Origin of the sequence: Ohtaekwangia koreensis, assembly GCF_900167975.1 — a bacterium.
Lineage (GTDB): Bacteria > Bacteroidota > Bacteroidia > Cytophagales > Cyclobacteriaceae > Ohtaekwangia > Ohtaekwangia koreensis.
Map to the genome: position 1 here is coordinate 584,215 of NZ_FUZU01000002.1, position 115,343 is coordinate 699,557.

83 protein-coding genes and 3 tRNA genes (2 of these 86 only partly in view) are annotated in these 115,343 nt (G+C 40.9%); 46 read left to right on the forward strand and 40 right to left on the reverse strand.

All coding sequences use genetic code 11. The features are described 5' to 3' along the window. The 7 genes from B5Y40_RS15510 to B5Y40_RS15540 form a co-directional block, all read left to right on the forward strand. Nucleotides 1–1,280, forward strand: the 3' end of a protein-coding gene (locus B5Y40_RS15510; protein WP_245840569.1) for a DUF4175 family protein. Its footprint begins 2,122 nt before the window's first position; only the last 1,280 of its 3,402 coding nucleotides appear in the window; the start codon falls outside the window, past its left edge; its stop codon occupies nucleotides 1,278–1,280. Between the two features lie 15 nt (nucleotides 1,281–1,295). Continuing rightward, a complete protein-coding gene (locus tag B5Y40_RS15515; RefSeq protein ID WP_079687706.1) occupies nucleotides 1,296–1,700 on the forward strand; it encodes an ATP-binding protein in 405 nt (134 codons plus the stop codon). Further along, complete coding sequence (gene ybeY, locus B5Y40_RS15520; protein WP_079687707.1) at nucleotides 1,700–2,119, forward strand: rRNA maturation RNase YbeY; 420 nt, start codon at nucleotides 1,700–1,702, stop codon at nucleotides 2,117–2,119. Before B5Y40_RS15515 ends, ybeY begins: the two co-directional genes overlap by 1 nt. Before the next feature lie 138 nt (nucleotides 2,120–2,257). Beyond that, a complete protein-coding gene (gene mnmG, locus B5Y40_RS15525; protein ID WP_079687708.1) occupies nucleotides 2,258–4,120 on the forward strand; it encodes a tRNA uridine-5-carboxymethylaminomethyl(34) synthesis enzyme MnmG in 1,863 nt (620 codons plus the stop codon). Then, nucleotides 4,117–5,004 (forward strand): class I SAM-dependent methyltransferase, encoded by an 888-nt coding sequence (locus B5Y40_RS15530; protein WP_079687709.1) that lies wholly within the window; start codon nucleotides 4,117–4,119, stop codon nucleotides 5,002–5,004. The genes mnmG and B5Y40_RS15530 overlap by 4 nt, the downstream gene beginning before the upstream one ends. Further along, on the forward strand, nucleotides 5,001–6,704 hold the full coding sequence (locus tag B5Y40_RS15535) for an Ig-like domain-containing protein (RefSeq protein ID WP_079687710.1): 1,704 nt from the start codon (nucleotides 5,001–5,003) through the stop codon (nucleotides 6,702–6,704). The genes B5Y40_RS15530 and B5Y40_RS15535 overlap by 4 nt, the downstream gene beginning before the upstream one ends. 254 nt (nucleotides 6,705–6,958) lie before the next feature. Further along, nucleotides 6,959–8,854 carry a tetratricopeptide repeat protein gene (locus B5Y40_RS15540; RefSeq protein ID WP_079687711.1) on the forward strand — a complete coding sequence of 632 codons (1,896 nt, stop codon included), beginning with the start codon at nucleotides 6,959–6,961 and terminating at the stop codon, nucleotides 8,852–8,854. 155 nt (nucleotides 8,855–9,009) lie between these two features. Here B5Y40_RS15540 and B5Y40_RS15545 read toward each other — a convergent pair whose 3' ends face one another. Next, entirely contained in the window at nucleotides 9,010–12,936 is a 3,927-nt protein-coding gene (locus tag B5Y40_RS15545) for a T9SS type A sorting domain-containing protein (RefSeq protein WP_079687712.1), read from the reverse strand. Nucleotides 12,937–13,247: 311 nt separating this feature from the next. Continuing rightward, nucleotides 13,248–13,727, reverse strand: coding sequence for an MOSC domain-containing protein (locus B5Y40_RS15550; protein WP_079687713.1), 480 nt, complete (start codon nucleotides 13,725–13,727; stop codon nucleotides 13,248–13,250). Between the two features lie 214 nt (nucleotides 13,728–13,941). Here B5Y40_RS15550 and B5Y40_RS15555 point away from each other — a divergent pair, with 214 nt between their 5' ends. From B5Y40_RS15555 to B5Y40_RS15575, 5 genes are all read left to right on the forward strand, one after another. Next, nucleotides 13,942–14,391 (forward strand): MarR family winged helix-turn-helix transcriptional regulator, encoded by a 450-nt coding sequence (locus B5Y40_RS15555; RefSeq protein ID WP_079687714.1) that lies wholly within the window; start codon nucleotides 13,942–13,944, stop codon nucleotides 14,389–14,391. 51 nt (nucleotides 14,392–14,442) lie between these two features. Then, the gene (locus B5Y40_RS15560; RefSeq protein WP_079687715.1) at nucleotides 14,443–16,842 is read left to right on the forward strand and encodes a 3-hydroxyacyl-CoA dehydrogenase/enoyl-CoA hydratase family protein; all 2,400 of its coding nucleotides are present in this window, start codon (nucleotides 14,443–14,445) and stop codon (nucleotides 16,840–16,842) included. Between the two features lie 12 nt (nucleotides 16,843–16,854). Then, complete coding sequence (locus tag B5Y40_RS15565; RefSeq protein ID WP_079687716.1) at nucleotides 16,855–18,030, forward strand: thiolase family protein; 1,176 nt, start codon at nucleotides 16,855–16,857, stop codon at nucleotides 18,028–18,030. Nucleotides 18,031–18,057: 27 nt separating this feature from the next. Beyond that, a complete protein-coding gene (locus tag B5Y40_RS15570) occupies nucleotides 18,058–19,860 on the forward strand; it encodes an acyl-CoA dehydrogenase family protein (RefSeq protein ID WP_079687717.1) in 1,803 nt (600 codons plus the stop codon). A gap of 220 nt (nucleotides 19,861–20,080) precedes the next feature. Beyond that, a complete protein-coding gene (locus B5Y40_RS15575) occupies nucleotides 20,081–20,383 on the forward strand; it encodes a hypothetical protein (RefSeq protein ID WP_143785786.1) in 303 nt (100 codons plus the stop codon). Here B5Y40_RS15575 and B5Y40_RS15580 read toward each other — a convergent pair whose 3' ends face one another. The 5 genes from B5Y40_RS15580 to B5Y40_RS15600 form a co-directional block, all read right to left on the reverse strand. After that, the gene (locus B5Y40_RS15580; protein ID WP_143785787.1) at nucleotides 20,384–20,773 is read right to left on the reverse strand and encodes a hypothetical protein; all 390 of its coding nucleotides are present in this window, start codon (nucleotides 20,771–20,773) and stop codon (nucleotides 20,384–20,386) included. It abuts the gene before it with no gap. Nucleotides 20,774–20,990: 217 nt separating this feature from the next. Further along, on the reverse strand, nucleotides 20,991–23,009 hold the full coding sequence (locus B5Y40_RS15585; RefSeq protein WP_079687720.1) for a CHU_0125 family OmpA-like outer membrane integrity protein: 2,019 nt from the start codon (nucleotides 23,007–23,009) through the stop codon (nucleotides 20,991–20,993). Nucleotides 23,010–23,048: 39 nt separating this feature from the next. Beyond that, nucleotides 23,049–23,543 carry a hypothetical protein gene (locus B5Y40_RS15590; RefSeq protein ID WP_079687721.1) on the reverse strand — a complete coding sequence of 165 codons (495 nt, stop codon included), beginning with the start codon at nucleotides 23,541–23,543 and terminating at the stop codon, nucleotides 23,049–23,051. A 48-nt stretch (nucleotides 23,544–23,591) separates the two neighbouring features. After that, a complete protein-coding gene (locus tag B5Y40_RS15595; protein WP_079687722.1) occupies nucleotides 23,592–24,359 on the reverse strand; it encodes a (Fe-S)-binding protein in 768 nt (255 codons plus the stop codon). Nucleotides 24,360–24,414: 55 nt separating this feature from the next. After that, complete coding sequence (locus B5Y40_RS15600; protein WP_079687723.1) at nucleotides 24,415–25,725, reverse strand: 4Fe-4S dicluster domain-containing protein; 1,311 nt, start codon at nucleotides 25,723–25,725, stop codon at nucleotides 24,415–24,417. 115 nt (nucleotides 25,726–25,840) lie between these two features. On the opposite strand from B5Y40_RS15600, the gene B5Y40_RS15605 reads away from it, so the two are divergent. After that, nucleotides 25,841–25,913, forward strand: a tRNA-Phe gene (locus B5Y40_RS15605). Between the two features lie 206 nt (nucleotides 25,914–26,119). Here the strand turns inward: B5Y40_RS15605 and B5Y40_RS15610 are convergent. Both B5Y40_RS15610 and B5Y40_RS15615 read right to left on the reverse strand, forming a co-directional pair. Beyond that, a complete protein-coding gene (locus B5Y40_RS15610; RefSeq protein ID WP_079687724.1) occupies nucleotides 26,120–26,896 on the reverse strand; it encodes an acyl-CoA desaturase in 777 nt (258 codons plus the stop codon). Between the two features lie 106 nt (nucleotides 26,897–27,002). Further along, complete coding sequence (locus B5Y40_RS15615; RefSeq protein ID WP_079687725.1) at nucleotides 27,003–27,599, reverse strand: sigma-70 family RNA polymerase sigma factor; 597 nt, start codon at nucleotides 27,597–27,599, stop codon at nucleotides 27,003–27,005. 223 nt (nucleotides 27,600–27,822) lie between these two features. On the opposite strand from B5Y40_RS15615, the gene B5Y40_RS15620 reads away from it, so the two are divergent. The 4 genes from B5Y40_RS15620 (at nucleotide 27,823) to B5Y40_RS15635 (ending at nucleotide 32,483) form a co-directional block, all read left to right on the forward strand. Beyond that, on the forward strand, nucleotides 27,823–28,758 hold the full coding sequence (locus B5Y40_RS15620) for an acyl-CoA desaturase (RefSeq protein ID WP_079687726.1): 936 nt from the start codon (nucleotides 27,823–27,825) through the stop codon (nucleotides 28,756–28,758). Nucleotides 28,759–28,833: 75 nt separating this feature from the next. Next, a tRNA-Gly gene (locus B5Y40_RS15625) sits at nucleotides 28,834–28,906 on the forward strand. Between the two features lie 117 nt (nucleotides 28,907–29,023). Further along, nucleotides 29,024–29,109 (forward strand) — tRNA-Leu (locus B5Y40_RS15630). Between the two features lie 881 nt (nucleotides 29,110–29,990). Further along, nucleotides 29,991–32,483 carry a PKD domain-containing protein gene (locus B5Y40_RS15635; protein WP_079687727.1) on the forward strand — a complete coding sequence of 831 codons (2,493 nt, stop codon included), beginning with the start codon at nucleotides 29,991–29,993 and terminating at the stop codon, nucleotides 32,481–32,483. Nucleotides 32,484–32,536: 53 nt separating this feature from the next. Here the strand turns inward: B5Y40_RS15635 and B5Y40_RS15640 are convergent, their stop codons facing one another. Next, on the reverse strand, nucleotides 32,537–33,823 hold the full coding sequence (locus tag B5Y40_RS15640; RefSeq protein ID WP_079687728.1) for a flavin monoamine oxidase family protein: 1,287 nt from the start codon (nucleotides 33,821–33,823) through the stop codon (nucleotides 32,537–32,539). A 71-nt stretch (nucleotides 33,824–33,894) separates the two neighbouring features. On the opposite strand from B5Y40_RS15640, the gene B5Y40_RS15645 reads away from it, so the two are divergent. Next, entirely contained in the window at nucleotides 33,895–34,686 is a 792-nt protein-coding gene (locus B5Y40_RS15645) for an Fpg/Nei family DNA glycosylase (RefSeq protein ID WP_079687729.1), read from the forward strand. Nucleotides 34,687–34,690: 4 nt separating this feature from the next. Here B5Y40_RS15645 and B5Y40_RS15650 read toward each other — a convergent pair whose 3' ends face one another. Then, on the reverse strand, nucleotides 34,691–36,091 hold the full coding sequence (locus B5Y40_RS15650) for a DUF6427 family protein (RefSeq protein WP_143785788.1): 1,401 nt from the start codon (nucleotides 36,089–36,091) through the stop codon (nucleotides 34,691–34,693). Between the two features lie 129 nt (nucleotides 36,092–36,220). Between B5Y40_RS15650 and rbfA the strand changes: the two genes are divergently transcribed. The 3 genes from rbfA (at nucleotide 36,221) to B5Y40_RS15665 (ending at nucleotide 40,966) form a co-directional block, all read left to right on the forward strand. Further along, nucleotides 36,221–36,598: a 30S ribosome-binding factor RbfA gene (gene rbfA, locus B5Y40_RS15655; RefSeq protein WP_079687731.1), complete on the forward strand. Its 378-nt coding sequence runs from the start codon at nucleotides 36,221–36,223 to the stop codon at nucleotides 36,596–36,598. 33 nt (nucleotides 36,599–36,631) lie between these two features. Next, complete coding sequence (locus B5Y40_RS15660) at nucleotides 36,632–37,858, forward strand: ABC transporter permease (protein WP_245840572.1); 1,227 nt, start codon at nucleotides 36,632–36,634, stop codon at nucleotides 37,856–37,858. A gap of 162 nt (nucleotides 37,859–38,020) precedes the next feature. Next, nucleotides 38,021–40,966 carry a DEAD/DEAH box helicase gene (locus B5Y40_RS15665; protein WP_079687733.1) on the forward strand — a complete coding sequence of 982 codons (2,946 nt, stop codon included), beginning with the start codon at nucleotides 38,021–38,023 and terminating at the stop codon, nucleotides 40,964–40,966. 42 nt (nucleotides 40,967–41,008) lie between these two features. Here the strand turns inward: B5Y40_RS15665 and B5Y40_RS15670 are convergent, their stop codons facing one another. Beyond that, nucleotides 41,009–41,542 carry an RNA methyltransferase gene (locus B5Y40_RS15670; RefSeq protein ID WP_079687734.1) on the reverse strand — a complete coding sequence of 178 codons (534 nt, stop codon included), beginning with the start codon at nucleotides 41,540–41,542 and terminating at the stop codon, nucleotides 41,009–41,011. Nucleotides 41,543–41,660: 118 nt separating this feature from the next. On the opposite strand from B5Y40_RS15670, the gene B5Y40_RS15675 reads away from it, so the two are divergent. Further along, on the forward strand, nucleotides 41,661–43,070 hold the full coding sequence (locus B5Y40_RS15675) for a GAF domain-containing protein (RefSeq protein WP_079687735.1): 1,410 nt from the start codon (nucleotides 41,661–41,663) through the stop codon (nucleotides 43,068–43,070). Nucleotides 43,071–43,130: 60 nt separating this feature from the next. Further along, nucleotides 43,131–45,740, forward strand: a complete 2,610-nt coding sequence (gene mutS, locus B5Y40_RS15680) for a DNA mismatch repair protein MutS (protein WP_079687736.1) — start codon at nucleotides 43,131–43,133, stop codon at nucleotides 45,738–45,740. Nucleotides 45,741–45,782: 42 nt separating this feature from the next. Here mutS and B5Y40_RS15685 read toward each other — a convergent pair whose 3' ends face one another. After that, nucleotides 45,783–47,000: a DEAD/DEAH box helicase gene (locus tag B5Y40_RS15685; protein ID WP_079687737.1), complete on the reverse strand. Its 1,218-nt coding sequence runs from the start codon at nucleotides 46,998–47,000 to the stop codon at nucleotides 45,783–45,785. Nucleotides 47,001–47,248: 248 nt separating this feature from the next. Between B5Y40_RS15685 and B5Y40_RS15690 the strand changes: the two genes are divergently transcribed. The 4 genes from B5Y40_RS15690 to B5Y40_RS15705 all read left to right on the forward strand — a co-directional run bounded on the left by B5Y40_RS15690 (nucleotide 47,249) and on the right by B5Y40_RS15705 (nucleotide 50,677). Beyond that, nucleotides 47,249–47,818, forward strand: a complete 570-nt coding sequence (locus B5Y40_RS15690; protein ID WP_079687738.1) for a hypothetical protein — start codon at nucleotides 47,249–47,251, stop codon at nucleotides 47,816–47,818. 362 nt (nucleotides 47,819–48,180) lie between these two features. Continuing rightward, complete coding sequence (gene corA, locus B5Y40_RS15695; RefSeq protein WP_079687739.1) at nucleotides 48,181–49,134, forward strand: magnesium/cobalt transporter CorA; 954 nt, start codon at nucleotides 48,181–48,183, stop codon at nucleotides 49,132–49,134. Nucleotides 49,135–49,230: 96 nt separating this feature from the next. Continuing rightward, nucleotides 49,231–49,860 carry a deoxynucleoside kinase gene (locus B5Y40_RS15700; RefSeq protein ID WP_079687740.1) on the forward strand — a complete coding sequence of 210 codons (630 nt, stop codon included), beginning with the start codon at nucleotides 49,231–49,233 and terminating at the stop codon, nucleotides 49,858–49,860. A 64-nt stretch (nucleotides 49,861–49,924) separates the two neighbouring features. After that, nucleotides 49,925–50,677, forward strand: coding sequence for a sulfite exporter TauE/SafE family protein (locus tag B5Y40_RS15705; protein WP_079687741.1), 753 nt, complete (start codon nucleotides 49,925–49,927; stop codon nucleotides 50,675–50,677). A 1-nt stretch (nucleotide 50,678) separates the two neighbouring features. On the opposite strand, the gene B5Y40_RS15710 is transcribed toward B5Y40_RS15705, so the two are convergent. Continuing rightward, nucleotides 50,679–56,486 (reverse strand): carboxypeptidase-like regulatory domain-containing protein, encoded by a 5,808-nt coding sequence (locus B5Y40_RS15710; protein WP_079687742.1) that lies wholly within the window; start codon nucleotides 56,484–56,486, stop codon nucleotides 50,679–50,681. Beyond that, the gene (locus B5Y40_RS15715; protein WP_079687743.1) at nucleotides 56,467–57,399 is read right to left on the reverse strand and encodes a 1-aminocyclopropane-1-carboxylate deaminase/D-cysteine desulfhydrase; all 933 of its coding nucleotides are present in this window, start codon (nucleotides 57,397–57,399) and stop codon (nucleotides 56,467–56,469) included. Before B5Y40_RS15715 ends, B5Y40_RS15710 begins: the two co-directional genes overlap by 20 nt. Before the next feature lie 100 nt (nucleotides 57,400–57,499). Here B5Y40_RS15715 and B5Y40_RS15720 point away from each other — a divergent pair, with 100 nt between their 5' ends. Continuing rightward, a complete protein-coding gene (locus B5Y40_RS15720) occupies nucleotides 57,500–58,576 on the forward strand; it encodes a PA0069 family radical SAM protein (RefSeq protein WP_245840575.1) in 1,077 nt (358 codons plus the stop codon). 147 nt (nucleotides 58,577–58,723) lie between these two features. Here B5Y40_RS15720 and B5Y40_RS15725 read toward each other — a convergent pair whose 3' ends face one another. The 3 genes from B5Y40_RS15725 to B5Y40_RS15735 are packed head-to-tail and all read right to left on the reverse strand — an operon-like array spanning nucleotide 58,724 to nucleotide 62,516. After that, the gene (locus B5Y40_RS15725) at nucleotides 58,724–60,082 is read right to left on the reverse strand and encodes a dipeptidase (protein WP_079687744.1); all 1,359 of its coding nucleotides are present in this window, start codon (nucleotides 60,080–60,082) and stop codon (nucleotides 58,724–58,726) included. Nucleotides 60,083–60,141: 59 nt separating this feature from the next. Continuing rightward, entirely contained in the window at nucleotides 60,142–61,089 is a 948-nt protein-coding gene (locus B5Y40_RS15730) for an SMP-30/gluconolactonase/LRE family protein (protein WP_079687745.1), read from the reverse strand. A gap of 56 nt (nucleotides 61,090–61,145) precedes the next feature. After that, the gene (locus tag B5Y40_RS15735) at nucleotides 61,146–62,516 is read right to left on the reverse strand and encodes an exonuclease domain-containing protein (RefSeq protein ID WP_079687746.1); all 1,371 of its coding nucleotides are present in this window, start codon (nucleotides 62,514–62,516) and stop codon (nucleotides 61,146–61,148) included. Between the two features lie 68 nt (nucleotides 62,517–62,584). Here B5Y40_RS15735 and B5Y40_RS15740 point away from each other — a divergent pair, with 68 nt between their 5' ends. The 3 genes from B5Y40_RS15740 (at nucleotide 62,585) to B5Y40_RS15750 (ending at nucleotide 66,663) form a co-directional block, all read left to right on the forward strand. Then, a complete protein-coding gene (locus B5Y40_RS15740; RefSeq protein WP_079687747.1) occupies nucleotides 62,585–62,932 on the forward strand; it encodes a phage holin family protein in 348 nt (115 codons plus the stop codon). 76 nt (nucleotides 62,933–63,008) lie between these two features. Continuing rightward, complete coding sequence (locus B5Y40_RS15745) at nucleotides 63,009–66,035, forward strand: PVC-type heme-binding CxxCH protein (protein ID WP_079687748.1); 3,027 nt, start codon at nucleotides 63,009–63,011, stop codon at nucleotides 66,033–66,035. An 85-nt stretch (nucleotides 66,036–66,120) separates the two neighbouring features. Further along, the gene (locus tag B5Y40_RS15750; RefSeq protein ID WP_079687749.1) at nucleotides 66,121–66,663 is read left to right on the forward strand and encodes a hypothetical protein; all 543 of its coding nucleotides are present in this window, start codon (nucleotides 66,121–66,123) and stop codon (nucleotides 66,661–66,663) included. A gap of 54 nt (nucleotides 66,664–66,717) precedes the next feature. Here B5Y40_RS15750 and B5Y40_RS15755 read toward each other — a convergent pair whose 3' ends face one another. After that, nucleotides 66,718–67,743: an isoaspartyl peptidase/L-asparaginase family protein gene (locus B5Y40_RS15755; protein WP_079687750.1), complete on the reverse strand. Its 1,026-nt coding sequence runs from the start codon at nucleotides 67,741–67,743 to the stop codon at nucleotides 66,718–66,720. A 509-nt stretch (nucleotides 67,744–68,252) separates the two neighbouring features. On the opposite strand from B5Y40_RS15755, the gene B5Y40_RS15760 reads away from it, so the two are divergent. The 3 genes from B5Y40_RS15760 (at nucleotide 68,253) to B5Y40_RS15770 (ending at nucleotide 71,052) form a co-directional block, all read left to right on the forward strand. Next, nucleotides 68,253–68,669, forward strand: coding sequence for a TraR/DksA family transcriptional regulator (locus B5Y40_RS15760; protein ID WP_079688455.1), 417 nt, complete (start codon nucleotides 68,253–68,255; stop codon nucleotides 68,667–68,669). An 81-nt stretch (nucleotides 68,670–68,750) separates the two neighbouring features. Beyond that, nucleotides 68,751–69,347: an SMC-Scp complex subunit ScpB gene (scpB, locus tag B5Y40_RS15765; protein ID WP_079687751.1), complete on the forward strand. Its 597-nt coding sequence runs from the start codon at nucleotides 68,751–68,753 to the stop codon at nucleotides 69,345–69,347. Next, nucleotides 69,328–71,052, forward strand: coding sequence for a pseudouridine synthase (locus tag B5Y40_RS15770; protein ID WP_079687752.1), 1,725 nt, complete (start codon nucleotides 69,328–69,330; stop codon nucleotides 71,050–71,052). Before scpB ends, B5Y40_RS15770 begins: the two co-directional genes overlap by 20 nt. Nucleotides 71,053–71,092: 40 nt before the next feature. On the opposite strand, the gene B5Y40_RS15775 is transcribed toward B5Y40_RS15770, so the two are convergent. The 6 genes from B5Y40_RS15775 to B5Y40_RS15800 form a co-directional block, all read right to left on the reverse strand. Next, nucleotides 71,093–72,478 (reverse strand): sensor histidine kinase, encoded by a 1,386-nt coding sequence (locus tag B5Y40_RS15775; protein ID WP_079687753.1) that lies wholly within the window; start codon nucleotides 72,476–72,478, stop codon nucleotides 71,093–71,095. Nucleotides 72,479–72,535: 57 nt separating this feature from the next. Continuing rightward, entirely contained in the window at nucleotides 72,536–73,246 is a 711-nt protein-coding gene (locus tag B5Y40_RS15780; RefSeq protein WP_079687754.1) for a methyltransferase domain-containing protein, read from the reverse strand. Then, nucleotides 73,239–74,351, reverse strand: a complete 1,113-nt coding sequence (locus B5Y40_RS15785; protein ID WP_079687755.1) for a type III polyketide synthase — start codon at nucleotides 74,349–74,351, stop codon at nucleotides 73,239–73,241. The genes B5Y40_RS15780 and B5Y40_RS15785 overlap by 8 nt, the downstream gene beginning before the upstream one ends. Nucleotides 74,352–74,484: 133 nt before the next feature. Beyond that, a complete protein-coding gene (locus tag B5Y40_RS15790; RefSeq protein WP_079687756.1) occupies nucleotides 74,485–75,045 on the reverse strand; it encodes a DinB family protein in 561 nt (186 codons plus the stop codon). Nucleotides 75,046–75,478: 433 nt separating this feature from the next. Then, nucleotides 75,479–78,343, reverse strand: a complete 2,865-nt coding sequence (gene uvrA, locus B5Y40_RS15795; RefSeq protein ID WP_079687757.1) for an excinuclease ABC subunit UvrA — start codon at nucleotides 78,341–78,343, stop codon at nucleotides 75,479–75,481. A 134-nt stretch (nucleotides 78,344–78,477) separates the two neighbouring features. Then, nucleotides 78,478–78,876 (reverse strand): hypothetical protein, encoded by a 399-nt coding sequence (locus tag B5Y40_RS15800; RefSeq protein ID WP_079687758.1) that lies wholly within the window; start codon nucleotides 78,874–78,876, stop codon nucleotides 78,478–78,480. Nucleotides 78,877–79,053: 177 nt separating this feature from the next. Between B5Y40_RS15800 and B5Y40_RS15805 the strand changes: the two genes are divergently transcribed. Further along, nucleotides 79,054–79,704: an RNA polymerase sigma factor gene (locus B5Y40_RS15805; protein ID WP_079687759.1), complete on the forward strand. Its 651-nt coding sequence runs from the start codon at nucleotides 79,054–79,056 to the stop codon at nucleotides 79,702–79,704. A 158-nt stretch (nucleotides 79,705–79,862) separates the two neighbouring features. Here the strand turns inward: B5Y40_RS15805 and B5Y40_RS15810 are convergent, their stop codons facing one another. From B5Y40_RS15810 to mutY, 4 genes are all read right to left on the reverse strand, one after another. Continuing rightward, a complete protein-coding gene (locus tag B5Y40_RS15810; protein ID WP_079687760.1) occupies nucleotides 79,863–80,456 on the reverse strand; it encodes a 3-keto-disaccharide hydrolase in 594 nt (197 codons plus the stop codon). 17 nt (nucleotides 80,457–80,473) lie between these two features. Then, nucleotides 80,474–81,022, reverse strand: a complete 549-nt coding sequence (gldD, locus tag B5Y40_RS15815) for a gliding motility lipoprotein GldD (RefSeq protein ID WP_079688456.1) — start codon at nucleotides 81,020–81,022, stop codon at nucleotides 80,474–80,476. 169 nt (nucleotides 81,023–81,191) lie between these two features. Beyond that, a complete protein-coding gene (ssb, locus tag B5Y40_RS15820) occupies nucleotides 81,192–81,635 on the reverse strand; it encodes a single-stranded DNA-binding protein (protein WP_079687761.1) in 444 nt (147 codons plus the stop codon). 199 nt (nucleotides 81,636–81,834) lie between these two features. Further along, nucleotides 81,835–82,887, reverse strand: coding sequence for an A/G-specific adenine glycosylase (mutY, locus tag B5Y40_RS15825; RefSeq protein WP_079687762.1), 1,053 nt, complete (start codon nucleotides 82,885–82,887; stop codon nucleotides 81,835–81,837). A gap of 98 nt (nucleotides 82,888–82,985) precedes the next feature. Here mutY and B5Y40_RS15830 point away from each other — a divergent pair, with 98 nt between their 5' ends. The 4 genes from B5Y40_RS15830 to B5Y40_RS15845 all read left to right on the forward strand — a co-directional run bounded on the left by B5Y40_RS15830 (nucleotide 82,986) and on the right by B5Y40_RS15845 (nucleotide 88,133). Continuing rightward, entirely contained in the window at nucleotides 82,986–83,327 is a 342-nt protein-coding gene (locus B5Y40_RS15830; protein WP_079687763.1) for an HU family DNA-binding protein, read from the forward strand. A gap of 42 nt (nucleotides 83,328–83,369) precedes the next feature. Beyond that, a complete protein-coding gene (locus B5Y40_RS15835; RefSeq protein WP_079687764.1) occupies nucleotides 83,370–84,191 on the forward strand; it encodes a tetratricopeptide repeat protein in 822 nt (273 codons plus the stop codon). 229 nt (nucleotides 84,192–84,420) lie between these two features. Beyond that, the gene (locus B5Y40_RS15840) at nucleotides 84,421–85,974 is read left to right on the forward strand and encodes an Rne/Rng family ribonuclease (protein ID WP_079687765.1); all 1,554 of its coding nucleotides are present in this window, start codon (nucleotides 84,421–84,423) and stop codon (nucleotides 85,972–85,974) included. Nucleotides 85,975–86,006: 32 nt separating this feature from the next. Further along, nucleotides 86,007–88,133 carry a HEAT repeat domain-containing protein gene (locus tag B5Y40_RS15845; protein WP_079687766.1) on the forward strand — a complete coding sequence of 709 codons (2,127 nt, stop codon included), beginning with the start codon at nucleotides 86,007–86,009 and terminating at the stop codon, nucleotides 88,131–88,133. Nucleotides 88,134–88,206: 73 nt separating this feature from the next. On the opposite strand, the gene B5Y40_RS15850 is transcribed toward B5Y40_RS15845, so the two are convergent. Beyond that, nucleotides 88,207–91,170 carry an AsmA family protein gene (locus tag B5Y40_RS15850; RefSeq protein WP_079687767.1) on the reverse strand — a complete coding sequence of 988 codons (2,964 nt, stop codon included), beginning with the start codon at nucleotides 91,168–91,170 and terminating at the stop codon, nucleotides 88,207–88,209. 227 nt (nucleotides 91,171–91,397) lie between these two features. Then, nucleotides 91,398–92,819: an aldehyde dehydrogenase family protein gene (locus B5Y40_RS15855; protein WP_221408954.1), complete on the reverse strand. Its 1,422-nt coding sequence runs from the start codon at nucleotides 92,817–92,819 to the stop codon at nucleotides 91,398–91,400. A 148-nt stretch (nucleotides 92,820–92,967) separates the two neighbouring features. On the opposite strand from B5Y40_RS15855, the gene B5Y40_RS15860 reads away from it, so the two are divergent. Continuing rightward, the gene (locus B5Y40_RS15860; RefSeq protein ID WP_079687769.1) at nucleotides 92,968–93,804 is read left to right on the forward strand and encodes a hypothetical protein; all 837 of its coding nucleotides are present in this window, start codon (nucleotides 92,968–92,970) and stop codon (nucleotides 93,802–93,804) included. Between the two features lie 3 nt (nucleotides 93,805–93,807). Here the strand turns inward: B5Y40_RS15860 and B5Y40_RS15865 are convergent, their stop codons facing one another. The 9 genes from B5Y40_RS15865 to B5Y40_RS15905 form a co-directional block, all read right to left on the reverse strand. Beyond that, nucleotides 93,808–94,518, reverse strand: a complete 711-nt coding sequence (locus B5Y40_RS15865) for an OmpA family protein (protein ID WP_079687770.1) — start codon at nucleotides 94,516–94,518, stop codon at nucleotides 93,808–93,810. 9 nt (nucleotides 94,519–94,527) lie between these two features. Beyond that, a complete protein-coding gene (locus B5Y40_RS15870; protein ID WP_079687771.1) occupies nucleotides 94,528–96,561 on the reverse strand; it encodes an OmpA family protein in 2,034 nt (677 codons plus the stop codon). Between the two features lie 119 nt (nucleotides 96,562–96,680). Beyond that, the gene (locus B5Y40_RS15875) at nucleotides 96,681–98,978 is read right to left on the reverse strand and encodes a patatin-like phospholipase family protein (RefSeq protein ID WP_079687772.1); all 2,298 of its coding nucleotides are present in this window, start codon (nucleotides 98,976–98,978) and stop codon (nucleotides 96,681–96,683) included. Between the two features lie 83 nt (nucleotides 98,979–99,061). After that, nucleotides 99,062–100,345 carry a peptidoglycan DD-metalloendopeptidase family protein gene (locus tag B5Y40_RS15880; protein ID WP_079687773.1) on the reverse strand — a complete coding sequence of 428 codons (1,284 nt, stop codon included), beginning with the start codon at nucleotides 100,343–100,345 and terminating at the stop codon, nucleotides 99,062–99,064. A gap of 292 nt (nucleotides 100,346–100,637) precedes the next feature. Further along, on the reverse strand, nucleotides 100,638–102,578 hold the full coding sequence (locus B5Y40_RS15885; RefSeq protein WP_221408955.1) for a S9 family peptidase: 1,941 nt from the start codon (nucleotides 102,576–102,578) through the stop codon (nucleotides 100,638–100,640). 109 nt (nucleotides 102,579–102,687) lie between these two features. Next, a complete protein-coding gene (locus tag B5Y40_RS15890; protein WP_079687774.1) occupies nucleotides 102,688–104,913 on the reverse strand; it encodes a M1 family metallopeptidase in 2,226 nt (741 codons plus the stop codon). Between the two features lie 140 nt (nucleotides 104,914–105,053). Then, nucleotides 105,054–107,297: a M1 family metallopeptidase gene (locus tag B5Y40_RS15895; protein WP_079687775.1), complete on the reverse strand. Its 2,244-nt coding sequence runs from the start codon at nucleotides 107,295–107,297 to the stop codon at nucleotides 105,054–105,056. An 89-nt stretch (nucleotides 107,298–107,386) separates the two neighbouring features. Beyond that, nucleotides 107,387–109,612 (reverse strand): M1 family metallopeptidase, encoded by a 2,226-nt coding sequence (locus B5Y40_RS15900; protein ID WP_079688458.1) that lies wholly within the window; start codon nucleotides 109,610–109,612, stop codon nucleotides 107,387–107,389. Between the two features lie 16 nt (nucleotides 109,613–109,628). After that, nucleotides 109,629–110,222 carry a HupE/UreJ family protein gene (locus tag B5Y40_RS15905; protein ID WP_079687776.1) on the reverse strand — a complete coding sequence of 198 codons (594 nt, stop codon included), beginning with the start codon at nucleotides 110,220–110,222 and terminating at the stop codon, nucleotides 109,629–109,631. A 183-nt stretch (nucleotides 110,223–110,405) separates the two neighbouring features. Here B5Y40_RS15905 and B5Y40_RS15910 point away from each other — a divergent pair, with 183 nt between their 5' ends. From B5Y40_RS15910 to B5Y40_RS15935, 6 genes are all read left to right on the forward strand, one after another. Then, a complete protein-coding gene (locus tag B5Y40_RS15910) occupies nucleotides 110,406–110,912 on the forward strand; it encodes a DUF6702 family protein (protein ID WP_079687777.1) in 507 nt (168 codons plus the stop codon). Between the two features lie 68 nt (nucleotides 110,913–110,980). Next, on the forward strand, nucleotides 110,981–111,991 hold the full coding sequence (gldB, locus tag B5Y40_RS15915) for a gliding motility lipoprotein GldB (RefSeq protein WP_079687778.1): 1,011 nt from the start codon (nucleotides 110,981–110,983) through the stop codon (nucleotides 111,989–111,991). 143 nt (nucleotides 111,992–112,134) lie between these two features. After that, nucleotides 112,135–112,896 carry a triose-phosphate isomerase gene (gene tpiA / locus B5Y40_RS15920; protein ID WP_079687779.1) on the forward strand — a complete coding sequence of 254 codons (762 nt, stop codon included), beginning with the start codon at nucleotides 112,135–112,137 and terminating at the stop codon, nucleotides 112,894–112,896. A gap of 15 nt (nucleotides 112,897–112,911) precedes the next feature. Further along, nucleotides 112,912–113,745: a 50S ribosomal protein L11 methyltransferase gene (gene prmA / locus B5Y40_RS15925; protein ID WP_079687780.1), complete on the forward strand. Its 834-nt coding sequence runs from the start codon at nucleotides 112,912–112,914 to the stop codon at nucleotides 113,743–113,745. Nucleotides 113,746–113,869: 124 nt separating this feature from the next. After that, nucleotides 113,870–114,745, forward strand: a complete 876-nt coding sequence (locus B5Y40_RS15930; protein WP_079687781.1) for an NAD kinase — start codon at nucleotides 113,870–113,872, stop codon at nucleotides 114,743–114,745. Nucleotides 114,746–114,783: 38 nt separating this feature from the next. Beyond that, on the forward strand, nucleotides 114,784–115,343 hold the 5' portion of the coding sequence (locus B5Y40_RS15935; RefSeq protein WP_079687782.1) for a DUF6089 family protein. Its footprint extends 511 nt past the window's final position; 560 of the gene's 1,071 nt are visible here — the first part of the coding sequence; it begins with the start codon at nucleotides 114,784–114,786; its stop codon lies beyond the right edge, outside the window.

The following is a 115,343-nucleotide window of genomic DNA, read 5'->3' on the forward strand; positions in this document are numbered from 1 at the left end:
AAGACCAGCCTAATAACGAGAATAGCAAAGACCAACAGAAAGGTGAGAATCAAAAATCAGAAAGTCAGAAGTTAGCCCAGGAACAAGAAAAGCAAAACGAGGAGTTTAAAAAGACTTCTGAAAAGATAGAGGATCTTAAAAAGCTAGGCGAAGAATTAGACAAGAACGAAGAGTTACCCTCACAGGAGGATACCGAGGAAACCCAGCAGGAACAAGAGGAAAGCAAGGAGATGTTAGAGCAAAATCAACCTTCAAAATCTAAGACTCCTCAACAGAAATCCATTCAAAAGATGGAAAAAATGCAACAGCAGATGGAAGGTGCTCAAAGTGCCATGGAAATGGAAATGGATATGGAGAACATGGAATCTCTGCGTCAGGTTATTCATGGTCTCGTAAAGCTTTCTTTTGATCAAGAGAATCTCATGAAAAATCTTGCTGAATTAAACCAGAGTGATCCTCGCTTTAACACCCTTGCTCAACAACAACTCAAATTGAAGGATGATGCAAGAGTTTTGGAAGACAGTCTACTTGCACTTGGTAAGCGTGATCCTTTTATGGGCTCCGTTGTTACAAAGGAAGTTGGTGAACTGAACGATCACCTTGACAAAGTAATTGAAGCGAACCGCGAACGGAAAAGACCTCAAGCATCTACGGAAATGCAGGCAAGTATGACTTCAATCAATAATCTTGCTTTGCTTCTAGATGATCACTTTGATATGATGATGCAAATGATGGCAAACGCAAAGCCATCGATGGGTAAGTCAAAGAAGAAAGGACAAAAGCCTAGCCTCAGTCAAATGCAGCAACAACTCAATCAAAAGATCCAAGAATTAAAAGGAAGTGGTAAATCAGGACGGCAGTTATCTGAAGAGTTAGCAGAAATGGCTGCAGAACAAGAACGAATTAGGAAAGCACTTCAGGAAATGCAGGAAAAGATGAAAGAAGGAGGTAAAGCTCCCGGAGGAGACTTACCTGCAAAAATGGAACAGACAGAGATGGATCTTGTTAATAAACAATTGACAGACCAGCTTATCAGACGTCAACAAGATATCTTGACTCGTATGCTTGAAACTGAAAAGTCACAGCGTGAACAAGACATGGATGAAGAGCGTAAAGGAGAGACGGCCAAGGACTATGACAAAGAAATGCCTAAGGCTTTTGAAGAATATTTGCGACTCAAGGAAAAAGAAGTAGAATTGCTAAAAACAGTTCCACCCAAGTTATACCCGTACTATAAGAAAGAAGTAGGGGAGTATTTTAAACGAATGAGCAACCAATAACAGGATTTACGGCACATGAACACGATCAGCATCCAGGTTCCATCCTTAATGGAGAACATTAGAATGATTGAAAGCTTTATTGACAATGCAAAGGAACGTTTTCATCTAGATGATGACATATACGGCAACATTATGATTGCCGTAACCGAAGCCGTCAACAATGCTATTAAACATGGTAATGCCAGTGACAAATCTAAGAACGTCCATTTAAGCTTATCCTTGGACGACAGCATGATTAAATTTGTTATTAAAGACGAAGGCCAGGGCTTTAATTATCAAAACCTGCCGGATCCTACGGCACCAGAAAATATTGAGAAGCCAGGAGGGCGTGGAATCTTTTTAATGAAACATCTTTCTGATGAAGTCGACTTCAAAGATGCTGGCCGTGTAGTAGAACTCAGTTTTTATGTAAACTCCTAATGGCTTCAATTCGATTCTTTACAGAAGACGTCAAATTCAAACTCCCTCACCCAAGAAAGACTTCCCGTTGGATTAAAGAGGCAATCGTAAAAGAGCGTAAGACTCTTGGCAACTTAAACTTCATCTTCTGCTCCGACAATTACCTCCGGGAGATCAACATCCAATATCTCAATCACACAACCTTTACCGACATCGTAACCTTTGACACAAGCGAAGTGAAAGGATCAATTGACGGGGATATCTTTATTAGTATAGACAGAGTAGAGGAAAACGCGCTTAATTTTCAAGCAGAGCCAGATCACGAGCTTCATCGCGTTATCATTCACGGAGTTCTTCACTTAGTAGGTTATTCTGACAAGTCTCCAGGCAAGAAGCTTGTGATGAGAAAAAAGGAAGACACTTATCTATCTTTGCGCTAAGTTCCACGTGAAACCTAATGAGATTATGAAGAATACCGTTCCACGTGGAACAAAATGTGGAAATGTGGATGAATTTTGTGGGCAACTTTTCGTTCCACGTGGAACTTTATCAATAGACACTTTCTTAAAGTAAACATGATGTTTTCAGAGTACGATGTAATAGTTGTTGGGGCAGGGCATGCTGGTTGTGAAGCAGCGCATGCTGCCTCAACTATGGGGTCAAAGGTTCTTCTTATTACTATGAATATGAACACCATTGCGCAGATGTCCTGTAACCCAGCAATGGGGGGTGTAGCCAAAGGTCAAATAGTAAGAGAAATAGACGCCCTAGGTGGTTTGTCGGGAATCATATCTGACAAATCCATGATCCAATTCAGGATGTTAAATCGATCAAAGGGCCCTGCGATGTGGAGTCCCCGTACCCAAAATGACAGAATGCGATTCTCAGAAGAATGGCGTTTGGCCCTTGAAAGAACACCAAATCTGGATTTCTGGCAAGAAATGGTAAAAGAGATTCTTGTAGAGGATGGAAGGACTGTAGGCGTGCGCACTAACCTGGGGATAGAAATCAGATCTAAATCTGTAGTACTTACCAATGGAACATTCTTAAACGGCAAGATTCATATTGGTGAGAAAAGCTTTGGTGGAGGTCGCGCAGCTGAGAATGCAGCTACAGGAATAACAGAACAGCTCATATCCTTGGGACTTGAAGCTGGAAGAATGAAGACAGGAACGCCGCCGCGCATCGATGGTAGAAGCCTCGACTATTCTAAAATGGAAGAACAGCCAGGAGATGAAAACCCAGGCAAATTCTCATACAGTGATACCCAACCGTTGCAAAAACAAGCCAGCTGCTGGATTACATATACAAATGATACCGTCCATGATGAATTGAAAAAGGGATTTGAAAAGTCACCTATGTTTCAAGGTAGGATAAAAGGATTGGGTCCGAGGTACTGTCCTTCCATTGAAGACAAGATAAATCGGTTTGCTGAACGTGAACGCCATCAGATATTCGTAGAGCCGGAAGGATGGAACACTGTAGAGATATATGTAAACGGATTCTCTACTTCACTTCCAGAAGACGTACAGTACCGTGCCTTAACCAAGATACCCGGATTTGAAAAAGCCAAAATGTTCCGCCCAGGCTATGCAATAGAATATGACTTCTTTCCGCCAACACAGTTAAACCTAAGTCTTGAAACACAACTCATTCAAAACTTATACTTCGCAGGACAGATCAATGGTACCACCGGCTATGAAGAGGCGGCCTGTCAAGGCCTCATGGCAGGAATAAATGCGCACAACAAAGCGCATGGAAAAGAGCCCTTTGTGTTAAAGAGATCTGAAGCATACATTGGGGTTCTGATAGACGACCTTGTGAATAAAGGCACTCAAGAACCATATCGCATGTTTACCTCCCGTGCCGAGTATAGAATCCTGCTCAGGCAGGATAACGCAGATATAAGGCTAACCGAGTTAGGCCACCAATTGGGCTTAGCATCAGATGACAGATTAAAGTCAGTATTGGACAAAAAGCAGGACGTTCAAACACTTCTTCAACAGTTAAAAAAATACAAAGTTGATCCCGCAGATGTCAACGAAAGCCTAACTGGTTTCAATACCTCTGGTATATCAGAGAAAGTGAATATTGCACATCTCCTAAAAAGGCCTCAACTCACAATGAAAGAAGTAAAAACATTTGGTCAAGATGTAAGCGATTTACTGGATCAATACACCATTGAAGTACAAGAGCAGGCAGAGATCATCATCAAGTATGAAAATTACATAGAGCGAGAACAACAACTAGCTGAAAAGATTGGAAGCCTCGAGGATTATAAAATTAAAAATGATTTTGACTACGATCGAGTAAAAGCACTATCTCTAGAGGCTCGAGAAAAACTAAAAAAGATAAAACCGGAAACACTCGGCCAGGCAACCAGGATCAGTGGAGTATCACCATCCGATATTTCTGTATTAACTATTTACCTAGGAAAATGATAAGCATTAAACTCTGCCCAGTTTGCAACGCTTCAAACTTCACAAATCAAATTAACTGCACAGACAACACCGTATCCCATGAGAAATTTGCAGTTATCAAATGCAATACATGCGCACTTCTAATTACAAGCCCAAGACCAGACGATAGCAGTATAGGAGAATACTATCTATCGGAAGACTATATCTCGCACTCCGCCAAAGCAAAAAGTGCTATTGATAAGATATACTTGATCGCCCGAAACTATACACTTGAATGGAAACAGAAGTTATTAAAACAGCACTCACAAAAAGGAGCCGGTAAAATACTCGACTACGGATGTGGTACTGGAACATTCCTCCAATCGTGCAGAAACTATGGGTGGAATGTTTTCGGTGTTGAACCATCTGATTTAGCGAGGAAAGAAGCAGAAAACTCAGTCCAACAAACTGTATATCAGTCACTTAATTCTTTACAGGAAGATTCATTTGATATTATAACCCTGTGGCATGTCCTGGAACACGTTCCAGACCTCGATAACACAATTCAACAATTAAGATCCAAGCTGGCAAACACTGGCACAATGTTTATTGCTGTACCAAATCATTCGAGCTGGGATGGAAGCAATTACAAAGAAGATTGGGCTGGATATGACGTCCCAAGACATCTGTGGCATTTTTCACGTGAAAACATGAGCATGCTCATGAAGAAAAACGGTCTGAGAGTCGAGCGTACAATACCAATGAAACTCGATTCATTTTATATTTCTCTTCTCAGCGAAAAATACAGACGAGGCACGAACACAATAGGAGGTATGCTCTCTGCAGTTATTAATGGAATGAAATCTAATATGCTTGCCAGAAAGACTGGCGAATATTCTAGCCTGATTTATATAATTAAGAAATGAGTTTCCGAAGAAATCTACACTGGTTAATCTATCCTCTTTTCATACTTTCTTGCGCAAGACAGACATCACCAACCGGTGGTCCAAAAGATACAATACCACCAATACTTGTCAGATCATTCCCTGCTAAGCAACAAATCAACTTTAAAGGAGACAAAATAGAATTACTCTTTAATGAGATGGTAGCTGTCAGTAATCCGAAAGAGCAAGTTATAATCACGCCAGATGTAGGTAAAGATTACGAGATAACCGCCAACAAAAATAAAGTTAGCCTTACGCTTAAAAACAAATTAAAAGACAGCACAACATACTCTTTCAACTTTAGAGACGCAGTGCAAGATATCACCGAAAAAAATCCAGCTGTAAATCTAAAGTTGGCACTGAGTACGGGATCATATATCGATTCATTATATGTGCAAGGAAAGGTTTTTGATCCAATAAAAAACAAAGATCTAAAAGACATCACTGTAGCACTTTATCAAAGTGACACTTTCAATATATTAAAACACAAAGCTGTATATATAACAAAGAGCAATGAAAAGGGAGACTATATAATAGAGAACCTAAAACCCGGAACCTATTATATATATGCCATCGATGACAAGAACAGAAATTTGCTGATAGACAGCAAAACGGAAATCTACGGATACTTGACCGACAGCATCAACTTAAAAGCCAACGCAAAAGCCGTAACCATACCGTTGGTGAAACTTGACGCCAGAACGTTAAAATTTACTAACTCAAGACCGTACAATACTTACTTCAATATCAAGACTTCCAAGAATCTCAAGTCTTACAAACTCTCATCTCCAGCTGAAGTGATTCTCTCTTCATTCGGAGACGATCAGGCAAACATAAAAGTATACAACACCTTTGACGCAAAGGATAGCGTTGCTGTAAGGTTCCAAGCATTAGACAGTATCAACAATACATTAGACACAACTCTTTACGCAAAATTTAATCAGCGTGAAGTAAAGCCCGAAGCGTTCACGATTAAATCCGAAGGCTTTAAAGTAATTGCCCACAAAGGAATCATCAAAGGAAAAATACAATTTAATAAACCACTGCTCGACATCAGATTCGACAGTATTATTTATAAAATAGACTCTATGAAGACTGTAACATTTTCACGTGAAAACATTTCGTGGGACAGCCTTCACAATAAACTCACATTAGAAAAAACATTTGACAAGATCCTGCTCGAAAAACCTAAAGAATCACAAATATCAGTTAATCAAAAACAACCACCTTCCAAACCTTCAAAAGATTCCAATCCAGCGCCTAAGAAAATAATAAACAATCAACTCTATATAGGTGACGCATCATTTATAAGTATTGAACTTGACAGCTCAAAAAGATTTGAAGAACAACTACGTCCACAAACTCTCGAAGAAAGCGGCATCTTATTTATTGAGATCGAAACCACACAACCTCATTATATAATAGAGTTGTTGGATAAAAATTTCAATATAGTTTCATCACAACGCGACATCAGAAAAACGAGCTTCGAAGACTTAACTCCAGGTGAATATCAAATCCGTCTGATAATAGATAAAAATAACGATGGCAAATGGTCACCAGGCAACTACTTAACCAAAGAGGAACCAGAACCAATCCGCTTTTATACCAACGAAAAGAGGTCCTCCGTTATAAATCTAAAGGCCAATTGGGAGGTAGGACCTTTGTTGATAAAGTATCCATAACTTGTTAATAAGTATTCATAACGTGGATGAAATCACTAAAAAATACGTTTCTAATAATTCTATCAACATCAATGTTTATACAAGTGATGTTACCAACATGCATTAACAATGCATATTGTCCACACGTTAAATACCCACACTAATTAACTATGTTAACAACTTCTCAATCATTTGATAAAGAGAACTTTAAAATGTAAATTAATTCTACATTCACTCAACACACCAAAAGGAGTTAAGTTTATCCACAATTCAACATGACTAATTATAAATACTATATATATAATATAATAAATACTATTAGTACCGGTAGATTCTTATTAACATTTCTCGTGCTCCTTTCAAGTTCATCTTTCGCACAGAATCAATCGGAAATACAACTCGCCAATGAATACCTTCTAAAAGGCGACAAAAAAAAAGCGGCCGAGCTTTATCGCGAGCTTTCAAAGCAGGATGTTAACAATTCTTTTATCTACAATAATTACATCAACACCATGCTTGACCTCGGTATCTACGATGAGGCCCAGGCGTACTTAAAAAAATTATTGAAGCGGGATCCTGACAATTTGCAATACAGGCTGGACGTAGGATTGATCTACGTGCGTTCAGGAGACCTCACACGAGCCGATCGTTACTTTCGCGACCTGATTGCCGAGAATAAGATGAACGTGCAGCGTATAAAGATAATGGCGGAATTCTTTTCATCGCGCTCGCTACTCGATTACGGGATAACAGCGCTCACCGAATGCCGAAATTTTTTAAACAATCCAAACCTGTTCAGTTTAGACCTTGCGATGCTTTACCGCCTGAAGGGAAACCAGGACAAAATGGTGCAGGAGTATCTGAATTATGTAACTCAAACTTCTGCGAACATTCAATATGTTAAAAATGTAATGCAAGCGTTGTTAACGGAACCAGAGGAGTTGACAAGTCTTGAAAAACTTTTGTACGACCGCGTTCAGGAATTTCCGGATGTTGAAGTTTACTCAGATCTTCTGATTTGGGTGACCATGCAGCAAAAAAATTTTTACGCATCGTTCATCCAGGCGCGTGCTTACGATAAACGATATAAACATGATGGCGAGAAAAGTATGGAGGTTGCTCGCGTAGCGCTTGACAATGAAGACTACGACAACGCAGCAAAAATTTATCGCTATATCATCCGTGAATATGCACGAACTCCAAATTACCTGATGGCGACTTTAGGACTCATCAGAACGCGAGAAGCCAGATTGAAAAAAGTATATCCTGTAAATGCCGACTCTGTTAAAACACTGGTGAGCGACTACCAAAAATTTATAAAGCAGTATCCGGAAAATACAAATGCGCTTGAAGCATCAAGGAGTGAAGCCTTGTTGTTCGCAAACTATCTTGATCAAAAAGATTCTGCCGTAAAAATTTTAAATAAACTCATCGCCAATCCCAGAACATCATTATACCTGAAGTCCAAAGCGAAATTAGATTTGGGAGATATATATCTTTTGAAAGGCGAACCCTGGGAGTCTTCACTTCTTTATTCACAAGTTGAAAAAACTCAAAAAGAAAATCCCGTTGGCTATGAGGCTAAACTTAGGAATGCAAAGCTTTCATATTACAAGGGAGATTTTCGACTGGCACAAGAACACCTCGATATTTTAAAAGAAGCAACGACACGCGAAATTGCAAATGACGCGCTCGACCTGAGTATGCGTATAAAAGAAAATATAGCGTTCGATTCTGTGGGTGAAGCTTTAAAGGAATATGCTTCTGTAGAATTAATGCTTTATCAAAACAAAACGGACGAAGCACTTCAACGCCTTGAAAAATTGAAGCAAGGTATTTCTGTTTCGGGAAAACCAATTTCGAATCAAACTATATTGGACGATGTATATTGGCTGGAGGCAAACATCCGAATGAAGCGCGGTCAATTTGAAAATGCGTTGACGCTTCTTCAAAAAATCAGAGACGAATTTCCGGATGACATTTTAACGGATGACGCTTATTTTTTACAAGGAGAAATTTATGAGCGTCAGCTAAAAGACAAAGAGAAGGCTATGGAAATTTATCGCGAATTCCTGAATAAATATCCGGGAAGCGTTTACGCAGCCGAGGCAAGAAAAAGATATCGTATTATGCGAGGCGATTTTTCTGATCAAACTCAGCCTCAATTTTAAAAAAAATTTAACGGCATGTACGCCACAATCATTAAAGGAATTTTCAAAACGAAACATTGAATAGCAGGGGTGGTAATTAGCCTTAACGCTAAGTCAATAGCTAAAAATTAAAAAGAGTAAGGCTTTCGTCTTACTCTTTTAATTCTGAAAAAAATTTATCGTGCTATTACGACTTTTTGTGTAACTGAGTGAAATCCACTTTTTGCCTTAACGATATATACACCATTTGGATATTCATTTGTGAAAAGCACTTCAGCATAACCGTCTTCATCTGTTGATGTTAACTTTCTCGTCAACTCATAACCTGACATATCTGTTAAACTGATTTCCACATGTGAATCTTCGTTGAAAGATCGGATGAGCACAGAGAATTCATTCTCCTGAACCGGATTTGGAGAAAGAACAAGCTGACCTTTCGGTGAATTCTCATCGATCTCAACAGAAACGGGTTTGAATGTTTTTGACAGACCGTTCCAATCTGTTTGACGTAATCTATAGTATGAAAGTCCGGTATAAGGAGTGTTGTCCCAGGCAGTATAGGTATGTTCATCATTGCTCGTGCCGTTGCCCGGAACTTTTAGTATACCCTGAAAAAATTCTCCGGTCCTTGAATTTTCAATCGTGAAGTAATCATTATTCAATTCGCTTGTAGTTGTCCACACGAGTTTAACTTTTCCATTCACTGCATACGCTTTGAAATTTTTTAGATTTATAGGCAAAGGATTGATTGGATCTTCCGATCCTAAAGTGAACGGGCTGAACGCTGTAATCAAATCACTTGTAAGTGTACCCGCACTTTGTGTTCCGGAAATAGAATTTCCGCCATGGTTAACCCAACGAGAACCGTCCCATCTTATAACACGAAGGTCCGCCCGTCCCGGACTACCAGCATTCGCGGACACACCACTTATTTCATCCCATGATAAAGTAACGGATGCATCGGTTATTCCTGAACGATTCAAAATCCAGTATTCAACATCACTGATAGTTTGTAGAGAACCGTCCTGACTGGAGCCATATGTATCGAGGGCACTCACGGGAAAATATTCTGCAGTAAATGTTGTTAATGGCGTATTCGTGGAAGTTATAGACAACGGACGAAGTGAAGCATTTTTTCCGATCGGAAAACTAAACGTACCCAATCCGTTTGTTCGCTTGCCAGCAGGGCCATCAATGTAAGTCGTATTAGTAACACCTGTGTAACTTCCACTCGTGCCAAAAATTATATACCCGGTACTTGATGTGTTAACAACACCGGCTATAAATGTCATTACATTTTCAACGACTACATTTTGTAATACGTTTTTGGATGAACCTCCATCAACAATTAGATTATATACCGAGTATTCATCATCGCCCATCAACTGCTGCGCAGTTGTACCATCCAGCGTTACTGTTCCTGAGCCGGCATTAAATATATTATTCTGCGTAAAATTTCCGATCAAACTTATTTGTTGACTTCCGGAAACAGATAGTGCACCGTTAACTACTATACCATAAGGAGCAATACCATCAGAACATTGATCAATACTTCCAGCACCCGATAACGTAACGGTAGCATCCTCAATAATTACAAGTTCCTTGACAACTACGGCGGCAGAGATGTTTGGCTGAAATGTAGTGCTTCGAATTTTTATCCGGTCTCGTGCTCCGCATGAAGGAACAACACTACCAGACCAGTTTGCCGCAGTAAACCAGTCTGTCTCATTTCCTGCAGAACCACCAAGCCAGGTAATCAAAACTTCGCTTGCACCAATATCGGGTACAGCGAGGCGCTGCGCGCCATCAATATCTTCTGTTACAACCGATGCACCCTGATCAACAATATTGTCATCAACAACGCTCGAGCCATCTTCCGGAATCCGCAGATCTCCATTTGCAAGAGAAATAAATTTTCCATTTGGTGATGATGCTATTGTACCAAGATCCGAGAATTTGGAATTCGCATCCGAGAACCCTTGCCAGCCTGAAAAATCATAGCTTGTTGAATTAATTAAACCTGTAGTAGCGGAGTTGCCCGAATAAAGCAAATTGTAATCCGATGATGATGTATTGAAATTGGCGAGACTACTAGTCCCGATTGCAAAGTGACTACCACCACCCGTGCGATTATTGAAAAGTATATTGCTGCGAATATCAGCTGGAGAACTTGATGCTCGAAAAAAACTAAAAGTGTTGTCTAGATTACCTCCGGCACCAGTTCCTGTAACAACCACCGAATTTGCAAAAATGGAAATCGGAGATGTGTTGTCCACAGAATTATATATACCGAAGATACCCGCATCTGTTGTAATGGCATCGCCAAGTGCGATCATGTTGTTTACAACACTAAGGCTAACATCAGAACTTCCAATTAATATACCGGCTATCGTTGTGAAATCCGATGTCGTATTAATGTTACTGATCGTGTTCCTTTGAACAGTTACAACATTTCCGCCAACACTTATACCAGCTGCAGTATGCTCAACACTCGATACACCCGAAACAGATAGATACCCGATTTTATTTTTATCGACATAACTCGCATTATCGCTTGTGTTTACATTAATGCCATTGATTTCATAAGAAGCAGGGCACGTAGTACAACCTCCTAAAGAAATTGTATTCGCCAAAGTGTTATCCGTTGGAGACCCTATTTCATTCTTAATAATATTGGCACGAACACCGGATGTACCGCTGTGAATTCCCGAGAATATATTTTGAACGGATGCCGGATTACTCGTAATGGAATTTTTTACAATTGTATTTTTTAAAATCGTGGAGTATGTAGTGCTCGACACATTTATATCAATTCCTCGGAATAATGCAGACGTGGTCGGGATCGCTGCTGTTCCGGAAACGGAAAAATTTTGAATTGTATTTCTCCGAATGATAACGGGTAGCGTACCCGCTGTTGAAATTCCTATCACCGAACCACCGGCATTGTCATCAACAACGGAAATATTTCCCGTGCCATTAGCTTGAGAACCTATATAATTATCTTCAATCGTACAGTTGCAATTATTTGCATATATACCGGTCAACAAAACGTCAGACGAAGAAGAAGTAGTGGTGGAAGAAATATTTGTAAGAACATTATCAGATATTTCAACCGTAACCGTTCCGGAACTCGGCTCAATCCAAATGAGGCGTGATCTGAAATAGGCAGAACTGTTTGAAGAAGTCCAAGGTATGCTGCTAATTTCTGCCAAAGGACTATCACCACCTATATAATTATTTCTAACATAAAATGTACCCGTACTGGTAATGTTAATGCCGTATATATCCTTGTTGGCTGTATTGCTTATCGCTGATGTCTGATAAATGGAATTATTTTCGATTGTCCAATTATCATTGTTTGTACTTAAAAAAATTCCTTTGCCGGAATTAACAGTCCCGTTTCCAAAAAAGAAATCATAGATTCTGTTGTTACGTGCTATATTATTTTGATTCGGATTGCCGAACGATCCTGAAGAATATAATCCATTTGAAGGTCGCAGGTTAGAATTTTTGATGTCACAATACTCAACTACGTTATTATTGTTTCCGCTACCTCCGAAAAAAACAACACCGCGGTTTACGGTTGCGTCATTGCCTTCGATAATTAGCGACCGTAAAGAATTATCCACTGCGCCACCTGTAAAACTGAACACTATACCTTCGCCTGCAGGGGTCGCATTTGTAAATGTATTTCGGAATGTTAGATATCGGTTTGAGTAATCAAAGCTTGCATCAGCAGGATTTCTTCCATCAAAAATTACCCGATCAGCTCCTGTGAATCGTATCAGCGCTAAGCCACCACCTGTATCGCCTGAAATTGTACGCATAACATTTGTATTCGGGCGGATGGTTAAAATAAATGGACCGCCGAATTCAGTGCGCTGATTTAAACTAACTGTGCCGGGCTCTACAATATCAGAGACGATGTTAACTGTTACGTTTCCATTCATCCCGCTTCCATTAATAGCATTGAATAATCCACTGGTACCAGTCAAATCAGGATACATTCCGCTAGTTCCGACAGTGATAGTCCCTGACAATTGAGCAAAAAGATGCGTCGAACTTGCCAGAAGCAAGCAGACGAAGAAATAAAGCCTTTTCATGTAAACAGTTTAAGATAACCCAACTCAAAGATAGATTTTTTTCCAACGCAATTCGAATGTTAGAGAAATCTGTCAAGGGTATCGAAACGTGGTATACAATACACTTTTAGCATTTGAAAATGATGACTTAAAGTATTTCCCTTCCTATTGAAAAATTAAGCAGATTTTGAAAAAAAGAGTAACCGGACTTATCAGACTCGGAATACTATTTTATGCCGTATTGGCCCTAATATTATTGAAATTCTTGCAAGAGCAGTTAAAACATACCTCTTATTCAGGTAATAGCAAGCAATGGGTATAAAATACAGTTATCAGGTTGAAATTGGAGTAATGTCGTCTCCTTCGCGGATGGTTCCGCCTTCAATTACTTTGGCCGTTATTCCACCATGACCACGCATTGCGTTATATCCGCCAGGTCCGAGATTTTCTTCCATTCTTGAACAAGGATGGCATTCGCCTGAATATTCAAGAACAGCATCACCTACTCGGAATTGCTTTTCCTTCAACGAGAGCAAATTGATGCCTTTCACGACAATATTTCTTCTCGTTAGGGATGGATCAATCATCTTCTTTCCAAGAAAAGACGCAATTGAATCGAGATGCTCTGCTTGAATTAACGTAACCTGTCGTGGACCACCAAGATTTTTATAGCGATCGCCTTCAAGGCCTATATCTTTCAAAGCCATGACCTGAGGAATAAATATCAAAGGTTCTAATCGTTTCGGACGAATACCGATGACGACAACTTTTCCTTTTTGACTATAGTTTCCGAAAAGTTCTTTAAAATTCATGAACTAAAGTTATAACTCGATGTTCTAATTTGTTGGATGTAAAACGAATTATCTGCTTTATGTATTTGCTTTGGAACCTGTTTCATGAGCGTTTCTCTATAAATTACAGTCCGCGACCCTGATTAAAAATTTTTCTGACAGAGTCAAAAAAACTTTACAATACTCTGCATGCATAACAAAATTTTTCTACCTTCGCTATCCCTGATTCAAACGTATGCGGAGGGAAGAAACAGTAGATCATCATATTAAAACAGCATGGCATGCTATTGCTCGAATGTATAATCAACAGGCGGGCAAGTATGATATCACTACGTCTATCGGATTTGTTTTGCTGAACATTCATTCTGACGAAGGAACTCCAGCAACGAAGATCGCTCCACTCATGGGTCTTGAAGCAAGAAGCTTAACGCGTATGCTCAAAACCATGGAAGAAAAAAAACTTATATACCGCAAGCCTGATCCTACAGACAAACGCTCCATCAGAATTTTTTTGACAGCGCTTGGCAAGAAGAAAAAAGAAATTTCGCGACAAACAGTTTTAGTTTTTAATAATGCAGTGCGCCAGGAAATTGACCACGATAAACTTGCCGTGTTCTTTGATGTACTGCAAAACATAAATCAGATTGTAGAAAGAAATAACATTTACGAAAAAGTAGAGAATTAACTTAGTGCAGCGTGACATTCATGTACGAACACATCAAATCATAAAGTAAGTATGAAACGTTCTATTCGCAAGGTTGCTGTTTTAGGTTCCGGAGTAATGGGTTCAGCCATTGCCTGTCATTTTGCAAACATTGGTTGCCAGGTAATGTTATTGGACATCGCACCAAAGGAACTTACCGATGAAGAAAAAGCAAAAGGTCTTACACCAGAAAGTAAGGTTGTAAAAAATCGTATAGTGCAAGGCTCGTTTGATCGTTCGATCAAATCGAATCCTGGTCCTATATATAGTAAGAAATTTATTTCACGCATTACGCTTGGCAACTTCGAGGATGATATGCCGAAGATCAAGGATTATGATTGGATCCTCGAAGTAGTAGTGGAGAATCTTGACATCAAGAAGAAAGTATATGAGCAGGTGGAAAAATTCCGTAAGCCGGGAACACTCGTTACTTCCAACACATCCGGTATACCGATTCACTTAATGGCGGAAGGAAGAAGTGAAGATTTTAAAAAGAACTTTGCCGGAACGCACTTTTTTAATCCACCACGCTATCTCAAATTATTTGAAATTATACCAACACCGCATACAGATCCTGAAGTTGTAAAATTTCTGATGCACTATGGCGATCTATACCTTGGAAAAACTACGGTGCTTTGTAAAGATACACCTGCGTTTATAGGCAATCGCGTTGGCGTTTGGGGCTTATTGAAAGTGATTGATGCTATGCGCAAGTTCGATCTCAATGTAGACGAGATCGATAAGTTGACTGGACCCGTAATCGGAAGACCGAAGTCAGCAACGTTTAGAACTTCCGACCTTGTTGGATTGGACACGCTTGTAAAAGTTGCCAACAATCTACGTGCAGCGCTTCCGAATGATGAAGGCCGCAAAATGTTTAAACTTCCTGAGATTGTTAATCAGCTCGAAAAAAATAAATGGCTTGGAGATAAAACAGGACAAGGCTTTTATAAAAAATCAAAAAATGCGAAAGGCGAAACGGAGATCCTGACACTGGACCTTAAATCGCTGGAGTATAAACCAAAGGCGAAAGCAAAATTTGCTACACTGGAAACAACCAAAACAATTGATAATCTTAAAGATCGCTTTAAAGTTTTGCTTGCCGGTAAAGATAAAGCTGGAGATTTTTATCGTGACGCTTTTTATGGACTGTTTCAGTATGCGAGCAATCGCATTCCGGAAATTGCAGATGAGCTATATAAAATAGACGATGCTATATGTGCAGGTTTTGGGTGGGAACTTGGTCCTTTTGAAACGTGGGATGCCGTAGGCGTTGAAAAGGCAATTCAGGGAATGGAAGCTTCCGGGTATAAACCTGCGCAATGGGTTTATGATATGATTACCTCCGGAAGTAAATCCTTCTATAAAGTAGAAGGAGGCAAGCGTCAATATTATGATATCCTGTCGAAGGCCTATAAGAACATTCCTGGTAAAGAAGAATTTATCATTCTTGAAAATCTAAGTAATAATATAGTCTGGAAAAATGCCGAATCGAAAGTTACTGATCTTGGTGATGGAGTAATCGATTTCTCATGGCATAGCAAAAGCTATACTTTGGGAAGCTCTGTAATTGAAGGACTAAACAAAGCTATAGATCTGGCGGAAAAAGATTTCAAAGGATTGGTAGTAGGACATCAGGGTGCTGATTTTTCGTTAGGCGCTAATCTTGGGCTTGTCTTCATGTTTGCGATCGAACAAGAATACGATGAGATTGATTTCATGGTGCGTCAATTCCAGAATTCAGTTATGCGTATCCGTTATTCATCCGTGCCGGTAGTAGTGGCGCCTCATGGAAGAACGCTTGGAGGCGGTTGTGAAATGACTTTGCATTCTGATCTCGCACAAGCTGCCGCGGAAACATATATAGGTCTTGTTGAAGTAGGAGTGGGATTGATTCCTGGTGGCGGTGGTACAAAAGAATTAACCAAGCGCGTAAGCGATGCTTTGGAAGAAGGAGATGTCGAACTGAATGCATTGCAAAATGCGTTTATGAATATAGCCACCGCGAAGGTTGCGCTATCTGCGGAAGAAGCACGTGAGATGGGAATCCTCCGTACGAAAGACAGAATTTCTGTTAACAAAGATCGCCAGATTCTGGATGCAAAAGCTGCAGTTATAGAACTGGCAGATGCAGGATATACAATGCCGGTACAAGCCAGAAATATTAAAGTTCAAGGACGAACCGGTATGGCACTTTTCATGGCAGGTGTACAAGGAATGCGCATGGGTAATTATATAAGTGATCATGATATGAAGATCGCGCGTTGGATTGCCAACGTTATGTGTGGTGGTGATTTATCTTATCCGCAGGAAGTGAGCGAGCAATACTTACTTGATCTGGAGCGCGAAGCATTTGTTTCCCTCACAGGAGAGAAGAAGACGTTGGAGAGAATTCAATCTATACTTACAGGTGGTAAACCGCTTAGAAACTAAAATATTAAAACTATGGATGCATATATAGTTGCTGGTTTTAGAACTGGCGTTGGGAAAGCAAAGAAGGGTGGATTTCGTTTTACAAGACCGGATGATTTGGCTGCAGATGTAATCAAGCATCTTGTGAAATCTGTTCCCGGACTTGAAAACAAAATGGTTGACGATCTTATCGTGGGGAATGCAGTTCCTGAAGCAGAACAAGGTATGCAGATGGGCAGAATGATTTCGCTGCTCGCGCTTGGCCAGGATGCTCCGGGTATGGTGGTGAATCGTTACTGTGGATCCGGTATTGAAACTATAGCGATAGCTAGTGCACGCATTCATGCCGGTCAAGCCGATATAATTATAGCAGGTGGAACAGAGTCAATGTCACTGGTTCCGGTAATGGGTTTCAAAACCGCGCTGAATTATACTATAGCAAAGGATCATCCTACATACTATACCAGCATGGGTTTAACCGCGGAAGAAGTTTCGAAGCAATTCAAAATTTCGCGCGAAGAACAAGATCAGTTTTCATATGAATCTCACATGAAAGCCGCTGCCGCCTGGAAGGAAGGGAAATTTAAAGATGAAGTTGTTCCTATCACTGTAAAGGAAGTATATGTGGATGAGAACATGAAAAAGAAAACAAGGGAGTTCATTGTAGATAAGGATGAAGGTATACGTGCCGATACAACGGTAGAAGGTTTATCAAAACTAAAACCTGTTTTTGCTGCCGGAGGAACTGTCACAGCTGGTAATTCTTCTCAAACATCAGACGGTGCTGCCTTTGTTGTAGTAATGTCTGAAAGAATGGTGAAGCAGCTGAATCTTAAACCGATTGCCAGATTGGTAAGCTATGCAGTAGCAGGTGTTGATCCGCGCATTATGGGTATTGGTCCTGTAGCGGCAATTCCCAAAGCTCTAAAAATTGCTGACCTTAAATTAGATGATATTGATTTGTTTGAGCTCAATGAAGCTTTTGCAGCACAATCATTAGCAGTGGTGAAAGAGCTTGGCATCGACAGAAAAAAATTGAATGTAAACGGAGGAGCCATTGCAGTAGGCCATCCGTTGGGTTCGTCAGGTGCAAGATTATCAGTGCAGCTTTTCGGAGAAATGCGCAGACAGAAAAAGAAATACGGAATGGTTACAGCCTGTGTCGGAGGTGGACAAGGTGTTGCGGGCATCTATGAATTTTTAAGCTAAAATTTATCCTACAAAATATTAACGGTTATGAGTACTACCACAACTGAAAAGCAAGCTATCAAGGGCGGAGAATTTTTGATTCGCGAAACAACGGCTAACGAAATTTTCATTCCGGAAGAATTCAATGAAGAGCAACGCATGATCCAGCAGCAGTGCAAGGATTTTCTTGCTAAAGAAGTTTGGCCGCGCCTGGACGAGATCGACTCAATGAAAGATCCGAAGTTGATGCCTTCAATTTTAGATAAAGCCGGAGAACTCGGTTTGTTGGGAACATCCGTACCTGCAGAACTTGGTGGTTTTGGAATGGACTTCAATACAACGATGCTCGTAGCTGAAGTTATTGGCGCCGGTCATTCAGTAGCGGTAGCACTTTCTGCGCATACAGGTATCGGTACACTTCCAATTTTGTACTATGGAAACGAAGAACAAAAACAGAAATATATACCCAAACTCGCAACCGGTGAATGGAAAGCTGCTTATTGTTTGACAGAGCCAGATTCCGGATCGGATGCTAACAGTGGTAAAACGAAAGCCACATTAACACCGGACGGAAAGCACTATGTGATCAACGGCCAGAAAATGTGGATCACCAACGGTGGCTTTGCAGATATATATGTAGTCTTTGCAAAAATTGATAACGATAAAAACCTGAGTGCTTTCATTGTTGAAAAAACTTTTGGAGGTGTCACCATGAACGAAGAAGAAAAAAAGATGGGAATCAAAGGTTCATCTACCCGTCAGATTTTCTTCAACGATTGTAAAGTTCCGGTTGAAAACCTGTTGAGCGAAAGAGAGAATGGTTTCAAGATTGCCGTTAATATCCTGAACATTGGGCGTATTAAACTTGGTATAGCAGCGTTGGGTGGAAGTAAGCATACTGTAACTCTCGCTACAAAATATGCAAATGAACGCAAGCAGTTCGGTGTACCATTGGCTTCATTTGGTGCGATCAAATACAAGCTTGCAGAAATGGTCACCAAAATTTTTGCATCAGAGTCTGCTCATTACCGTGCAAGTCAAAATATAGATGACGCTTACAATGCATTTATAGCGGCCGGGCTGGATTCTTCTAAAGCACGCTTGAAATCACTAGAAGATTTTGCAATTGAATGTGCGATCTTGAAAGTACATGGATCTGAAGTGTTGGATTATGTGACAGATGAAGGTGTTCAGATTTATGGAGGTATGGGCTTCTCGGCTGAAGGTCCTATGGACCGCGCTTATCGAGATGCGCGTATCAACCGGATCTTCGAAGGAACAAATGAGATCAATAGGCTTCTCACAATTGATATGCTGTTGAAGCGCGCTATGAAAGGATCAATCGACTTGATGAATCCTGCGATGGCTGTGCAAAAAGATTTACTTTCAATTCCGGATTTTGGCGCCAGCGAAGAGGAAGGAATTTTTGTGAAGGAGAAAAAAGCTTTGGCAAATCTTAAGAAGGCAGGCTTGATGATAGCAGGAGCCGCTGTTCAGAAGTTTATGATGAAGCTCTCCGATGAACAAGAGATCATTATGAATCTGGCCGATATACTCATCGAAGCATATATAGCAGAATCTGTTTTACTTCGTGTAGAGAAATTGATTTCATTAAAAGGTGAAGCCGCTGTTGAAATACAAAAAGAAATGGCAATCATCTATTTACATTATGCCGTAAGCAAAGCTGCTTCTGCCGGAAGAGAAGCAATTTCATCTTTCGCTGAAGGCGATGAGCAACGACTCATGCTAATGGGATTGAAACGTTTCACGAAGATTGATGCGTACAACTTGAAAGAAGCCAGAAGAAAAGTGGCAAAACATGTAATTGAAAAAGGAGAGTATCCTTTTTAGACATAAAGAATTTTACCTTAACCTAAACTGTAAAGGGCCAGAGAAATCTGGTCCTTTTCTTTTTTCCTTAGTGTACGAATTTGTAAAAAACCCTGTTCATAACCTGACATTTTTTGGTGGATTAAAAACAAAAAAGCTTATCAGGAGGCAGGAAACGATCTTTTCAACAACGGGTAAGACTTTTGCATTCTGGATTTGGCAACACCATAACATTATTTTTATGCAAACGAAGAGCTCCAATACATCAACCAACACAATCTTAGTTATCATATTATTGATTGTTACATTTCCGATTTGGATTGGAATAGCCGGAGGAATTATAGGAGCAGTTATTGGAATCTTTGGTGCGGTTATAGGGGCGGTCTTTGGAATTTTCGGTGCTATGATTGGTGCTATAGGTGGATTTATAGGCTGGATTTTTCATTGGAATTTCCACACGCCATTTGTTTTCTGGAACACGGGGCTCTTAACAATTTTTGCAATTGCCTTGTTGTTCATTATGCTCGCTAAGTCACGAAGATAATTACGAAACAGGGTGACGATTATAAAGCATCGGATTAAGGAAGTACTTCGAGTAAATCGGATACTTCTTTACCTCTACAATCTCAGGACTAAGCTTGTTTGCAAAAATCACTTTATACTGAAACTCAAATCCCTTTTCAATACGAACATTTTTGCGGACGATATACCATTGTTTATTCCATGGATTTAAAACTTTTACTTCCAGGTGAAACAAACCCGAAGTGCTTCGCACACGAACAATTTTTCCCGGATGTTTATTATATAATTTTCCATTCACAGAAACCTGGATGCTGGTTCCTTCTTCAGTTTGAATCGCAATACCAGAATCATACCCAAGCACACATGTAGTAGTGGCCAGCATTAGCAACAGCACAGGTAGCAGCGTTTTCATATGATGTTTGTTTCTTATGATAACGCAAGCTCCGTGCCATCGTTTAAAATCCGTAGTAAATAAAAATATTGCTAAAGATGAAACCTTTGGAAACCGCAACGCAGCGATTCATTAATAGCTCTGTTGGAAATAAAAGAGTCAACACAAAACTTGTGTTGACTCTATATGTAAACCTATACTTTGTTGAGGAAACTATAGGTATATATCTATCGATCGATCAGTTATCCCTGAAATACTTATCTTCTTCATCCACCTCTTCATCCTGTATTGGCTTGGTGCGTGAACTTACTTCCAAGATCTTGAATTCAGTTCTTCTGTTTTTCTGGCGACCAACAGGATTGTCTGTGCCATCAGGATTAGTATTTCTGGCAATAGGCTTTGATTCGCCATATCCTTTTGCAACCAAACGATCAGGAGCAATGCCATGTTGTACTATATATGCAACCGCAGACTCAGCACGTCTTTGTGAAAGTCTCTGGTTATAGTCATCCGTATCGACACTATCAGTATGAGAACCCAACTCGATTTTTATTTCAGGATTATCTACCAGCAACTGAACAAGTTTATCAAGTTCTTTGGCAGCATCCGGGCGAATGTCTGATTTGTTATAGTTGTAATAGATATTGTCGAGAACGAAGATTTTGTTCAGCTCAATTCTATCCAGCACAATAAGAGTGTCAAGCGTAATGGTCGTGATCAGTTCCTTTAATGAATTTGGATCAACCGACTTACCCTTCATAGTATAATTCTGACGCTTTATGAGATAACCATCCGTTTCACCAACGAGATTGTAATCCTCATTTTCATATACTCTGAATAGGAACTTGCCATCATTTCCAGTTGTATAGTCTTGCATCAAATCACCTTTAGCATCCAAAAGACTAACTTTTGCATTGGGAAGGATCTGACGATTCTGATCTTTGTCTTCTGTGTAAGCAACACCTTGTAAATAATAATTTACAACCTTCAGGTTAGGATCTTCATTCACAAAGGTATAGATGTCATCATCGCCCTTACCACCAGATCTATTAGACGCGAAGAAACCGCGATCGGGTTTAAAGAGAAAAATTCCAAAGTCATCATCTGATGAATTCATAGGCTGACCTAAATTCTCAATTTGTGTTTTACCGTTTGCACGCTTCACAACAAACAAGTCAAGTCCACCATATCCCGGGTGAGCATCCGAAGCAAAGTATAATTTAGCATCTTCGGCTATATAGGGGAACAACTCGTCACCAGGGGTGTTGATTTCCGGACCAAGGTTTCTCACCCGTGTAAATCTTCCGCGCGAATCCATTTGCGCAGAGTATAGATCTGTGCCTCCATAGCCGCCTTTACGATTCGAAGCAAAATATAGTGTGCGTCCATCCTGGCTAAATGCTGGCGTTGAATCCCAGCTATAATTTTTTGCGTCCGGATCAGACTCGTTTTTGAATTGCGTGTTGATATTTATAGGGATCGGCTCCGACCAAACATTATTTCTGAAACGTGAAATATATAGATCGACATCTGCGCCACCACCTTTTTTCTTTTCGGAATTGCCTTTGGCAAATACCATCGTCTTTCCGTCTGGAGAAAATGTAACACATCCTTCGTTCCGGATATTATCATTTATTCCCTCAGGTAATTTTGCAATTGTATTCAGGTCAACATTGGCACCTTTTGTTGCTACCTTATATAGATCTGTGAACGGCTTGCCTTCTGCTTCATAAATTTTTCCATCGCCTCGTGATGATGTAAAGTAAAGTTCATTGCTTAAATATACCGGAGAATATTCGCTGGCGGGAGTATTGATATCTTCCAGATTTTTTACTTTATAATAACTCGTTGTCTCGTTGAGTTTAGCGAGGTACGCAAGGCCATTCATCTCTGTCTTGGCGCGGTCTTTCAAAGCTTCGTTTGATGACGATGCAATTAACTCTTCATACTGTTTCTTGGCATCTTCATACTTTGTATTCGCCTTCAGCGATTGTGCATAATAAAACTTGATAGTGTCCTTATCAATGCCACGGCCACCGGCTCTGCTATAATATTGCTCAGCTTCTTTTAATCTATTGGACAACCGATAGGACTCGGCAATGAAAAAATTAGCCTTGGGGCTATTTCCTGTTTTTTTATAAAGCTCAATGGCATTCTGATATTTACCCAATAAAAAAGCCTTGGTGGCTTTCTTTTCTGTGCTGCAGGCACTCACGACCAGCAGAAGAATCAGAAGCGAAAAAAATGTGGACTTCATAACTGCTTAATAATATTGTTAAAGCTACAAATTATTGACTTAACCCTTTACCGTTTCGTGAGGAAGGTAACGCTTTAACCATGTAGAGCCAGCAGGTACTAACCAAAAATCTGCTAACGATGATTTTGTGTCTACAAGATTGTTAAAGGTTAATGACTGATGATCCCAGACTCCTTCGTTTATTTTTTTGGTCAGCTCTGAAAGTTTCAACAACACAATTTCATTCTCCAATTTGAAAGCGACTTGTGATCTGTCAAAAAAATCGACACCAATTGCGTTTCCAATTTCTTTCATTGTATTAACCGACTTGTCAATTGAACATCCGCTTGCCTGGTCATTCGCGGCGATGATAACAAATTGATCATACCGAATGTCGAACGAAGCTTCCATCGGTTGTCCGTGTACCATCCATCCTTGTGTAAACGCTACAAGTGTTTCTGAGATTGTATCAATATCGCTCTGAGAAATTTTTTTGTTGGATTGATAAACCCAGATTCTTGAATGCGCAGGAAGTGATTCAAATGGTATATACATAGTATGGAAATTTTTGAATGGAATTACGGGCAGACAGATTCCGTCTGACTAATTTAAACCATTCGCTTCAGCGATAAGTTCTGCAAGATCTTTGACTTTCACGTCTGCTTCGCGCTCTTTACTCTTTACACCATCACTCATCATCGTCATGCAAAAAGGACATGCCACAGCAATGGTGGTGGCACCTGTTGCCAAAGCTTCTTCAGTTCGCTCTTCGTTAATATCTTTCTTTCCCTTCTCAGGTTCTTTAAACATTTGTGCTCCTCCGGCACCACAACACAATCCTGTGGTTCGACATCTTTTCATTTCAACAAGATCTGCATCGAGTGCTTCCAAAACAGAACGAGGCGCTTCATAAATTTCGTTGGCTCGCCCCAGATAACACGAGTCGTGGTAAGTAATTTTCTTTCCTTTGAAAGCACCACCTTCTACTTTAATCTTTCCTTCATTGATTAACTGCTGAAGGAAAGTTGAGTGGTGAATTACTTCATAATTGCCGCCAAGTTCAGGATACTCATTCTTTATAGTATTGAAACAATGAGGGCATGCCGTAACGATCCTCTTAACTCCATATCCATTCAACACCTGGATGTTGCTCATCGCCTGCATCTGAAAAAGAAATTCATTGCCAGCTCTACGCGCGGGATCGCCCGTGCATGTTTCTTCGGTGCCCAGCACAGCAAACTTTACATTTACAGCATTCAAAATTTTCACAAAGGCTTTTGTAACGCGTTTATAACGATCGTCAAAAGATCCTGCACAACCTACCCAAAAAAGAACTTCAGGAGCTTCACCTTTGGCGGCCATATCGGCCATTGTCTGTATTGTCATGGTTATAGTTAATCGTTCTTTGCTACACTATATATGTAAATCACTTCTCATCTTTTGCCCAGTTGAAACGATCGCTCGGTGAGAATTTCCAGGGCGCAAAATTTGTCTCGATGTTTTGGAAAACAGAATTCCAGGAAGCTGGTGATCCTGATTCTTCCATAGCAACATAGCGTCTCAATTCTAAAATTATTTCGAGTGGATTGATCATCACCGGACAAGCTTCTACGCAGGCGTTGCAACTGGTGCAAGCGTTTATTTCTTCCTTTGTTATATAGTCCCCTAAAAGAAATTTTCCATCTTCTAATCCAGGACCACCCTTCTCAATACTTTTCCCAACGTCTTCCATCCGGTCACGGGTGTCCATCATGATCTTTCGTGGAGAAAGTTTTTTTCCGGTGATGTTAGCCGGGCATTCAGATGTACACCGTCCACACTCTGTGCACGCGTAAGCAGCCAGCAAATTATTCCAGTCGAGATCGTTGACATCTTTTGCACCAAATCTGCCTGGCTCTGCCGGTGGAGTTGCTGCACTTGCATCGGCTAAGCCCAACATCATTTTTACTTCGTTTGTAACTACCGGCATATTTTTCATATGGCCCTTAGGCTCTACGTTGGCGAAATATGTATTTGGGAAAGCTAGGAAGATATGCAGGTGCTTCGAGTAAGTAACATAGATGGCAAACCCAAGGATACCTATAATATGGAACCACCAGGCAAAGCGCTCAATAAAAATTAAGGTGCTTGTAGGAAGAGAATCAAACACAGGAATTAAAAATGAGCTGAAGAATAAATGTCCGGTAGCCGTATAGTGGTCTTGTGTTCTTTGAAGAATCTGATCAGATGCGTTCATTGTTAAGATGGCCAGCATCAAAATAATTTCAGTGCAAAGAATAATGTTAGCATCGAGTCTTGGCCAGCCCGCTAATTCGGTAGACCAAAAACGTTTCAGCTTTAAAACATTTCGTCTGATCAGAAAGAACACGCAGGAAAGAAGAACTCCTACAGCAAGGAATTCAAAAATATTCATCAACACAGTATAGAGACTGCCCAGGTATGGAGAAAAAATCCTATGTGTTCCTGCGAGTCCATCGATGATAAACTCCAGCACTTCGAGATTAATAACAAGAAAGCCAACATAAATTAACATGTGGAGGAAAGCTGGTACCGGTCTTTTGAACATTTTCTTTTGTCCGAGGGCAACCAGTATCATGTTAGACAACCGCTGATTCGGATTATCTTTAATTTCTTTGTCTTTCCCAAGATTTATATTTGCCCGGATACGCGAGGCTCTTTTCCAGATAAACCAGCTGGCAGCGCCCAGAGTAATGATAAAAGCGATCTGTTGAATCATACGCGATAATAACGTTATTCTATTAATTCCAATAAATTCAAATATGGTTTTGCACCGAATATAAATTTATATACTTTTGTGCCCCTGTCGAACAAAGACAGGTGGTAGTTTTCCCGGTGATGTAGCTCAGTTGGTAGAGCAAAGGACTGAAAATCCTTGTGTCGGGGGTTCAATTCCCTCCATCACCACTCTTTTTAAAGTTAGCCGAAATTTCAGCTTTGTCCAGTATATGTAGCTAAAGTTCTTTTAGCATATAAATTAACTTTACCGGTTTCAAATTAAAATCAAATACAGATTCCTGACTAAGAATTGAGTTTAGGATATGTATAAAAAAATAATCCCCTCCAGATTTACTGAAGGGGATTACTTCTAAAACTTAATCCTGGTCAGAATTCTATGCAGCCTTCTGAATATTTTCAATGCTGATTTCTTTGCGTTTCGCCAATTGAATGATATTCAACTTGTCCAACACTCTAATAACAATATAGGTTGGGTCGATTTCATGCCAGCGAATGCCACCGAAGTTTGCACGTCCACCATTTTTATGGTGATTGTTGTGATAACTTTCTCCCATCATCAGAAAATCAACTGGCAAGAAATTTTTAGAAGTATCACCTACTTCAAAATTTCTATATCCGTATTTGTGGGCAAACCAATTGATGATTGCTCCATGAATAGGAGTCATTAAAAAATGAATCGGCAATAAAAGCCATAGCCACCAGGTTGCAGCGGTAGTGAATTGTATGTAGATGGCAGTATAGATCGATGCCCAGAAAATACGTGACGGCCACGAACGAGCAAATTTGTCAAACGCTTCCCACTCAGGTACACCTTCAGTGAAACGTTTTTCAATAACAATTTTTCGATTTGCTATATCAGAATAGATAGTTTTAGTCTTCCACATCATATTCCAGATAGTCTCATCATACTTGGGAGAGTGTGGATCATCCTCAGTATCTGCAAATGCATGATGCATGCGATGCATAACTCCATAGCCATAAGGACTTAAGTAATTGGCACCTTGGAAAATCCACGTCAGGATAAAAAATATCTTTTCTGTGAATTTGTTCATTGTAAACGCTTTATGCGAAGCGTAACGGTGGAGAAAAAACGTCTGGAAAAAAAGGGATAAGTACCAGTGCGCAATAAAAAATGCAAAAATGACAATCATGTGCAAATTGGTTGTAGTAAAAACTATTTAATGTTAAGGCTCTTTTCAGCCCATGATCTGTAAGACAAGTTCGAAGAAGTTTTGTGACAGGATTTAAAAATAAAAATCAGAATTTTTTGCTGATGGCTGTATTGATGTCTTTTTTCAACTCTTGAATAAGGTCTGATGCGTTACCAAAATGGCAGGCGTTACGAAAACTTTCGAGGAATTTTGATGTGTCAGGAAGATCTATCTTTGAGGTCTCTTCATTTAATTTCTTTTTTGCGCGAAAAAATAATTGCCGGCAATGGTCCTTTTTCTTATCGAATGTTTGCTGGAGTTCCTCGTAATCAAAATCAAAAACTTCTTTTAATAAATAAACAGCGCGTTCAAGCGGCTCGAGTTTAGCATGAAGAACTTTAATGGCCGTATCCATATCCAGATGAGCCAGATTAGTTTCCTTGAAATGTTTAATCATCACGGAAACATTATCTATATACTCTTCCTTTTTCTTACGAAGAGAATTAAGATGATTTAAGCAATTATTCGTGACAGCACGAATTAGATATGCTTTCGTATTTTCAATTTTTTGCTGATCAATACTTAGCCACTTTACAAAAGTTTCCTGAACAATATCTTCTGCATCTTCTTTGCAACGCACCAGGTTATAGGCGATGGTATGAAGAAGTGGTTGATATTGCGATATGATCTGTGCTTTGTTCATTTACTAATGTGCGTCACAAAGATAAGCACCAAAATCGCGCCATCATATCCACTTGAGTAAACTATGTGGAAATAATTGACTACCACACACTTGTTTGTATAACAAGAATTTATTACATACCTCTAAACCATAATTACAGATGGCTTATTTTTGTAATGATTTTGGATGCTGACGGTGTCCCGTGGGGTTGAATTTATTTCACGAATCTTTGTTTATAATAGTAATGACGAATACAACAATTACACCTGAAGTACGCAGAAAGCCAATCCTTAGTCAGGAGGTGGCATTTTTTGGAATGCACATTCTTCCTCTCGCAGCAATTTGGACAGGCGCTACATTATTTGACTGGATAGTATGCATCGTGCTATATATAGCGCGCATGTTTTGGGTAACGGGTGGATATCACCGTTACTTTGCACATAAATCCTATAAAACTTCACGTTGGTTTCAATTTGTAATTGCCTTTATGGCGCAAACATCAGCTCAAAAAGGAGCACTTTGGTGGGCTGCGCATCATCGCCATCATCATCGTCACAGTGATACACCGGCAGATCCTCATTCAATGAAGATTTATGGCTTCTGGTATTCGCATATCGGGTGGATTGTTGGTCCTGATTTTAAAGAGACCGATTATAAAACCATTGGTGATTATGCAAAATATCCAGAGTTAGTTTGGCTGAACAAGCATTATCTGGTACCTCCAACAATTCTCGCCCTCACGGTGATGGCACTTGGTGGTATCGTGAACGGAGGAAGTATTTTGGCCATGTTTACAACGGCTGGATTCTCTACATTGTTTATTGGTTTCTTTTTGAGTACGATTCTCCTCTACCATGGAACGTTCTCTATCAATTCAATCATGCACAAGTTTGGTACACAACGTTATGAATCAAATGATGAGTCGCGTAATAGTATCTGGTTAGCATTATTGACATTAGGAGAAGGCTGGCATAACAATCACCATTACTATGAAGTGTCAGCACGCCAGGGTTTTTTCTGGTGGGAAGTAGACATCACGTACTATATACTTAGGAGCTTTCAGGCGGTAGGTCTCATTTCAGAATTAAGAGAGGTGCCCAAGCATATTAAGCATTCAAAAAACAAACAGCATGCACTCGAACTTCGAAAGGAGTTCGAATCTTTGAAAAAATCTGCATGATCATCTAAGAAGATTTGGAAATTTAGGATTCCGCTTTAAATTTGCACTCCCTTAGCGAATCAAGGGGCCAAATAAGCGGGAGTAGCTCAGTTGGTAGAGCACGACCTTGCCAAGGTCGGGGTCGCGAGTTCGAGTCTCGTTTCCCGCTCTTCTAATCTTCCAGGTCTACTTGGAGTGATTAAAAGAAACAAAAAAGTGTGAGATCCCTCACACTTTTTTATTTAACACCAAAGTCCCGATTAGCAATACCTTGTTAATAGGAACTGCCCTGGTGGTGGAATTGGTAGACACGCAGGACTTAAAATCCTGTGGCTAGTAATAGCTGTGCGGGTTCAAGTCCCGCCCGGGGTACAAAGGACAGGTGAATCACCTGTCCTTTGTTATTTTCTATAATCTCCTTCGACCTCACTAACATCCTATTCACTACGCAGAAGCTGTCCCTATTGGCATTTTACATCTTGCGTGACGATAATCATAAGCCAACTCTGCATTTTGCACAGCACCAGAATTAACGTGATGGTATGTTTAAGTATATATCGAGCATTATGTGCATTATTATGAATCACATTCAGCTATAATTTCCTCTGAAAACAAAAGACCACACTATAAATCCAAAGCAAAATTCTTTTCATGCTCGTCAAAAGGGTTGTACTTTTTTGCGGAGATATGAATTTTTTTGGAAAGCCTGACCACAAACTATATTCTACACTTCTAAAGTAGAAATATGAAATGGACAATAGCATCAGGAGTATAAATCCTAGAAGTAAATAAATTATTCTTTTAAAATTATCCTGGGTGATAGCCCGACTGCTTCATGCGGCTCACACACTATATCGTAATCTTCATCGATAGTATTTTCAACTCATCTTCGATGTGTAAAAAAATGTATACAACATTTTGCGATTAATAAGAATTGGACAATGCCGTTGTCTCATTTCAACAGAGTAATTTTTTCAACACACTGATCGTTGATACCCTGTTGATTTATAGAAAGTTTTCTTTAAATGATTTACCAAGGTATATAATAAGATGCATGGGATTGTGCATTGAGCTACTCATTTAATTATACTCTCTACATGTCTGTGGAGTAAGCTTAGTATTTAAAATAGTTATGCCCATGTAAGTCATAGGGTATATCGACTGAAAAAAAGTGTTCTGACAAGAATACTTTTGTGCAATCAAAATCAGCAAGGTGCTGATAGATACTTAAATACAAAACCTATGTCTTGATAATGAAAGTAAAATCGATGTTGAAATTTGTCTTAGTGGTGGTTGCTTCTTTTTTGGTACATTTTTCATGGGCTCAGAACTGTAACTGTAAGTATACAATTAAGTTGAGCGAGACGAATGTGGATGGTAAAAGCTTATCGATTAAACCTGGCGATGTGGTGTGTATTCAAGCCGGTACCAGAGGTGTATTAAGACTCGCAAATTTTCAAGGAACAGCATCAAACCCCATCATCATTCAAAATTGTGGAGGTTTGGTTAACATCGAGAATACTGATAAAAACTATGCCGTGTGGGTATCGACTAGCCGGTATTTTAAAATAACGGGTACGGGTGGCGGAAGCAGCGCATATGGCATCCGTTGTAAAACGACAAAAGACGGTTCGAATGCTCTTGTTGTAAGTGATCTAAGTTCTGACGTAGAGATAGATCACGTTGAGGTTGCCGGCTCTGGTTTCTCAGGGATAATGGCAAAGACCGATCCGCGGTGTGACCTTACTGCAAATCGTGGACGCTTCACAATGTATAATGTTTCTGTTCATGATAACTACGTTCACGATGTAAAAGGAGAGGGACTTTATATAGGAAATTCATTCTATGATGGCTGGACCGGTAACAGCTCCTGCAACGGAACTACACTTTATCCGCATGACATTATAGGATGTAAAATATATAAGAACGTAATTAAGCGAACTGGTGCTGAAGGTATCCAGGTTGGCGCAGCGTCATCGGGGTGTGCTATTTATAATAACAGTGTTGAATTTTTCGGGCAGGATCCCTTTGCGAACTATCAGAATAACGGTATTCAGATTGGTCTCGGAACAGGAGGTTTGCTATATAACAATATAGTTAAAACAGGTCCCGGTAATGGTATACTTATACAAGGTAAAGGCGACAATAAAATATTCAACAATATTGTTGTGGGCGCTGGCAGTAACGGTATATACTGTGATGATGCAACGATGACTGGCACACTCGGTCCTGGATTTTCATTCCTTAATAATACCATAATCACTCCGGGAGGAGACGGTTTAAAGATCGCCGCAGAACGTGTCAACATGAATCACTTTATCAACAACATAGTGATAAAGCCGGGCTCAGGTAAATATGTGAACAAGGTACACCCAACAGTAAAGTTGACAGAGGCGAATAATTACTATAGTTCAAACATTGCTGATGCTAAATTTGTCAATGCAGCAGTTTTCGATTATCACCTTTTAAGTACATCTCCGGCCCTTAATAAAGGTGCAGTGGTTTCCGGTGTAACTGCCGATTATGATGGCAAAGCAAGACCAGCCGGTGGAGTATATGATATAGGTGCATTTGAATTGCAGACTACATCGGGTAACGTTGCTCCCAAGGCAAATGCGGGTGCAGATAAAACAATAACGCTTCCCACAGTAAGCGTTTCTATTGCCGGTACAGCAAGTGATTCGGACGGATCGATTACGTCATATGCCTGGACTAAAGTAAGCGGTCCGGCTGCTACTTTATCGGGAATAACAACGGCAACGCTTTCAGCCTCAGCTTTAGTAGTAGGCTCTTATACTTTCCGTTTAACGGTAAAGGACAACGCGGGGGCTACTGCTTCCGATGATGTGGTGGTTACGGTATCAAGCTCAACAACAAAACCTCCCGCCTCTACAACACCTGTCGTTATATATAGGGTCAATACGGGCGGTAGTACTATAGGCGCAAGTCCTATGAACTGGTCATCTGATAAGCAAGCCGCCAAATCTAAATACCTGGCAAGCGGATGTGCAAACTATACGTCAGGTGGTTCATCATGGACCGGAGCAAACAATACAGGAGCACCAAACAATCTCTTTGGTCCGAATCGTTACTCTCCTGATTATGGGGGAACTACTATGCAATGGAATTTTCCGGTTCAAAGTGGTACCTACCAGGTAAATCTTTACTTCGCCGAAAGTCCCTATACGGGCGGTGTAAGAAAATCAGGAGGCCGTGTGTTTCACATCAATGCCGAGAACACCCGCAGATTGAGCAATATAGATATATATGCTGAAGCAGGGATGAAGGCGCTAAAAAGACAATTCGAAGTAACCGTAACAGATGGGACACTTGATCTTGATTTCATACGGTCGGTTGGTAACCCTCAGGTAAACGGCATTGAAATTATAGCGCTGACAGCTCAAAGCTCAACAACAACTGCGCGTATAGCATCTGAAGAATCTGAGGAGGGGGAAGTTCAATCCGAAGAAGCATCACAGGACTCAACAGAAATTTCTACCATAGCGAATGTACAGGTTAGTCCAAATCCGTTTACAGATAGATTGAGCCTGACACTGGATTCGGAAAGTAGAAATGTATCTGTCCAATTGCAGGATATGAGTGGAGCGACCGTTCTACAAGAAGTAAAGGAGAATGTTTCGGGCGTAACGATTGACTTTACAACTACACAAATTCCGAATGGAATATATATCATTACGGTGAATGTAGATGGTAAAATTTCCAAACAACGTCTTATAAAAAAATAGGTTATAGGTATAGTGAAAATTGAGAGAGGTTGTCGCGAGACAACCTTTTTTCTTTATACCGGATTTTCGAGCAGCATCTTTTTAGCAACTGTTGTTCCACTGGCCAAGGCTGCTTCTACAGTGCCCATCTCTGCTCCACTATAAAAAGCTTCACCTGCAAAATATAGTGTATGGCTTATGGGTTGCGATAATACTTCCAACGCTGAGGATGTATTTACTGTTTTATAGGCGTATGCTCCTCTGGAAAATGGATCGGCTACCCAGTTGAGGACACGCATAGCTTTGACCTGGTATTTAAGCTGGTGAATAGTGCAGCCAAATATATAGCTCAGCGATTCAACGGCTTCCTGTAATAGGGCTTCATCATCTTTTTGATCATCCAGTGCCTTAGGCCCTGCGAGCCACCCGGTTAATAAAGGTATAGGAACAGGATGCTGTGTCCACCATGTAGGAATGGATGCATCTGAAAAGATAAAATTTAAATTCGGCATCGACCGATACGGTTGAGAATTTTTCTGTTCCCAGAATGCTTCTTTAAATTCAACCAGGAATTTTATAACGCCACCGGTCTGTATAGCATGAATCGATTTCATATGCTTTTCGATGGAGGGAGTAATTTTGATACTTCCGCACTTTAAGACAGCGGGCGGTATAGTGATCAATATCTTTTTGGAGATATAGCGTTCGCCTTGTCGCGTGGTTACTTCAACAGATCCTGCTTTCCATTGGATATACTGCACTTCATTTTCAAAATGAAATGCGACACCTTGCTTGCGGCACTCTTGTAATAGAAAGTCTATCAATAAAAAATATCCACCTCTAGGACGGTAGCCTGTCAGGTTTTCTTCACTACTCCATTCTTCGCGCAAGGCAAGAGCGCTTGCCTGATTCGCATCGGCTGCATCATATCCCTGTACAAAACGAATTATAGCATTACGAAGCGACTCGTATTTTTGTTCTTGAAAGTGTTGATCCAGAAATTCAGCGATACTCATGTCGTGTTTAAGCTGCTTCAGTTTTTCTAAAAACTCTTCCCATTCCTCAGGGAACATATCACCTTCTTCCAGCTTTCCTTTAATTACATTCCAGGTTGCTCCATCACTTTCGTAAAATGAGATGTTTGCTTCTTTCAGTAACGAAGTTGTATACGGGAGACTGCCATGTATAAATTCTGCACCGGCTTCTACGGGTATTGAAAATTCTTGCTCATGCAGCGTGTTGATTCTTCCTCCGGCACGCGGCCGGGCTTCCAATACAGTTACAGATTTACCCTCCTTGCTTGCCACTCGCGCTGCGGTGAGGCCGGCAGCACCAGCCCCTATAATAATGATATCAGTCATAAAGAGTATCTTTTAAAAACCACGCCAATGAAAGCAATAAAATAAGGCATAAGTTTTTAATAATTTTTTATATGCCTGAATTGCCAGAAGTAGAAAACTTCAAGAACTATATCGATGAGACATCACTTCATCAGAAAATAGCTGCGATACAAATTGCAGCGCCTGAGCTATTGATAAACACTACTATAGATATACTTCGTGATACACTAACCGGAAATGCGTTTGAAGATACATTTCGGCATGGAAAGTTTTTGTTTATAAGACTTCAGAAAAATGGATTTCTGATGTTACACTTCGGAATGACAGGTGATTTGCTCTATTATACTCCTGATAAAAAATATCCGAAAGTATATGTGCTTCTGATACAGTTTGAAAATGGAAGGAACTTGGCATTTTCAGATCAACGCAGGTTGGGAAAAATAGGACTTGTAAAAAATGTTGAGTCCTTTATTGAAGACCGTGGTTATGGTAAAGATGCTTTGAAGATTTCTCTGGAGGAATTTATAGTGCTTTTTCAAAAGAGAAGAGTGGCAATTAAAACGGCACTTATGAATCAAAAAATTGTAGCGGGAGTGGGTAATGAATTCTCAGACGAAATTCTTTTTCAATCGAAAGTACACCCCGAAAGTAAATCCAATGTTTTGCCGCTCGAAAAGCTAAAAGAAATTTATCAGCACATGCTTGCTATACTTCAGGAAGCTATAGAACAAAATGCAGATCGAAATAAATTGGAACATTATTTTTTTCTCGATCACCGAAAGGAAGGATTGAAGTGCCCCGAATGCAAAGGTGAAACAAAGCTCAGAACTATAGGAGGGCGATCATCCTACTTTTGCCCTTCCTGTCAGAAATTATATACGTGATCCGTTACTTCTTCAAAACGTAAAGTCCATCGCCTGATGCACTATACTTAGTTTTTAGTATTGGTGACCGATCGAAAACATAGGGCATCAGATTCGAAGGATCGATGATCACTTCAGGGAAGTCATTAAGGAACGAATTATTGATCAATACTATATTTTCGTAATAATCGGGCTGCTCTATTATCTCCCGCGATAGTCGCCAGTTTAGAAAACCTGAGCCGAGGGTATTATTCTTATAGATAGAGAAGTCATCACCGAGCATCAAAACTTTTTTATCCGATATAGTTTTACTCCACGCACTTTCAGCTACAAATAAATCATTGTAATGTACGGATGGAATTTTGTTATAGCGCGCCAGGTATCCGACACTTACAATGCTGATTAGCAAAACCCAAAGACTGATCTCTGCAAATTTCTTTCTGCGGATTAAAAGCAGGAAGTGAGCGATATAAAAACTAAAAGATGGTATAAGCGTAATGAAGCTTTGTGGGCGAAGATCTTTCGAATATAAAATTTGCAGGAAGGAAAAGATCATCCAGAAGAACATAGTTTGAACAAGCTGCGATTGATACTTTGTGAAACGTGCATCACGATTCAGCATCACCAGCGACACGACAAGAAACAGAATTGGTATAGCCCCCAACGTCCACAAACTTGTAGCATTGATGAATTTGTCAGATCCAAATCCCAGGTTTGGTAAGTAATAATATTCCCATAGATCAGGCAGTCCGTCTCTCAGATAAAATATACTCATCATAAAAAAATGAGTCAGTAGAAACCCAAAGATCATCAGGAAGTAGCTCCTCACGGCACTGCGCGTAAAGATCATCAGGATAACAACGGAGCCGACTAAGTATATAATGAACGAGAAACTGAACAAGGAAGCAAGACCGATATAAAACCCAAGATTGAATATAGACGGATCACCCTGTTCGCGGAATTCTATTTGTCTGAATAGATTATGCAGCGCTAAAAGCAAAAACCCCGATCCCAGTAATTCTGCATTCAATGAAAGTGTATCGAACGAAAAGAAAAAAAGGAATGCAAAGATTACGGAAGGAATAAATGTACTTTCTGAAAAAGCTTTCTTATTAATAAAGATAATGCCCAGATAAGCTGCTTGTGAGAAGACAATAAAAAATGCAAGAATGTGTCTGCCGAGCACAGATCGGCCGAAGATCATTTCAAAAAGCGTGTCGAACCATCCCGCCAGCGGAGCGGTAGAATCTACAACCTCTGTATACAGCGAACTTCCGCTATGAACTTTTTCTCCAAGCAAAATGCTTTTCAGTTCAGGCAGCGTCATTTCAGGAGCATCAATAAAGAGCGGAAGACTGATGGCAATCATAATAGCCAGCAATCCCAGCAAACGGTACGGATCATTTATTCGAAAGTATCGGAGCAATGCGTGTTTTGTTTAAAGTAATTGGAAAAATAGAGCAGTAGTTTTAAAGATTGAAATGATTCGCTTGTTTTTTCATCTTTGTCAAAGAATTAGTGAAGAAAGATTTCCGTAATTTAAGTACCTGCAATTATGAGTTCAACGAGACAACTAAAATATTCCAAGCTTATCCAGAAAGAGTTAAGTGAAATCTTTCAACGCGATAAGCGCGGCATTCTTGAAAATGCCTTTGTTACACTGGCTGATGTTAAAATGAGCCCCGACCTGAGTGTAGCGAAAGTTTACATCAGCATGATGCTGGCGAAAGACAAGCAAAAGACATTGGAGAACATTAACCTTCGTAAGAAAGAAATCAGACATGCGTTGGGCGAAAAGATCGGAAAACAAGTGCGCATTATTCCGGAGCTCATTTTTTATATTGATGAGGTGGAGGAGAATGCACAGCGTATGGATGACCTGCTTAAGAATCTGCATATTCCACCAACCGATAAAACCAAGCCAGGAGTTTAAACAACGAGTAATCCTATAAATCACACAAACTCTTTGAATCTTCCTTTTTTCATTGCCAGGCGATATCTTTTCTCCAAACGGAAGAAGAACTTCATTAACATTATTTCCATCCTGTCGATGGTTGGTGTTGCTTTTAGTACGGCAGCATTGATTATTGTTCTTTCTGTATTCAATGGACTCGAAGATCTTTTGCGATCACTGAATGATTCGTTTGATCCTGAAATAAAAATTGAAGCGACAACAGGCAAGTCGTTCGTTTCCTCAAAAGAGCTGATCAAGAAGATAAAAAAAATAGAAGGTGTTAAACTCGTAACAGAAGTTATCGAAGACTATGCTTATGTACATTATCGTGATGCAAACCAGATCGTAACGTTAAAAGGTGTAAGCGATAATTTTATTGAGCAGAACAGAATCCCACAGGAAAACATCACGCAGGGAAAACTTCGGTTGAAGCAAGGGAAAATTAATTATGCGGTTGTGGGCCAAGGTATCAGCAACACACTTACGCTGGCTGTGGAAGATCCCATGTTTGCATTGCAGATATACTATATTAAAGATGTAAAGGCAGGAGTGACCGATCCTTCCCGAATGTATTCCAAAATGAATATTGTTCCCGGGGGTGTATTTTCGATCATTCAATATATAGATGAGAATTACGTTCTGGTGCCGCTTGATTTTGCCAGAGAGCTTTTCAACTATGGAAATAAAAGAACGTCACTTGAAATAAAAACAGAAGACGGAGTCAGCATTGATGCTGTGCAAAGCAGACTTCAGGATTCGTTGGGAAAAACCTTTCAGGTATTAACGCAAGAACAGCAGCACAAAGATTTATACCGGTTACTGAAAATTGAAAAGTTGTTCACGTTTCTTTCATTAACCTTGCTGCTTTGCATTGGCTCGATTAATATATTCTTTAGCTTAATGATGCTCGCAATTGACAAGAAAAAAGATATTTCAATTCTTGCTGCTATAGGCGCCAGTCCACGGTTGATCCGAAATATATTTTTAGCAGAAGGCGCGTTGATTGCTTCTTCGGGTGCAGTAATAGGACTTGTGCTGGGAGGAATTTTTTGTTGGTTACAACTAAATTTTGGTATCATTTCCATGGGAATGGAATCATCCATAACACAAGGTTATCCGATTAAGATTTCCTGGGTTGATTTCGCTGCAACATTAGGTATAGTTTCAGTTATTACGTTTCTGATTTCTTCTCGTCCTGCTGTGCTCGCATCACGATTTGCGTCTCCACAACAGCTATAACAAACTCTTTTCAGCGTTACGAAACTACAAAGCTTGCATGGATGTTTTAACACTGATACATTTTGTAAGATTGATGTACCATATTGCATAAAAATGCTTCTTTTCTTATAGCGTTTATGCGTAATATTCGAATTCTTTTTTCATCAAAAAATCGTTTTTTGCATGAAAGTGTCATCTTCGCAGCCGTTCCAGATAATTTATTCGTTGTATCAGCACGAATATCTGGGCTTTATTTTTGAATCCTATATCGTGCATCTTGACGATAAAGGGAAGCTCACGTATCAACATCAAAACATTTCATCAAAAAATGCCAGGGAGTTTTCCAAAGGACTTGACTCCCGGGATTTTGAATTGATTGAAATAATGGATTCGATGCAACAGGAAACTATTGTGAAAAAGTTTTCTGCTAAGTTCATGAAGCCTGAAGAGTTCTTTGCTAAGATCTACGATAAGAACAAAGGCAATGAAATGATCCAGGAGCAAATCGAAGATTACCTGGAGAAACGAAGAGCCAAAATTTTAGAGAAAGTAAAAGGCAAACAGCTCTTCGAGATGGGCAATGATGGTGAGCCGACCTGGAAAAAAATTGAAGTGCTTGAAAAGCGTGCTTCGATTCAATTCCATTTCATGCGCACAGACGATCACACCAACTATTACCCTACTCTTTATTTCCAGGATAAAAAACTGGAGCTGCCAAATACATCCGCGTATCTCATTTGCAAGAATCCGGCATGGATGGTATTGAATGGTGATCTATATGGATTTGAAAAGTATGTAGATGGAAAAAAGTTAATACCATTCTTTACAAAGAAATTCGTTGTCATACCGCGCAACGTTGAAGAGACATACTATAATCGTTTTGTCGCGCCACTCATTGCATCCTTTGATGATGTAGAAGCAAATGGTTTTGAAATAAATAAAACTGCGTACGATCCGCATCCGGTGCTTACGCTTTCTGAACTACATACAACACAACCCTCAACAGCACCATCACTCTTCGACTCGGGTCCTCCTCCTGAAGACACAAGTGATGAAGCCGGAAAGATTGTTTTCGATCTTTCATTCAAATATGGTAAGCATCGCTTTCGCGGAGATAATATAGGACCGGTGAGTGTTACCATGGAGAAGCAAGGTGATGACGGCTATGTATTTCATCGCGTTACTCGCCTTACAGATGAAGAACGTAACTTCCTTCATACACTTCAAAAACTCGGATTGCCCATGAAAGGCTTTCGGGTTGCTATACCTAAATCAGAAGCATTCTCATGGTTGAATGAAAACCGTGTGAACTTGCTTAACCTTGGCTTTGAAGTCAGCCAGCCGGAGAGCCGCGACAAAAAATATTTCGTTGGCAAAGCGGTTATCGAAGTTGAGGTAAAAGAAAATATAGACTGGTTTGATATTCACGCGAAGATCAAATTCGGTGAGTATGAAATTCCATTCAAAGAACTTCGTAAGCTCATCATGCGCAGAAAGGTGGAGTTTAAACTTCCCAACGGAGAGATCGCGATCATCCCTGAAGCATGGCTTACAAAATATGCCGATCTGTTTTCATTGAGTGAAACAGATGGCGACAATGAGAAACCTGTACTACGCAAGCATCATCTTAACCTGGTGAAAGAACTGGAAGAAGGAAATCTTGCTAAAGTACATTTGAGTGAAAAGTTGCGTTCGCTTAATTCCTTTAGTGGCATTAAGGATTATCCTTTACCTACCGGATTCAAAGGCGAGTTACGTCCCTATCAAAAAGCGGGCTTCAACTGGTTGCGCTTCTTGAATGAGTATAAACTTGGCGGATGCCTTGCCGATGACATGGGTCTTGGTAAAACCGTACAGACTCTTACGATGTTGCTGGCCGAAAAAGAAGCTGGCTCCGGAACATCGCTACTGGTTATGCCAACATCACTTATTTATAACTGGGAGATGGAGGCAAGTAAATTTACTCCAGGTCTTCGAATATTGAATTATACAGGTACACTTCGAAATAAAGATATCAGTCGTTTTGAAAAGTACGATTTGATCCTTACGTCTTATGGCATTACGCGCCTAGACGTAGAGTTGCTTCAGCAATTCTATTTCAACTATGTAATACTGGATGAATCGCAGGTTATAAAAAATCCGACATCCAATATTTCCAAAGCAGTACGCGAATTAAAATCGCGACACAAACTGGTGCTAACCGGTACACCGATAGAAAACACAACACTCGATCTCTGGTCGCAGATGTCGTTTATCAATCCCGGTATACTTGGACCTCAAACGTATTTTAGAAACGAGTATCAAAATCCGATTGAGAAGAAGAATGATGAATCTCGTTCGCGCAAGCTCCACGCAGTTATCAAGCCTTTCATTTTACGCAGACATAAATCGCAGGTAGCAACTGAACTCCCGGAGAAAGTAGAGAACATACAATACTCTACCATGACGGCCGAGCAAGAGAAGCGTTACGAGGAAATAAAATCATTTTACCGCGAAAAGATATTCAACCTCATTGAAACGGAAGGCCTGGGCAACAGCCGCTTTATGATCCTGGAAGGCTTAACAAAGCTTCGGCAGTTAGCCAACCATCCAAGAATGATTGAGCAAGGATATCAGGGTGATTCCGGTAAGTATGAAGATGTCACGCACATGTTGGAGAACGCTTTGTCCGAAGGACACAAGGTTTTAGTGTTCAGCCAATTTGTGAAGCATCTTGAATTGGTTCGACAACATCTGAAAGCAAATAAGATTGACTTTGCATACCTCGATGGATCAAGCACTGATCGTAAAGAACAAGTGGAGCGCTTCAACAAAGACGAAAACCTGAAAGTGTTTTTGATCTCTATAAAAGCAGGTGGTCTTGGCTTGAATTTAACAGAGGCAGATTACGTCTTCATTCTTGATCCATGGTGGAATCCTGCTGTAGAGGCTCAGGCTGTTGACCGCGCCCATCGTATCGGTCAGAAAAAGAAGGTGTTTACGTATAAATTTATAACGCGCAATACAGTTGAAGAGAAAATTCTAATGCTTCAACAACGAAAACTACGACTTACCACAGAGCTGATCACAACGGAAGAAAGCTTTATGAAGCAACTTTCGAAAGATGATATAATGCAGATGCTGGTCTAAAATGAATAGATATATACCTGATCGAGTAATCCGGGTATATATCTATTTCAATATTAATTTTCTAAAAATCTCCCACGTCACTACACCCAGGCAAACGGAAACATTCAATGAGTGCTTGGTGCCGATCTGCGGAATCTCCAGTGCTATATCTCCGTGAGCGATCACCTCTTCACTTACTCCATTTACTTCATTGCCGAATACCAGGCAATACTTTTTACCGGTTTCCGGTTCGAAAGTTTGCAGTGGAATGCTGGTTGTGGTTTGCTCCACCACTATAATTATATAACCTGACGCTTTTAATTCCTGAACAATATTGGAAGGCTCTGCGACATAATGCCACTCCACAGATTCAGTGGCGCCTAACGCTGTCTTTTGAATTTCACGATGAGGAGGTGTGCCTGTAATTCCCGTAAGGTAAATTTTCTCCACCCGAAAAGCATCGGCAGTACGAAAAGCGGAACCTACATTATGAAGACTACGAATGTTATCAAGCACAATGGATACAGGAAGCTTATCAGAATCCTTAAATTCACCAACTGAAATACGACCGAGTTCGTCAAGCTTTAATTTCTTCATGAGTTGCTATGTACTGATAAGATATAGTGCGGGTAAAATTACATGCAGATTTTATCAAATAATAGTATATTCGTAAGCTGTTTGTATCGCGAAGTTGTGTGCTTAAACCCTGGCTATTATGCTCAATTTCTGGAAAAGAATTTCCTACCTCGGAGTAACCGATGATCAGGACTTTCGCCTTGCGCGAAGAATTGTACTCTCGAATCGTTTTGGATTAATCATAGCAGCCGTCACGCTGATTTTTCTCATTGTATTTTTATTCAGGCCGAATGCGCCCATCGTACCACTCATTGGTATGTTGTTAGTCGTAGGCAGCATCTGGTTTTTAAACGGGCTCGAGTTAACAGCATTGTCGCGTTTCATCACAAGTCTCACACCCGGAGTAGGATTGTTTATTCTGAACATCTCTCAAAAATTCGGAGACCCCGCCACGATAGACATTTTACATTACGCAACGCCTCGTATGATTATTATAGGTTCTGCGGCATTGCCCTTTGCCATGTTCACGCACAATGAAAAAAGGTATGTCATGAGCGCTGTTGCTGTAATTATACTCCTCGGTTTTGGATACGATGGTATACATCAGCTCTTTGGTGTAGATATAGCATCGCTGGGTATCAACGATAAATACTATAGCATTGTCACAGAAGATATGGTGGTGCTCACGATTATTACGCTTGCGGCATCAGGTTTCATGTTTGGTATGGGCGAGCAGTACGATAAAAAAGCACAACGCCTGTTAGACGATGCGTTGCAACAAACGGAAAGCCTCAAACGAAAAGAAGAAAACCTGAAAAAGACTTTAAGTGAATTGGAGGAATCGCGTAAGCAAGATGATTTCAGAAGTTGGGTAGCGAAAGGTATAGCAGAGCTTGGTGGTGTTTTACAGACCTCCGAGAATTCGGTGAATATATATGAGCACTGGCTTTCTGCCGTTGTAAAATATTTGAAAGTAAATCAGGGAGGATTGTTTCTTGCCGAAGAAGATAGCTCCGGAAAAACGGAATTGAAGCTTACAGCAAGCTATGCCTTCGAGCGAAAAAAGTTTTTACAGAAATCAGTAGAACCCGGTGAAGGACTCGTAGGGCAAGCCTATATGGAGCAGCATACTATTTATCTGAAGAAGGTTCCGAAGGAATATATTCATATAACGTCTGGCCTGGGTGATGCCCCACCACATGTATTGCTGGTGTTACCAATAAAAAATAAGAAAAGTACTGAAGCAGTTCTGGAGCTCGCATCGTTTCATGAATTAGAGAAGCACCACCTCGAACTCCTTGAAAAATTAGGCGAATCATTGGCCGGCTTTATTTCCAATCACAAAATAAATCAGCGAACAAAAACTTTGTTGCAGCAAGCGCAGACTATGTCAGAGGAACTTCGCTCGAATGAAGAAGAGATGCGACAGAACCTCGAAGAGCTTACGGCAACGCAGGAAGCTTTGGCCAGGAAAGAACGAGAGTACCAGCAACGGATTGCCGAGCTTGAAGATATTGTTTCAAATTCACGGTCAGTCTCGGCTGCATAGCTTTAAAAAATTCGATTGACTGTCGGTCGAGCAAGGGCGACTTTTCTATCTTTGCCCATCATGGCCGAAGCAAAAACCTCCACAGAAACTCCCTTACAGAAGCAATACAACGCTATTAAAGTAAAGTACCCCGGTGCGCTTTTACTTTTCCGCGTAGGCGATTTTTATGAAACGTTCGGGCAAGACGCGATCGCTGCCAGCAAAGTACTCGATATAGTGTTGACCAAACGTGGCAATGGGTCAGCTTCAGAAACTGCTCTCGCAGGATTTCCGCATCACTCACTGGATACATACTTGCCAAAACTTGTTCGTGCAGGACATCGTGTAGCAATCTGTGATCAGCTGGAAGATCCCAAGTTTGTAAAAGGTATTGTAAAGCGAGGTGTTACAGAATTGGTAACGCCTGGTCTTTCTTTTAATGATAACGTACTCGAACGAAAGCAAAATAATTTTCTCGCTTCTGTCTTCGCAGGAAAAAATGCTTTCGGTGTTTCCTTTCTGGACGTTTCCACCGGAGAATTTTATGCAGCGCAGGGAAATGAAACCTATATATTAAAGCTCATTCAGGGCTTTGCTCCTTCAGAAATTATATTCAGCAAACACGGACGTGAAAAATTTGAATCACTCTTTCGGGAAGAATATAGCACGTTTGCTTTGGAGGACTGGGTATATGGATACGACTATGCCTATGAAAAACTTACGAATCAATTCAAGACTGCTTCACTGAAAGGTTTTGGGGTTGAAGATTATGGAGAAGCAACGATCGCAGCGGGTGCTATTTTACATTATCTCGAAGAGACTGAGCATAAAGACACCTCACATATAGCATCGATCTCGCGCATCGATGAAGATAAATATGTATGGCTCGATAAGTTTACCATTCGCAATCTTGAGATCGTTCATTCTCAACATGACGGTGGTGTGCCGCTCATTGCTATACTCGATCGTACGGTTACGCCCATGGGTTCGCGACAACTGCGCAAGTGGATGATACTTCCGTTAAAGGAAAAGGCAGCGATTGAAGAACGATTGTTGATCGTTGATACTTTATTTCAGGACACAACGCTCGCGGAGAAAATAGCAGAGCCACTAAAACAAATCTCTGATCTCGAGCGACTGATCTCAAAGGTTGCCGTGAACCGGATCAACCCACGGGAGATGCTTCAGTTAAAACGCTCACTGAAGTGTATAAATCCCATTAAGCAATTACTGGCTAATCATCCTGCAGTTAGTTTAAAGAAAATGGCGGATCAGCTTCATCCTTGTGAATTCCTGCTCGACAAAATCGAAAGAGAACTTCGTGAAGATGTATCGATCAACAGCAACCAGGGTGGATTGATAAAAGAAGGAATTGACAGTGAACTGGATGAACTTCAAAAGATAGCCTTCTCAGGAAAGGATTACCTGTTGCAAATTCAAAAACGTGAAGTAGAACGCACGGGTATAAATTCTCTGAAGATTTCTTTTAATAAGGTGTTTGGTTACTACCTCGAAGTAAGCAATGCGAATAAAGACAAGGTGCCAACCGATTGGATCCGCAAGCAGACACTGGTAAACGCCGAGCGCTATATAACCGAAGAACTTAAAGTATACGAAGAGAAAATTCTGCACGCCGAAGAAAAACTAAATGTAATCGAGCAACGGATTTTCAACGCGCTCATTCAAACGGCAGCCGATTTTATTCCACAAATTCAACAGGATGCGCGCGTACTCGCACAGTTGGATTGCCTGTTGTCCTTTGCATCTATAGCGAAGGCAAACAAATATACCCGGCCGGTCATAGACGAGTCATTGATCGTTGATATAAAGAGCGGCCGTCATCCAGTGATCGAAAAGCAATTGCCGGTAGGTGAAAATTATGTTCCCAACGATGTATACCTCGACAGTGAGAAACAACAGGTAATGATTATTACCGGACCAAACATGGCCGGTAAATCTGCGCTGCTTCGCCAGACAGCGCTCATTGTTTTGTTAGCACAAATGGGAAGTTTTGTTCCTGCGGAAGCAGCCACCATTGGTATTGTAGATAAAATTTTCACGCGCGTTGGAGCGTCCGATAATCTTTCGCGTGGTGAATCTACTTTCATGGTGGAGATGACGGAAACAGCGAGCATCCTCAACAACCTCAGCAACCGAAGTTTGATTTTGATGGATGAGATCGGAAGAGGTACAAGTACATATGATGGTGTATCTATAGCGTGGGCGATTGTTGAATACCTGCACAATCATAAAGACTTTAAACCCAAAACACTGTTCGCAACGCATTACCATGAATTGAATCAACTCGAGGAAGATTTGACGCGTGTGAAGAACTTCAATGTTTCGGTGAAAGAGCTGGGAAACAAAATCATTTTCATGCGCAAGCTGAAAGAGGGCGGAAGTGAACACAGCTTTGGTATACATGTAGCGCAACTTGCAGGTATGCCGAATCGTGTTGTATTCCGTGCAAACGAGATTCTTCAATTCCTGGAAAAGGATAAACACAAAAACGAACAACGTCAGAAAATTCGTGAAGTGCCTAAGCCGACTCCACAAATGAGTTTGTTCGAAGCTGATCCGCGCTTTAAAGAAATTGAAGAGAAGCTTACCAAGATCGATATCAATACAATCAGTCCGGTAGAAGCATTGTTGAAATTGAATGAACTCATCTCAACACTAACAAAAAAATAAGCTATAGCAATTGCTATAGCTTGATGCGTAAAAATCTGCGCTTTAGTTTTTCTTTTTGAAGTTCTTGCCTGGTTTTCGGTTCTTAAAATTCCCGGCAGGTTTCTTTTTTACTTCCGGACTATAGGTAGGTCCTTCACCGATCTCTGCCGGTAAAGGGTTCTTCGGAATAATATCTCCGATCAGATTTTCTATACTGAAAAACTTGCGTTGATCTTTTTCATTGATCAGCGTTATCGCTGTGCCCGTAGTTTCTGCGCGGGCGGTTCTGCCAATACGATGGACGTAATCCTCTGGATCTGGAGGGACATCCCAATTGATCACAAGACTGATTCCTTCTACATCTATACCGCGTGACAGTACATCTGTTCCGATCAGCATGTTGATCTGTTTATTTTTAAAGGCACGCAAAATTTCTTCGCGCTCTTGCTGCTCCAGATCAGAGTGAAACGCTTTGGCGGGTAGCCCTCCCCGTTGGAATGCTGCATCAAGTTTTTTGACGGTCTCTTTTGTGGAAGCAAAGATGATCGCACTTTTCCACGGAACCGTTTTAAGTATATGTTTCAGAATCGCGCCCTTCTGCTCATCGAATACAACATACGCCTGTTGTGAAATTCCAGCAGCAGGTTTAGCGAGAGCAATATTGATCTCTTGTGGCTTATTCAAAATTTTACCGGCCAGCATCCTGATCTTCGGAGGCATGGTAGCGGAGAACAGTAAAGTTTGTCTCTCCGTCGGCAAATATTTTATAATCTTCACGATGTCATCGAAGAAACCCATGTCAAGCATACGATCTGCTTCATCCAGTATAAGATGTTGAAGATGATCGAACTTGATTGTACCGGCTGCGAGTAGCGCGATCAAACGTCCGGGTGTTGCAATGATAATATCAGCACCTTGCTCTAAAGCTTTACGTTGCTGATCCCACGTGGCGCCATCACCACCACCATAAATAGGCAGTGAACTTACGCCTAGAAAATATGCGAAGCCTTCAATCTGTTGATCGATCTGTTGCGCAAGCTCGCGCGTTGGCGCAATTACCAGCGTATTCAGATGGCGTGTTTCAGCGTGTATAATTTTATTGAGGACAGGAAGTATATAGGCTGCTGTTTTTCCGGTGCCGGTTTGTGCGCAGGCAATCAGATCGTGATTATCTAGAATAACAGGAATGGCTTGCTGCTGGATCGGAGTGGGCTTGCTATATCCCATCGAGTCGAGTCCATCGATAAGCTTTTGGTCAAATTTAAAATCGTGGAAGGTCAAGGTAAGTGATTTATAATACGAACATCATTATTACAATGAATGCTAAGTAAATGTTTCTGCGAGATACTGTAAAATTCTCACCCATCAAAATCAGAAAAGCCGGCAAGGAGGTTGTGTGTCATGAACTATAGCACAGGTTGTGTCTCTATGTCGGCCTCTATAAACAGGTTATTAACTGCATAGGAAACGATAACACCCGTTTTTCTGGCACAATTTTTCGTACTTTTAATTCGTTAATAAATCTACTTATGAAATTGCTTAACCTGTCTCTCACTGCAGTCATATTGACTTTACTGGCGTCATGCGCTTCAAGTCCGTATGGAACAAAAGTAAAAGAGCCTTTTCAGGGAAATGCATATGAATCTAATAATCGCTTCTGGCGCGCCTCCGGCAAAGGAACAAGTTCGCAGGACAACATCGCTCGCGGTAAAGCAGATATAGAGGCAAAGGCACAGTTAGCAGGACAAGTAAATACAACGATGAAACAGGTTGCCGATCAATACCTGGGTCAAACCGAAAATGAAAATGCAGCAGACGTTGCTGATAAATTTCAAAGCCTTGTTCGTCAGATCATGAATACAAACCTCGCTGATCTGCGTAAAATGGACGAGAAGAAGTTCTATAACGAAAAAGCAAACGAGTATACTGTATTTATAGCCTACGAGATAAAGAAGAACGCTATGCTTCGGTTTATGAAGAAGCAGGCTAAAGTTGATAAGACAATAGACGAACGTCAGCGTGAAACGATCGAGAAGATCGTTGATCAAGAGCTTGAAAAGGCTGATGCTGCCGACAAGGCTGAAGATAAAGACGAATAGAGAAAATTAGTTTTACAGGTGAAAGAAACCCGGATGATGTTTATATATCAGCCGGGTTCTTTTTTTAAAGGCAGTAAGATTATTATAAGGACAACTTTCTCGTTCGTATGGATAGCCAAAGGATCGTACGATTACAACACTATATTTCATGATTAGAGGCGAGAGTAAATCGTTCAAAAAACGATAGGCTATTATAATGTGCTTTATATGTTAAGGGCTAATTAAAGAAATAAAAATATAAATCGTTTTCTGAAACCGTGGAGGTTAAGGAATGAGTTTTTATGCAACTCTGATAGGACTTTAAAATTGGTAACACATTTTATTTCACAGGGATGCTTTAACTTGCACCGCTATTATTTTTTATGATCAGGGTTTACACAATCAGACAGGGGAAGCTGGAGCAGTTTAAAAATCTGCCGCGGGAGCAAATTGTAAAACTTACGGATATTATCTGGATCGATTTACAGTCGCCTTCGCAGGACGAGAAGGATTTCATTGAAAAGAATTATAAAATAGAATTCTTTACCTACCAGGAAGTTCAGGAGATTGAAAGCAGCTCGCGTTTTTTGGAGACCGATGAAACTACGGAAATCAACCTCACCTTTGTAACAAACCAGGAAGCTGAACTCTCGATACAGAACGTTACGTTCATCTTGAAAAATCGTGTGCTGTTTACATACCGTCAAGGTGATTTGAAAATTTTTGCTGAGACAGTCCGCAGAATGAAAACAATGAATGCCGAAGCAAAAGAACACGGCCTCGATGTTTTCCTTACCATACTTGAGACTCGCATTGATAGTGATGCCGATTTGATCGAAGGTATAAATCGTAAACTGAACGGCATCAGTAAAGATTTGATCGCACGTAAATCTTTAAAAGAAGAGTTACTCTTGGGAATTGCGCAGCTTCAGGAAAATACCATGGTACTTCACGAGACTATAACTGAAAAGCAACGCGTGGTAAGTTCGCTGATCCGTATACCCGAATTCAACAAGATGGAGAATGAACGGTTAAAGATCATTATAAAAGATATAGGCTCGCTTCTTCAACACGCACAATTCAGCTCGGAGCGCCTTGAGTATTTACAGAATACATTTTTAGGTCTTGTAAACATTGAGCAGAACACCGTGATCAAGATCTTCACGGTTGTAACGGTTGTGTTCATGCCGCCTACGTTAATTGCCAGTATATACGGAATGAACTTCAAGCACATGCCAGAGCTTGAGTGGTTAGGAGGATATCCGATCGCTATCGGGTTTATGATTCTTTCTTCGCTTGGTTTTCTCTGGTATTTCAAGCGGAAAAACTGGCTATAGTTTATTTGCTGGTGGAATATACTTCTTGAAAAGTATGGTATAAACACTCCGCGCACTGCTGACTTTTTCATTACCTTGCCTTCAAAACGTAAAGTCGTGCAGCCACAACACATCGCTATCTGCGGAAATATTGGATCCGGTAAAACTACACTTGCCGGTAAGCTTTCAAAACATTATGGATGGCAAGCTTTATTGGAGTCGGTAGAGGACAATCCATATCTGCGTGATTTTTATGAAGACATGAACCGTTGGGCGTTTCATGTGCAGATGTATTTTCTGAACAGCCGCTTCAAGCAAGTCAATAAGATTCGCGCCAGCACAGGTAAAGTTACCGTGCAGGACCGCACGATCTATGAAGACGCCTATATCTTCGCTGCTAACCTGCACAAGAGCGGCTTTATGACGGAGCGTGATTTTCAAAGTTACCTCGATACATTTCATTCGATGATAAGCTTTGTGCAGCCTCCTGATCTTCTCATTTATTTAAAAGCAGATATACCCAAGCTCGTTCAGCAGATTGAAAAACGCGGTCGTGATTATGAGTACTCAATCCGGATCGATTACCTCCGTAATCTCAATGAACATTACGAAAGCTGGATCAACAACTATAACCTTGGCGAACTCCTGGTGATCGATGTAAATAGCCTTGACTTCGTAGCCAACATCGATGATTTTTCTTTTATCGTTAACAAAATCGATCTTGAGCTAAACAGTTTGTTTAGTTAGAATACAGTTAGTAGCTATATATAGTCGTTTACATTTGTTTCGGTCCACATCAAAGCATTTATAGTTGATAACACTTTTCTCTTTTCATTTTACTACCGCACAGCTTTTCATTTTCTTCCTGGTAGCGGTGTTCGTAGGCATGTCGAAGACAGGAGTGCATGGCACAGGCATGGTGGCGGTGCCGTTACTTGCTTCTGTGTTTGGCGGACAACTATCCAGTGGCATTATGCTGCCGATGCTTTGCCTCGCGGATGTCATGGGTGTGTGGTATTACCATCGACACGCATCGTGGGAGCACCTTAAGAAACTTTTTCCATGGGCAGTGATAGGTACTATACTTGGTACAGTTGTAGGAGGGATGATCGATGATCATATTTTCAGAATGATCATGGCGGTAATTATTGTAGGGAGTGTGGTCATTATGCTCTGGCTCGAACGCGGACATAAAGAAGATATACCAGACTATAAATGGTTTGCAGGTTTAACGGGTACAGCCGGTGGTTTCACTTCCATGGTCGGGAACCTGGCTGGCTCCGTGATGGCAGTATATTTCCTATCCATGCGGTTGCCGAAGAATTCTTTCATTGGAACAACCGCATGGTTTTTCATGGTAATGAACTGGTTTAAAATTCCATTTCATGTTTTTGCCTGGCATACTATATCCTGGCATACATTTCTGCTGGATCTTACAATGCTTCCGCTCATTGCTATAGGTGCATTTCTGGGAGTCTTTATTGTAAGTAAAATCCCCGAGCGCATGTATCGTTGGTTCATCATTGGTATGACGTTGGTTGCAGCCTTCATGATGTTGGTATAAATCAATCAATCGCTATACTTTTCATTTCTTCACGACCGTATACTACAGGGAAATACATCCATTCTGCTTTCGCAGGATTGAGTTGATATTTGCCTTTGTATCGTGGAAGCAATTTAACCTCATAATGATACGTACCGGCACGGAGGCGTTCGCAGTATATACGTGTTTCGTGCAGGTCATATTCGCGATGCACTTCTCCGTTGGTCCAGCTTTGATCCTTGGTGTTGTAAGAACAGCCTGCGGGTATAGGTATATTGATCATCACATATTCAGCGTCTTTCTTTACTTCAAGCGTTACATGTAAAGTCACGGGTTTACCCGCCTTGAGCTTTTTAACATTGTCCTCAAGTGCTGTATGTATTATAAATTCCTTCTCAACTTTTTTAGGTTGCGAATTCCAGTGTTGCTGATAGGCAGTTATATAAACAGGTGCGCTTCCTGCTTTAGCTATAGATATAGTTTTGTGATCACGAAACTCAATCTCCGTAGGGAAATTCGTTATAGTTCGATTTCCGTTCAATGTCAACACAGGTTTTTGATCAACGTGCTTCTGTTTCAATAAACGAGGAAGTAACGTTTCAATGATGCGCGCAGATTCATATGTATTCGTCCAGCATCTTTTTCTTTTTTCAAGAAAATAATTCTGAAGCTTCAGCAAGTCAGGATCATTCTGATTTCTGGCCTCCATCAATTGAAAGACGAGCAGTGTATTGTCAACATCGTTGTTCATCAACGTATAATTGGTTTCTCCCCAATACCAATTTCCCTTCAGCGTTTCATGTCTGTATTTTTCAATCACACTCCAGTCAACACTATATTTCTGTAGCTGACGAAGCCGTTGTATCAGCAGGTTTTGGTGCAATGATTTTATCGCATTCTTTTTCTTCAACGAATCGATGATCGGCTGAACAGCAATGGTCTCTCCTGATTCAGAAAGAAAAATCCAGGACCTTAGTTGCTCTTCTATTGGTGTAGAGCTTGTAGTATATTCCATCAGATAATTCTTTACACCTTGCTGATCGAATCGTGCTTTATAGCCCAGAGAGGTTGCCCATAAAAGCGCTTTCGCAACGTGCAACGTTATCCAATGATTGCCGCCACGCATACTCCACCAACCCCAACTGCCGTCTTTATGTTGGTTGGCAATAAGTTTCTTAATGGCCTTCTCAACTTGATTATCGTATTTGAATTTTTCTTTCCGGTATATACATATTGATTTTTCTGCAAGCAGCGCTTTTAGTTTAGAGGCAAGTTGCTCATTGCAATCATATGGATATACCTTAAGTATATTCACTTCATCCAATAGTACATCCATAAGATCAGTTTGAGCGTAGAGCTTTATATTTCTGGGATTATTAAAATTAAAGATAGCAGTGGTATCACGTGGTAAAGCAGCAAAGAATCCGGTGCTCTCCAAAGAGCCAACGGGCATCACAGGTATATTTCGCAATTCACCGTCTTCGTACTTTTTGTAGCCTATACTATATTTAACGGAGAGACTGTCATGTGCAGGCCCGATGAGATTTATAGTATCGATCACCGAATTCTTTATCAGAAGGGAATTTTCGCGATACGATTTTCCAGCAACGTTTATCGATCGTGTGATCAACAAACTATCACCACCGTAGTTGGTAATTTTTCCCATAGCCTGCGCAGTATCTCCCTGTAAAAGAAAGTTAGGCAAAGACAGTTGTGCAGCCAGTGGTTTATACGATTGTACTTTGCTACTCGTTTGCCCGGTTCGCTTCTTTGAAGCCATAGCTAGTACCTGAATGTTCCATCCCGTTATATCATCTGGAAAAGTAGTTTGGAAAGTTGCTTCGCCATTTTGATCTGTATATAGTTTCGGTTGCCAGAAAGCATAGTCCCGAAAGTTTTTACGAAGCGAAAGTCCCGGAGCTGCATCACCTGCCGTTAAAAGCTGTGGAGCTTCGGGCAATTTCGTTTTGAGAAGCTGCGCACGTGTGGTGCCAGGTTTTGTTGATATAAGAATTATACCGTTGGCCGCCTGCGAACCATATAGCGCTACGGCCTGCTCTGATTTGAGCACCTCTATAGAGGTAATTTTATTCTTATCGATGTCATCCAATGTTCGTAAGACACCATCAATGAGTACCAATGGTGCATTTCCGCTTCCGATAGCAGCAACTCCACGAAGTTTTATACTTACAGAATCGGCAACCAATGCTTTATTCCCTGAAAGTATAGATACTCCTGCCATTCTTCCCTGTACAGCAGACACTGAACCGGTTAACATTTTTTTCTCCTGGCTTCCATATCCAATTACTACCACCTCACTCAACTGCTGTACATCAGCGTTAAGCTGTATATCCAGCGCGTTTTGCGATCGCGTGCTTGTTTCCTGTGATATATATCCGATAAAAGAGAAGACGAGTACTCCATTGGCAGGAACATATATTCTATATTCGCCTTGCATGTCGGTGGCAGTGCCATTGTCTGTACCTTTTAGAATTACATTTACACCAGGAACGGGCTCACCTGATTCATCTGTAACTCTACCGGTTACCCAACGGCCATCACCGAGTGGTGTGTTGTCTGTTGACTCAAGATAGTATAGCTCGCGAAGAGCCTGCATTTGACGTTGACGCGTTTGCTCGATATATACGGATTCATTTGACCATTTTTTAACTCGCTCCATTACTTGACGACTAAAGGAGTCAGGTATATGTATTTTCTCATGGTCCAATTTATAGAACGTTCTTCCGTAAGCGTTTACCTTAACCGGTGCTGGCTTCAGGTAACTTTCATCTTGATAAAGAACCACTACCTGGTATGTTCCTGGTAGTAGAGGTGTAAAGTAAGCCACGTGGCCAGGGAAGATATAGTATTCATCCGGCACGTCAAGGTTTATAATAAATGTAGCGAAACGTGGAGGTAAGCCAACAGGTTTACTGTCGAGAACAACAAGAGTTCCTGTATTTTTGACAACCGGATGATTGTCTGGATATTTTCTGACGGTATATACTTTTTCTATCGCTTGTCGCTTCCAAAATTCAAGGACTCGCGTCTCCGTTTGCACTTGATCTTTTAATGAAGGATTAAAGCTGAAAAAATGTAGTCTTTGCTTAAAGCGATCGGATATGCTGATTCGTTCCTGATCAATCAAGCCGGGCATAAATGTTATAGTCCGATTTGGTTTGAAACTAAATGGCGTTGTGAAGTCGGGCGTATGATAGGAAGCGGCTCCCCAGGAAAAGGGTCCAACTAATTTATTCTGATCACTCCCCCATTGCAAGAATGGCATAGTATGAATCTCATCGCCCTGTTGCAGATAGGCCAGGCGTTGTGCATTGTCGCGGTTAAGTAAAAGAAAATATGGCGCCAGGCTGTTAATCTCATTTGCAGAAAACACAGGCTCCATTTTGATTTCTTCTACCGTAACCGGTAAATTATAGAGGTCAATACTGAGAGTAAGTTTAAAACCTTTTTTCAGAGTTACATTTTTAATTTTCAAAATGCGATCGCGAAGACGAATGGTAATGGTGTGTAATCCTGCGCGTGCTCGAAATGAATAGGGCTCAATGCTTTCTGTACCGTGATAATACTTTAACTCATTATCAACATAGATATAGTATACAGATCGGATATTACCATAACCAACGATAAACGGAGCAACCTGCGTAATACTGTCTTCTGCTAAAGAGTAATTTGTATAGAGTCCGTTTGCAGGGTATAAGAAATTATAATACTCAATGCTATCGAGCTCCAGCTTGGTTTTCCAAAAATCATAATCGAGATAATTAGTGAGTGAAGTGTTTATATCTTTTTCGTGGAATTCGTTGAAGATTTTTCTGCTTTTGAATCTCTCGAAATCGGGCAGTGCTATAGGGGATGTCTCCCTGAATTTTTTAGTGATGGCATACGCGGTAAGATCAGCATAAGGAACCGGTTTACTGAAAGCGTCTTTTACGAGAATCTTAATATCAACCCGTTGGCCTGGAAATATAGATGAGGGATGATCGATATCAACAACCAACGGCTTTTTAGCAAAAGGCAGATCAAAGTTCTGATCGTTTGACTTGCCGGCCCATATATATTGAATCGAAAAGTAATAACGCGCATTCGGAGATGTCTTTCTTTTTAAAGTATACTCCGTTGTCTGCCCTTGGTCAATAATCGTATTGCCCCTGAACAACTGATAACGGAATGTTAACTTTCTTGAATTTTGAACAACAACCAACAAGCTATCTTTTGTGCGTTGTGCAGCAACGTTAACACCAGCGTCTGTCGCAATAAGGTCAACTCTCTTTAGTATAACTTTATTCTGCAGTAACAGATACGCAGTGGTATAGGGATCAATCTTTTGCGCATAGGGAAGTAAGACATCTGCTTGTTGATATACCTCTCCTGAAGTATTCAGCGATTGAACCTGAAATTTTTCTTGAGAAGTGGAAGTAAATATGACTGAGTCGTTTTTAATTTCTGCATCAGCGACCGGTATTTTATAGGTATATTTTAAATTGAGATTCTTGACATGACGTTCGTTGTCTGCATTTGTAAAAATGGCAGTGACCTCATAGTCGATTTCAGCTTTTGGGAAAATGGAATCAGGTAGCGCTATACTTGTTTCTCCGAGTGGATCAAGCTTTATAGAATGTGTCCATAAAGTATCCTTTACAAATACGGAAGGCCTCTCGAATGCATTTACGTTTTTAGACATCACCAATACTTCAGCGCTCACATCATATAACGGCAGATCATTCGCATCTGTCCCTTTTAGAAATATAGTAGCTTGCTTATGTGGAGGCGAGTCACTGCTGCGGATGCTGAAGAAATTTTGTTTTAATTCATATTGCTCATATTCAAAAGACACTGAAGGATAATTATCATTCTGCTTCTTATCAATGAGGTAAATAGAGTATCTTCTGTCAAGCTCCAGCTTCAGGCTATCATTTAGCACAAATTCATATACATATGCTCCAGGCCTATAGCTGGTTATTTCACCCAACTTCTTTTTCCAGTAATTGCCATGATATCCACTGATCTCTACCTGAAGTTTATTATGGATGGGCTTGCCATTTTTCTTTACGATATAAGCTTTAAGTTTTACAGTGTCGCCTGGTTTGAATTTTGGTTTATTCAGCACAACATACCCGGTGTAATTTTTTTGTGCAAACACTTTGCGTACCCGGTAATATATACCAGGAGGACTGATGTGGGGATAATCGAAAAGGCTTTTTACTGTGCGTCCGATATAGAATATAGGTGATAGTATATGGTTGATTGGAAAAGTACCAAGCACTCTTCTTTTTGTTCGTGCCGGAAGTGTGTTATTATATTGTCGATTGATATCGAAGTATGAAGAGTGCCCTTGGTATAGCACACTGATCCATCCCTGTCGATTGGTGGTGGCAATACGATAGGCGTTTAATTTCTTTGTGAATGGAATACTTCTGATTCCGATGCGTGGCTTCAGTGTTTTAATTTCATTTCCATTTCTATCATGAAATAGCAAAACCAAATCGCGATGATTATTAAGAATGGCCATGTCAAGATTATTGACAGACTCTATTTCAGCTTGTAAAGATGTTCCTTGTGATTTGATAAATAAATAGTGCCCAACTGGTAACTCCTTTCTATATATTGAATCGGAAGGATAAAAATCAACGAGCGTATGAAAGAATTTATCCGCCAAGGGTTCATACTCTTTAGTATATAGCGTTTCCGCTTCCTCGTTTGTAATCTGGTATATAAATGTGTGGTAACTGCTGGTACGTGAGTTGACAAGGTCTTGTGCGCCTGCCGTGATGTAAAGAAGCGCAAAACAGCTAAGTAGAAATTTCCTCATATAGGTTCTGGTAAGTAGTAGCACCCTGAAGCCCGCCTGTATGCACGACAAGTATAGTGGACCCTCTACGAAAAGAACCTTTCTTCACATCCTCCATCACTGCCCACATTAACTTGCCCGTGTATACAGGGTCGAGCGGGAGATTATGCTGCTGCTTCATTTCACGAATGAACCCCATCAACTCAGGCGTCACCTTAGCATAGCCTCCGTGATGATAAGATGTAAGGATGGACCAGTTTCCATAAATCGATGAAGTATTTTTTTTCCCTTGACTATAAATATTTAATAGCTGATCGACTTCTTTTTTTAGAAAGTCACCTTTCAACACGCTAACCCCGACAATTTCACATGCGTTACCGAGCCCGGCAATAATGCCAGCGATAGTTCCTCCGGTCCCCACCGGAAGGTATAGATGATCGAAACTTAATGACAAAAGCGATTCACCAAATTCTGCACATCCCTTTAGCGCAAATTCATTTGTTCCGCCTTCGGGGATTAAATAGAAGTCACCAAATTTTTCACGAAGGCCTTGAATGAAAACTATATCATTTTTTTTTCGATACTCTTCCCGCGAAACAAAGTGAAGTTTCATTCCTTGTTCTCTCGCAAAACGCAACGTAGGATTTATAGGCTCGACTTCTTCACCACGAATTATACCAATGCTTTCAAAATTACATTCATGTGCAGCCGCAGAAGTTGCGTAAATGTGATTCGAGTATGCGCCTCCGAATGTTAGCAGTATTTTTTTATTGAGTCTTTTTGCTTCCGCGAGATTATACTTCAGCTTCCACCATTTATTTCCGGAAATAAAAGGATGGTTTAAATCTTCTCGTTTAATAATCACGCGAACACCAGCCGCCTCTATTGTTGGGTGATGAAATTCCTGAACCGGAGTTGATGTATACTGAAGCAAGCTTTTTTTGCCTTGAAAATAACTGGAATTCTGCGCAAAAAACGAATTTTAAATTACTAATAATTTTAGATGACATTACTAAAAAAATTAGTAACTATGTATGACAATAGTGAAGGAGGATTATATGGAAGATGAATATTTTAAAGGACGCGGAGCACAAATAAAAACTGGAAATAGATTTCTAAAAGCGGAATATGTTACGGAACATATTGAAGGACTTGATGAACCGTTGTTCTCTGCTCCAACAACGCAAATTTTTTATGAGACACCAAAAAAGATCGTTAACAAAGTTACGAGTCCTGATTTGCGAATGATGTATTCCAGCAATCCATACCAGGGTTGTGAGCATGGATGTATATATTGTTATGCGCGAAACTCACACGAGTATTGGGGCTTTAGTGCCGGGCTAGATTTTGAAAGTAAGATCATTGTAAAAAAGGATGCACCGAAGCTGCTGGAGAAATTTATACTTCATCCGGATTGGCAGCCTGTGCCGATCAGTCTTTCCGGTAACACAGATTGTTATCAGCCACTTGAGCGTAAGTTTGAGATTACACGAGGCATGCTGAAAATTTTTGCACAGTACCGCCACCCGGTTGGCATCATTACAAAGAATAGTCTTGTAACTCGTGACTTGGATCTGCTGAAAGATCTTGCGCAGGATAATCTTGTACATGTATATATATCGATTACGAGTTTAGATGAGAACCTGAGGAGAGCTATGGAACCACGGACTGCCAGCGGGATAAAAAGATTACAAACCGTGGAAGCTTTGGCAAAAGCAGGAGTGCCCGTGGCGATTATGAACGCTCCGATTATTCCTGGGTTGAATCATCACGAAATACCACAGATTCTGAAAGCGGCCAGTGACCACGGCGCGTTAGGTGTAGGCATGACCGTTGTACGATTGAATGGATCTATAGGAAAAATTTTTGAAGACTGGCTTCGCAAGAATTTTCCGGATCGTTTTGATAAAGTATGGCATCAGATCTGTTCACTGCATGGCGGCAATGTAAACGATTCACAGTTTGGCAGGCGAATGGGTGGGGAAGGTAATTATGCGGAGACTATACACCAGCTTTTTACAATATCGAAGAAGAAATACTTTGCCGGTAAAACAATGCCTCCTGTAGATTTAACAAAATTCAGAAGAGGTGGAAATTTAAGTTTGTTTTAGACGATCTCTTTAAGAATATATATACCATTTGCATAAACTGCGATTGAGGTTGGGATAGGCTCCTAAATAAATTAAGCTTGTGCGAATCAGTGTTGATCTGCACAAGCTTAAGATTGTTAGCGTACCAGCTTGAAGCTATAGATATATCTACTTCTTCGCGTAGTGTTTATAAAAAGCTACAATGGTTTCAATACCCGTCAGGAAATTATTTACACCGTAATGTTCATTGGGCGAATGAATAGCATCGCTGTCCAAACCAAAACCCATCAGTACGGTATCTAATCCAAGTTCTTTTTTAAACAAAGCAACAATAGGTATACTTCCACCATCGCGGGTTGGTATGGGAGTTTTTCCAAACACTTCTTCAAATGCTTTGCTTGCAGCTTTGTACGCTTCAGAATCGGTTTGAGTAACGGCCGGTTCACCACCGTGATGCGCCATAACTTTTACCTTTACATACTTGGGCGCTATAGATTGGAAATGTTTTGTAAACAGCTCGGTAATTTCAGAACTGATTTGATTGGGAACAAGTCGCATGGAAATTTTAGCGTGCGCTTTGGATGGCAACACAGTCTTCGCGCCCTCCCCGGTATAGCCTCCCCAAATTCCATTGACATCCAACGTTGGACGAACTCCTGTTCTTTCTAATGTAGTATATCCTTTCTCTCCCTTTATTTCATCGATGCCCAATTCTTTTTTGTATTCGTCCAGATCGAAAGGAGCTTTGTTCAGAGCAAGACGTTCTGATGCTGTGAGCTCGGCAACTTTATCGTAAAAACCTGGGATAGCAACTTTTCCATTTTCATCATGCAGTGAATCGATCATGCTGCAGAGTATATTTATAGGGTTGGCAACAGCACCACCATATACACCGGAATGCAAGTCGCGATTAGGTCCTGTCACTTCAACCTCCATATAGCTTAGTCCGCGCAAACCTGTGGTAATGGAAGGATGCTCCAGCGATATTAAAGCTGTATCAGAAATGAGAATTATATCGGCCTTAAGTTTCGCTTTATTTTCTTTTACGAATGTTCCAAGGTTATCAGAGCCAACTTCTTCTTCGCCTTCCACCATGAACTTGACATTGCAAGGAAGAAGATTGAGCTTCATCATCGTCTCGAATGCTTTCACATGCATATATACCTGACCCTTGTCATCGCAGGAACCACGCGCATAAATCTTGTCGTTCTTAACAACCGGTTCGAACGGAGGCGAATCCCATAAATCTATAGGGTCAGCGGGTTGCACATCGTAATGGCCGTATACCAGGATCGTAGGTAAAGCAGGATTAATGATCTTCTCTGCATATACAATCGGGTGTCCTTTCGTTTCAGAAATGCTAACGCTATCAACACCAGCAGCGGCTAATTTTTCTTTTAAAAATTCTGCGGCTTTACGTACATCAGCTTTGTGGCGACTGTCTGCACTCACAGACGGAATGCGAAGCCAGTCAAAAAGTTCTCCAAGGAAACGGTCCTTATTGGTGGAAATGTATTCTTTAATCATATTCCGTTATTGAGTTTGGCGGCAAATTACAGCATCAATCCGATTGTCAATGCAACCCCTTATAATTTTATCTTTAAGATTACAGGATCATTCAGTTTTTCCGTTTGCTTTAATTTATCTCCATTACCAATAAGCTGAAGCAACTGACTGTTGGCAATAAAATAAAAATAGCCGTCTGCTATAGCTCCCGTTGTAGGCGAATCGAATACCGGATCTTCATCACATAAATATTCAATCTTCTCAACAGCATTACCGACAGGTGTTAAGGTTAGCTTGTGAATGGATTCCGGGAAGAAAGTATTCTGGACACCGATGAGCGTATTGTTATATACATACAGGCCATCATATCCCATCACCATATAGCGGTCGTTGCGTAGCGATGAAATTGCCTTGCTGGTAATGTCGACACGAGCGATTCCTAAGCCGCTGCCGGTACTGACAAGTAAAAATTTTTCATCGGGTGTGGCGGTTATACCATTGGCAAACGCAAGACTTCCAGGTTTCGTGAATTCCTCCAGGCTCTTGCTGTCTTTGCGCACCACCCAAAGCATTCCCGCCTGCGTATCAGTTACAAAAACATCTCCTGCCTTTGTAATATATAGATCATTGAACAAGTGGCGATTGTCGTCTACAAGCTTAAATCGCTTTACCATTTTTTTAGTATGAAGATCATATACATGTACATTCGAAACCCGGTTGATGGTATCATGTTCAGGAGTATTGTTGCATGCCCACAGCAAACCTCTCGCATCAACTTTCATCCCCAGTACTTGTTCAGTTTCATCTGCGTGTGTAGTGATGAAATCACTCGTCTTACCTTGCGAGGAAATTTTAACGATCTTTTTTTTATAGATGCTGCTCACATAAAATGCTTTCTCTGCCGGATCATATGCAATGCCCTCCGGAATTAAATCCTTCTCTGCAATGACAAAAGCTGTTTCCGCTTTCTTTTGAGCTAAGAGAATATGAGACAGGAAAATAAAAAATAAAAGAGCGTGTTTATTCATGGAGATTTTTAATAACGATTGCTAAGTGGTGGACGAATAATATGAGTAACTATATATCAGAACAGCACGACTTCTGTTCCTCTCGGATTGGTAAGATACGAGTTAATTAAATTTTGCACTATAGGTGTTTCTGTACTGGAGCGCACATAAGTTCGTGCTGATTCAAAATCGGCAATCGATACATCTTTTGCGATGTACCCAAAACCACAATATGTACCTTTATCTACGAGTACCAGCGACTGCTCATCTATATTTCTTCCTTTACCGATGATGGCGGCAGAGTTGCCTGCAACTTTAAATGTATCGATCGCTTTTTGTATCCGCTTGTTATATTTCTTCACCGTTTCAACGCCTTCACATGCACCGTGGCATTCGCCCGTCTGGTAATTAAAGCATAGTCCTTTTGCAAGTTGCAGTCCACATAATTTAGGACACAAACTAAACTCACGCACTTTTTCCCACAGGAAATTCCAAGCGTCTCCCTTTGAACTGAAACGAATGAGTGGATGTGAACCACGCGTAACTATATTTACTGAAAACCGGTGATAGCCATTTCGATCTTCATAATCGAAGATGCCCCATTCTTCTGTCTTATACTTTTGCGCCAGGTTATACTTTGGCCATAGCCTTCGGATCTCCTGCGATTCCAGAATCAATGCGATCAACTCATTGCCGGTAAGTTCATAGCTGATGTGGTGAATTTCATTTCTGATCTTCGAGCGACTCCATTCTCGCGCTTCACCCGTAAAGTGGCCAGCAATTCTTTTTTTAATGTTGATGGCTTTACCTACATAGATCACCTGACCACGCGCATTCTGAAAATAATATACTCCAGGCTGTGCCGGTAAGCGATCGAATTCTTCTTTCGGAAGATTAGGAGGAAGAATTGTTTCTCCCGAATTTCTTTTCAACGCTTTCGTGATATGGTTATCGCGGTCACGCCGAAGCAACTGATCGAAAATTTTAACGGTTGCTTGTGCATCACCGCTGGCACGGTGACGATTCATGATTTGTATACCCAGACTTTCTGATAAAGTTCCTAAGCTATAAGAGCGAAGTCCCGGAATAATTTTACGGCTGAGTCTTACTGTGCATAATTTTTTTGCCTGCCAGTTGATGCCCGAAAGTTCGAACTCACGTTTTAAAAATGAATAGTCGAAATGCGCGTTGTGCGCTACGAATACTTTTCCATCCAACAGGTTAAAAATATCTTCAGCAACTTCTTCAAAAGCTGGCGCGTCCAATACCATCTCCGTTGTAATGCCGGTAAGGCCAGTGATGTAGTACGGAATATTCCTTCCGGGATTTACCAGGGTATGATAGGTATCCGTAATCTGAATTCCATCATGATGGTAAATCGCGATTTCAGTAATGCGATGGTTTGCCGCATATCCTCCGGTCGTCTCAATATCTACAATCGCGTACATGGTCGAAATTTAAAGTTTGACTTGTTACCGTAAAAGCAGAAATTCAATCAATTTTTAATATCTCAAAAATGAACGGAATAGTACGATTTCTTTTGTCTGGCCTCGCGGTTTTACTCACTGCCTATCTTATGAACGGCGTGCATGTGGATGGTTATGGTTACGCGTTGCTGGTGGCCGCTGTGCTGGCACTGGCCAACATGGTTGTAAAGCCCATCCTGATTATCTTCACGATCCCCATCACTATTTTCACACTGGGATTATTTTTATTGGTGATCAACGCCCTGATTATTATGCTGGTAGATTATTTGGTGCCGGGTTTTAGAGTAGATGGTTTCTGGTGGGCACTCGCCTTCAGCCTTGTTCTCTCAATCTTTAACAGTCTGTTCACAGATCTTTCGAAAGAGAAGAATAAATAGAAACTATACTACTCTTGTCTTAACAGGACAGTTAATAGCCTAAACCTTCTTACCTTATCGTTTTACTTTACCCTATATGAAATTTTCACACTTTATACCAGCAGTATGTTTGCTGCTGTCTGTAGCATGTTCCAATAAAGATTCAAACTCTCTGGATGAACATGCACCTGAAACTTCACTTGCCGATCTTAAAGTATATAACGGGCTGGAGGTAACGTTGTTTGCCTCCGAGCCTATGTTTAGTAATCCTACCAACATGGATATTGACGCGCGGGGCAGGGTATGGGTATGTGAAGCCTATAACTATCGCAATCAGTTTAATCCTAAAAATCCGGTTAAGAAAGAGGGCGATCGCATTATGATCCTGGAAGATACCGATGGCGATGGCAAAGCCGATAAAAGCAAAGTATTCTATCAGGGCACAGATGTTAATGCAGCGCTTGGTATATGTGTACTTGGCAACAAAGTTATCGTATCGTGCAGCCCAAATGTTTTTGTATTCACCGATGAAGACGGTGATGATGTTCCGGAGAAAAAAGAAATTTTGTTCCAGGGGATTAAAGGTGTACAACACGATCATGCTATTCATGCTTTTCTCTTTGGTCATGACGGCAGACTATATTTCAATATGGGCAACGAAGGCGGTTTGCTTGTGGATGCAAAGGGTGACACAGTTGTGGATGTATATGGGAATAAAATAATCGCCAAGGGCAAACCATACCGTGATGGGCTCGCGCTTCGCTGCAACCTCGATGGCAGTAATGTTGAAGTGATCGGAAATAATTTTCGGAATAACTATGAGTTAACAGTTGATCCCTTTGGCACTGTATGGCAATCGGACAATGACGATGATGGAAATAAATCCACACGCATCAACTATGTAATGGAGCACGGTAACTATGGCTATAAAGATGAGATCACTGGCGCCAGCTGGTATAAAAGACGCACGAACATGGAGAAAGAAATTCCATTTCGTCATTGGCACTTGAATGATCCCGGTGTAGTACCCAACGTGTTGCAAACAGGTGCTGGTTCACCCACTGGTATGTCCATGTATGAAGGCACAATGCTGCCGGAAGTTTTTCAAGGGCAGATCGTCCATGCAGAGCCTGGCCATAATGTAGTGCGCGCGTATCCTATAGAGAACGATGGTGCAGGGTATAAAGCTACGATTGTAAATATACTTGAGGGACAAAAAGATCAATGGTTTCGTCCGGCAGATATAACCGTTGCCCCCGATGGTTCTTTGTTTGTTGCAGATTGGTATGATCCCGGAGTGGGCGGACACCAGATGGGCGATGTCGATCGCGGAAGAATATACCGTATAGCAAAACCGAAATCAGGATATAAAATTACTCCCCCCGATGTTTCTTCACCGGACGGAGCGATGCAGGCTTTGCTCAGTCCTAATCCTGCAACACGATATATAGGCTGGTCTGCGTTAGCTTCTTTCGGTGATCAGGCAGAAGGTGCGCTGCAAAAATTATGGACGTCCGACCAGGTAAGACATCGCGCGCAAGCGCTATGGTTGTTGGGCAAACTAAATAATAAAGGTGACGCCTATATATCACAGGCCCTTGCTGATAAAGAAAGTAACATCCGTATAGAAGGTATTCGGGTCGCTAAGCTTTTAAAGAAAGATATACTTCCTATTGCTACCTTACTGATGAATGATTCTTCCGTTCAAGTGCGGAGAGAAGTAGCACTTGCCCTCACCGGTATAGCTACTGCAGATGCTGCCGAAGTATGGGCACAACTTGCTATACAGTATAACGGTAAAGATCGCTGGTACCTGGAAGCGCTTGGTATTGGTGCTTCGAAAACAGAAGACCTGTATTTCAAAGCATGGAAAAAGAAAGTCGGCACGAACTGGAATACACCTGCCAACAGTGATATAGTCTGGAGAAGCCGGAGTAAATATGCGATGCCGCTTATGGCTGAACTCATCAAAGCTTCAGATGAAAAAGAGATGTTACGGTACTATCGTTCTTTTGATTTCCAGAAGGATCCATCAAAGCAGCAAGTATTGTCTATGCTGGTACAGCAAACGCAAGGTGATAAGGTGCTATATGCATTAAAGCACATGGACGCTTCGAAACTAAAGATGACGCCTCCGGTAATGAATGCATTGAACAAGGTACTCGATCAATATGCCGGTAAAATTGAATTTGTAGAGCTTGTGTCTTCCTTTAAACTTCAAAGTCGGGCGAATGACCTTCTTCAACTTGGTATACTATATCCGGATAGTGCGACAGGGAAAGAGTCTATCAAAGCATTGCTGGATTGGAACCGTATTGATCTGATCGATCGCGTCTTGAATTCAAAGAATCGTGATGAGGCACAAGCGATGATCAAAGCATTGTGGCCCTATATGTATGAGAAGAAGACCATAGAGATCATGGAACGCGTTGTGATGGACAGCGCAAAAGAAATGGAGCTTCGTAAACTGGCCGTGAAAACATTTGGAGGTCCGTGGGAATCAGAAGATCGTTTACTCACTCTGGCGAAGGAAAAGAAAATACCGATAACATTGCAAGCTGCCGCTGCCGGTGTATTTCAAACAGCATGGCGCTCTACACTACGCGAGGAGGCTGCAAAATACCTGAAGCTTCCCGGAAGTAAAGAAGGAGCGTCCTTGCCAACAGTAGCGGTATTGGTCGAAAAAAGCGGTGATGCTGTGAAAGGAAAAGAAGTTTTTAAAACGGTTTGCAACAGTTGCCACCGTGTTAATAACGAAGGTGTAAACTTCGGTCCGGATCTAAGTGAGATTAGTGACAAGCTTCCGAAAGAAGCTATATATACCGCGATTTTATATCCTGATCAGGGCATCAGTTTTGGTTTTGAAGGATGGCGCATAAAACTGCACGATGGCTCTTCGGCCTTCGGTAGAATTGTTTCGGAGACTGAAGACAAAATCGATATGCAGTATATGAACAATCAGCAAACTGTTTTGAAAGAAAATATTCAGTCACGAACAAAACTCGAGAGCTCATTAATGCCGTCCAACCTTCAGGCTACCATGACTGAGCAGGAATTAGTAGACCTGGTGGAATACCTGATTACATTGAAGAAGAAAGATGGCTCGCTTAGTTTGCGTCAATAGGGTAAATAACAGCAACTTACAATACGATATTGATTTGGCATTGCGTTTGCCTTATACCTGTGCAAGGACTTAAAACACCTGCATTATGAAAACAAGATTAGGTTTACAGGCAACGGTGGCAATGATTTTAATTATAGCAGCAACCACCGTTCAGGCACAACACAGAGGTCGTGATCGTGACAACAATAGCGGAAGAGATCGTGGTAACAGCGGACGTGGCAATAATGGAAGACACGAAGACCGTCATGACAATCGCCATGATAACCATCACAACGATAATAGTCACAATGGTCATCATGATAATAACCATCACGGTTATCACCGCAAGGATGTACATGTATACCACCACCATGCTCCTGTAGTGGAGAGGCGTGTAGTACACCACCACCATCATTCACGCCCACGGTATGTATACTATAAAGACTATGATGTATACTACGATTGTGATCGCCAGGTATACATTTCATTCTCTGGTAGAAACTGGACAGTGAGTGTTGCGCAGCCGATACGCTTGCATCGTGTAGATATATACCGTGCGTCAAGAGTAGATGTTGATTATTACGATGACGACTTTACGCAATATCTTGAACAGAGAAGACCACACGGAAGAGTATATGCCGAATGGTAATACAGATACCTAATAAAAAAATAGCCAGTGATCCTGGCTATTTTTTTGTGCTTATCAGTCACGGTATATAAATGTTTTTCCTTCGCCTTTTTTCTTTATGTACCCGCGGTACATGCCGGAAGTGTTAAAGGTCATGGAAATGTTACCCTGCCGATCGAGTGCGATTACACCACCGTCACCACCTAATTTCGGCACCTTCTTCATTACAACGCTATCAGCAGCCTGATCAAGCGACAGATCCGTATACTTTACAAGCGAAGATATATCGTGGGCAACCGCTAATCGAATAAAGAACTCACCCCAGCCCGTAGCCGACACCCCACAAGAAGCATTGTCTGCATATGTACCAGCCCCTATTATAGGAGCATCACCAACACGGCCATACTTTTTATTTGTCATGCCACCGGTAGAAGTACCGGCCGCTATATTTCCATATTGGTCAAGCGCGACAGCGCCAACCGTGCCGAACTTTTTATCTTTTATATAGGGATCGATCAGGTGTGCTGCGTGATCTGTATCCGCTTCTTTTGCTTTGATCCATTGGTTATACCGTAGTGAATCAAAAAAATAGGAGGGATCAACCGTTTCAAGATTTTGTTCGCGTGCAAACTTTTCAGCACCATCACCTATCATCATCACATGCTCCGATTGAGTCATCACAGCATACGCAGCCGTGATTGGATTTTTTACGGTGGTTACTCCGGCAACAGCTCCTGCCATCAGATTGCTGCCATCCATAATGGAAGCATCCAGTTCATTTTTACCTTCACTATTAAACACAGCACCTTTACCGGCATTGAACAATGGTGAATTCTCCATCACCTTGATAGCAGCTATTACCGCCTCCAGACTTTTACCTCCTCGCTCTAAAACACTATAGCCACTATCCAGGGCTTGGTTCAGCGCGGCATGGTACGCCTTTTCTTTTTCTGGCGTCATGTTCTCGCGTTTTATAGTGCCGGCACCTCCATGGATCACCAATGTTATAGGCCCCGGTGCTAAAACTGCGGGCGACTTTTTTGGTTTTTCCGAGCATGCTATTACTGCGAAGAGTAAGAGAAAAGGTAAAAAAATTCTCATAAAGGTTGGGTTAATGATTAGGAAAGGTAGGGAATTGCTGTTATAATGCGGATTCGGGAATTAATTAGACAATATTTTTTGTTTTCGTGCATGAGCGCATAATTTTGCGCATCTTTTACCAAACGGGGAAACACCATATGGCTAAGAATAAAAAGACCAGCGCTAAGCCAGCTAAAAAAGCAGCTAAAGCGAAACCTGCAGCAAAAGTAAAAAAAGCTGCCCCTCCAAAAGCTAAAAAAGCGCCAGCCAAAAAAGTGGTTGCTAAAAAGGCTGCTCCCAAAAAAGTTGCTCCACCTCCGAAGAAGGTTGTAGCAGCAAAAAAGGAAACTCCGAAAAAAGAGCCTGCTAAAAAAGTAGCAGCACCGAAGGCAGAACAGCCCGTGAAGGCAGAAAAGCCAGTAGCACCGAAGAAAGTTGAAAAAGCAGAAGCCCCTCCGAAGCCGACTCCAGTTGTCGCTAAACCTGCACCACCACAATTAAATATTTTCCCCGTGCCGAACCAGAGACCGATTGCTCACAAGCCTGCACAAGGTGTAGCATCCAGTGAAGAAAGAACACGCTACTCAGAAGAAGAGTTGAAGGAGTTTGAAGCCCTTATCAATCGTAAACTTGACAAAGCGAGAGAAGAGTACAAGATTTTGAAGGATACACTGAATCGTAACAACGATGAAGGTACCGATGCGACCTCAGGAGGTAACACCAAAGTATTGGAAGACGGAGCTGAAACGGCCGAGAAAGAAAACCTTAGCCAGTTAGCAGCCCGCCAACAGAAGTATATAACGAACCTCGAGAATGCTCTGGTCCGTATCAAGAATGGTACGTATGGAATTTGTTCTGTAACAGGAAAGCTTATTCCAAAAGAGCGATTGATTGCAGTGCCTCACACCACGCAGTCCATCGAAGCAAAAATGATGCAACAGGATTAACAAAGCTTCCCCTCCACACCAGAGGGGATTTTTGTCTCCGATAGATTTTAAGTTTATCTTTAGTTACTAACACAGAATACCGTGGACTTTCTTCAAAACCATATAGAGGCGCTGATCTTCTGCTCACCCAGCCCGATAAAAGTTGTAGACATAAAAACATGTCTTATCGAAATGTTTAATGCAGATGTGCCGGATGAAGATATAGCAGGAGCGATCGAACGACTCGAAGAAAAATATCTGGCTGAAGAATATTCCTTCCAACTTTTTAAAGCAGGAGGAGGCTATCAGTTTCTAACCAAGCCGGCATACCAGGCCAGCATTGGTATCATGCTCAAACAACAATCTAAAAAAAGATTATCAACATCCGCGATGGAAACGCTTTCCATCATTGCCTATAAACAACCTATTTCAAAAACTGAAATAGAAAACATTCGTGGTGTAAACTGCGATTATGCCGTACAGAAATTACTGGACAAAAATCTTATTGAAATAACCGGAAAGGCTGATACCATCGGCCGGCCAATGCTGTATGGCACCACGCCTAAATTCATGGAGTATTTTGGGATTAACGATCTGGCAGAATTGCCCGTACCAAAAGAATTTACTGGCGATATAAGTACAAGTACCATTGGAGAAAACACCGACTTAAAAGAATCAGATGCCCAGCCGCAACAGTAATTCATCATCATCAGGAAGATCACGAGGTCGTAGCAGCTCTGCGCGACCAGCAGGAAAAACATTTAAGAGCAACAGCGATTCATCTCCGAGAGGATATAAAAAATCGGACAGAAAAGATTCTTCAGGTAAACCATCATTCCGTAAAAAATCCGATGAAGGTTTTGATGACAGAAAGAGCCGCTCCGGTGGTTCATCTTTTTCTAAACCGGGAAAGAAATTTTTCAAGAGCGGAGGAAAGTCTTCGGATGATTCATCTGAGTCCAGAGGGAAAAGTTTTTCTTCGCGACCATCAGGTAAATCATTTGGTAAGCCAAGAGAAGAAGGATCGTTCCGTAAGTCTTCGTCAAGTGAACGAGGAGAGCGTTCATCAAGACCTTCGAGAGGTTTCGATAAAAAAGATTCAGCTAAACCGTTCCGCTCCAGAAGAGATGATGATTCTTCAGAGAGAAGAAGTTCATCCGGTAAGCCGTCATTTGGTAAGCCACGTGGAGAAGGATCATTCCGCAAGTCTTCATCAAGTGAACGCGGTGAGCGTTCATCCAGACCTACAAGAGGTTTCGATAAAAAAGATTCAGGCAAACCCTTTCGTGGAAAAAGAGATGACGATTCATCTGAAGGAAGAAGATCGTTCAGCAAACCAAGAGAAGAAGGATCATTTCGTAAATCTTCTGGCGAACGCAGAGAGCGTCCATCCGGATCTTCAAGAGGAGGATTTGATAAAAAGGATTCAGGCAAATCTTTCCGCCCAAGACGAGAAGATGATTCTTCGGAAAGAACAAGCTATACTTCACGTCGATCCAAATCATTTGAAGAGCCGAAGGAAGAGAAATCATTTGGGAAAGGCGATTCTGGTGAATCTTCGTCAGAAAGATCTTTCAAAAAACCTAGCCTTCGGAAATTAACGGAAGACTCAAAAGGATCGTCCAGTAAACGGAGATCTTCCAGTGCGCGAAAAGATTTCGGTCCAAGCGATGAGGAAGCACCTGCGCAAACAGAAAAAATCAGATTGAATAGATATATAGCAAACAGCGGTGTATGCTCAAGACGTGAAGCCGATGAGCTTATCACCATGGGGTTGATTTCTGTCAATGGTAAAACTATTACAGAGTTAGGCTATAAAGTAAATCCTGGTGATGAAGTACGCTATGAAAGTAAAGTGCTGCGGGCCGAAAAGCCGGTATATGTTTTAATGAACAAACCCAAAGGCTATCTCACAACAACAGTCGATCCACAGGAGCGCAATACCGTGATGCAATTAATTGCAAATCATGTTAAAGAACGCATTTATCCGGTTGGCCGATTGGACAGAAACACAACGGGATTGCTACTGCTTACCAATGATGGTGATCTCGCAGATAAACTGATGCATCCTTCGTATAATGTTAAAAAGATATACAAGGTTGAACTTGATCGTCCGCTAACGAAAGCTGATTTCCAGAAAATAGCAGAGGGTGGCGTTCATCTTGAGGAAGGAAAAGTAACAGTAGATGATATTGCTATAATCTCAGACGATAACAAGACTGTTGGTATAGAACTACACATTGGCTGGAACCGTGTTGTAAGAAGAATTTTTGAATCGCTGGAATACCAGGTTGTAAAACTGGACCGCTCGGTATACGCTGGTCTTGATAAGAAAGATCTTGGCCGTGGTGAGTGGCGCTTCCTGAAGAAGGAGGAAATAGTTCGTTTAAAACATTACAAATAGTATATATGTTGAAGTTTGCATAAGGATCATCATTTGATCTTTATGCATTCTCCAGTACGATTGTGAAAGTGCTGCCTTTGCCAAATTCCGATTTCACTTCAATCGTTCCTTTTATCTTACTCAATGCTTCCTTTACTATATATAGTCCCAACCCGGTTCCTTCGGTGTTGAGAGAAGCGCGGTAAAACATTTCAAATATTTTAGGAAGACTTGCTTCCGGTATACCTTGGCCGTTATCTTCGATAGCAATTCTCACAGTGTCTTTCTCCCGAAAAAACGCAACCCGTATAAATGGATTCGGTTGATCCAGGTTGTGATACTTCACCGCATTGGCAAGCAGGTTATTGAGCACGATCTTCATTTGACTAAAGTCCGTTTGAAAAATATGCGATGAGCTATATTGATAATCCAGTGATATAGCAGAAGCGCCTTTATTGAATTTTATATCGGTAATTGAATTGTCGAGCAAGTCCCTGAGGTTTATTTCCTCGAGCTTTACCTCCATTTTTTTGGATCGCGATAAACTAAGTATATCTCCAATAACCATGTCCAGTTTTTTCACACGCGCTTCTATCATATCCATAAACGTACGAGCCCGTTCTTCTTCAAACTCAAGCTTACCCAAATACGTAAGACCGAGAATAGAAGCGATGGGTGCACGCAAATCGTGAGATGTACTATATAAAAAAAGATCGAGTTCTTTATTCGCCTTTTCGAGTCGCGCGCGTTCATCTTCTAATAACCACATGATCATACTCATGCCCATCATCGAAATAACCAGCAAATCGACCACGCCGTAAAAATTTGGAATCTCAATTTTGGTACCGGTGACATTCAGAACAACAACCAAACAATAGTATAACTGGTAAATGCTATAGAGTATAAATGAAATGGCAAGAATGCGTTGCCCGAATCCTCTCGAGAATTTTTTGTTTTGCAGTACAACTATTCCCGCAATAAGAAATCCAGCACCACTCACAAGTGTGCGACTTCCTACTCGCAGTAAATAACGCATCGAAGCATCCTCCACGGTTTGACTGAAGGCAACTACCGATAATAATGAAATCAAAAACAAGACAAGTAATATGCCTTTGAATTGCCTGCGGTTTACACCCTTCTCTGTAACGAGCTCGTACGACCCGCGCAGAATCAATACCACCTGCAGAAAGCAACTCATTTGTGCAAAAGTGCTGATAACAAGTCGTGCGGTAGACTGGCTACGCATAAAGAATATTGTTATAACGCCCGTTGCTGCTATATATATAGCGAACGCAAACCAGCTTAAAGCCCAGGTATATAAGAACCTTCTTCTATATAGAATTCCGAAATGGCGGAAAATGAAAAACAAGATGATAGCCAGTATGAACTCTGCCAGGTAAAGGTAAAGTAATCGTAAAGTTTCTTCCGAAAGGTTTGTTACCCCCATTGAGTAATTATTGTGAAAAAATAAGAGAACGCTGCGACAAAGGAAACAAGTATTTAACTAGTGGAGTTTTGCAATCACCTGCCATCGGAAAGCCCACTTCCAATATATAACAAAATCAGTAATAGTAGCTTCTCTCATAATGTCAGTCAATTCTGTTTTTGTAAAAGCTCGCAATACTGAAAGCGGAGCGTCATATTTTACCATAGCAGACTTGGAGAATAATTGCGTTAGAAACCTGATTGAATGATATGCCAATGAATGCCTGTGAATATCGTTAATAATGAAACCAACATCAACTTGCTTTTTTAACTGACTAAAGAATGTACTCAGTTGATGATTGGAGAAGTGGTGATAAAAAAGTGTGCCGATCACAACATCGAATCTCATGGTTCGGAACTCCTCCGAAAATATATCCATAGATAAAAAACCTATCTCCGGAAAATCTTTCTGATTCTCACGTGCAAAGCGAATGATATTCGGATTTGCGTCGATGCCCACCAGTTTTACATCGACTTTATTCTTTCGCGCCCATTGATGAATCAAGCGAAGCATATCACCACCACCACACCCCAAGTCTGCAATGACGATTTGCCTGGTTGATCGGACATTTTTTAAAAGTTTTTTCAGCGCATCAATCGTAACATGATTTCCTCCGAGCCAAGCATTAATGAATTCAAGCTCACGAAGCGTTTGATCTACAACTTCTCCCGAACAATCGAGATCGTCCATAATTTCAATCGCAGTGGATCGTATAGAGAAATCAGGCATTAGAGTTTTCTATTTTTAACAACATGCTCTCAAGGGTAAGACCAGGTCCGAAAGCAAAACTCAATATCCGTGAACCGTCATCATCTGCCGTTATAGTTTTGAAGATCTCATTCAACACGAATATCACGGTTGGCGATGACATGTTTCCGTAGTTCCTTAACACATTATAGGCGGGGTAGTTTTGTTCTTCAGTAATGCCAAGCTCTTGTTGAATTGCTTCCAGAATTTTTTTCCCGCCAGGATGTATAGCAAAATAGCGTATACCCACACCGTTATCAGAAATTTTTTGCAGCAATACATTTGTAAGTGTACGTATACCTTTCTTTATGATATCCGGTACATATGTAGACAACTTCATTTCAAACCCAAGATCACCTATGCTCCACGCCATATCGTGTTGACCTTCCGGTGCAAGGTCGCTGTGAAAAGCTTCGAGCTTTAAACGTTTTGTTGACTTGCTTGCCTCACCTTCCACCAGTATAGCAGCAGAGCCATCTGCGAAGAGCGCATTGGCCAAAAAATTATCATCGGTTGGTTGCTTCTGAAAATGAAGACTGCAAAGCTCCGTGCATACAATCAATACTTTCGACTTTGAATCGGCTTTGCAAAATGCATCAGCAACTTTTAAGGCATTGAACGCAGCATAACAGCCCATAAAAGTAATGCTGGTACGTTGTATAGATGAAGATAAATTCAGCTTCTGTACAAGTTCAATATCAAGTCCGGGTGCATACATACCGGTGCAGCAAACAACAATTAAATGTGTTATCGTCTGCAAATTATAGTGTGGCACTGATGCCTGTAAATTTTTGACGGCAGACAGACTCAGTGTAAGGGCATGCTCCTGAAAAGCCAGTTGTCTTTTGCCTGTTGACGGGAAAGGTTCAGAGTCAGCAGTGTTTGGATAAAATGAAAAAGATTCTTCTTTACCATAATCTTCCAGTACAGTATATCTATAGTCTATCCCACTTGCTTTAAAAATTGTACGAAGCTTCCGGCTATCGTAAGAATTAAGATGCATGGTTTTTTCCATGAACCTGGCGATTGTTGATTGATTGAAGCGATGTGGAGGATTAGCCGTTCCAATGGCACTGATGTAGCTCATTCCTTCTAATATATGATTAAAACCCTTCTATAGTGGTTGAGTTCTTAAACGATTAAAAAACTGTGTTATACCACAAAAGGGAAGGTTTTCCACAAAAATAATAGGGCTGCTATTAAGCAGCCCTATTACTAGCTCAGAATAACTTTTCGCCAGGAGGAGTAATACCTTTTAAGCGAAGATAAACCGTGGTTTGTCCCCTATGATGGGTTTGATGTTCGAAAACTTTATCGAGTGCAGTGCTCCGGTTCATATCGAAGTTGAAAACTTTTACCATCTCCTGCATCTTTTGGTCATTCATATCTTTTACACCTGCTATAACAAAATCATAACTTTCCATTACAGCTTTTGTGACTTCTGCTTTACTTTTTGCCTTATCAGATTTTTCAAGTGCACCGAATGCTACAGGGCTTGTTTTACCAGTGGCGGTAGCGCCTATACCATAGTTAGCTTCTGCCAGGTGCATCATTTGCTGTCCGAACGTTCGCATATCCGGTGTTGGCTTGAAACTGAATGTTTCTTCAGAAGCAGCATCGAGGTAGTCTTTCGTATAGGCTTTGGCTCGTTCCCAGTTAGCAGTAACCTGGCTTGCAGTAGCGAATGATACATTGGGAGATTGATCTTTTGCCGTAAAAGCAACAAGAACAAACATAACCGTTACTATAACGGTGGAGATAATGAGGGTTGATTTTTTCATAACGTGTGAGTTGTTAAGTGGATATCTAAGATACAGATTAACAAGATGATGATGATTACGAAATAGTCACTTTTTACGGGCTATAAGAATGGTGTGACTTCTTTCAGTTTCGGTTCATCATCATTATTGGACACTTCAATCATACTATATTCCGGATGGTCAAAAAAAAATCTGATGAATACAACCTCTTTAATACCTTTCGTGTCTATAATCCATGACCCCTTAAAGTAATGTTAACAAAGCGAAAAATTTTACTGGTACTGGGAATCGTTGTGGCAATTGTGATTGGCCTTTATACCGGCCTTTTTGGAATGACGATGGCGTAATTTCAAAAGTTATTGAAGCATTACAATTTCTCCTATAAACACAACAAAAAATCCTTAAGAACTCTTAAGGATTTTTTGTTGTGTGTATATGAGGGATGGATATTGGACTACCCTAATTTCTTTCTCAAAAAGTCAGCGGTATATCCTTTACCTTTCTTTATCATTTCTTCAGGTGTACCTTCAAACATTAGTGTACCGCCTCTTTTCTCACCGCCTTCAGGCCCCATATCAATGATCCAGTCAGCACACTTAATAACCTCCATGTTGTGTTCAATGATGATCACGCTATGACCTTGATCTACCAATGCATTTATAGCCTTGAGTAATTTTGATATGTCGTGAAAGTGCAATCCTGTTGTAGGCTCATCGAAAATGAAAAGTATATGTCCTTCGGGAGAATTTCTGCCCAGGAAAGAAGCCAGCTTAACGCGTTGTGCTTCGCCACCACTTAATGAGTTAGAGGATTGGCCAAGTTTTACATAGCCAAGTCCTACATCATTTAGAGGAAGAATTTTATCGTATACAGCTTTTTTATCGCGGAAGAAATTCAAACCCTCCTCAACAGTCATGTCGAGTATATCTGCGATGTTCTTTCCATTATACTCAACTTCAAGAACTTCTTGTTTAAAGCGTTTGCCATGACAGCTCTCGCACTTTAAAAATATATCGGCCATGAATTGCATTTCAACTCTGATCTCTCCTTCACCTTCACATGTTTCACAACGTCCGCCTTCTACGTTAAAAGAGAAATGCGAAGGTTTGTAGCCGCGTTGTTTTGACAGAGCCTGATCAGCATATAAATTCCGAATCGCATCATATGCTTTTACATAACTAATCGGGTTTGAGCGTGATGATTTTCCGATTGGATTCTGATCAACGAATTCAACCTGTGTGATCTTCTGATAATCGCCTTCCAGCTTATCATATTTTCCAGGAGATTCAGCAACAGAACCACTCAACCTTCCGACAGAAGGATAAAGTATTTTTTTTATCAAGGTAGATTTACCCGAACCGCTCACACCTGTAACAACCGTTAATATACCCATCGGAAATTTAACCGTCAGGTTTTTTAGATTGTTCTCTCGGGCACCATGCACGGTTACAGAGTCTTTCCATTTTCTTCTAACGGTGGGCGTAACAATTTCTTCTTTGCCCGTGAGGTAATCGGTTGTATGCGATTTCATTTTACCGTTGATGTCTTTCAGTGAACCTTGAAAAACGAGTTCACCTCCATGACTACCTGCATCGGGACCTATATCTATAATCTGATCGGCAGCACGCATGATTTCTTCTTCATGCTCTACCACAATCACCGTATTGCCCAGGTCGCGTAACGTTTTTAAAACGCTTATCATGCGATCGGTATCTTTTGGATGTAGCCCTATACTTGGTTCATCGAGTATATACATAGATCCTACCAAGGCACTACCTAACGATGTAGCAAGTTTAATGCGCTGGTATTCTCCCCCCGATAATGTTGAGGTAATCCTGTTAAGGCTAAGATAACCTAGTCCTACTTTCGTAAGGTATTCAAGTCGCGAACGAATCTCTGTTAAAATTCTCTCCGAAATTTTTTGTTCGTGTACTGGTAACTTGAGGTTCTCAAAAAATACAAGTCCTTCTTCAATAGGCAGAAGTACTATATCTGTGATAGAGGTGTCTGCAATCTTTACATACTGAGCATCTTTTCGCAGACGAGTACCTTTGCAATCAGGACAGTTTGTTCTTCCGCGATAGCGCGACAGCATTACCCTATATTGTATCTTATGTGTTTTCGATTCAAGATATTTAAAGAACCCGTTTATACCGTCAAAGTATTCATTGCCTGTCCACAATAACTCTTGTTGTTTTTTTGTGAGCTCATTGTATGGCCTATGTATAGGGAAATCGAACTTTATACCGTTCTTAAGTAAAGGCTTCTGCCATTCACTCATCGCTTCACTGCGCCATGGAGCAACAGCGCCTTCGTAAACTGAAAGCGATTTATCTGGAATAACCAGGTCTTCATCAATTCCAAGAACTTTACCAAAGCCTTCGCATGTCTGGCAGGCACCATATGGATTATTAAAGCTGAAGAAATTGACAGAAGGCTCTGTGAACGTCATGTCATCTAATTCAAAGCGATCAGAGAAATGCAATTTATCGCGACCTTCCGCATATACTATACAATCACCTTCACCTTCAAAGAATGAAGTTTGCACAGAATCCGATATCCTGAAGGTTGTGTCTTCATCTTCCGGATTTACACTGGCTCGGTCTATCAGAATTTCAATATCGCCTTCAACCTTAAGAGCCTTTTTCTTTTTAGCTCCTTCTGCTTCTACGCCTATTAATTCTTCAATGAATTTTACTTCACCATTCACAAGTATTCTTGCAAAGCCCTTACTAAGAAGAAGGTTAAGCTCGTCCGTAAGCTTTCTTCCTTTTTTAATATGTAGCGGGCACGCAATCATAACACGCGTTCCTGCAGGAAGTTTATTGATAACATCGACTACCGTTGTAACGGTATCGCGTTTTACTTCTTTACCACTGATTGGAGAATATGTTTTACCGATCCGTGCAAACAACAGCTTGAGGTAATCATAAATCTCCGTTGTTGTTCCAACGGTTGAACGTGGATTTCTAGTGTTAACTTTTTGTTCGATTGCTATAGCAGGAGAGACACCTCGTATATAATCAACTTCCGGTTTTTCCATTCGCCCTAAAAATTGACGGGCGTATGAACTCAGACTTTCTACATACATGCGCTGCCCCTCAGCGAAGAGCGTATCAAAAGCAAGCGATGATTTTCCTGACCCGGAAAGCCCGGTTATAACAACAAGCTTATTGCGGGGAATAGCAACACTCAGATTCTTGAGGTTGTTAACCCGTGCCCGTTTAATTATAATATACTCTTTAGGATTGAGTTCGTCTAAATATGTATCGTTGGTAGGTAATGCCTGACTCACGGGGTCTCCTTTTTTATTGTGCATTCAAAGTAAACAATCTTTCTTCTTTAAAAAATCTTTCCAGCGATATGCCGGATATATAGTAGAAAGCAAAAAAAGAAAAACACCATCTGACTGGATGGTGTTCATCAAATACTAAAAAATTATTAAACCTGTAATTAACTATCAAAGTCGGGATCGTAGCTCGCCTCGCGACCACCTTTGCCACCACCGTCTTCATCATAATCGTCACCACCGCCACCAGAAGCATAGTCGTCAGAAGATGATGCATCAAAATCATCATCACCAGCACCAGGCGCAGCGTTGTCGAATTCATCTTTGTTCGGAGTAGAGTCAAGATCATACTCTCCTTCACTATTTTTAGTGACCGGTACTTTCACCAGGTAAGTTGCATCTTCGGTTTCGAGCGGGAAAACGAAGATCGGCTCTTTCTTGGCGTTTGTAATTCTGGTAATGCTGCTCTCATATCCATTAGGATATTGATCCTGCACTAATTCTTTCAAATCTTCTGTGAGATTCTCAAGACTCTTTATAACTTTTTTCTTGCTTACTGCCATACTCGGGGTGACACAATTTTTCTGCGGGCAAATAGCTAAAGAAATTATGTGAGAGGCAAGAATTTTTAAAAATTTTTTTGCGCTAATCCAGAAACTTTCTATCTTTTCAAACCAATTCTTAACACAAACCCCTACAATATCGAATTAGAGCTCTACGTTACCTAAATGTGAGACAGAATGATTGACAGCAGATTCAGCGACAGCCAACTAGTGTCGCTCTATCAAAACGGTAACGAAGAAGCTTTCGAAACGCTCCTGCACCGACACAAGTCTAAACTTTATACAGCGATCTATTTGATTGTTAAAGATCGATATACCGCAGAAGACTTACTCCAGGAAACCTTTGTGAAAGCGATAAATACCATTCGTGGCGGAAGGTATAATGAGGAAGGAAAATTTCTTCCCTGGATCAGTCGTATTGCCCATAACTTGGCAATAGATCATTTCCGGAAAGATAAACGCTATCCGGAAGTAGTGCTTGAGGACGGCAGCCGCGTATTTAACTCGTTAGAGTTTGCGGAAGAGTCGATGGAAGACAAACAGGTATTTCGTGACACGCGCTCCAAGCTGCGTGACTATATTAAAGAACTACCTACGGAGCAAAAGCAGGTGCTGATTATGAGACATTATTTGCAGATGAGCTTTCAGGAGATCGCCGATCGCACCGGAGTAAGTATTAATACTGCTCTGGGAAGAATGCGATATGCGTTGATAAACCTGCGTAAGAAGATGATCAAATATAGAGCCTATGATAAAAACTTTTACGCAAACGGACTTGATCAGGTATTTATACCAAGAGACTACGGAGGAGGAGAGCAGGGAGATTGACAGAGCCCTTCTCTGCGATGGTGAATTAAAAGCACTCTACAATGAGCTGTGCGACATGATGAAAATCATGGATGATGCGCAGCTCCAGCCGGCAGCTTCAACGGTGCTCAATATTTTGAGCTACGCGAAACAGTTGCAGGAGAAGAGAGCACATTAATTTACAATTTCTGTAGTTGAATTAAACGCCAGCGAACTTTTACACCTCCACCATCGTGAATCTGGAGTGAAATTTTCCCTGTGCCGTAACCGATTTTTTCATCGGTCAGTGATATCATTTGCTGACCGTTGAGAAATGTGGTAACATCTTTTCCTTTTACACGGACAACCAGCGTGTTCCAATCGCCTTCTTTCAGATATTTTTCTTTCTCAGGATCAGGCTTTATAAGCCATCCTCTTCCATACGATTCATATATTCCTCCGGTATGTTTTCCTGCAGGTGCAACTTCGGCTTGCCAGCCACTGATTTTTGTGCCTTCAATAGAAGAATGAAAAAACACTCCACTATTTCCATTTGACTCTTGTTTGAATTCAACAGTTAATTCAAAGTCTTTATACTCGTTGTCTGAAACCAGGTAGCCGTATTGTTGGTCAGGTCCGCTTTCACAAATAATTTCTCCTTTCTCAACATACCACTTTTCAGTACCATGTATTTTCCAGCCACTGAGATCTTTGCCGTTGAATAAACGAATGGGTTGACCCATTGCACCAAAGGAATATATCAGGAGAAACAGAAATGCGAGGGAGGATTTCATATATACTTAGTGTTTACTTAATTCTTCCACTCCAGCGTGTTGATCATGTGCATGATATCTTTTTTCATGTACTCAATGGCAGGGGCGAGTGAATCGTTAGCCACATGCGTATTGAAATACAACGCGCCCCGAAGAAAATTTTTGGTAGAATCAGTTACCGTAAATTGAAACTGACTGGGTACTTCACCTTCAAGTTCTGCAATTACGGCAGTCTTGCCACTTGGCGTTTTAGTGATAGCTTCATTAATAGCATATGCCTTTATCTGGTGTTTCGCTGTTAATGTATAGGCATCATCCAGAAATTCTTTCAGCAGCTTATTATTATTGTTGATGCGCTTATAAGTAACATGAACATTTGCTTTTAACTGCGGATAGTATACCTCGATCCAAAATCGCTCGCGTATGTTAGAAGTATCGGCTAATAGCTGCGCATGCCTGGAGTATTCAAATGAATATGGTAATGTATCGGGTAATGACTGATACGCGGGCTCCGGTAACTCAAGCCTGTTATAACCCAATGGCTTTGGCAGGTAATCACGTGTACACGAAGTTGCGATGAAGAACATAACCAATAAAAATATATAGCCACTGTTTTTACTATATACCTTCCTTCGAGGATGATTATTGTTTCCCGTAACTTTTGTGTTTATAGATTTAAGTATATCAATGAAGCACCTTGTTTCAAATGCTGGCCGCCTGTCAATCATTACCCAATGTTAAAGATCAAATTAAAAATTAGAACGGAAGATCATCCGTGCTGTTGTCAACGGGAGCATTCGTGCGCATGCTTTCCGCAGGACTTCTCTCAGCTGAAGAGTACTCTTGACTCGCACCACCACCGGCACCGGTTTTAGGAGTAAGCATCGTCATGTTGTCGCCTACAATTTCTGTTGTATAGCGAGTCACGCCATCCTTCTCCCAAGAACGTGTACGAAGTTTTCCTTCAATAAAAACCATATCACCTTTTCGAAGATATTTCTGAGCGATCTCGGCAAGCCCACGCCATAAAACGATGTTGTGCCATTCCGTTACTTCTTTCTTCTCACCGGTAGTTCTGTCTTTGTAGCTTTCTGAAGTTGCAATGCTAAAGTTGGCAACCACGGCTCCGTTATCAAGATTTCTTACCTCGGGATCTTTACCGAGGCGGCCTACTAAAATTACTTTGTTTACACCTGACATAGTATTTATTATTTAATTTTTTCCACTGTATAAGAAGACTGTTTCGCGTAGCAGTCAACGGATCTTCAAAAAGTCCCATTCACAAATTTCGCGCAATGCATGCAAAGCTAAAAGTGAAAGTACCGCAAGATTTAAATTCTGATTTTTAATTTACCACTTAAAGACATTTAATCAAAAGGTGTGGTTATCGCACTTGATACTATAAGAGGTGATTATCCTCGAGGAAACGACTGATCAATACAGGTTTTGGTAGCTCAGAAATTTTTTTGACAGAATAAAATTTAAGGTTCTTGTCATCTTGAAAAGCAGAATTACTTTTTATAATGATAAATGTCGCATGGATGATCTGGTGACTCAGCACGTGCTTATATTTCTTTGACACAACTGAAGCCGCATCTGCGAATTTTTTCAAGTGCACATCTTCAGCGATAAGTTTCGCAGGATTCTTGAATTTATTTTTTTCGATGAGATGAAAATCATACAGCCCGTGCCAGATATCTTTCTGATCACGTTTTTTCATCAGCATGGACTTACCCTTTTGAAAAACGAAATAATAAAAATACCGGGCACGTGCTGCCTTTGCTTTAACTTTAACAGGAAGCTGAGTCTGTAAATTTTTCTGTGAAGCGAAGCATGTAGTTTGAAATATACATTCGCTGCATGCGGGATTAACCGGCACACAATGCAATGCACCGAATTCCATTACAGCCTGATTGTGAGCATCCGGATTTTCTTTTTTGATGAGCTCGTTGGCGACTTGTGTAAAATATTTTTTTCCTTCAGGGCTGTTAGTCTCTTTTTCAATTCCAAAAATGCGCGCCAGTACACGAAAAACATTTCCATCTACCACGGCTACTTTTTCCTGGTATGAAAAGGAAGCAATAGCCGCGGCTGTATAATCACCAATGCCTGGCAATTTTTTAAGCTCCTCAAAAGTATCCGGAAAAACTCCTCTATATTTTGATATCACTTCCTTTGCACACTTGTGAAGATTGCGCGCACGTGTATAATAACCCAACCCTTGCCACATTCTAAGGACTTCTTGCTCAGAAGCAGATGCTAGCGCTTGAACGGTAGGAAATTTCTCAATGAATCTTAAATAATATGGTAAGCCTTGGATTACACGGGTTTGCTGAAGAATAATTTCGGATAGCCATATTTTATAAGGATCGCGAGTAGTACGCCAAGGGAGGTCTCGTTTGTTAAGCTCATACCATTCAACGACTTTATCAGAGAAATATCGCTTGTCCATCAGCCTGATTATCAGAATTTTTCAATATTCATTTTTAAATCTTCGGGCAGCGTATAAATTTGCCAACCCAAAAAAATTCGACTTAAATATATAACACAGTGACCAAAGCAGATATCATCAACGAAATCGCAGAAAAGACCGGAGTAGACAAGGCGGATGTGACCGCATCGGTAGAGGCATTTTTTAGCGTGGTTAAGAATTCTATGTCGAACGGTAATAACATTTATATCCGTGGTTTCGGTAGTTTCATTAACAAAAAACGTAAGAAGAAGATCGCCCGCAATATTTCCCGAAACACAGCTTTAGTAATTGACGAACATTACGTGCCTGCATTTAAGCCTGCCAAAATTTTTGTAAGCAAAATTAAAAACAGCGAAAAAGTAAAACTGTTAGCCGACAGTGCTGAAAAAATCAGGGAGGAAGAGGAGGACGTTGATTAATATGTAAGTGCTGTTGCGCTTACGCCTTTGCTGTATTAAAGAATGTTAAAGACTAGAATTATACTCGTAGTGATCAGTGCTGTACTGATCTGGATAATCTTTATGTTACCGAAAGGTGTAGTAGAGAATGATGATCCATTGACAAAGACTACAACAACGACTCCTGCAGATTCTATTTCCAGGAAGGTTGATGCGCATGTTAATGCTCCTAAAGAAGTCGTAGAAAATATAGCGCATCTTCGTGCTCAATTTGATACAAGTTCGGATAAAGAAAAAAATGCTATCTTTGCCGACTCTTTAGCAAACCTGTACTTGATTGCTGGCAAATTTGACAGCGCAGCGTGGTTTTCTGAGGAGGCATCGAAGTTCTTTAACACGACTGAAAGCTGGATCAAAGCCGGTGATAATTATTACCAGGCTTTCACCTTTGCTACCGAACAAACCAAACAAACAAGGCTTGCCGGTAAAGCTCAGGAGATTTATAAAAAGGTATTGGATAAAACCCCCAAAGACCTGGATGTAAAAACGAAGCTGGCCATGACTTATATAAGCTCATCGAACCCTATGCAAGGCATAACGTTGCTGAGAGAAGTTATAGCGGAGGATCCAAAGAATGAATTAGCACTATTCAATATGGGTATGCTTTCCATTCAATCTGGTCAACATGACAAAGCTGTTGAGCGATTGGAAGAATTGGTAAAAGTTAACCCTAATCACACGCAAGGTCAACTACTACTCGGCATTGCACTGATGAATACAGGCGATAAGAAACGTGCGAAAGAACAATTCGAAAAAGTGAAACAACTGGATAAGGATCCGTCAGTACAAGCTACTGTAGATTCGTATCTAAAGGATTTAAAATAATTGTTTAACCCGCTGTCAGTTAACAAGCAGACAGAAATTTAAAAAGCATTACTATGCCTAGCGGAAAGAAAAGAAAGAAGCACAAAATGGCAACGCACAAGCGTAAGAAGCGTCTTAGAAAAAACAGACATAAGAAGAAGTAATCAGTAACCGGGTCACCGGTTACGCTGCTTTACTATAGAGCAGCTTTTTCCTATACACATCATTTTTTTACTTAACAATTTGTCTTTTGAGTAACGAACTAATAATTAGTGCAACTCAGGACGGATGTCGTATAGCCCTTCTTAAAGACAAGACGCTTGTTGAATTCCACAATGAGGAAGAAGGCAGCAAGTTTTCGGTGGGAGACATTTATCTAGGCTCTGTAAAAAAAGTTGTACAGGGCCTTAACGCAGCATTTATAGATGTTGGTTATGATAAAGACGCCTTTCTGCATTACCTCGATCTTGGCCCGCAGTTTAGTTCACTCGCAAAGTTTACCAAACAGGTTCGTGCCAAAAAGATCAATGGTGGAAAACTCGACAAATTCAATACGGAACCGGACATTGATAAGCATGGGAAAATTACCCAGCAGCTAACCAAAGCTCAATTAATACCAGTTCAGATTGTAAAAGAGCCGATCTCTACAAAAGGGCCTCGATTATCCTGCGAGTTATCATTAGCTGGTCGATACCTGGTATTGGTGCCATTCTCCAATGCTGTAAGCGTATCTAAAAAAATTACCAGTGGCGAAGAGCGGAAACGTCTACTCCGACTTATTCAATCTATTAAACCTGAAAATTTTGGCGTCATCATCCGTACGGTAGCGGAGGGGAGAGAGGTGGCCGAATTAGACCGCGACCTTCGAAACATGGTAAGCACATGGGAAGAAGGCATGGCGCGTTTGGTTACAGCGAACCCGCGCGACAAGGTTATTGGTGAGATCAGTAAAACATCATCTTTACTGCGCGACATGCTCAACGAGTCTTTTGACAATGTGCATGTTGATGACAAGAAAATCTATGAAGATGTAAAGGCCTATGTACATAGCATTGCGCCTGACAAAGAGAAGATCGTAAAGTTATATACCGGCAAAGCCAAAATCTTTGAACACTATGGAATCGAAAAGCAAATCAAATCAGCTTTCGGCCAGACAGTAAGTTTAAAGGGAGGCGGATACTTAATCATTGAGCACACCGAAGCACTTCATGTGATCGATGTGAACAGTGGTAATAAATCTAACAGGGAAGAGAATCAGGAAACTACTGCGCTTTCAGTAAACATGGAAGCAGCAAAAGAAATTGCACGTCAGCTTCGCTTGCGCGATATGGGAGGAATCATCGTGATTGACTTCATCGACATGCGAAATCTGGATAACAAAAAACTCATCTACAAAATAATGAAAGATGAGATGGTAGAAGACAAAGCTAAATCTACGGTGCTACCGTTGTCGAAATTTGGACTGATGCAAATTACCCGCGAGCGCGTTCGCCCGCAGATGAATATCGCTACAAAAGAAGTTTGTCCTACGTGCAATGGCACAGGAAAGATCACCGCTTCTATACTTGTATCTGATCTCATCGAAAAAAATGTAGAGCATCTTCTCGTTAAGCAAAATGAGAAGAATCTTGTGCTGGCACTCCACCCTTACCTGCACGCTTATTTTACAAAGGGAATTATCTCACAACGTCTTCGCTGGTATTTTAAATACAAGCGCTGGGTATCAGTCGTAATGGATTCATCCATGGCTGTAACGGAGTTTAAATTCCTAAATAAAGAAGGCGAGGAGATCCAGTTGACATAACACTTTGTCAAACCCAACCTTATCTATATAAAATGCGATTTAACTTATTGGTCCTGTTCGTACTGCTCAGTCAGTACGGATGGGCACAAAAGTCGTGGAAGACTTTTGCCTCTGAAAAAGGAGCTTTCTCTGCAGATTTTCCAGGAGAACCTCAGGTAACATCCGTCAACCGTCCTACACCGGAAGGTATAGAAGTAAAAATCAATATACACATGGTGACTGCAGAGTCCGTTGTGGCGTACGTGATTTACAACGAGTTCCCTACTGGTCTGAACATACTCGATGATTCTTTATACCTACGCGAAGTTGCACGTGAGACGATTGCTAAATTAAACCTCGACACATCCAGTATCAAGCCCATTACATTTGACGGATTTCCCGGAAGAACATTTTCATCAAAAGTAAAAGATGGTTTAACAGAGATGAAAATTATACTTAGAACCAATCGCGCATATATAGTGGCTGGTTTTTTCCCAAACAAGCGCAAAGCTGATTTGGCAAAATTCATGAACTCATTCAAATTTCTACCGTATAAAAAACCTGCCTGGTATACGCATGAATCTAAAGACTATTCATTCAAAGCTGACTTTCCAAGTGAGCCGGTTCTGGATGATAGTGAAGATGGAAGTTCAATGCTGGTATACTATGGCAATGATGTAAACAGCGGTAACAATTACTCACTCGCTATTGAAGAGTATTCGAAGTATGATTATTTTGAAAGTGATAGTGCTATACTTGAACAGCGGGCAAATGCTTATAGGCTGGGTGATGATTCAGTGCTGTTGGAAAGAGATGTTATGATTGACGGACGACCTGCGAAGGAATTGATAATGCAACAGGGCAAAAATCATTTTCAATTACGGGTGCTTACGTTTTCTAGAGGCTTGACAGGATATACATTATTTACGTTTCTTCCAGCGGGTGAAATACAAGGAGAAACTGCCAATCACTTTTTTCAATCATTTAAGTTTGTAGGTAAACCAACGGTTGATCTACTAACTGATAAAACGGATCTGTTGTTCAAAGATATAGCGAGTAAAGATACTGCTATATGGAAGAAGGCAGCGGATGCATTTGGCGACTATGATTTCAAGGATAAAGATGTAGACGCTATTCAAGGCTTAATAAAGCAGTCCTATTCTGATGATCGTGAAGAAGATAGCAGAAAAGCAATAATGTTTGGAGCGTTGGGTAAACTGCACTCTGAAAAATCAATTGCATTTATAGAAAAGATATTTCCGGCACTAACCTTTAATCCTGCATTGGAATATGCTGCTCTACATGTACTCTCCGAGATTGATACCCGTCAAAGCCTCACACTGCTTTCAAAGCTGCTTGTAAAGCACAAAGCTTTGTCAGAGATGAACTATAATGTGTTCTTCAGCCCTTATCAATTGGACTCTGCTAATCAGAAGTTTTTTCTTTTAAGCACTATAAAGTTGTTGTCAAGAGAAGAATATAAGAGTGGGCTATATATACTCAGTGAGAACTTACTTGACAATAAAACACTTCCTATAACCGAACTGGCAGCATACAAGAAAATTATTTTACAAGATTTTGATAAACAAAGCCAGGTATATTTCCAAGATTCAACCCACCAGGATCTCTATTATCTGTGTGAGATCTTAGGATATGAACCACAAGGCGCAAAGGAGATAGCAACATTGCAAAAGCTTACAAAAGGGTATAACGAATATCTTTCTGTTACTGCGGTAACTACGCTTTTTCGACTGAAGCAAAATCCGGATGAAAAACAGGTTGAGTTACTGGCCAAAAATCTTTCATCACGCACTAATTTTTTTTCGGAGTTAGTGGACAAGTCGCTTGAACAAAAGTTCCCCAAGCAATATGCTAATCAGGATAGTCTTGTTATCGGAGAATTTAATGATTACCTGTCAGGGGAATACGATGACGCAGCGCAATTCAGTATAAAGATTGTTCATAAAACACAACGAGACTATAATGGAGAGAAACGAAAATTCTATGTAGTTAGTTTTTACGATCACTACGATGAAGTGAATTACCTGGGTATATGCGGACCGTATGCATCTGATAAGCTATACGCCTGGGGCGATCTGACCAACTCCGATTTTACGATCGACACAGGTAAGGATTACGATACTTATCTGACAAATTACCTAAGTGGTCTTGAGGAATAAACTTTAATTTGACCTCATAAAAAAAGAGCCGGGTATATATGCCCGGCTCTTTCATTATTATACTTTGTGTTTACTAACTCTTCTTCTTTTTCAACAACCCTTTAATAAGACTCTTCGCATCTTCTACTTGTTGTGTTTTAGTTGAATCTGCTTTAGTCTTTGTTTTGGTAGTATCGGATTTACCCAATATACTTCCTACTATCTTTTCTGCTTCAGTTCCTTTCACAGCCTTCTCAATAGCTTTAGTTCCTTCTTCTTTTGCTACTGTTGTAGCGGCTTCTTTCACTTGCTGCTTTTGTTCATCCATAATTAATTTTGGAGAAGGACTTGTAACCGAACCACCCAAGCCGATAGTAACCGGTACCGTTCCATTCGGATCTGCTTTAGCGCCTGTTTTGCTGGCAATCAAACTATTGAATTGTGAACCAAGTTTACCTGCAGGCACATCCATTTTTAATGTATAGTCTATAGATTGATCCATTCCGGTGCTACCGGCAATCGTAGTTTTATAACTTCCAAACTTAACATCGAATGGCTTTACACTCAGCCTTCCATCTTTTATAGACGCTGACATGAGAACATCTTTCATCGTTACCTCATTGGCATCGCTAAGCTTAGTCAACGAAGTTATACCCGAAATAAGTTTTGAATCTTTAAGTGCCGCTTGCGCGATCTTGATCAAACCGCCTCCGTTAACAGTAGCCATGTTGGGCATCATATCTTTCAAAAGCTCTCCACTGATTTTAAAGTCTGTAGAAAAATTACCGTTTACCATGCCCGCTATAGGTGCATAAGTGGATACTAGTGAAGATGCGCTTGACGCTTCTTTCATGGAAACATTCTCGATCTTCAATCCCAGGTCATATTTAGGATGTGCTATATCTTTAGCATTATAAGTACCATTTACAACGAAGCTTCCGCCAAGCATATTAAACTTCAATCCGCTTAAGTTCGCAATACCATCTTTAACCACCACATCACCGGAGGCATTGGTCATGGTATAGTTCATCATCTTAACGGTTTTGATATTCGACTTCAACAGGAAATCGATGTTCTGCGGAACTGGAAATACGCTTAGAGCTGCGGTATCTGTCGCTGTTGCAGGAGCATCGCTATCACTCATAAATTCATTGAGATCCAGCAATGTTGAATTAAAGTTTACCGCACCTTTAATGGTTTCGTTCTTACCGAATATATAGCCTAGGTAATTCAATACTGAACCACTCACGTTAAAATCACTTTTACCAATCGTTCCGTTTACATTTTGCAATTCGATTTTCTTCGGATCGAATACCATTCCTGCCTGCGATAAAGTAACGGTAGGAAGATCTTTTGTTATATACTTGAAATCTTTCAAGGACGCTGTACCGCTAGTAGGTAGTTTGTCGTAGCGTTCTGCCTGCACATCAGAATATTTACCTTTCGTTTCAATGTCAGCTTTAACCTTACCGGCCAGCGACATTCCTTCTACTGGGAATACTTTTGTGATCTTCTCAAGATCGATACCTCCTTTTGCTTTCAGATCCCATGTATAATCATCCAGGTTTTGCAGCAATAAGTCGGCACTGAATTTTTCTCCATCCATCAACACAGACATATCTTTTACAGTAATGAATGTCTCTGCCAGTTTACCGGAAGTGTTTTTCACTGTTGATGTAAAGTGAAGATCTTGTAATGGTAATGGGAATTGTGATGACTTTACATATCCGCTTGTCAGAGACATAGCAGCATCTATAGCCGGAATAGTCTTCTTCAAACTATCATATATACCTTTTGCGTTTAAGTTTATAGCGTAGCTGCCTTTCATATCCAAGCCTTCCATGGGGAACATTTTATTTAATTCCGCCAGGTTGAGTTTTGCGGCCACCGTAGCATCTACATTGGTAGGGTACATTTTAGTAATGAGTGCTTTTGCATCTACAGGGTTAGAGCCAAAATCAAGATGAAGCTTCTTGAGATCGATGATGGTGTTATCAATTATACCATCCTTGTTATCCACGAGTAAGTCTACATTTATATTATTAACGGCTGTAGGCAAGTCGGGATATTTGAACATAGCATCCTTAACCAAAAGATTAAGATTGAAAGCCGGCATCTGCTTTTCGCTATAAGTTCCTTTTACAAAACCGTTAAAGGAAAGATCACCTTTCGCTTCGATGTTGTTAAAGCTTTGAGTATACATACCCGGTACGAGTGAGAGAATACTTTTGAAAGTATTCTCAGGGCTCTTGAAAGAAAGATCCATACCAAAATCTTTCTCGTTCATTTTAAACCATCCGTCAAAGCTCATCGCAAAATCATTAAGCTTTGCAGTGTTCTCTTTGAAAGTATATTTCGTATATGCTTCGCTGATTGAAACCGTAGCATCAATTTCTGCGCGCTTGTTGCTCAGGTATTCTACGCCACCGTACGCAACGGTAAGGGTATCCGCTACGGTGTTTGTTTTCAGATCGAATACGTCTTGCGTGAAATCACCGGAGCCGGAGTGATTCACACCTTTCAGGCTCATCAGGAAAGGAAGCGTTGCATCATCATAGGTTATATCACCATCAATGATTTCCCAATGATCAATACCAAAAGAAAAGTTACTAGGCTCTTCCGTTGTGGTCACTGTATCAGTAGAAGGAACAGCAATGTCATAGTTCGCCCGTCCATCTTTCAAAACTTTCACGTTAATGATTGGACGCACCAGCGATATACCTTTCACCCGGAGCTGATCACCAAAAAGAATTTCTTTCAGATTGACTTCTACTTCAAAGCTTTCGGTAGCGAATAGAACTTCTCCCTCAAACGGAGCGCGGTTTATCACACCAAGGTCACGCATCTCTGCTGTGATGTTTGGAAAGTTCTTGAACAGAGTGATGTCAAATTTTTCAACATCGTATACAACATCGGCATTAACCGACTTATTAATTTCCTTATTGATCGCTGCTACGATGTCATCTTTAAAAACTATCGGGATGATAAAAGCTGCCGCCAGTATAAGTACAATTAACCCACCGATAATAATGAGTGTCCATTTCAATGCTTTTTTCATATATAAATTTTAGACTTGGTAAGTTTAGATATTCGGTTAGACATGTGGTTAGAATTTGTACGGGAGATGCGCGAAAAATGTATAAAGTTTTTGCCGCCTCATAATATTTCAGGTTCTTAATTCTGAACTCAAATTTACTAAACGCGAGGTTGTATTTTTTGGTATTCGGCAGAAAGCTTCTTTTAAAAGCCCGTTGTAACGCTAGGTTGAATGGCGTGTAAACGCATTCAGAAAAGCTTCAGAAACCAGTCCATTAATTTCCTGGAAAGGGCGGTATAGGGTGGGTAGAATGGCTGAATGGTTGTGAATCCACGCTTTTGCTTCATCACGGGTTTATCATGAGAGAAAGCCAGAAATCCGTAATACCCATGGGAGTTGCCCAAGCCACTGTTGTTCACACCACCAAATGGAAGGTTATGGTGTAGAAAATGAATGGCGCAATCATTTATACAAACGGCTCCGGAAGAAGTTTCCTGCACTATTTTTTTCCGTTCCTTTTCATGTTGCGTGAATATATATAGAGCAAGTGCCTTTGGTTTTGAATTGATGATAGTGATAACTGAATCGAGATCGGTATAGGGAATCACCGGAAGTATAGGTCCGAAAATTTCTTCGTTCATGATCCTTGATTGCTCTGGCACATGTGATAAAATTACCGGGTGGATTAAACGCGAAGCCTGATCTACCTTGCCACCAAATTCAATTCTTGCCCCATGGTATAGAGCATCTTGCAGCAATTCTGTAAGTCGCGAAAAATGTTTTTGATTAACGATGCGACAATAGCTTGTTGAGGTCTCAAACGACTCGCCTCCGGATGCGAAATGTTTTTTTACCTGAACTTTCAACTCTTCAATAAACAATGGCATCGCATGTTCATCAACCAGGATATAGTCTGGAGCAACACAAGTTTGCCCGTTGTTTACAAACTTAGCAACAGCAATACGTTGCGCAGCTTCTTTGATGTTGGCAGAACGCGTAACGATTGTTGGAGACTTTCCTCCAAGCTCTAAAGTTACAGATGAGAGATTTTCTGCGGCAGCTTTCATTACCTGTTTGCCAATGGAAGGACTACCCGTAAAAAATATATGGTCAAAGGGAAGCTTTAGTAAATGTTGAGATACTTCAGCCCCGCCTTCAAAAACGGATACACGTCCATCTGGAAATATTTCCTGTATCATTCGTGCAATGAGTGCAGATACATGTGGTGTTAATTCCGAAGGCTTGAGTATAACACTGTTGCCTGCTGCTATCGCTGATACTAAAGGACCAATAGCTAAGCTGAAAGGATAATTCCAAGGAGATATAATGAGACATATACCTCGAGCTTCCGGTTGCAGGTATGAGCGTGTACCCAACATGGTAATGGGAGCATCAACCTTACGCGGCTGCGCCCATGTTTCCAAAGAGGAAACTGCCAGTTTTATTTCGCTGAGTACATGAAAGATTTCGGTACCATCAACTTCTACTGCAGGTTTTTGAAAATCGTTGTAAGCAGCCAGATGTATAAGCGATCGATTCTCATGGATCCAGTCGCGTAATTTTTGAAGATACTTTTTTCGGGTAGACAGGGGCTCCCTGCGAACGGAGAGCAGGCTTTTCTGATGACTTTTAAAAGCTTGGCTTATCAAATCAATGATACTTGTTTCCACTGTCGCCTGCATAACTAAATGTAGCCTAAATATCCAAGCAGTCAAAATCCCGTAATCAACGGCTAAACATTACTTCAATGTTAACGTCAACTTGCTTCATGTTACTTTTATATTTAATTTGATAACAGTAAATTAACATTGGCGTAATATGAAGGGTCTGGTGTTGATATTTTTTCTGCCAATACTTGCGCTTGCTCAAGAGGAGCAACGTGCGTCTCAATCTGACAATTCTCTCCATTACTATCTTTCACTTTACAGCGCTACCGATTCAAGGGATGCATCCACTGCAGAGCTTCTCGGTTTTGTAGATAAGCTTGAAGCGAAGAAGGATGGCTTTAAACATGACAAGGCATTTCTCAATTATCTGTTTACAAAAACGCATCAGCGTTTCCTTAGAAATTATACCGAGTATTCATCTTTCAATGAATTGTTAAGCAAGGGATACTATAACTGTTTAACCGCTACAGCACTATATGCGATATTGTTAGATCACTTTGATGTTCCGTATCAAATCATTGAAACAAACTATCATATATTTTTGATGGCAGAAACAACGGATGGACAAGTGTTACTTGAAACTACCGATCCTGCGCATGGATTTACAGATAGTAATAATGAAATCGAAAAAAGAATAAGTATATATAGGAAGAACGCTATTCAGAAAACAAATAAAGACAAGCAGTATTATCACTTCAGCTTTGACTTGTACAATGATGTTAATCTGGACGAGATGCTGGGATTGCTATACTATAATCATGCGATTAAGGCGTACAACAATCGTCAATGGGTAAACTCTATAAGTTATCTTGAAAAGGCCAGCACACTATATCAGTCACCACGTCTGGAAGAATTCTCAAGAATCATTTTGCTTTCAGTGGCGGAGAGCAGGCTGGATACGTCTCTTAAAGAATCTTATATAAGAAAAATTCAGACGGTGCGTAAAAATCGCATCGAAGTCGTTGCTAATGCCAGTAGTAATTTCTAAAGATTAATTCTGTAGAATCCGAAGTTCAACTCTTCTGTTCAGCCTGTGCGATTCGGGAGTATCATCACGCGACAGCGGTTGTGTACCTCCAAATGCTTTTGTTTTCACACGACTCTTATTAATATTCTTAGAGACTATATAGTCCTTCACAGATTCAACGCGTGCTTTGGAAAGCTTGAGGTTCTCTTTGGCATCGCCGAGGTAATCCGTATGGCCTTCGAGTTGTATTACCATCGTTGCATTCTCTTTCATCATCTTTACAACAACATCAAGTTCCGAATAAGATTCTTCATTGATCTTCGATCTTCCTACCTGGAAGATCACATTGTCTAGCCGCATAACAAGGCCCACAGAATGTTTACTCCCGTTTGATGGAGCGCCTGAAGTGAGCTCTATATCTTTCAAGATTTTACTCGCACCGTTCGCTTCAGCGGGGTCAATCATATACTTTGCTGTAGTAAAACCGGGGGCTTCTACAACGATAGAATACTTTTCATTATCAAAGAGTGGAAACGAATAGCGGTTGTTGTTCAGTGTACCCATACGATTTCCGTACGGAAGGCTTTGGTATGTGATGCGCGCTGTTACCGGCTCTTTTGTTGCAGCGTTAATGATGTTACCCTCTGCATATATGAGCGAGTCAGTTGCTTGTGCAGCTGCTATACCAATACTGAAAATGAGCGCAATGGAAAGTGTAAAAAACCTATGAGCCATGGTAAAAAATTACAATTTCAAAATTATGAATTCTACCCTGCGATTCTTCTTCCGTCCTTCTTTAGTCTCGTTCGTATCGGTAGGCTTGCCCTCACCGAAGAACTCTGTTGTTATGCGATTCTGTGCGATTCCTTTATCAACAAGATACGTGGTAACAGATTTTGCCCTGCGCTCCGAAAGACCAAGGTTATATTGTTCCGGACCAGTGGCATCGGTGTGACCAGAGATCGTAATTTCCATACCACTCTTTTCCTTCATCAATTCAACTATACGATTCAACTCCGGAAATGATTCAGGTTTTAGTGACGCTTTATCAAAATCAAAGAAGACGTTGTTCAATACGATCGTAACATTCTCTTTTACGGTAGCCAATTCAATAGGCGACAATTTGAAGTCTTCTCCTTCAATCACTTTATCTGAAGTTATATTTCGCAGATCGAGGTTCTGACTTTCTGAAAGTTTATCCTTCGCTTCTGCACGTATACCGTAAAGATTGCCTGCCGGTAAACGAATTTCATACTCGCCTGTTTCCGGATTGGACTGCGCTATACCAACATCTTTACCATCAGGAAGACGTTCGTATATAATCTTTGCACCCAAAGGATCGCCCGTTGTTTTATCAATGATTTTTCCTTTTACAGTAACCCATGGTTCCGGATTTTTAACGATCGGAAGTTTAACACGGAATATATCTGTATTCGTTTCAGTAACACCACGGGAGTAGTAAGCAAAATCACTGTTCGCAGGAATGTTAAAGAACAGATCTTCAAGAGGAGAGTTAATCTCAGGGCCAAGGTTTTCAGGCTCTGACCAGCTTGTCCATGTATCATCTAATCTTCTTGATACATATATATCTGTACCGCCATAACCACTGAAACCATTCGAAGAAAAGTATAGAGTTTTATCATCGGATGCGAGGAAAGGAGCAGACTCTTCTCCGGCAGTATTGATTACGTCAGCGAGGTTAAGCGGTTGTGACCAAGTGCTGTCGTTGCTCATAAAGCTAACGTAGAGATCACGATCACCTTGACCATCTTCGCGCTGTACAGACATCAATAATGTTTTTCGATTGTTGGTGAGGAAGTAGTTAGCCTTCTCGTGGAAGTTATAGTCGTTGATTATATTCAACGCCTTAGGCTTACCCCATGACCCTCCAACATTGGAGCTGATGGACACACCGGCTCTCATCTTTCCATTGTCGAGATATTTGTTGCCCAGTATCATGATGGCAGATTTACCATCGGGTGTAACAGACTGAATAGTATTCACAAAGTTAGGACCTGTGTTGTTGAATGGAGCTCCCATATTTTTGGCAAGTTGCCAGCGGCCAGCAGAGTCCAATTCAGAATACCATATATCTTCTTTATCATTTACGCCCCCTACATTTTCAGGGTGATTTCTACGACTGAAGTAAAGCGTTTTACCATCTGGAGAAAGTAACGGATTGAGTTCGCTGTACTCGCTGTTTACATTTTTATCAAGTGCTTCAATCAAAATACCGGATGCGAGTAGCTGCATTTTAGGAATGTCGGCAATGATCGGGTAACTGGAATCCGAGATCGCGATAGCATCGATTCCAAAATAACCAGGGACCGCAGCGCCATCAAATTCAATTTTGATCGCGGCAACTTTATAGGAAGTAACATCCATGAATAAGTTGAGCATCCTGCCTTTCAAAGGAACGGCCATTGGGTTCAATGTATTCACAACATATTCTTTCCCTGCTTCATCATATACAAGTACACGAAAAATAGCACTGGGATTATGCGATTCAGCAATAGCGATCTGGCGAATGCTGATAGGATTCGCGAAGCCAAGCTTTAAAAATTCTTTACGATTAGGTTTATCAGGAGCCCACGCATTTGGACTCTGTCCACCGGCAGGTAATACGTTTGGTTTACCCAACGCTTGTTGCGCTGAGTATTGCACCGGAGTAAGTTCCGATGAAAACTCAATTACCTTGGAAGCCCACTGCACAACTTGTGCCTTTGAACTCAGGAAAAATAAGACCGATAATGCGAAGGTTAGTAAAACTCGCTTCATGCCAGAGCGTCTGTTAAAAGATTTGAACTTTAAACATAGCTAAAAAAATCAAAAGGATGTTGAATCAACACTTCAAAAAGACGAATGCAGTATAATTAGTGATAAATAACGGTTACGTTTTACTCCAGTGAGTGTTTGTTGTAGAGGAGAAATCCGACATGAAGAAGAACTCCCAATTGGTTTTGATCATCATCGTAGTAGTTAACACTTAAACTTACCGGACCGATCGGTGCATGGTATACAAACGCGGCAGACCCTGCAAAAAAGAGTGACTCAATATCGCGACTTATATAGGCCTCCTGGTTGCTGCCTTGCTTTATGTAGTCAAAGGGTTTAAACAGATATCCCTCAAGACGGAAGTCCAATCGGGTACGAAGTGTAAAAATGTTCCGTATACCACCTGCCAGATAATTAAACGATCGGAAGTTTTCCAAAATCAATGTGCGACTGTCCTGCAGCGGCAGGAACGCAGGAGTGTTAATGATGGTACCAAAGTAATTTTGGAAGAACGGTTGATTCGAGAATACAGCTTCCGCTATATATCCGGTGTGAAACCATCCGGCATCGAAGTATTGCTCTGCACAAGCTCGTACCCGAAACCACTCGTGGTTAGTCTTCATTGGTTGCGAAAGAACGGAGGTGTTACCTGGAGTATAGGATGTCGTCACGTGAAAATAATCACCACTGATTGAATATGCTTTACCACTGGAGGCGTATTGTTTGCGGTTTAGATTGTTAGCCGAAAAGCTGAAACCAGTTTTAAAACCTTTCGTTCGCAAAATATCCAGCGTGTCTGTGCTGATGAATACATCTCCGTTGATATACCGGTCGATATCATTAAATCCTTCTATACCAACAACGCATTTAAAGGATTCGCGTATAGGCATACCGATGTGAATACCATATTTACGATTGATGCGCGATAATACCGTGGGCATAGACGATGTTACTTCCTTGAACAAGTCTCCATTCTCAAGATAGTTCCAGTTGTTATACTCAAGAAATGGCTCCAGGTATAATTGATTCGGATAGTCAATGCGAACCTCTGCTATACCTGACTTATAAAAACTCCCGGTTTGAAAAGCAGTATAGTAATGCTTGAGTGTGCGACCGAAATGATAATAATTCAAACCCAGAAAAATGTTGCTGATGTCGCGGGAAGCAATCACTCCACCAAAGTCGACCTGGAAATTTTGCTGAGGTCTTCTTGAAAGCTGGAATGCGAATTTCTTTTTACTGCTATCGTATAAAATGCCAGGGTATACATTTGAAAAGTAATCTTCAGCAACTAATTTGAAGTAACCTTTTTTGATACTGTTGTAGTACAAAGGTTTATTGTCTTCGGGGTGTGTTTTGAAAAGTCGTCTGATATAGGCGCGTTGAGAAGAGTTGAAACCCTTGAACGTAAGGCCATCGAATACTAAAGGAACACTCTTGTTGTTAAAAGCATTACGTCTTTCAGCAACCTCATCACATGTAGCTCGCCTTGCTATTTTGCGTTTAAGCTCCTCGATCTGTTTTATAGTTTGAGTATATCCACTATCGATGAGGCTTTCGGCTCTTGCAAAGTCGAATGAAGTAAAACCTTTTAAATTAGGTTGAATGAAAATGCCACTTTCGTGGATCATCGATGGATCAGATTTGTCCATCAACATAAAGAGAAGTGATCGAGAGATCAGCTTGTCATCATTATCATAAGGATATTCTTCAAAGATTTTCGTGGATACATTTACTCCGATAATCACATCGGGTTTAAAATCCCGCTCTGCTATATCTACCGGAAAATTGTTGTACACGCCACCATCAAATAAATACTTTCCATCAACGCGGATCGGGGTGTAAAAGAAAGGAACAGTTTGCGTAGCGCGCAATGCATCACTTAATGAACCTTTGGATAGAACAACTTCATTTTGTGTGAATATATCTGCAGCGATAACACGAAGCGGAACAAAGAGGCTATCGAAATTATTATGCGAGATTGCCGAAGCCTGCGCCATGCGATCAGCCAGCGCGAAGTTCAGCGAAACATCTTTCGCAAGGCTTGTATTAAACTGAAAATTTAAAGTTGAGTCAACATCCAGGGTGAGCTTTAAGAATGTTGGCGTTATATCATTCTTATAATAAAAATAGTTGAAGCCCTGCTCAGATGAACCATTGATCCAGCCCAGAAACTCACTGGAAAGCACCATGTGTTCTATCTGCGTAGGACTCATGCCTGCAGAATAGCAGCCTCCGATGATACCTCCCATGGAAGTACCAACGATATAGTCGATTGGTATTTCATTTTCTTCCAGCGCCTTTAGTACACCAATGTGTGCAATGCCTTTAGCTCCGCCTCCACTCAGCACAAGTCCAACCTTTTGAGCGTTGGTCGCATAGGACAGGAAGAAAAGAAGTATAAAAAAACAGCGCTTCATAGAAGATGAGGGAGAAATCTCCACACCCTGACAAAAAAAGTCAGAGAAAACTACATCTTCAACGAAAGCGCTGAATAAAGATTTTAGAGAGAAGCGATAGGATCCTGGCGCTGTTGCGGGAATGGAATGCTATCCAGTTTTTTAGTAAGGTCTGTTTTTACCTTTTCAAAAGACTCCATATACTTTTTCTGTACCGGCTCTGATGGAGGTAAGTCAGCTTTCAAAGCATCTACCTGAACGCCATTCTTCCAGAAGCGGTAGCAAAGATGAGGACCGGTAGCAAGACCAGTGCTTCCTACATATCCAATGGTTTGTCCCTGACGGATTCTCATGCCGGCACGAACGCCATCAGCGATGCGCGACATGTGAAGATACTGTGTAGTATATGTTCCATTATGGCGGATCTTTACGTAGTTACCATTGTTAGATTTGTATTGTGCTTCCTCGATTGTACCATCGCCAACAGAGCGTATAGGGGTACCGGTAGGAGCAGCGAAGTCAGTGCCTAAATGTGCTTTCCATCTTTTTTGCACAGGGTGGAAACGGCTCATGGTATAGCGTGAGCTGATACGTGTAAATTCGATCGGATATTTTAACAGGGCTTTGCGTAAGCTCTTGCCTTCGTTGTCGTAGTAATTCTTGCCTTCACCCTGATCGAACGGGAATGCATAGTATGGACTTCCAAAGTGTTCAAAATAAATAGCTTTGATCTCGTTGATGCTAACAGTGATTCCTTCAACCTGACTTTCTTCGTAGATCAGTTTAAACTTATCACCTTTTTGCAGGCGTTGGAAGTCTACCTGCCAACCGAAAATATCTACAAATTTATTGGTCAGCTCGTGAGAGATGCCAAGTTCTTCAATCGTTTCTGAAAGGTTAGATCTGATTTCACCGGCAATGCTCTTCTCTACTGTAACTACATCACGATGGCAAACATCCACAGTAAGTGAATCATCAAAACGGAAAACGATGTAATCGATCAGGTTGGGTTCGTATACCAGAGCCTTGGCTGTCTTCAGGGAGTCCTGACCACAGATCAATGTATATTTTTTATTAGCAACAACTTTACGAGCATCGAAAATGCTGCGTGAAAGCTGTGATACTTGATGGATAAGTTTAGCTGGAACGTTGTATTCTTCCAGGATATCGCCTAGTCTTTCGTTACGTTTAATCTTGTCTTCAATCACCAGAAAATCATCTACCACCATGCCGTACAAAACACTGGGTTCTTTGATTTGAATGTTGAAATCGAGAGAGTCAACAGAAGCTTGTTGATCGGTGAGTGTGGGGAGGTAGTAGCGGTTGAGGAGCACTACAACTACGGTCATCATGGCGATGCCTAAAAAACTTAACCAGCGTTTTTGCATGTCTTAATCATTTTTTTGGCCCGGAGGGCGTGGGTTTAAAAAATATAGTGGCAAAGATAATCAGTCAAAAAAATATGGTTATAAAAACCTGTCTGAGCCGTGCTAGACTGTAAATATAAGACGTCAGGTTTAAAAACAAAACCCATGAATTGACGATTAATGAAGTTCAAATGCTTCGCCTCAAAGCACATGAACTCTAAAACGCCTTTATTTTAGGTTGATTTAAAAAGGGAATGTGGTAAAAAACAAGATTTCTTACTTCAAACATTCCCTTCCTAAAGTAGATGGATTTTTACTTCATCAAATGCTGCTGCAGGAACAATATAACAGACCATTGCATATAGTCTATATTAGATTTCTTCCTGAAACCATGTCCTTCATCTTTGGCGAGCATATACCATACGTTGCGACCTTTACTTCGCATTGTTTGCTTCATCTGTTCTGACTCAGAGGCCGGGACACGCGGATCATTCAACCCTTGAATGATAAAAAGAGGCTTCGTGATTTTATCGACATTGTTGGCGGGAGAGATCTTCAACAAATATTCTTTCATCTTGGGATCTCGCTCATCACCATACTCAACTCTGCGAAGATCTTTACGATAATCTTCCGTGTTCTGAAGGAACGTAACAAAGTTGCTGATGCCTACAATGTCGATTCCACATTTGATCCGATCATTGAAGTTCGTCATGGAAGCGAGCACCATATAGCCACCGTACGATCCGCCCCACACGGCAACACGGGAAGCATCCAGTTCAGGTTGCTGGCCGATCCAATCTAACAAGGCACCTATATCTTTCACCGATTCCTCACGCTTGAAGCCATTGTCCAATTTCAAAAATGTTTTTCCATATCCGGAAGAACCACGAACGTTGGGTGATAGGACAGCAATACCCAATTCGTTTGTGAGATAAGAAATGAATGGACTAAAGGAAGGTACCGACTGGCCCTCAGGCCCACCGTGGATACTGATGATGACGGGAATTTTCCCAGTTGAACCTTTCGGTTTATAATAGAATGCCGGGATCTTTCGTGGCTTACCGTTTACCTTATCAAAGGTTTCATATTCAATCAATGAAGGCACAGTAAAAGAGCTGTTGTCCAATCCGCCAACCTCACTGAAAGTCCATTGTGTAAGTCTATTAGTAGCAAGATCGATGGAGAAAACATCGCTGGGTGTTTGAGGCGTATTAATTACGAGTCCAATTTGTTTACCATCCGGGTGAAACTCAATACCACCGATCACTCCGGTGGGAAGTCCGTTAACGCGTGTATACTTTAATGTAGCGGTGTTAAGTTGATAGAGACTTGCAATACCATTTTCGTTTGTATCGAACACCAGGGTAGAGCGATTTTTATTTATAGCAAGTCCGGATACATCCCAAGGAATAGACGCAGTAATGGAAGTAAATTTTTTTGAAGCTATTTCGTAATATTTCAATGTGCTGAACTCAGCGTCCTGATCATTCACAATAAAAATTCCTTTTCCATCTGCAGACCACAGAGCACCATTGTAAGAAATTTCTTCCTGTGATGGATTGATCTGTTCAAGCTTGCCTGTTTCCAAGTCAAGTATATGCAGGAACGATTTGTTAGCAGATATATAATTACCCACCAAAATCTTCTTATCATCCGGAGACCAGTCCAATGCGCTCCACGAACCTTCACGCTGCAAGACCAGCGTTGCTTCATTCGGGTTCTTCATGTCACTCAAGTATAGATCGTAGTCCTTGCCGTTTCTGCGCGTGCTTACGACTATAAAACGATCACCTTTATTTGACCAGGCACTTAGTGAATTTTGAGAACGTCCGCCATCCGAGATCATGCTATATTTCCCGGTGGTGATATCGAACCAGAAAAGCTGTGAGAACTCGTTGCCACCTATATCTTTCGAAAACAGAAAACCTTTAAAGGCCGGATTTGGGCAGTAACTCGCTCCGGCCACAGGCTCTTTAAAAAATGTCATTTGTTTTCTTGCTCCAGCCGGATTGTCCACTATATGCAGCTGACTTGTTTCTGCAAAGCGTGTACTGATAAGTATATTTTTGCCATCAGGACTCCAGCTGTTGAAATTTGCAGAGCGCGTATTTTGATATTGATTCATACGCTCGATTACCGATGCCGGTATTTCTGGAATTCCTTCCATCAGCAAATTTCCGATTTCCTTTTTCTCGACCTGTGCGAATAGGGGTCGGGCAATAACGATCAGCAGGAGGATGAGTCTTATTTTCATTGGGATAGGTCAGTATAATTCCACGAGAAGTAACCGGAAGTATATATTTGATTCAGACTATACTGATATCCGTGACATATAGGACATCAGTATAATCTGCGGGTTATTGTTAGTTGTTCTTTTTGAACTGATCGAATTTTGATTCGGTAGCTTTCTTCGGGAATGTATTGTTATTATCATCCACATCGGCTAGTTCACCTTTTGGATCAAAGGCTATAGATGCAACTTCTTTTTCCTTAATGAATACTTTGCTGACTTCATTTTCATTGGTGCGCCAGATCTCAGCCGGTATATTTTCAGTTTCTTTTGTGCCATCTTTATAGGTCCATTCAATCACCAGCGGAGTAACAAGGCCTCCGTTGTTCTTAAACTTCACCTGGTATATATTCTTCCCTTCAAGCTTTTGACGAACCACGTTGTCATCAATGCGACTGCGGAATTCTCCGTAGGCCTGCTCAGGTGTATTCAACATCGTGAATGGAAGAGGTCCCTGACTGAAGTCGGTATTAACTTTATCAGATGCCTTTGCACTCAGGTCCCCAGCTTTTACATTCTTGGTTTTGTTTTCAATAGTGGCTTGTTGTGTTTTAAGTTTAAACCACTTTACATCTTCTACTGATACATCTACATTATCTGTTGTGAAGAACCAGCCCCGCCAGAACCAATCAAGATCAACGGCAGTTGCTTCTTCCATCATGCGAAAGAAATCAGCAGGACGAGGATGCTTATACATCCAGCGGTTTGCATATTCTTTAAAAGCTTTGTCGAAGAGATCTTTACCGATAATCGTCTCGCGAAGAAGCGTAAGGGCTACCGTTGGCTTCTCATAATAATTAGCACCGAAAGCATTGAGTCTTTCATTATCTGAAGTATTCATCACGGGGCGCATAACACTTTTATCACCCTTCATATAGGGCACTATATCTTTCGGAATGGTGTGATGAAAGGCCGGATAGCGCTCCATCTCTGTACGCGTTTGTAAAAATGTATTCAACCCTTCATCCATCCACATCCATTGACGCTCATCTGAACTTACAATCATCGGGAAGTAATTGTGACCCACTTCGTGTACTATAGTTCCAATCATTCCAGCCTTTGCATTGTCACTCATTTGTCCGTTGCGTGGTCTTCCGCCATTGAAGCTGATCATTGGAAATTCCATACCGATGTTAGATGTATTCACAGATATAGCGACCGGATACGGGTAATCGAATGTATACTTTGAGTATATCTCCAATGCATTCTTAACAGCCTTGGTGGACTCTTCAGACCAAACCGGCAATCCTTCTTTTGGATAGAACGACATGGCCAGTACGGTATTGGTAGGGAGCTTTACTGCCTGAACATCCCAAATGAATTTTCGTGAAGAAGCAAAGGCTACGTCACGAACATTATCTGCCTGGAACCGCCATGTTTTTTTAGCAGTTGATTTTATTTTCTCTTTCGCACGTGCCTCTTCTTCGGTTACAACTAGAGAAGGCTTATCGAAAGATGCTTTTGCTTTCTCAAGACGCTCGAACTCCTTTGCGGATAAAACTTCTTTTGCATTCAACAACGCTCCGGTAGAAGCAACGATATGATCTGCCGGTACCGTGATATTTATTTTATAGTTACCGAATTCAAGCGCAAACTCTCCGAGGCGCTGAAACTGTTTGTTCTGCCATCCTTCATAATCATCGAACTGACACATGCGTGGAAACCAGTGCGCGATCAGGTATACATTGTTCTTGTCTTCAGGAAAGTGTTCGTAGCCTTCGCGCGATAGTAGAAATAAACTTCTGTCGGTAATAGGATACGACCATGCTATATTGAAAGTATAGCTTTCACCGGTCTTAATAGCAACCGGCAGATCTATACGCATCATGGTATTATTGATAGTGATCGGTAAACTTTTGTTGGTTTTATCTGTAACCGATTGAATCGAATACCCACCTTCAAACTCTATAGTTCGTGTTATATACTGCATGTGCAGTGTAGGCAATGAATCGCGCACAGGCCCGTAGTAATTCCCGAAATCTTCATTTCCCTTTTTATTAATGTTCTGATCGAGTTGAAGCCACAGATACTTTAATGTTTCAGGTGAGTTGTTATAGTAGGTAATCGTCTCTTTTCCTTTCAGTGTATTAGTCGGTTCTTCAATTTCTGCATCGATGGTATAATCGGCTCGTTGCTGCCAGTACTTGGTACCAGGTTCACCGGAACCCGTGCGGTATTCATTCGGTGTAGGCAGGAACTGGTCGAGTTGTTCGAATTTGCCTTTCCATTTCTTTTGCTCCTGCGCGTTTGCAAATGCACACAGCAAAACCATTGGGACAATGATGATTAAGGATTTCATCTGTTAATTTTTGATTAATGAGTTTACAAGAAAGATCAGTTTAATTAAATAAAAAAGCCATCACTTTTTACAAGGATGGCTTAATTCTTTTCAACAGTATACGTATAGTTTACACTTTAGAGCTCGCGGAGCCCAGCGTGTTAGTTATTCTTTTTGAATTGATCGAATCGCGATTCGGTAGTTTTCTTGGGAAATACGTTGTTGCTCATTTCAACATCGGCTAATTCAAAGTTCGGGTCCAACACGATGTTTACAACTTCTTTCTCTTTCACGAAAACTTTAACAACTTCGTTTTCATTAATACGCCAGATCTCTGCCGGGATGCGCTCGATTTCTTTTGAGCCATCTTTATACGTCCACTCGATCACCAGGGGAGTAACAAGACCTCCAACGTTTTTGAACTTTACCTGGTATATATTTTTGCCTTCGAGCTTTTTGCGAACATCGTTATCGTTGATGCGGCTTTTGAATTCACCATACATCTGGTCTGGTGTATTTGTCATAGTAAAAGGTTGAGGACCGCTGCTAAAGTCTGTGCCTGCACTACTTTTATTTTCAGCAACCAGGTCGCCTTTTTTAGTTTTCAGATTTTTCTTTTCAGGATCAATCTGTTCTGTTTTCAACTGAAACCATTTTACTTCATCTACGGCTACATCTACATTATCGACAGAGTAGAACCAGCCTCTCCAGAACCAATCGAGATCAACACCCGATGCATCTTCCATTGTACGGAAAAAGTCTGCAGGCTTTGGATGTTTAAAAGCCCAACGCTCAGAGTATTCCTTGAAAGCTTTATCGAATAACTCAGGTCCCATCACAGTTTCACGAAGTAATGTAAGGGCTGCAGAAGGTTTGGTATATCCGTTCGCTCCAAATTCATTGTTGCGCATATCATCACCATTGGTCATGATCGGACGCATCTGAGCTTTGTCACCTTTCATAAAAGGAACTATACCTTTTGGTGTACCATGCGAACTATATAATTCAGGATAGCGAACACGAACCGTTTCTTTCTCCAGAAATGTATTCAACCCTTCATCCATCCACGTCCACTGACGTTCGTCAGAGTTAACAATCATTGGGAAGAAGTTGTGACCAACTTCATGTACTACGACTTGTACAAGGCCAACCAGTTTCTGTTGTGAATATGTACCATCTTTATTAGGACGTGATCCGTTGAAGCAGATCATCGGGTATTCCATTCCCTGGTTGGCTGTGTGAATTGAATACGCTACCGGGTATGGATAATTGAAAGTACGTTCTGAATATATTTCAAGTGCATTCTTTATAGCCTTGGTAGATTCTTTCTCCCAAAGCGGATTACCTTCTTTAGGATACAACGACATGGCTAATGGTGTTTTGTCACCGGCCTTCACAGATTGTGCATCCCAGATAAACTTGCGTGATGAAGCAAATGCAAAGTCGCGTACATTCTCTGCGTAAAATTCCCACGTGGCTTTTTTAGTAGCTTTTGTTTTTTCTTTTTGCACAGCTTCCTCTTGTGTAACGATGAAGACAGGCTTATCAAAACTCTTCTTAGCTTTTTCAAGACGTTCAATCTGTTCTTTGCTCAACACGTCTTTCGGATTTTGAATTGTACCCGTTGCGCCTACAATGTGATCGGCAGGAACGGTAATGCGAACACGGTAATTTCCAAAAACCAGCGCAAACTCGCTCTGTCCCAGGAACTGCTTGTTCTGCCATCCTTCATAATCATCGAATACACACATGCGTGGAAACCACTGTGCGAAAGTATATACATAGTTGCCATCTTCCGGAAAGTATTCATATCCTCCACGTTGATTGAAGATCTGGCGATTGTATTCGGTATAGCTCCACTCAACGGAGAATGTAAATTTCTCACCAGTCTTTAATGCAGCGGGAAGATCCACACGCATCATGGTTTGATTTATAGTATATGGAAGACTTTTACCTGCAGCATCTTTTACTGACTTGATAGTATAGCCACCTTTATAGTCAGATGTTTTCACACCCGTCATCATATTGAAAAAACCGGCAGGCACAGAGTCGCGCACTACACCCGTTTTTGTTTGAGACGTCATGTTATTGTCTGCAAGTATATTCTGATCCAACTGAAGCCACAGAAATGTTAATGACTCGGGTGAATTGTTATGATAGGTTACCGTTTCTGAACCAGTGAGCAACTGAGTTTTATCATCAACCTCTACATTGATCACATAGTCGGCACGTTGTTGCCAGTAATTTTGGCCTGGCGCTCCCGAACCAGTGCGATATGAATTTGGTGTTGGCAATACTTGATCAAGTTGTTCAAACTTTCCCTTCCAGGATTTTGCATCGGGCTGAGTCTGCGCAGAAACCCTGATCAGCACACAGGTTAATATAATAGCAAATAATAGTCTCATGATTTGTTTGATTTCTTTAACGCATATACCCTCTACACTGTAAATCGTTTTGAACGACTATTGTGTAAAGGGTATATTTTGATTGACGTTTAATTATTTTTCTTTTTGAACTCGTCAAACTTTGACGACTGAACTTTAGGGAACACGTTGTCTTGTGCATTTACATCGGTAATCTCTTGCAGCGGATCGATCACGATGCTCGCTACTTCTTTCTCCTTCACAAACACCTTGGTAACTTTGGTTTCATTAAGGCGCCAGATCTCTGCTGGTATACGCTCGATTTCTTTCGAACCATCTTTATAGGTCCACTGAATAATTACAGGCATAACAAGTCCGCCTTTGTTGCTCAGCGTTACTTCATATATATTCTTGTTCTGCAGTTTTTGCATCACGGCTTTGTCATCAATCTGACTTCTGAATTCACCATACATGCGTGGGTCAGTAGTTGTCAGGCTAAAAGGTTCAGGGCCGTTGTTGAAGCTATCAAACTTCTTGTCACCACCTTTTGCATTGAGATCGCCTTGCTTTACTTTCAGATTTTTAGTTTCAGGATCAGTTTCCGATGTGCGCATCTTGAACCACTTCACCTGGTCAATAGATTGATCCACTACATCTGTAGTATAGAACCAACCTTTCCAGAACCAATCGAGATCAACAGCAGATGCATCTTCCATCGTACGGAAAAAGTCTGCTGGCTTCGGATGTTTGAATGCCCAGCGCTGTGCATATTCTTTGAAGGCTTTATCAAATAACTCTCTGCCCATAATGGTTTCGCGCAGCATGAATAAACCTGTTCCGGCCTTTGCATACTGTTCATTACCAAACTGAATTACCTGTTCAGAGTTCACCATCAACGGGCGCATTGAACTTTGATCACCCTTCATATAGGGAACGAGTGCTGCAGGTTTACCTCTATCGAAATCAATATCCGGATAGCGCTCAATCTCTGTTACCAGTTGAACAAATGTATTTACACCTTCATCCATCCAGGTTGTTTGGCGTTCATCATTGTTGATGATCATCGGGAAAAAGTTGTGGCCAACTTCGTGCACGATAACACCCACCATACCTTTGCGAATAGCAGGAGTATAGGAACCATCTTTTGCAGGACGACCGTAGTTAAAACAGATCATCGGATATTCCATTCCCTGGTGTGCAGCATGAACAGATATAGCGACAGGGTAAGGATAATCGATCGTCATGCGTGAGTATACTTCCAGAGCATTTTTTACAGCTCTGGTAGATTCTTTTTCCCATAGGGGATTACCTTCCTTCGGATAGAAAGACATAGCCAGTGGAGTCTTGCTGCCAATCTTTACTGCTTGTGCGTCCCATATAAATTTACGAGATGTAGCGAAGGCGAAATCACGAACGTTATCAGCATGGAATTCCCAGGTCTTCTTCTCTTTTACTTTTGTTTTCTCACGTTGAACAGCTTCTTCCTGTGTAGCAATGATCACCGGTTTATCGAAAGAAGATTTCGCTTTTGTAAAGCGATCAAGTTGTGCTTTACTTAATACTCCTTCCGGATTTTTCAATTGGCCAGTAGCCCCTACGATGTGATCGGCAGGTACTGTGATCTTTACTTTATAGTCACCGAATGGAAGCGCAAACTCGCCTTGTCCTAAAAATTGTTTATTCTGCCATCCTTCATAGTCATCATATACACACATGCGCGGGAACCACTGCGCAATCACATACGAGTAATTTCCATCCTCCGGAAAGTATTCAAACTGCGTACGCTCACGAACACGAACACCGTCATTGATATTATATCCCCAATCAATGGAGAAAGAATATTTCTGACCAGGATTAAGCGGCTGTGGTAAATCAATCCGCATCATGGTATAGTTAATAAGATATGGAAGGTCTTTGCCAGCAACATCTCTTACAGCTTTGATTTTGAAACCTCCATCAAAATCAAAAAGATTATAAGTAGAGCCGGCTGATTTTGCATCGATAGAATCACGAAGTGTACCACCTCTTGTCTTCTGTGTCATGTTACCTTCTGCCAACTTGTTTTGATCTAGTTGTAGCCAGAGATAACGCAATACATCCGGAGAGTTATTATGGTATGTTATAGTTTCCGAACCACTTATACTTTGGTTGTCGTCATTCAATTCAACGCTGATTACGTAATCAGCTTTTTGTTGCCAGTACTTGGGACCTGGTGCACCAGAGCCAGAGCGATACTCATTCGGCGTTGGCAGTTGCTGGTCAAGTTGTTCAAACTTGCCTTGCCACTTTGGCGTCTCCTGAGCCCACGCTGTCTGCATCATTACGACAAGGAGGGAAATTTTTAAAACACGCTTCATATATAGGTTATAAGAGTTATTCAATCCAAAATGCTTTTTCTTTCAGTAACATCAAAGCGATGCCGGCTACCGCCGATGAGATCACCATTTTCCAGTCTCTACGGTTTACTCCAAACAAATCCACCAAAAGAAAAGCAGCCGTTAAAAAGATGGCAACAATAATTATCTGGCCTACCTCTAAGCCAAGATTAAAGGCCAATAACTGGGATATGATCCGTTCATCTTTTCCAAGAATACTTTTCAGGTAGTTTGAGAATCCCAAGCCATGAATCAATCCAAAAAATGCAGCGAAGAAGTAGTTTAACTGAATAGGTCTTCCTGAAAGACTGTCTTCATTTTTAAAAAGATTGGAAGCTGCAGTAATAAAAATCGTAAGTGGAATTAAGAATTCAATTAGCTCAGCTTTAACGGTAACGATTTCTAACGTTGATAGAGCTAATGTTATAGAGTGACCGATTGTAAACGCTGTCACCAGGATCAACACTTGCCGCCAGTCACGCATCAAGTATAAAGCACATAATGCGACTACAAATAAAATATGATCGTAGCCATTCGAGTAATCCAGTATGTGATCCTTCCCTAAACCAAAATAGAGTTGAAACTCGCTCATAGTTAACTAAATGAAAAAATTAAAAAGGCCACAAGTATAGAAGATAATTTTGATAAATGGCGCAGGTACCTTGTGCTGCAACCCCTCAATTGCTGATGTGGCGAGCAACCCACATCATTTTTCGTTGAAATTATTCTTTCGGTATTATTTTTGGAAAGTCAATTTTGATTTATCCCGCTTTCCATGATTGTATCATTTTCTGTTTTATCATTTGTTCAAAGCCTCGCGCTTACGGTGATGCTTCACCCGCTTCATGTTTCTGTAACGGAAGTAGAGTATGATGAAAAAGATAAAGCGCTGGAGATAATGATGCGCGTTTTTGTTGACGACCTCGAGTTAACGATGCGCAATAAACTGAATCAACCTGAACTTGATATCACAGAACCAAAAGGCATGACACTCGATCAGATGGTGCTTCCTTATATTACAGAACATTTTAAATTGTCGTTGGATAATAAGGTGCAGAAAATTCATTACCTCGGCCATGAGAAGGAAGGCGAAGCTTTCATTTTTTTTATTGAAGTTCAGAATGTGAAAAAATGGAAGTCGATCCAGGTGATGAACGACATTATCATGGAGATACACGAAGACCAATCGAACCTGGTACATGTTACGGTGAAAGGAAAAGTGAGAAGCCTTAGGCTCACAAAAAGCAAGTCGCAAGATGTACTGACCTTTGATACGAAATAATATAGTGTCACATCACGTTGTTATAAGTGTTATAAAAAATTCGATCTTCGCAGCAAAATAAAGAATGCATGAAGAACTCAGTGCTCGCTGCCTTGCTTCTGATACTGGTGGTAGCTGGTTGTACTAAAGATGAGGAGGAGTGTGTCTCCAAGCCCGAAACATCTGGCAAAAAAGTAGAAGTTGTACTCGAGCAATTCCAAGACTCACTTGTAAATATCAAAAGTAAGGCTGCATTGGTATCGTTGTTTACGCGGCAACCTTTACTCCGTGACTATATATTCAGGCGGACTGAATACCCAAGTGATTCTGTTTTTCTCGATGAACTTTATGCAAGGTTTAACAATCCTCACCTCGATACATTGCTGCTCGAAACCAGGCGTGTATTCGGAGATGTTTCAGGATTGAAAGCAGAATTCGAAGAAGCCTTTACCAACATTAAATATTATTACCCCGACTTTACGCCTCCCAAAATTCAGACCGTGATTTCCGGTCTTGATACCGATATGCTGGTAACTGATTCGTTGATTATTGTAAGCCTTGATTTTTATTTGGGAAGAGGTGCCAAGTATCGTCCGAAAAATGTTTATAACTATATACTTCGCAAGTACGATCCGGATGATATACTTCCTTCATCGATGTTGATATACGGTATCAGTGACCGGTTCAATAAAACAGATATGAAAGACAAGACCGTGCTGGCCGATATGATTGCGTATGGTAAATCATTTTACTTTGCCAAACACATGCTTCCCTGCACTCCCGACAGTGTGTTGATCTGGTATACTCCCGAAGAAGTAAAAGGCTCGCGCGCGAATGAAGACTTGATCTGGGCACGCTTCATAGAGAGCAACGTCTTGTTCGCAACAAGTCACGTAGTAAAGAAAGATTATCTTGGAGAGCGGCCGGTTACGATTCAGGTAGGTGAGAAGTGTCCTGGAAGAATTGGTCAATGGGTTGGATGGAGAATCGTAAATAAATATATGGAGTCTCATCCCGATATAACATTGCCACAGTTAATGAATACTGCTAATGCGCAGCACCTGTTTAAAGAATCACACTATAAACCCGGGAAGCAATAGGGGTGGAGTAAAGGACAGAGACATAAACATAAAGCAACGGGTTCATGCAAATCTTTTCGCTTTCTATTTTAAACTTTCCGCTTTAAACTTCTCCTCCTATCTTTGGAACCTTAGAAAAAATTCAACCTTAATAAAACTAGACTATGCGCCAGAAAATTGTAGCCGGAAACTGGAAGATGAACAAGACTCTTGAAGAAGCAAACATCCTTGCATCTGAAATAACAGGTATGGTTGCTGACGAAGTAAAGGGTGATGTGAAAATTATTTTTTGTGTTCCATTTCCATACCTGTTACCCATCAAGAATCAATTAGGTAACAATACTAGAATTTCGGTTGGTGCACAAAATTGCAGCGAGCACGAATCAGGTGCCTATACAGGAGAGACTTCTGCTGCCATGTTGAAATCATTAGGCGTACCTTATGTTATTCTTGGGCACAGCGAACGCAGACAATATTTCGGTGAGGATGCTGCGTTACTCACGAAGAAAACAGATATAGCATTGAAGCACGGATTAACCCCAATCTTCTGCTGTGGCGAACCTCTTGAAGTACGCGAGAGCAACGGTCACGAAGCTCTTGTAAAGAAACAAGTAGAAGAGAGTCTTTTTCATTTGGACGCAGATACTATAAAGAAAATTATAATAGCCTACGAACCCGTGTGGGCAATCGGAACAGGAAAGACAGCGTCAGCACAACAAGCACAAGATATGCACGCAGTAATTCGTAAGCACCTGGCATCAAAATATGGTCAGGCTGTTGCAGATTCTATTGCTATACTATATGGCGGTAGTGTAAATGCTGCCAATGCAAAAGAACTCTTTGCTTGCCCGGATGTAGACGGAGGTTTAGTTGGAGGAGCATCTTTGAAGTCAAGAGAATTTGCAGAAGTAATTAAAGGAGCATAAGCACCAAACACGATAATGTACTATACCCGCCTCCAAGTAATCTGTGATCCTGATTTTTCTGAAATCCTGATGGCCGAAATTGCAGAGGCGGGTTTCGATACTTTTATGGAAACAGAAAAAGGATTCGAAGCTTATGTAGAGCTGGAGAAATATGATAAAGAAAGACTGCAGTATATAAAGGACAGATATAGTCCGCAGACGTCACTTGTATTTTACCAGGATAGAATTCAAAAGCAAAACTGGAATGAAGAGTGGGAGAAGAGTTATCAGCCCATCATTGTTGATGACCGCTGTTTAATTCGCGCAGAGTTTCATAAGATCGAAAAGGTATATCCATACGAAATTACGATCACTCCTAAAATGTCTTTTGGTACAGGTCACCACCAAACAACATATTTGATGGTGAAAGCTCAAATGGATATAGATCATCAGCACAAGCGCGTGATGGATGCTGGGTGCGGCACAGCTATACTTTCTGTTATGGCATCCAAACTTGGTGCAAAAGAAGTTATAGCATTTGATATTGATGAATGGAGTGTGGTCAATGGGCAGGAGAACATCGAAGTGAATCACGCCAACAACATTACTATACAGCAAGGTAAACTGAATGAACTCGCCATCTCCGGAACATTTGATATTATCCTGGCTAACATTAATAAGAACGTTCTTCTCGAAGAAATAAAGTTATACCAGCAATATCTCATGGAAGATGGTTTACTTTTATTGAGTGGTTTTTATACGCATGATATAGATGACCTTTTGAATGAAGGCGCAACGTTCAATTTGAAAGAAGTGCGGAGAGATGAACGCGAAACATGGGCTTCATTATTATTAAAAAAAGGAAAATAATTACGTTGACTAAAATTTAACGATTGCAGTACATTAAGACGTTCCAAGTTTTTGTTCCGTAGCATAGCGTTTCTATCTTTAACAAGTAAAGACGGCTCAACAAAAAACGTAAACGATATACCGCATGCGCATCGCTGTACATGGAAAAGAATTTAACCGTCAGACAGCGCCATTCATTACCCGTATCTTCGAAGTTTTAGCGCATCACAATTCCGGGATTCTCGTGTCTGAGAAATTTAGTAAGTATCTGCGGCCACCTGCTTTTAAAAATATTAAGTTCGAGACCTTCGCGATTGGCGACCCTTTGACTGACGTTGATGCGATGATAAGCATCGGAGGCGATGGAACATTATTGGATTCGGTAACCTATATCAATAAACAGGAGATTCCGGTACTCGGCATTAATACAGGTCGCTTGGGATTCCTCGCCACAAACAGTAAAGAGGAAGCCGAGCATGCCATTACGCAAGTTTGCGAAGGCAATTATACACTTGACCTGCGTTCAGTATTGAAGCTTGAGACTAACCAGGACGTTTTTGGAAACCTAAATTTCGCTCTCAACGATGTTACAATTGTAAAGAAGGACAGCTCTTCCATGATCACTATCCACACGTATATTGATGGTGAGTTCTTAAATTCGTATTGGGCAGATGGAATTATTGTCGCTACGCCAACCGGATCTACCGGGTATTCTTTAAGTTGTGGAGGTCCACTTATATTTCCAAGGTCAGGTAATTTTGTAATAACACCTGTTAGTCCACATAATTTAACCGTGCGACCCATTATAGTTGCAGATGGATCTGAAATTACTTTTGGTGTCGAAGGGCGGAGTAAAAAATTTTTAATCTCACTCGATTCGCGGGTTGCTTCTGTAGATGCGACCATTAAGTTGACGGTATCGAAGGCTGATTTCAGGGTAAAATTGATACAACTTGAAGGGCAACATTACTTCAAGACACTTCGCCAAAAGCTAAATTGGGGACTAGACATTCGGAATTAATATTTACTTTTGTAATTCACTGATCTATAGACTTGTCTATGAGAAAGCTAATCTTGGTCTTATTCACATTCCTGTTTTTAACAGGAGCCGAAGAAGTAACTGCCCAAATGAACAGAAGGGCAATTAAAAGTAATAATAAACGAATGATGACTTACCGTGGGCGTAAGTCCTGGTTCGGAAAAGAAAAAGTCTACAGCATGGTGGGCGTTTCAATAAATGCTCTTAACTATTATGGCGATCTTTCTCCAAAGCCAAATCGTTTCAGTACCGACATTTCATTCACACGGCCAGCGATAGGAATTTCTTTTGCACACCGTTTTGGTCCACGATATACGCTTACTGCATCTTTCATGTACGGAACCTTAAAAGGATCCGATGTTAAATCAGCCGATCCGGGGGATGCTGATAATGGAGTTTTCAGATATAAAAGAAATCTCTCGTTCAGAAATAGAATTAAAGAACTTTCTGTAGTGGCCAGTATCGATTTGTTTGAGAACCAGGCAACCTATATTAGTCGTGTTGCATGGACACCTTATGCATTTGCTGGTGTTGCAGTTTTCCATCATAACCCACAGGCACAAGCACCAGCAACGGATTT

Bases quoted from the DNA above. Each gene is read 5' to 3' on its own strand.
- B5Y40_RS15780 (WP_079687754.1), bottom strand. From the start codon at position 73,246: ATGCCTGATTTCTCTATACGATCCACTGCGATTGAAATTATGGACGAT.
- B5Y40_RS15580 (WP_143785787.1), bottom strand. From the start codon at position 20,773: ATGAAAACGCTGCTACCTGTGCTGTTGCTAATGCTGGCCACTACTACA.
- B5Y40_RS15875 (WP_079687772.1), bottom strand. From the start codon at position 98,978: ATGAAGCGCTGTTTTTTTATACTTCTTTTCTTCCTGTCCTATGCGACC.
- B5Y40_RS15560 (WP_079687715.1), top strand. From the start codon at position 14,443: ATGAAACGTTCTATTCGCAAGGTTGCTGTTTTAGGTTCCGGAGTAATG.
- gldB (WP_079687778.1), top strand. From the start codon at position 110,981: ATGAAGAACTCAGTGCTCGCTGCCTTGCTTCTGATACTGGTGGTAGCT.
- B5Y40_RS15790 (WP_079687756.1), bottom strand. From the start codon at position 75,045: ATGAAAAAATCAACCCTCATTATCTCCACCGTTATAGTAACGGTTATG.
- B5Y40_RS15845 (WP_079687766.1), top strand. From the start codon at position 86,007: ATGCGATTTAACTTATTGGTCCTGTTCGTACTGCTCAGTCAGTACGGA.
- ybeY (WP_079687707.1), top strand. From the start codon at position 1,700: ATGGCTTCAATTCGATTCTTTACAGAAGACGTCAAATTCAAACTCCCT.
- B5Y40_RS15515 (WP_079687706.1), top strand. From the start codon at position 1,296: ATGAACACGATCAGCATCCAGGTTCCATCCTTAATGGAGAACATTAGA.
- B5Y40_RS15870 (WP_079687771.1), bottom strand. From the start codon at position 96,561: ATGAAGCGAGTTTTACTAACCTTCGCATTATCGGTCTTATTTTTCCTG.
- B5Y40_RS15590 (WP_079687721.1), bottom strand. From the start codon at position 23,543: ATGTATATACCATTTGAATCACTTCCTGCGCATTCAAGAATCTGGGTT.
- B5Y40_RS15565 (WP_079687716.1), top strand. From the start codon at position 16,855: ATGGATGCATATATAGTTGCTGGTTTTAGAACTGGCGTTGGGAAAGCA.
- B5Y40_RS15610 (WP_079687724.1), bottom strand. From the start codon at position 26,896: ATGATTGTCATTTTTGCATTTTTTATTGCGCACTGGTACTTATCCCTT.
- B5Y40_RS15570 (WP_079687717.1), top strand. From the start codon at position 18,058: ATGAGTACTACCACAACTGAAAAGCAAGCTATCAAGGGCGGAGAATTT.
- B5Y40_RS15865 (WP_079687770.1), bottom strand. From the start codon at position 94,518: ATGGCTCATAGGTTTTTTACACTTTCCATTGCGCTCATTTTCAGTATT.
- B5Y40_RS15675 (WP_079687735.1), top strand. From the start codon at position 41,661: ATGCTCAATTTCTGGAAAAGAATTTCCTACCTCGGAGTAACCGATGAT.
- B5Y40_RS15750 (WP_079687749.1), top strand. From the start codon at position 66,121: ATGAAAACAAGATTAGGTTTACAGGCAACGGTGGCAATGATTTTAATT.
- B5Y40_RS15890 (WP_079687774.1), bottom strand. From the start codon at position 104,913: ATGAAATCCTTAATCATCATTGTCCCAATGGTTTTGCTGTGTGCATTT.
- B5Y40_RS15585 (WP_079687720.1), bottom strand. From the start codon at position 23,009: ATGAAGTCCACATTTTTTTCGCTTCTGATTCTTCTGCTGGTCGTGAGT.
- B5Y40_RS15885 (WP_221408955.1), bottom strand. From the start codon at position 102,578: ATGAAAATAAGACTCATCCTCCTGCTGATCGTTATTGCCCGACCCCTA.
- B5Y40_RS15895 (WP_079687775.1), bottom strand. From the start codon at position 107,297: ATGAGACTATTATTTGCTATTATATTAACCTGTGTGCTGATCAGGGTT.
- B5Y40_RS15690 (WP_079687738.1), top strand. From the start codon at position 47,249: ATGAAATTGCTTAACCTGTCTCTCACTGCAGTCATATTGACTTTACTG.
- B5Y40_RS15900 (WP_079688458.1), bottom strand. From the start codon at position 109,612: ATGAAGCGTGTTTTAAAAATTTCCCTCCTTGTCGTAATGATGCAGACA.
- B5Y40_RS15740 (WP_079687747.1), top strand. From the start codon at position 62,585: ATGAACGGAATAGTACGATTTCTTTTGTCTGGCCTCGCGGTTTTACTC.
- corA (WP_079687739.1), top strand. From the start codon at position 48,181: ATGATCAGGGTTTACACAATCAGACAGGGGAAGCTGGAGCAGTTTAAA.
- mutS (WP_079687736.1), top strand. From the start codon at position 43,131: ATGGCCGAAGCAAAAACCTCCACAGAAACTCCCTTACAGAAGCAATAC.
- ssb (WP_079687761.1), bottom strand. From the start codon at position 81,635: ATGTCAGGTGTAAACAAAGTAATTTTAGTAGGCCGCCTCGGTAAAGAT.
- B5Y40_RS15745 (WP_079687748.1), top strand. From the start codon at position 63,009: ATGAAATTTTCACACTTTATACCAGCAGTATGTTTGCTGCTGTCTGTA.
- prmA (WP_079687780.1), top strand. From the start codon at position 112,912: ATGTACTATACCCGCCTCCAAGTAATCTGTGATCCTGATTTTTCTGAA.
- tpiA (WP_079687779.1), top strand. From the start codon at position 112,135: ATGCGCCAGAAAATTGTAGCCGGAAACTGGAAGATGAACAAGACTCTT.
- B5Y40_RS15720 (WP_245840575.1), top strand. From the start codon at position 57,500: ATGACAATAGTGAAGGAGGATTATATGGAAGATGAATATTTTAAAGGA.
- B5Y40_RS15910 (WP_079687777.1), top strand. From the start codon at position 110,406: ATGATTGTATCATTTTCTGTTTTATCATTTGTTCAAAGCCTCGCGCTT.
- B5Y40_RS15710 (WP_079687742.1), bottom strand. From the start codon at position 56,486: ATGAGGAAATTTCTACTTAGCTGTTTTGCGCTTCTTTACATCACGGCA.
- B5Y40_RS15600 (WP_079687723.1), bottom strand. From the start codon at position 25,725: ATGATTCAACAGATCGCTTTTATCATTACTCTGGGCGCTGCCAGCTGG.
- B5Y40_RS15665 (WP_079687733.1), top strand. From the start codon at position 38,021: ATGAAAGTGTCATCTTCGCAGCCGTTCCAGATAATTTATTCGTTGTAT.
- rbfA (WP_079687731.1), top strand. From the start codon at position 36,221: ATGAGTTCAACGAGACAACTAAAATATTCCAAGCTTATCCAGAAAGAG.
- B5Y40_RS15725 (WP_079687744.1), bottom strand. From the start codon at position 60,082: ATGATTAAAGAATACATTTCCACCAATAAGGACCGTTTCCTTGGAGAA.
- B5Y40_RS15755 (WP_079687750.1), bottom strand. From the start codon at position 67,743: ATGAGAATTTTTTTACCTTTTCTCTTACTCTTCGCAGTAATAGCATGC.
- B5Y40_RS15850 (WP_079687767.1), bottom strand. From the start codon at position 91,170: ATGAAAAAAGCATTGAAATGGACACTCATTATTATCGGTGGGTTAATT.
- B5Y40_RS15555 (WP_079687714.1), top strand. From the start codon at position 13,942: ATGCGGAGGGAAGAAACAGTAGATCATCATATTAAAACAGCATGGCAT.
- B5Y40_RS15640 (WP_079687728.1), bottom strand. From the start codon at position 33,823: ATGACTGATATCATTATTATAGGGGCTGGTGCTGCCGGCCTCACCGCA.
- B5Y40_RS15735 (WP_079687746.1), bottom strand. From the start codon at position 62,516: ATGTACGCGATTGTAGATATTGAGACGACCGGAGGATATGCGGCAAAC.
- mnmG (WP_079687708.1), top strand. From the start codon at position 2,258: ATGTTTTCAGAGTACGATGTAATAGTTGTTGGGGCAGGGCATGCTGGT.
- B5Y40_RS15860 (WP_079687769.1), top strand. From the start codon at position 92,968: ATGAAGGGTCTGGTGTTGATATTTTTTCTGCCAATACTTGCGCTTGCT.
- B5Y40_RS15930 (WP_079687781.1), top strand. From the start codon at position 113,870: ATGCGCATCGCTGTACATGGAAAAGAATTTAACCGTCAGACAGCGCCA.
- B5Y40_RS15805 (WP_079687759.1), top strand. From the start codon at position 79,054: ATGATTGACAGCAGATTCAGCGACAGCCAACTAGTGTCGCTCTATCAA.
- B5Y40_RS15550 (WP_079687713.1), bottom strand. From the start codon at position 13,727: ATGAATTTTAAAGAACTTTTCGGAAACTATAGTCAAAAAGGAAAAGTT.
- mutY (WP_079687762.1), bottom strand. From the start codon at position 82,887: ATGGACAAGCGATATTTCTCTGATAAAGTCGTTGAATGGTATGAGCTT.
- B5Y40_RS15635 (WP_079687727.1), top strand. From the start codon at position 29,991: ATGAAAGTAAAATCGATGTTGAAATTTGTCTTAGTGGTGGTTGCTTCT.
- B5Y40_RS15670 (WP_079687734.1), bottom strand. From the start codon at position 41,542: ATGAAGAAATTAAAGCTTGACGAACTCGGTCGTATTTCAGTTGGTGAA.
- B5Y40_RS15835 (WP_079687764.1), top strand. From the start codon at position 83,370: ATGTTAAAGACTAGAATTATACTCGTAGTGATCAGTGCTGTACTGATC.
- B5Y40_RS15775 (WP_079687753.1), bottom strand. From the start codon at position 72,478: ATGGGGGTAACAAACCTTTCGGAAGAAACTTTACGATTACTTTACCTT.
- B5Y40_RS15540 (WP_079687711.1), top strand. From the start codon at position 6,959: ATGACTAATTATAAATACTATATATATAATATAATAAATACTATTAGT.
- B5Y40_RS15530 (WP_079687709.1), top strand. From the start codon at position 4,117: ATGATAAGCATTAAACTCTGCCCAGTTTGCAACGCTTCAAACTTCACA.
- B5Y40_RS15770 (WP_079687752.1), top strand. From the start codon at position 69,328: ATGCCCAGCCGCAACAGTAATTCATCATCATCAGGAAGATCACGAGGT.
- B5Y40_RS15645 (WP_079687729.1), top strand. From the start codon at position 33,895: ATGCCTGAATTGCCAGAAGTAGAAAACTTCAAGAACTATATCGATGAG.
- B5Y40_RS15880 (WP_079687773.1), bottom strand. From the start codon at position 100,345: ATGCAAAAACGCTGGTTAAGTTTTTTAGGCATCGCCATGATGACCGTA.
- B5Y40_RS15595 (WP_079687722.1), bottom strand. From the start codon at position 24,359: ATGGCCGATATGGCCGCCAAAGGTGAAGCTCCTGAAGTTCTTTTTTGG.
- B5Y40_RS15905 (WP_079687776.1), bottom strand. From the start codon at position 110,222: ATGAGCGAGTTTCAACTCTATTTTGGTTTAGGGAAGGATCACATACTG.
- B5Y40_RS15535 (WP_079687710.1), top strand. From the start codon at position 5,001: ATGAGTTTCCGAAGAAATCTACACTGGTTAATCTATCCTCTTTTCATA.
- gldD (WP_079688456.1), bottom strand. From the start codon at position 81,022: ATGTTCTTCATCGCAACTTCGTGTACACGTGATTACCTGCCAAAGCCA.
- B5Y40_RS15545 (WP_079687712.1), bottom strand. From the start codon at position 12,936: ATGAAAAGGCTTTATTTCTTCGTCTGCTTGCTTCTGGCAAGTTCGACG.
- B5Y40_RS15800 (WP_079687758.1), bottom strand. From the start codon at position 78,876: ATGGCAGTAAGCAAGAAAAAAGTTATAAAGAGTCTTGAGAATCTCACA.
- B5Y40_RS15620 (WP_079687726.1), top strand. From the start codon at position 27,823: ATGACGAATACAACAATTACACCTGAAGTACGCAGAAAGCCAATCCTT.
- B5Y40_RS15575 (WP_143785786.1), top strand. From the start codon at position 20,081: ATGCAAACGAAGAGCTCCAATACATCAACCAACACAATCTTAGTTATC.
- B5Y40_RS15730 (WP_079687745.1), bottom strand. From the start codon at position 61,089: ATGAATAAACACGCTCTTTTATTTTTTATTTTCCTGTCTCATATTCTC.
- B5Y40_RS15810 (WP_079687760.1), bottom strand. From the start codon at position 80,456: ATGAAATCCTCCCTCGCATTTCTGTTTCTCCTGATATATTCCTTTGGT.
- uvrA (WP_079687757.1), bottom strand. From the start codon at position 78,343: ATGCACAATAAAAAAGGAGACCCCGTGAGTCAGGCATTACCTACCAAC.
- B5Y40_RS15785 (WP_079687755.1), bottom strand. From the start codon at position 74,351: ATGAGCTACATCAGTGCCATTGGAACGGCTAATCCTCCACATCGCTTC.
- B5Y40_RS15615 (WP_079687725.1), bottom strand. From the start codon at position 27,599: ATGAACAAAGCACAGATCATATCGCAATATCAACCACTTCTTCATACC.